Raw genomic sequence first — 114,448 nt, 5'->3', positions numbered from 1 at the left:
GAGTGGGCATCCTCCATCTCCGGCTACTGGCGGCGCGGCCGCACCGAAGAGGGCTTCCGCCAGTGGAAATCCGATCTGGCCGAGCGCGAACAGGTGGAGGCCGCCGTGGCTCGGTAGGTGCTCGCGTCGGTTGCGGTACGTTAGCTGAAGGTAGTGCAGTCGTACCTGACCGGAATGTGTGAACACCGAGTCGAAAGGGTTTGCGATGGCCGACCAACTCGATCCCGCGGTGCGGCTGTTCGTCGACGCGCTCAATGCGGGCGACCGCGATGCCTTCTACGGCGTGCTGACCGCCGACGCGACCATGTCCGACGACGGGTCCGACCGCGATCTACGGCAGTGGACCGCGAGCGAGATCTTCGATACCGCCGGACGGATGGACATCCAGTCGGTGAGCGAAGGCGGGCGGGCACTGGTCGCCGACTACTCCAACAGTCGCTGGGGCGCCATGCGCACCGCCTGGCGGTTCGAGGTGGACGGCGACAAGATCAGCCGATTCGAGACCGGTCAGGCCTGACCGGGGCGGACGGCGTCGATGTACCGACCCGCTATGTAGCGCTGGATGATTCGCACCGCCGGGCCACCCAGCCGGGTGTACCAGGTGCCGGGCCGGGAGAACGCCGCGACCACGCCGTACACCGACTCGTCGGCCGGGTCGTACTCGACGGCGAACAGCTCCTCCCCGCACTCCGGATGCCCGGGCAGGGTGCCGTAGGCGAAGCCGAGCCGGTTCGGTTCCGCCAGCACATAGACGACCCGGCACGGCGCGACGATGGCGACCGGTCCGGCCCCGAGCCGGACCGTGAGCCGCGTCCCCACCTCGGCAACCGGCGTACTCGCCTCCCGGAAGATCCCGGTACCCCGCTGCTTGCGATACGCCCGAATGTCCGCACCCGCCCGCTCGAACAGCTCCCGCCCGGACCCGATCCGGCGGCGAATCCGGAAATGGTGGTAGCCGGACGGGAACTCACCGTTGGTCGCACCGACCTCGGGATAGGTGAACGGGGTGGGAGCGGGACGGATCGACATGGCTCCATCCTGCTGTCGGCAAGCGCATCGGGCCAACGCGGCGGCGCAGCTCCGTCGGCTCCGTGGCCGAATTCCACAGCTGCCGCGCGCTGCTCCGGTGCCGAGACGAATCGCTGGCCAACACCCCCATCGGACCACCGCGAACCCGCGCACCGGCAGCCGTAGGTCGCTCGCTGCGGGGCACCGGATAGACGCCTGCTCACATCGGACTCGCCGAGGTGTGCTCCGACATCGGCTCGACGGCCGGGGGAGACTGGTGCCATGAGTCACCCCACGCCCGTGGACGACGACGAACGAGAGGTGGATTACCGCTTCACCCTCGCCAATGAGCGCACCTTTCTGGCTTGGATACGGACGGCTCTGGGGCTGCTGGCGGGCGGTGTGGCGGTGCACGAGTTGGTGCGGCCGTTCCGGCATCACGGGCTGCGTACGGCGGTGGGGATGAGCTGCATCGTGCTCGCGATCGCCATCGCGGTGGGCGCGTACGGGCGCTGGCGGCAGGTGACGGCCGCCATGCGGCGCGGTGAACCGCTGCCGCGCACGGTCATGGTGCCCATCCTGTCGGCGGGCATCGCCGTCATCTCGGTGCTGTCGGGTATCGGAATGCTGTTGTCGTGAGCGGAGTTCCGACGACCGAACAGGGCCTCCAGGCGGAGCGGACCGCCCTGGCGTGGTGGCGCACCGTGGTGGCCGCCATGGCGAATGCGGTCCTCCTGCTGCACGCGGCCGCGGTCAGCGGTTGGCGGCCCGCGGCCGTCGCCCCGGTGGCCGCGGCCTTCGCGCTCGTTCTGGTGGTGGCGGTCGGGGTGCGCCGCGCGCACATCCTGCACACCCGCCCCCGGGCGAACTGGAGCGACGGCCGGTTCGCGGTGGTCGTGGTATCCCTTGCCATCATCGCGGTCACCTGCGTGGTGGCGGTGTTCACCCTCGGCCTGTCGCGGCTCGAACCGTGAGCCGAGCCCTGCGTTCCGCCGGTGCTTTCAGCCAGTGGCTTCAAGCGCAGCGGCGTGTGCCTGACCAGTGGCAGCGGGTCCAGGTACGTCCGCCCGCGCCGCAGTCCCCAGTGCAGGCACACTCCGGGGCAGCCGTGGTCGCCGCGCTCCAGGACGCCGAGCGCGCTCCCACGCGTCACTCGCCGCCCCGCCGCCGTGGTGGCCCGCACCGGCTCGTAGGTCGTGCGCAGGCCGCCCGCGTGGTCCACCGACACCACGGGCTTGCCCGCCACCGTTCCGGCGAAAGCCACCACCCCGTCGGCCGCGGCGAGCACCGGTTGCCCGGCGGCACCGGCCAGATCCACCCCGCGATGACCGGGTAGCCAGTCGTGCTCCGGATTGTCGAAACCCCGCACGACCGCCGGACGCGGACGCAGCGGCCAGTCGAACGCGTCCTTCGGCGTGGCCGATACGGTAGGCGATACCGCGGCGGTCAGCACGAGCCAGCCGAGGACGACGCGGCTCAGTACGAGCCGGTGGAGAGCGACCCGGCCCAGTACGAGCCGGTCGCGGGCGACCCGGCCCTGGCGGGGCGTTGCGATCCGATGCATGTATCCAGCGTCGTATCGGCAGGTCGGCAATGGAATCCCGGTATCGGCGAGTGTGGATGACACGCGCCGGTGTGAATATCCGTCTCTTCCCTCGCGGGACCCGATTTCTGTCTGACCCGTCACCCCCGTAGACTGGTCCAGCGGTTTGCGTACGCAGACCGACTTCGCGCGCCCGCATCGAGGGTCGCCGGCTGGTCCCATCGCGTTCCGCTGAACATCGATTGTTCAGCAGGTGCGTCGTGGGTTCCGGTGGCCGCGGGCGCCAGGGCAGAGATCGCCGATTTCTGCGTCAACCAGCGATAAGAGGAGATACGGGAGCCATGGCTGTCGTAACAATGAAGCAGCTGCTCGACAGCGGCGCGCACTTCGGTCACCAGACCCGTCGGTGGAACCCGAAGATGAAGCGGTTCATCTTCACCGACCGCAACGGCATCTACATCATCGACCTGCAGCAGACGCTGACCTACATCGACAAGGCCTACGAGTTCGTCAAGGAGACCGTGGCGCACGGCGGCACCGTCCTCTTCGTCGGCACCAAGAAGCAGGCCCAGGAGTCGATCGCCTCCGAGGCGACCCGCGTCGGCATGCCCTACGTGAACCAGCGCTGGCTGGGCGGCATGCTCACCAACTTCCAGACCGTGCACAAGCGGCTGCAGCGCCTCAAGGAGCTCGAGGCGATGGAGCAGACCGGCGGTTTCGAGGGTCGCACCAAGAAGGAAATCCTCATGCTCACGCGTGAGAAGAACAAGCTGGAGCGCACCCTCGGCGGCATCCGCGATATGGCCAAGGTGCCCTCGGCCATCTGGGTCGTCGACACCAACAAGGAGCACATCGCCGTCGGCGAGGCGCGCAAGCTGAACATCCCGGTCATCGCGATCCTGGACACCAACTGCGATCCCGACCTGGTCGACTACCCGATCCCGGGCAACGACGACGCCATCCGCTCGGCCGCGCTGCTGACCAAGGTCGTCGCCTCCGCCGTCGCCGAGGGTGTGCAGGCCCGTGCCGCGCGCGCCACCGGCGATGCCAAGCCCGAGGCCGGCGCCGGCGAGCCGCTCGCCGAGTGGGAGCAGGAGCTGCTGGCGGGCGCGACCGCCGAGGCTCCGGCCGAAGCCCCGGCCGCCGAGACCGCCGCCGAGGCGGAGCTGAAGGAGAACCCGGCCACCAAGACCCCGGCCGACTTCTGATTCTCAGCCGCGAGGCTTTTGTTCACCTTGCCGACCGTTTCCGTTGGGTAGCGGTCGGCAAGGTGTGACCACCACAGACTTACTCACAACAGGAGGCTCGCCCCAGATGGCGAACTACACCGCCGCCGATGTGAAGCGGCTCCGCGAGCTCACCGGCTCCGGCATGATGGACTGCAAGAAGGCTCTCGAGGAGAACGGCGGCGACTTCGACAAGGCCGTCGAGTTCCTGCGCATCAAGGGCGCCAAGGATGTCGGGAAGCGCGCCGAGCGCGCCACCGCCGAGGGTCTGGTCGCCGCGCAGGACGGCGTCATGATCGAGATCAACTCCGAGACCGACTTCGTCGCCAAGAACCAGGAGTTCCAGGATCTGGCGAACGCGGTCGTGACCGCGGCCGCCAAGGCCCGCCCGGCCGACCTGGACGCCCTCAAGGCCGTCGACCTGGGTGGCAAGACCGCCGACCAGGCCGTGCAGGAGCTGGCCGCCAAGATCGGTGAGAAGCTCGAGCTGCGCCGGGTGGCCGCCTTCGACGGCACCACCACGGTGTACCTGCACAAGCGTGCCACCGACCTGCCGCCCGCCGTCGGCGTGCTGGTCGAGTACCAGGGCGAGGGCGACGCCGCCGCCGAGGTCGCGCGCGCCGCCGCCATGCAGGTCGCCGCGCTCAAGGCCAAGTACGTGAGCCGCGACGAGGTTCCGGCCGATGTGGTCGAGAAGGAGCGCTCCATCGCCGAGGCCACCGCTCGTGAAGAGGGCAAGCCCGAGGCCGCGCTGCCGAAGATCACCGAGGGTCGCGTCAACGGCTTCTACAAGGACGTCGTCCTGCTGGAGCAGCCGTCGGTCACCGACAGCAAGAAGACCGTGAAGCAGCTGCTGGACGAGGCCGGTGTCACCATCACCCGCTTCGCCCGCTTCGAGGTCGGCCAGGCGTAATCGCCTGAGATACGAGCCAGCCCCTCGCGCAACGAGATTGCGCGAGGGGCTGTTTTGTGGGGCATGACGCCGGCGAGTTCGTGGGGCGGGACGCCATGCGAGTTCTACAAGGACGTCGTCGGTAGGGCGGACACCGCCCCGCGCGACGGCGAGTACGACACCGCGAAGCCAGTCGACCGGTGGCGGCGAGTCGGCCGTGCGCGAGTCGCGGTGTGACGCCTGCCGATCGCGTGGCCGCCCTCATTGTCCCTCGAGCCTCATCGTCCCTCGAGCAGTTCCTTCAGCCGCTCGAGATCCTTCCGATTGGCCGAACGCATGGCCGCTACCACGACGGGTGCGGCGATCTTCGCGAAACCGGACGGCTCGCCTCGATTGCGCAGCGTCATGCGCGTCCCGCCGTCCGCCGTGTCCTGCCATGTGTAGGTCGTCTCCATCGGAAACGGCCCTGCCGCGGTGCTCATGACGAACCGCTCCCCGGGCACCAGTTCCCGCACCTCGTAGGTGTAGGCGACTTCGCGTCCGAGGAACCGCGCCACGAACGCCATCCGCGAACCCACGGTCGCCGGTTTCGCGGTGAGCCACTGAACCGAGCGGATATTCGCGTACCACCGGGTGACATTGTCCGGATCGGCCGCGAAGGCCGCCACCTCCGCTCGCGGGCGAGCGATCTCGATGGTGGTCGCGACATCGACGGACATGTGCCGATGCTACGCCGGAGCACGTAGGCCGTCAGCGGTCCGAGGCTTGGCGGACACCGCGATCCGTGCCGGATGATGTTCACCGGCACCGGGAATCGGATGCGCATGCCGCGGTGGGAAGCGGCGGCGGTGCCGAGTCGGTCGCACGACGCCGTGGGTCACGCGTGACCGGTGGCGAATCCGGTATCGCCGCTGGTCGTGCAGGTGACCGCCACCGCGGCGGCCGCGGCGTGTCCGGCTGCGCTGTCGGCCCGCGCGGAAACCGGATAAACTGCCTCGAAATTCTCACCGGGAACGAGGGTCGGGTCACCCTCGCGCCCGCGCGTGAGGCAGGATAGATAAAGCTCGTCGCCGTCCCGTGCAATACGCATATCGGGATGGTCTTTTCATGTGCGTGCGCAGGCTCGCTGCCGAGGGAGAAGGAGACCGATGACGGACCCGGATACGGCGCCCGACCGCAAGGGCTATCGCCGAGTACTCCTCAAATTGGGTGGTGAGATGTTCGGCGGGGGCAAGGTGGGGCTCGACCCGGATGTCGTGCAGACGGTCGCCGAGCAGATCGCCGAGGTGGTCTCCACCGGTGTGCAGGTCGCGGTCGTGATCGGCGGCGGCAACTTCTTCCGCGGCGCCGAACTCGAGGAGCGCGGGATGGAGCGGGCCCGCTCCGACTACATGGGCATGCTCGGCACCGTGATGAATTCCCTTGCGCTGCAGGACTTCCTGCAGAAGCAGGGGATCGACACCCGGGTGCAGACCGCCATCACCATGGGGCAGGTCGCCGAGCCGTACCTGCCGCTGCGCGCCAAGCGGCATCTGGAGAAGGGCCGCGTCGTCATTTTCGGCGCGGGTATGGGTATGCCGTACTTCAGCACCGATACCACCGCCGCGCAGCGCGCCCTGGAGATCGGTGCGGAGGTGGTGCTCATGGCCAAGGCCGTCGACGGCGTCTTCACCGCGGATCCGCGCGAGGACGCCGCCGCCACCATGTTCACCGAGATCACGCACAAGGAAGTCCTGGAGCGTGGTCTCAAGGTGGCCGATGCCACCGCGTTCAGCCTCTGTATGGACAACCAGATGCCCATCCTGGTGTTCAATCTGTTGACCAAGGGCAATATCGCCCGCGCCGTGGCCGGTGAGAAGATCGGCACGTTGGTGCGGACGTGAACCGCACGGACCGCGCCGACCGAAACGAACGATGACGCTGTGGAGGAAACGCCGTGATTGAAGAAGCGCTCTTCGACGCCGAGGAAAAGATGGAGAAAGCTGTCTCGGTGGCGAAGGACGACCTGGGGTCCATTCGGACCGGTCGCGCGAATCCGGGCATGTTCTCCCGGATCGTCATCGACTACTACGGGTCGCCCACCCCGATCACCCAGGTGTCGAGCATCAATGTGCCCGAACCGCGCATGGTCGTGATCAAGCCTTACGAGGCCGCGCAGCTGGGCGCCATCGAAACCGCCATCCGCAACTCGGATCTGGGTGTGAACCCGACCAATGACGGCCACATCATCCGGGTGAGCGTTCCGCAGCTCACCGAGGAGCGCCGCCGCGAGATGGTGAAGCAGGCCAAGTCCAAGGGTGAGGACGCCAAGATCTCCATCCGCAATGTGCGCCGCAAGGCCATGGAGGAGCTGGGTCGCATCCAAAAGGACGGCGAGGCGGGCGAGGACGAGGTCGGCCGCGCCGAGAAGGAACTGGACAAGACCACCCACAAGTACGTCGCGCAGATCGACGAACTGGTCAAGCACAAGGAATCGGAACTGCTCGAGGTCTGAGCCGGTCGGCGGCGCCGGCCGGGGGTAGGGACGAACGGACGACAAGTGAGCGACAGGACAATCGTGGCCGAAGATACTGCCGCCGCAGACAATGCGACGCCGTCGGAGGTTACGGGGGCGGCGCGGCAGCCCGCGACCCCGGGCACATCCGGCGATCCAGCGCGCACGGGTTCGTCGGCCGCCATACCGGATCCGGTCCCGGCGTCCGACGGCGACAAGGGCGGCAAGTCCAAGGCGGGCCGCAACCTGCCCGCCGCCCTGGTGGTCGGTTTCGGGTTGGGGCTGTCGCTCATCGCGATCCTGCTGTTCGTGCCGAAGGTTCTCATCGGCGTGATCGCGGTCGCCATGGCGGTGGCCACCTGGGAGGTCGCCAAGCGGCTGCGTGAGGCCGATGTGCTGGTGCCGCGCATTCCGCTGCTTGTCGGCGGTCAGGCCGTCATCTGGCTGGCCTGGCCCTTCGGCACCGAGGGGGTGGCGGGGGCCTTCGCGGCGACCGTGCTCGCCCTCATGGTGTGGCGGCTGTTCGACCATGGGCTGCGCGCCACGCCGCGAAACTACCTGCGCGACACCGCGATCAGCATCTTCGTTCTCGCCTGGGTGCCGCTGCTGGCCTCCTTCGCCGTCCTCATGCTGCTCGACGACGACGGCAATCTGCGGGTGCTGACCTTCATGATCCTGGTGGTCTGCTCCGATGTGGGCGGCTATGTCGCCGGGGTGCTCTTCGGCCGCCATCCCATGGTTCCCGCCATCAGTCCGAAGAAATCCTGGGAGGGCTTCGGCGGTTCGCTGGTGTTCTCGGTGATCGGCGGTCTGCTCACGGTGACCCTGCTGTTGCAGGCGAATTCCATGATCGGCGTGCTGCTGGGCGTGGGTCTGGTGCTGGTGGCCACCACCGGCGATCTGATCGAATCCCAGATCAAACGGGAGCTGGGCATCAAGGATATGGGCACGCTGCTGCCCGGGCACGGCGGCATCATGGACCGGCTGGACTCCATGCTGCCCTCGGCGTTCGTGTCCTGGCTGGTGCTGACCGCGCTGCTGTGAGGTCGGGGGCTCCGGTACCGGTGGAGCCCCCGTCCCGTCAGCCCGCCTTCTTGGCCGCGCGGCGCAACTGGAAGATGCGCCAGCCGCCGACCAGCGCCATCACCAGCGCGCCGATGATCACCGACAGCAGTACCAGTACGCCGATCGGCATCTGGAACCGCCAGGCGAAGAACTCGACGTGGGCCGTCTCCAGATTTTGCAGGATGAAGACCAGCAGCACGATGCCCAGCAGCGCGGCGATGATCAGGGCCAGCCAGGTGTAGCCGGTGCGGGTTTTCAGCGCCCGGTCGATGGACGTATCCGGTTTTCTCGTATCGGTCTGTTTCTCGTCGATCTGCTTTTCGGCGATCGGTTTTTCGGGCTCCGGGTGTTCAGCGTCCCCGGGGTTCACGGCGTCGGCTGTCATACCCTCGATCATTGCGGATAGCTATGGCCAGTGCACGGATATTGCCCGTTGTCTCAGGTATGTCGGACTCGCCGGGGATGGCCGGGTGGTGTGATCAGCACCGCCCGCCCCGGCAGCCGCGGGAAGGCAGTCGGATGGGACACTGGAGAGGTTATGACTGCCCCCCTGCCGCTCGTCTTCGACGCCCCCCGCCGTGGCATGCCGCCGCGGCACCTCGCCGACCTCGATGCCGAGGAGCGGCGCGCCGCCATGGCGGACCTGGGGCTGCCGAAGTTCCGCGCCGACCAGATCGCGCGCCAGTACTACGGGCGGCTGCAGGCCGATCCCGAGCAGATGACCGATCTGCCCGCCGATATGCGCGCCAAGGTGGGTGAGGCGCTGTTCCCGCCGCTGCTCACCCCGGTCCGGCATATCGCCTGCGATGACGGCAGCACCCGCAAGACACTGTGGAAGGCGGGCGACGGCACCCTGCTGGAGTCGGTGCTCATGCGCTACCCCGACCGGGCCACGCTGTGCATCTCCAGCCAGGCCGGCTGCGGTATGGCCTGCCCCTTCTGCGCCACCGGCCAGGGCGGCCTGAACCGCAACCTCTCCACCGCCGAGATCGTCGACCAGGTGCGCGCCGCCGCCGCGGCGCTGCGCGACGGCGAGGTCGCCGGTGGGCCCGGCCGCCTGTCCAATATCGTCTTCATGGGTATGGGCGAGCCCCTGGCCAACTACAAACGCGTGGTCAACGCCGTTCGCCGCATCACGTCTCCGGCTCCGGACGGACTGGGTATCTCCCAGCGCAATGTGGTGGTCTCCACGGTCGGCCTGGCCCCCGCCATCCGCAAACTCGCCGACGAGAATCTGTCGGTGACCCTCGCGGTTTCCCTGCACACCCCCGACGACGAACTGCGCGACACCCTGGTCCCGGTGAACAACCGCTGGCCGGTCGCCGAAGTCTTGGATGCGGCACGCTATTACGCCGACAAGTCCGGTCGCCGCGTGTCGATCGAGTACGCGTTGATCCGTGACATCAACGACCACCCCTGGCGCGCCGATATGCTCGGTAAGAAGCTGCACAAGGCCCTGGGCTCCCGCGTCCATGTGAACGTCATCCCGCTGAACCCGACTCCGGGCAGCAAATGGGACGCCTCCCCGAAACCCGTTGAGCGCGAGTTCGTCCGCCGCGTCGAGGCGCAGGGCGTGCCCTGTACGGTTCGCGATACCCGTGGTCAGGAGATCGCCGCTGCCTGCGGGCAGCTCGCCGCGGAAGGATGAGCGGACTCGACCCCGAGGTGTTCGGTTCCACGAAGGACCGGCCGTCGAAATGGGTCTCGCCCGACGAACTCGCCCGACGGCTGGCATTCGTTTCGACCGACGACCTGGTCGAGTTCATCGTGGACGCCAGGAATTCCTGGCATCAGCGGCGAAAGTGTGTTCGCGCGTTGGCGGGACGCGCGCTATCGATCCCCAGCTGCTTGCGTGGTTGCGGAGTGTGGATTCGGAATCCGTTCGATATGTGGCGTCTCGCGTCGCGATTCTGACCGCGCGGGGGATGCTGGGTGATCTGGAGGTGGCGGACGCGCTGGTCGAATTGGCGTCGAGTCCGTGGGGCCATCTCGGTGGCCCCGCCGACCACGCTATCCAGCGCTTGATCATTGCCCATGGTCTGCCCGCGGCGCTCGGTGTGGATTCTCCATGCGCATGCAGGTCGCCGTTGCCGATCAGGTAGCTGAACGCGGCGATTTCGAGCAGTTGCAGCGTAGCCAGGGGGCGTGAGCCGCGGCCCTCGGCGACCGCATCCGCGAGAGCTTTGATCGCTTCCTGCAACGTGATCCGATACCTCGCGGCAGGGTATCGGCCGAGGATCTGGCAGGCATCCTCTTGGGGCAGGCGGCGGGTCGGGCGCCGGCGGGCAGTACCTGAACATCGCCGATGGTATCGGCGCCGACCGCGAGCAGGATGGCGAAGTGGTCGTCCTCGCTGGTTCGGGTGGCCTCTCGTGATGGCGGTCAGGCGCAGTCCCTCGGGAAGCAGACCGGCGAAGAAGGGCGGTACCGAACCTCCGGTCGCCCGGAATTTCCCCGCGCGCTCGGGCAGGGTGAAAGCGACCGGCGGAGTCGTCGGATCGGCGAGATAGGGGTACACCGGTAGGCCGGGAGAGAAGAACGGTGGCGTTCGTCGAATCAGGACTGGTCATCGCGAGATCGCCAGGCGTCGAGGAGGTCAGCGGGAGGGAAAGCGGTCCTCTCCGGACCCACACTCGACCGGTGACTCGCGGATCCCAGCGTCAGCCGGTAGCCCCCGCTGGGCGGGTGACCGGGACGATCGTGACGTGGTCCTCGATGCCGGCGAAGTCGTTGGGGTTGGTGGTGTACAGGGGCAGTCCGTGACGCGCTGCGGTCGCCGCGATCATGAGGTCGGCCGTCCGTCGGCGCGGTTGTCGGCCGATTGCGTAGACCGAGGCGCAGATCAACCCGAACAGTCGTGCGGCTTCGCTGTCGTAGGGGAGCGTGTCGCCGAACGTGGCTTCGGCGTGTTGCAGTACAGCGATCCGGCGGGCGCGGCGGCCAGGATCGTCGGTGGCGTACGGCCCGCGTGAGAGCTCGCCAAGTGTGACGGCGGTGATGGCGGACTCGACAGGAAGTTCGGCCGGATCGAACAGAGAGAAGGCCGCGACGATGCTTGTGTCGAGAACGCCCCTGGCTCGACGGGTCACAGCCCGGTTCCTTCGAGCGGGTCGCCGGAGAGTTCGCCGTCACCCCGGACGACGAACCTCGCGGATACCCTGGTCCCGGTGAACAACCGCTGGCCGTTCGCCGAAGCTTGGACGCGGCACGCTGGTCGCCGAAAGAGCTTACGGTCCAGGTGGATCCGAGGTTCGCGCCGGGACGAAGGTCTTTTGTCCCAATGCCAAGGTGTACGTGGTGAACGGCTATCCCGGCACGGGCATGGAGGTCGTCACAGTCATCGGACGTGGCCGCGGCCGGAGCCCCCGCCTGGTCCGAGCCGACATGCCGACGAAGCATCTGACGAACTGGCGAGTGCGCCTCGTGTACAGCCCGGCCGTACTACGACGGATCACCGACCCCGATATCCGCTTTCTGGGTTCCCTCGTCGCCGATGAGTCGCCAGATCCTGGATCAGCCGAGTATCGGAAGCGGCTCGAGCGCTTGGCCGCCGTGTGGCCGTCAGCGCACGGCGAAGCCGCTTCCCGTCCGGACTCCGGGAGCTGACTTCATGGCGCGGGGCGCAGCTCCTCGATCCGATCAGTCGGCGTCTGCGGTACCGTTCGATCGGTCCAATTCGTGCAGAACCTGTGCTGATAGAACGCGTCGCGAACCAGGAGCTGATATGGGCACAGCGGTTGATCGGAAGGCGTGGCGAGAGCTGGTCGACGGGCTCGTCGAGCAGAAGCGGCGACTTGTGACGTTCGGAGACCATGAGTCGGACACGATGCCGAAGCCGGGTGCGAGCGAGGAGCAGCTGCGGGCGGCGGAGTCCAGGCTGGGGCGTCGGCTCGATCCGCAGTATCGAGAACTGCTTTCGGTGGCCAATGGATGGGACCACTTCTGGATCAGCTACAGCCTGCTGGGCACCGAGGACATCGGCTCAGGTCCGCGCTGGGAATCGGGGTTGACGCAGGCTGGGATCTGGTTCGACGACAACGACTGGGGAGACGAGATCGGCGCTCCCAACGACCCGGCCAGCTTTCAACTGGTGGTCGAGAACGACAACGGCTACAGCGGCAACGTATTCCTGTTCGTCGGCCCGGCGTCGGATCTGCCGATCGGTGCGGCGGTTCCGCTGCCACCGGAGATGACCTACCCCGATCTGTACAGCTACGTCCGCGCCCAGCTCGACAGCATGACCGCCGACGCCGATCAGGCCACGTTGGGCGAGTATTCGGAACCCTGGCAGGGCCGCAACCTCCGTGCCGCCCCGCCGACAATGGCCGAGATCGTCGCGAAGATCGGCGAGTTGATCCAGAGCAGGAATCCTGACCGCCCCGCACCGTTGCGGGCCGGTGCGACGGTAGCGGAGCTGGACGCGCTCGACCGTGAACTGGGCGGCAGGCTGCACCCCGAACATCGGGAGCTGCTGTCGGAGTCGAATGGACTTGCCACCCCGTATTGGGGCCTCGGGGACGTCCTGTCGGTACAGGACATCCGTGACGGGGTTCGGTGGCGAGAAGAGTTGGCGCGCAAGCAAAGCGACGAGGACTACCGGTATGATCCGCCCGCCTGGACCGCCGAGGCCGCCCAGATCCTGGCCTCCGGGCAACAGCGAGACAAGCCGGCCCCGCTGGTCGAACGGGTCGGATATCTCCCGACCATCCCGTTCGCGATGTCCAGCACGACGTTCTACGGCATCGACATCACCGACGGCTGTGTCCGGGATCTTCTGCAAGACGGCGAGTACTTCACCAAGTACGGCCGACGTCCGGCCATGGGGCGGACCGTCCGTGACCACCTGCTGAAGGGTTGCCGGGACCTGTGGTGGCTCTCCCGGCTGCGCACCGCCGGTCAATAGGGCCACCCGCCACCGCATCGACACCAGCGATGGCCGGGTCCGCGATTGTTCGCGGCCTCGACCAGCGGCTCGCGCTGATCGAAGGCATGGGCGTGGCCCTCCCGGACCGAGCAACCGGGTTGATCATGCCGGGGGTCTCGATGCTGGCGAAGTCTTCGCGGTTGGGGGGCGTGGTGATGACGTTAGGCCGACGGCATCGGACACGCTGCTGGTCGTCGAGGTCGTATCACCGAATACGGTGACCGCGGATCTGGTGGAGAAGCGCGCGGAGTACGCGCGGCTGGGCATCCCCTACTACTGGATCGTGCGCATGGTGCAAGACGACGGTCCCGCGGCGTCGATCGAAACGTTGCGGCTCACCGCCGAAGGGATCTACGTCCTGGAGAGGATGTCGTTGCGGGCGCGTGGAGATGCGACGGCGATCGATGCTGCGGATCCACTCACCGTGACCATCAGCTGGAATCAACTCGATCTCGGCTTGGACTGACCCGACGGTGGTGGGCTGAGCGGCTGCTGGGCGCGGACCGCGGCCGCCATGCCGCGTGAGGTGCCGCGCGAATACCTCGACAGGCATATGCTCGTGGTAACTGGCACGTTTCGTATCGAGGTCGTCGTGGCGCATATCGATCCGCACACCACGCAACGCGACCTGAGCGCAGGGTTCGCGGCGGAGCTCGAGGCGGGCGGGTTCAGTGCGGCTCGGGAGATCGGGCGGGGCGGGTTCGGGGTGGTGTATCGGTGTTTTCAGGCGGCCCTGGACCGGACCGTCGCGATCAAGGTGTTGACGGCGGATCTGGATTCCGAGGCGCTCGAACGGTTCGTGCGGGAACAGCTCGCCATGGGGAAGCTGTCGGGGCATCCGAACATCGTCACCGTATTCGAGGTGGGGTCCACCGCGACGGGGCGGCCCTACATCGTGATGCCGTACCACGGGCACGGGTCGCTGGATGCGCGGATTCACCAGCACGGCCCGCTCGAATGGCCGGATGTGCTGCGTATCGGGGTGAAGATCGCGGGTGCGCTGGAGACCGCGCACCGGCGCGGACTGCTGCACCGGGATGTGAAGCCCGGCAATATCCTGCTCACCGAATACGGCGAGCCGCAACTGGCCGACTTCGGAATCGCCCGGCTGGCAGGCGGTTTCGAGACGACGGCGGGCACCATCACGGGATCGCCCGCCTACACCGCGCCCGAGGTGTTACAGGGGCAGGTGCCGGATGCCACGGCCGACGTGTACAGCCTGGCCTCGACCCTGTTCTGCGCGGGGACCGGGCACGCGGTGTTCGAACGCCGCAACGGTGAACAGTTGGTCGCGCAGTTCGTGCGGATCACCCGGCAGCCGCTGCCGGACCTCGGTGACGCCGGCCTACCGCCCGACCTGATCGGCGTGATCGAAACCGCCATGGCCCGCGATCGCGGTGAACGCTACCCCAGCGCAGCGGATTTCGGGACTGCGCTGCGCGAGGTTCAGCTCCGGCTCGGGCTCGCACCCGACGAGATGCCGCTGCCCGTCCCCGCCGCGGACTCGCTCGCTCCGCGCCCGGCCACCACCCCGACCGGACGGCGCCGCACCACCACCCGCACCACCCCGCCGGTACCCGCCACCCGGCTGCGGCCACCGGAACGCACCCGGCCGCTGGTCGAACGCCCCCGTCTGCTCGCACCGCTCCGGCACGGATGCGACCGCAGGCTCGCGGTCATCCACGGCCCCACCGGCTTCGGCAAGACCACCGTGGCCGCGCAGTGGTGCGCGGCCGTGCGTGCCGAGGGCGGGTCGGTGGCGTGGCTGACCGTCGACAGTGACGACGACAATGTGGTGTGGTTCCTCTCGCATCTCATCGAGGCCGTGCGCGCGGTCCGGCCCGCGCTGGCGCGGGAACTCGGCGAACTGCTCGAGGAACACGGCGACGAGGCCGGACGTTTCGTGCTGACCGAGCTCATCAACGATATCGACCGGCGCGGTGAGCAGCTGACCGTGGTGATCGACGACTGGCACCGCGTCGCCGACCCCGGCACCGTTGCCGCACTGCGCTTCCTGATCGAAGGCTCCAGCCCCGTCCTGCACCTCGTGGTGACCAGCCGCAACCAGACCGGGCTGCCCATGAGCGCCATGCGGGCCCGCCACGAGCTGGTCGAAATCGGCCCCGCCGCACTGCGTTTCGACTCCGATGAAGCATACGACCTGCTGGTGCGGCTGGGTGGGCTGGACCTGGATCGCGGCGATGTGGAGGACCTCACCGAGTCCACCGGCGGCTGGGTCGCTGCCCTGCAACTGGCGGCACTGTCGCTGCGCGGCAGCGACGAACCGGGACGCCTCATCGCCCAGCTGACCGGCCGCCACCACGCCATCGGCGCGTTCCTGGCCGAGAACGTGCTCGACACCCTGGAACCCGAGACGCTGGACTTCATGGTGGCGACCTCGATCACCGAACGCGTCTGTGGCGATCTGGCTTCCGCGCTCACCGGAGTTACCGACGGGCACGTGCTGCTGGAGCGGATCGAACAGCAGGACCTGTTCCTGCGCCGTCTCGACGGTGGTCGCTGGTTCCAATACCACCATCTGTTCCGGGATTTCCTGCGGCAGCGGCTCGAACATGATCTGCCCGAACGTATCGACCTGCTGCATCGGAACGCCTCGCGCTGGTTCGCCGAGCATCGGCACGTCAGCGAGGCGGTGGATCACGCGCTGCTGGCCGGGGACGAGACCGGCGCCGTCGACATCGTGGAACGCGACGGCATGTCACTGCTCGAGTACGGGCAGATGGCCAGCCTCATCGGGCTGGTGAACAAATTGCCCCCGGCGGTCATAGAATCGCATCCCCGACTGCAACTGGATCTGGCGTGGGCGAATATCCTGCTGCACCGCGCCGACGCGGCGGAACGCGCACTGCGCCTTGCGGAATCGACCTTCGACCACGACGGCCTCGACGCCGACGCCACCGCCCTGCTGCGCGCCGAGGCGGGCGTGGTGCACGCGGTGGTGAGCGTGCGCCGGGATGTGCTGATCGGGGTGGAGGAGATGCTGGCGCCGTGCTTCGCGCGCGCCGACGAACTCTCGCCCTATGTGGTGGCGATCGGGGCCAATGTGGCCTGTTTCGCGGCGGCCTACCGCTACGACTTCGACGAGGCGGTGCGCATCCAGGACTGGGCGGCACCGTATATGCGCCGGAACAAGGGGTTCTACAACAAGGTGCACGGCCTGTGCTTCCTCGGTCTGGCGGCGAGTCTGCAACTCGAGATCGAACGGGCCGAACACTACTTCCGGGCCGCGCTGAAGGTGGCGAAGCAGTCCGGCGGGAGCCACTCCTACGGTGCTCGGCTCGCCGGATCGCTGCTCGGTGAACTGCTGTACGAGCGAGGCGAGATCGGTGTGGCGGAACGGCTGCTGGACGAGGGCTACAAACTGGGGCCGGACGCCGGGGTGGTCGACTTCAAGCTGGCCCGCTATGTGGTCGGGGCGCGGATCAAGGCCCTGCGCGGGGACCGTGCCGCCGCCATTCGCCGACTGAACGAGGGCGCGCGCGTGGCGCATTCGATGTCGCTGCCCCGACTGCGGGCCGAAGTGGAGAACGAGCGGCTGCGGCTCGGCCTGCCCGCGCATCCCGACTTCGGTCCGCTGCCGGTGGTCGATTACGAGCGGCGTCGCGAGCCGATGGACGAGATCGACGAATTCACGGTGCTCTACGAGGAGTTCACCGCCATCCGGCTGCTGCTGGCCGAATCCTCGCCCGCCCGTGCCGAACTCGCGTACCGCTGGGCGCGGGAGTGGGTGGATCGGCTCGAATCCGTGCACCGGCCGAGGGAACTGCTCAAGGCCCGGCGCATGCTCGTCGCCTGCCTGGCCGCCACTGGACGCACCGAGGCCGCGAAGGTACTGCTGGCCACCGTGTGCGCGCAGTGCGCGGAGCACGGGTCGGTGCGCTACATCCTCGACGGCGGGCCGCATGTGGTGGCGACGCTGGCCGCCCTGCACGAGGATCGGGTCGCCGGTCGATGGCGGCCGGAATGGCCCGAGGTGCCGGACGGATTCCTGCGGTCGCTGGTGGAAGCCGAAGCCGCACAGACGCTCTAGCCCGAGCGTTCGAGTCTCGGGGTGGCGCGGCGGGACGCGCGGCACCCGGGACGGCCGGGACCCGTGGCCCCGTCCACCGATGAGCGCGTTCAGGCGTCGGCGATGCGCACACCGGGATGATTGGCGCGTTGGTTGCGGGCGGCGAGTTCCACCGTGCGCGCGATGCGCCGAGCGCGGGTCTCGGGGCGTTTCGCGCTGGCGATCCATTCCAGGATCAGGCGTTTCGAGGACGGTGGAAAGCGGCGGAAGTTCGCGTCGGCCACGGTGTTTCGCTCCAGCGGGCGTCGCAGGTCGGTGGGGATGGCGGTGGCGGCCGCATCCGGCAGCGGCTGCCAGGTTCCGTCGGTGCGCGCACGCTCGATCACCGCTCGACCTCGCTCGGTCATCAGTCCCTGCTCGATCAGGCGCGCGGCTCGGTCCCGGTTGACCTTGCTCCAGGTGCTGCGCGGGCCCCTCGGTGTGAATCGCAGTATCGAACTGTCCGCGTCGTAGGTGCGGTGCACGCTGTCGATCCAGCCGAAACACAGCGCCTGCTCCATGGCCTCGTGCATGCGCACACTGGGAATGCCGCAACCGACATGCCGGATCACCAGCCACGCCTCGGTGGTCGTGTGGCTGTGTTCGGCCAGCCAGGCGCGCCATTCGGCCGCATCGCGTGCGACGACGGTGGTCATCTTCTCGTCTCCTTCTCGATGGATGTCGAGAACTATCCTCCGCACATAAGTGCTCATCGAGTGAGCGCTTATGTGCGTGGATGACCTGGCCAGGGGCGCGCGCCGCGCGGTAACGTCGAGAGCGTAGGCGCCAGGCTCGTCGAGGAGGCCGCCGTGTTCGTGGCTACCGTGATCGTTTCCATTCTGCTGGCCGTGCTGCTGTCCGGTTCGGCGTTCGTCAAGCTCACCCGGCGGGAGCCCTTCGTCCAGGGCTACACGGCCATCGGCGTACCGGATACCTGGCTGCCGTGGCTGGCCGGGGCGCTGCTGGCCGGGGCCGCCGGGTTGATCGTCGGGCTCTGGTGGGTGCCCATCGGTATCGCCGCCGCCATCGGGCTCATCGCCTACTTCCTCGGCGCGATCGGATTCCATGTTCGCGCCACGGATTGGAAGAACCTGGTGGCCCCGCTGGCGATGACGGCGTTGTCGGTGGCCGTGCTGCTGCTGAGAGTGCTCAGCATGTGAAGTCCGCACTGCGCCAGATCATCCCGGCACGCGACGGGCCCGCGAGAACTTCAGCTTCGGTGCGGGCGCCGACCGGGCACACGCTCGTGCCCGAGTGGGTCGGCCGCTGGCCCGCACGGGTCCGGTAGCGGCTCGGCGTGCGTAGCGGTGGTCCGCAGCGCCGCGAGCAGCCTGCCCGCCTCGGCGACGACGAGAGGTAGGGCGGTGGCGGGATCCTCGGTGCGCGCCAGCATCATTCCGCCCTCGCAGAGCGCGCCGAAGACGAGATGGCGGCGGATCTGGAGGTCGCCGGGGGATAGCTCGCCCTCGGCGGTCGCCAGGGCCAGTCCGCTGGTGAGTACGCGCAGGGTGTGGTCGGATTCGATCTCGCGCACGGTGTCCCAGCCGAGTACGGCGGGGGCGTCGAGGACGACGATGCGGCGGAAGCGCGGCTCCAGGCTGCGTTCGAGGAAGGTGCGGCAGCCGGTCAGCAGGGCGGTCCAGGAGTCGGGAGCGGCGGCGGCGACCTGCTCCAGTTCGGCTGCCATCCATTCCTGTTCGGCGATGAACGCGGCGCGGAAGAGGGCTCGCTTATCGGTGAAGTGGTGATAGGCCGCGCCCTTGGTGACACCGGCCGCGGTAGCGATGGCGGCAATGGAGGTGGCGGCGTAGCCATTGTGCCCGAACAGGTTTCGGGCGGCTGCGACGAGTTTGCCGGTGGTGGTGTCCGACCGTTCGGCTTGGGTGCGGCGCGTGCTCACGCACTCAATGTATCCGCCGACGGATCATTGACTTGCGTACTCGGGGTATGCAAGTCTCGAAATGCGTACCCAGAGTATGGAAGTTGATCACCATGACGAGCTACGCCATTTACGGGGCCACCGGCCACACCGGCCGACTGGTCATCGCCGAACTCCTCTCCCGCGGCAAGGACGTCATCGCGTCCGGCCGCGGTCCCGACAAACTGGCCGCCCTGGATTCGATCAGCACGGCGGGCTCGATCGCAACGCACACCGCCGCCGTGGACGACGCCGAATCGCTACGCGCACTTGCCGATACCGCCGATGTGATCGTCAACTGCGCGGGCCCGTTCGCCGTCACCGGTATGCCGGTCGCGCGGGCCGCGGCCGAGGCGGGCTGCCACTACATCGACCATTCCGTCGAGGTGCACCCGGTGCGGCAGCTGTACGACACCCTCGCCGAGACCGCGCAGCGCGCCGGGATCACCATGATCCCGAGTCTCAGCTTCTACGGCGGCCTCGGCGACCTGCTCGCCGGTGCGGTGGCGCGCGGGGTCGCCGACATCGACCGCATCACCGTGGCGTACGCGGTGACCAACTGGAAGATGACCACGGGAGCGGTGAATACGGCCCGGCTGCTGTTCGCCGACACCGAGCGCGTCGGCTTCGAGAACGGGGAACTGCGCATCGGATTCGTGGAACCGCGCAATGCGGTCTTCGCCTTCCCGCCACCCGTCGGACCGCGTACCGTCATCGCGCCCGTCCCGTTCCCGGAGGCGTTCACCGTGCCCCGGCACACCACCGTGCGTTCGGTGGAAGCGCAGCTCACCGCCCGCACCTTCGAGGAGGAACAGGCGTTCGCCAGTGAACACCTCGACGCCGCCGACCGCGCCGACAGCGAATTCACCATTGCCGCACAGGTTCTCGGCGCATCGGGATCGGCATCCGGCACGCTGCGCGGACGTGATCTCTGGCGGGCGGGTGCGCTCGCCTCCGTGGAGGCCGCTGTCCGCGTCACCGGAGGCGCGGTGAAGAGCGGCGTCGTCAGCCCGGGCGAAGCGTTCGACGCGCCGGAATTCCTCGGCGCACTGGCCGATCGGGGCGCGTTCACCGTCGACCTGCCGACCGGATCCTGAGGAGGACGGCATGGAACCGATACTCGTCACCGGCGCGGCCGGCGGCACCCAGGGCTCCACCGGTCGCCGGGTCGTCGAGGCACTGCGTCGTGCCGATCGGCCGGTCCGCGCCCTCGTGCGCGCCGACGACGCCCGCGCCGCCGAACTCCGGGAGCTGGGCGCGGAGGTCGCCGTGGGCGATCTCCGCGAGATCACCACCGTGCTGCCCGCCGTGCACGGGGTGCGCCGCGCGTACTTCACCTATCCGGTCACCGCCGGAATGCTCGACGCCACGGCGGCTTTCGCCGCGGCCGCGCATCGCGAACAGCTCGAACGCGTGGTCGCGGTATCGCAGCTCGGTTCGGATCCGCAGGCGGGCACCCCGCACATGCGCAGGCACTGGGTCGCCGAACAGGTCCTCGACCGCGCCGAGATCGGGGCCGTGCACCTGCGGGCGGCGGTGTTCTTCGAGAATCTGCGGGTGGTGGTCGAGCACAGCGGCGCTCTGGCGCTGCCGCTCGGCTCACCCGATACCGTGCTGCCCCTGATCGCGGCCGAGGACGTCGCGCGGGTGGGCGCCGGCCTGCTGCTGCGCGCCGACAAGGCGGACCCGGTGTACTGGCTCACCGGAGAGGTGCTGACCGCGGGCGAGGCGGCAGCGGCCTTCGGCGTGCGCTACGTCGACGTCGACCCGCGGGAGTGGGAGCGCACCGCCGCCGCGCGGTACCGGGACGAGGTCGTCGTCGAACACCTCTCCCACCTCTGGCGCATGTTCGCCGCCATCGGATCCGGCCACCAGCTCTACCGCGTCACCGAGGCCATCGCGGATATCGGCGGCCGACCACCGCTCACACTGCGCGAATACGTGGCCCGCCACCGCCCCGACGCCTGACCGCGACGCCACCCGGCCCGGGATATGCTGCGGCGGACACCGACCGCAGGGGGAGAGCCCGTGACCAGCGAACAATCGCAGCCGAACCAGCACCCGGACCTACGCCCGCCGTATCCGGAGCAGCCGTGGCACTCGGCGGCGGCTCCGGACGATCGGACCGCGCGGCCACACGCTACCGAGCGACCGCAGGCCGCCGCCGCACCGGACGACCGCCGGTCCGCGGCCGCACAGCCGCCTGCCGGTTCTCCGCCGCCTGCCGGTTCTCCGCCGCCTGCCGATACTCCGCCGCCTGCCGATACTCCACCGCGCGCCGAAGCGAACTCACCGGCCGAGACGAAGCCGTACCCTTCCGAGGCGTCGACCCGACCCGGCACCGCGTCGCCGCGGACCGCGGCGAATCCGCAGGCTGTCGATGCGTCGACGGGGCAGGTGTCCACGTCACCGCCGCGGACCGAGGCGAACATGCATGCCGACGCGAACCCGTGGGCGAACCCGAGCCCGCGGGCTGATGGGAACCCACCGCCCGTCGACCCGCCCACGCAGTACATGTCCACGCCCCCGCCGCACCTGCCCCCGCCCGGCGGCGCGCACCCCCCGCGACCTGCCGACGCACCCACACAGCAGGTGGCGACGCCGCCCTCCTACCCCGCCGCACCGACGTCCTATTCCGCCGGATACCCGGAATTCCCCGGCGCGCCGTCGTCGTACGCGGCCGCACCCGGGCATGATCCCGCCGCGCCGCCACCGTATCCGGCCGCGTACCAGCCGTATCCGGACGCCGCGGTCACGCCGCCGGGGCCGCCGCGTCCGGTCCGGAACGCCTACTACCTCATGCTGGCCGGGGCGGTGCTGACCGTCCTCAGTACGCTGATCGGCTTTCTGCAACTGCCGTCGCTGCGCGAGGAGATGGCCGAGACCACGGAGGGCGTGTTCACCCAGAGTGAGCTGGACACGCTGGTGGCGGTCTCGTTCGGGGTCGGCGTGGTGTTCTCGCTGATCTCGGTGGGGCTGTGGGTGTGGATGGCCTTCGCCAACCGGGCCGGGAAGAACTGGGCCCGCGTCACGGCCACGGTCCTCTTCGGCCTCTACACGGCGTCCATGCTGTTCGCCGTGATCGGCATCTTCATGCCGGAGGCGCGCACCACGGTGGTGTCCACGGTGTTCAGCGTGGTGCTGTGGTGCGTCGGCCTCGCCGCGGTGATCCTGCTGTGGAACAAGCAGTCCACGGCGTACTTCCGCCCGGCCCCCGCCGGGTACGCGCCCTACGCCGGACCGGCGGGAATGCCGTATCCCGAACAGCCGGGAGGGCCGTACCCCGGGCAACCTGCGAATCCGTATCCCGGCCAATCGGGAGCGCCGTACCCGGGGCAGCCGGGAGCGCCTTATCCCGGGCAACCGGGGGCTCCGTACGTCGGATCCGGTACCCCGCCCACGGCGGGTGGCCCGTACTCCGGTCCGCCGGGAGCCTGATCGGCCGCATCGGGAACGGGCGTTCTACCATCCTGTTCCGCGGTCGCGCCGGGGCCGGTTGCCGGTGGCCCGGCGCTCCTCGCGCTGGGCCTGCACCCGCTGCGCCTCGGCGCGCACCTGCTCGGCGTTCGCGCGTTCGCGCACCAGCCAGTCCGGCGGATCCGCCAGCAGCTCCGCGATCTCGGCGGCGGTCAGCGCGTCGGCGACCTCGGCGCGGCTCAGGCCGCTGTTGGTGATGCCGAGTTTGCGGGCGGTGATGTCGCGGGGGAACGGGCCGTTGGCGCGCAGGTCGGTCAGCCACTGCGGCGGGTTCTCGCGCAGTTCGTCGAGTTGGGCGCGGGAGATCGGAGTGCCGCGGAACTCCTCCGGCGTGGCGGGGAGGTAGACGCCGAGTTTGTCGGCCGCCGTCAGCGGCTTCATCAGTTGGGAATTCTGGTCCGGGCTCACCGACCAAGCCTATCGGGCGGGTCGGCGGGGCCGATCCGGCGGTTCAGTACGCTGTCGGGAATGACCAACGACGACGCGTCCGCCGACGCTCCTGCGCTGCGGGTCGGGTTCGTTCCCGGTGTCACGCCCACAAAATGGGAGCGCAAGTGGGGCGAGCGGTTTCCTGGACAGCGCCTGGAACTGGTCGTCGTCGCCCAGGGGGAGCAGGACGAGGCGCTGCGGTCCGGACGCGTCGACATGTGCTTCGTGCGGCTGCCCATCGACCGGGAGGGTATGCACGCCATCCCGCTCTACCGTGAGGTGCCGGTCGTGGTGGTGCCCAAGGACCACCCCATCTCGGTCTACGACGAGGTGAGCACCGCCGACCTGGCCGACGAGCGCGTGCAGGACACCGCCGATCTGGATGCCGCCGCCGGTGCCATCGAACTGGTGGCCGCCAATGTCGGGGTCGCCATCGTGCCGCATTCCATCGCCCGTCTGCATCACCGCCGGGATGTGGTGTTCCGGACGGTCACCGACGCACCCGACACCCAGATCGCGCTGGCCTGGCCGGTCGAGGCGACCTCGGATACCACCGAGGAATTCGTCGGCATCGTGCGCGGCCGGACCGAGCGCAGCTCCCGATCGCCGTCCGGACGTGAGGCAACCGGGGAGCAGCCGAAGCGGTCGGTGCAGAAGCGGCAGAAGACGGGGAGTGGCCGACCGGCTGCCGGGCAGCGTGCGGGAGCCGGCCGGGGGCGTGCCGCGGGTGGGCGTAACGGTCGGCGCAGAGGTCGCTAGCTGCGCTTATAGCCTGTGAGCTATACCGCTTCGGTCCGTTTTCGATGGTTTTGTGACGTAGATCATGCACACTTCCTCGAATGCCGAAAGTTGGCCCACTACGGGACTTTTCAGACCTGCGGTCTGGTTCTATTGACGCTTTCCTAACATTCAGCACTTTCTAAGTTACTTTTCAGCAACAATCTGCTGGACACTTGACCACGGGTGCTCACCGAGGACCCGCGCTCCAGAAGTTGGATGCGCGAAACGCTGTTTCGAAAGCGACGCACACATATGAAGTTCACGAAGGTCGCCGCAACCTCGGCCCTGGTCATCGCGGCACTCGGCATTGCCACCGGCACCTCCTACGCGGAGCCAGCCCCGGCTCCGGCCCCCGCGCCGGGCGTCATCCCCTCGCTGATCGACGGTGTCAACCAGGGTGTGAACCAGGTGCTGCCGGGAATTCACTGGCAGACTCGCATCGAGGGCGACGCCGTCGTCGTCGAGACCGACCATGGCTCCCTCGCCAATGACAACGGCCAGTTCCAGGTGCGCGACGACGCCGGAAACGTCGTCGTCGGACTCCCGCTCGCCTTCACGATCGGTGATCTCGAGTACCCGATCGACGCTGCCATCGACGGTCTGCGTGCCACTCTGACCCCGCGCACCGATGCCGCGCACCCGGTCGCGGCGGACGGCAACCCGCTGCGCCACGATGTGGTCCGCCAGGACGCGTTCGATGACGCGGTGTCCGCGGCCGCGACCCAGTTCGGCATCATCACTTCGATCGGCACCCTCATCGGCACCATTGTCGGCGGTGGCGCGGGATGCCTGCTCGGTGCGCTGGCAGGTGGTGCCGCATTGGCGATCGGTGGCGTCACGATCATTCCGGGTGCCCTCATGGGCTGCATCACCGGTGCGGGCATCGGCATTCCGCTGGGTGCCGCCGCGGGTCTGGTGCTGACCGGCGTGCCCGCCGCGATCGTGGTCGGCATCGGCTTCGTGCAGCGCATCAACGCCCCCGAGAACCAGTAAGTCCTACCGGGAACCGGTAGTTCCTATCGGTTGCTACGGCGAAACGGGCCGGGTCGCGCACAGCGACCCGGCCCGACGCGTACGTCCCGGCGCGTCTACCGCGGCTTGCGGGAAATGATCGAGTCGCGAATCAGCACGAACGCGAGCAGCGCGGCGAAGCCGATGGTGAACAGGTAACCGACATTGCCCGAACCGGAGGAAGCGCCCTGCGGGCCCTCGAACAGCATGCCGAGCAGAATCACGACGACCACCCAGCCCGCGATGCGGAAGGTGCGCTTCGACTCACCGCTCCAACCCCAGGCGGCGGAAGGAACCTCGGCCGGATCGACCTTGGTGACGACACCGGCGCTGTGGGTGGGTTCCAGTTCCGTGGCGGCCACTTTCGCTCCTTGATGGCTCGATTGATTGCTGGCCAATATGGTGGCATACGACCATGCGTCGTAGCCAGCAGGGTGGCGGTGACGCGGCCGGGGGATCGGCCGGATTCGATTCGGGAGACAATGAACGCGTGTCCGACGTTGTGAAAGTCCTGCTGCTGGGCAGCACCGGTTCCATTGGCACACAGGCGCTCGAGGTGATCGCCGCCAATCCGGATCGATTCGAAGTGGTGGGCCTGGCTGCGCGCGGCGGCAATACCGAACTGCTGGCGAGCCAGATCGCCGCCACCGGTACCGGAAACGTGGCGGTCGCCGATCCCGAGGCCGCCGCGAAACTCGGTGTGCCGCTGGCCGGTCCGCACGCGGCGGCGCAACTGGTGCGCGATACCGACGCCGATGTGGTGCTCAACGCGCTGGTCGGCTCGCTCGGGCTGGAGCCGACCCTCGCCACCCTCGAATCGGGTCGACGGCTGGCCCTGGCCAATAAGGAATCCCTGGTGGCGGGTGGCTCGCTGGTCACTCGCGCGGCCGCGCCCGGACAGATCGTGCCGGTCGACTCGGAGCATTCCGCCCTGGCCCAGTGCCTGCGCGGCGGCCGGGCCGAGGAGGTGGAGCGGCTGGTGCTCACGGCCTCCGGCGGTCCCTTCCGCGGCTGGACCACCGAGATGCTGGAATCGGTCGATCCCGCCGCGGCCAAGGCGCATCCGACCTGGTCCATGGGGCTGATGAACACCCTGAATTCGGCGAGCCTGGTCAACAAGGGGCTCGAACTCATCGAGACGCATCTGCTGTTCGGCATCGACTACGACCGCATCGACGTGACCGTGCACCCGCAGTCCATCGTGCACTCCATGGTCACCTTCACCGACGGCTCCACCCTGGCCCAGGCCAGTCCGCCGGATATGCGGCTGCCCATCGCGCTGGCACTGGGCTGGCCCGACCGGGTGCCGGGCGCGGCGACGGCCTGCGATTTCTCCCAGGCGGCGACCTGGACCTTCGAGCCGGTGGACAATACGGTGTTCCCGGCGGTCGAACTCGCCCGCCGGGCGGGTAGGGCGGGCGGCTGCGTGACCGCGGTCTACAACGCCGCCAACGAGATCGCGGTACAGGCGTTCCTCGACGGCGTGATCCGATTCCCCGACATCGTGCGCACGGTGGCGCGGGTCGTCGAGTCCGCCGACCGCTGGTCCGCGGAACCCAGTACCTTGGACGAGGTGCTCGCGGCGGATACGTGGGCGCGTGACTGTGCCCGCGCCTTCGTGCGCAACTAGGTAGGAGGATTCGAGACCGCATGGTGTTCGCGATCGGCTTCGCACTGTTCGCGCTCGGTATCACCTTCTCGGTTGCCCTGCACGAATGCGGCCACATGTGGGCGGCGCAGGCCACCGGGATGAAGGTGCGGCGCTACTTCATCGGCTTCGGCCCCAAGGTGTTCTCCTTCCGCCGCGGCGAGACCGAGTACGGCCTGAAGGCGCTGCCCCTGGGCGGTTTCTGCGATATCGCGGGCATGACCGCCCTCGACGAGCTGGAGCCGGAGGATCTGGATCGGGCCATGTACCGGCAGGCCACCTGGAAGCGCCTGTTCGTCATGTCCGGCGGCATCATGATGAACTTCCTGCTCGGCTACCTCCTCATCGTGGTGCTGGCGGTGGGTTGGGGACTACCGCATCTGACGCAGCCGCCGGAGACCCAGTTGGGTGCGATGGGCTGCGTGGCGAGCTACGCGCCCGACGGCACGCGCCAGGAGTGCACCGGCGACGGCCCCGCCCAGCGCGCCGGATTGCAGCCCGGCGACCTGGTCACCGCGGTCGACGGCACCCCCGTCGACACCTGGAACGACTTCCGCGCCCTGACCGAGAAGCAGACCGGTGAGTTCACCTACACGGTCGAGCGGGACGGTCGGACCCTCACCATTCCCATCACCCCGGAGCGGGTGACGGTATACGACAAGGACGGCCGGTCCGAGACCGTCTCGAAGGTCGGCGTCGGCCAGGCCACCGCGGGCCCGCCGGTCGAGTACAGCCTGCCCGGCGCTTTCCCCGCCGCCGCGGCCTTCACCGGCGAACTCGGTGTGAAAACCGTGGAATCGCTGGCCAAACTGCCCGCCAAGGTCGGCGCCCTGGTGGATGCCGTCAGCGGCGGCGAGCGCGATCCGGAGACCCCGGTCAGCGTCTACGGCGCCAGCCGCATCGGCGGTGAGACCGCCGAACGCGGCTACTGGGGCATGTTCATCCTGGTGCTGGCCAGCCTGAACTTCTTCCTCGGCGTCTTCAACCTGCTGCCGCTGCTGCCGCTCGACGGCGGACACATGGCGGTGGTCGTCTACGAGAAGATCCGCAACCTCTTCCGCAATCGCCGCGGCCTGCCCGACGGCGCACCGGTCGACTACCTGAAGCTCATGCCCGCCACCTATGTGGTGGTGGTACTCGGCGGCGCGTACATGCTGCTCACGCTGGCCGCCGACATCGTCAATCCGATCACGCTGTTCCCGTAGCGGAAGCCGACGGGTCGGGCTGGTTACCATCGGGTGTGCGCAGCGGATTCGGAGCGGGCGGTTTCATCCGCGAGGTGGTACCGGCTCCGACGCCGCGGCCGTCGGGGTACCCCTTCGATCTGCCGGTGGTGCGGCATCTCGATCGGGTCGGCGCGCTGGCGCTGTCACCGACGGTGACCTTTCTCGTCGGTGAGAACGGCAGCGGCAAGTCGACGCTGATCGAGGCCATCGCGGTCGCGGCCGGGATGAACGCGGAGGGCGGCAGCCAGAACTACCGGTTCGCCACACGCGCGTCGGAGTCGGAACTCGGTGACCACCTGGTGCTGCGGTGGGGCACCCGCAAACCGCGCAGCAGGTTCTTCCTGCGCGCCGAGTCGTACTACAACGTGGCCACCGAAACCGAACGGCTGGGGCCGGAGCAGCTCGCGGTCATGGGCGGCAGATCACCGCACGAGCGCTCGCACGGCGAATCGTTCGTCGATCTCATCACCCACCGATTCCACCCCGACGGGCTCTATCTGCTGGACGAACCGGAGGCGGCGCTGTCGCCGCGAGGCTGCCTGGCCGTGCTGGCGCTGCTGTCGGACCTGGTCGCGCAGCGGTGTCAGATCGTGGTGGCGACCCATTCGCCGATTCTGCTGGCGCTGCCGGGCGCCACCATCTACGAATTGGATGATGCCGACGGCATCGAGACCGTCGGCTACGACGACGCGCTGCCGGTACGCATGACCAGGGACTTTCTCGCCGCTCCGGAGCGCTATCTCGAGCACCTGCTGAAGCCGCGGTAGGCCGGGCCGGGGCGCTCACGCTGTTTCGGTGGCCGAGAGCTCGCGCAGCAGGCGGCGGCAGAGCCGGTCGGCGCGGCGGGTGGTCTCGGGCTGGCGGAATTCGGGGGTGAGGGCCAGCACCTGGGCGCAGGCGGTGTCCAGGTCGATGCGGTGACCGACCGAGACGAAGACCGGTTTGACGCCGGTGCGGGTGCGCAGGGCGCGGCCGACCGGTTCGCGGTCGATGGTGATCTCGCCGGTGCCGCCGCGTTCGGGGGCGGGTTCGGCGTAGTCGCCCCAGGCGTTCTTGGCCACCCCGATGGTGGGCAGGTCCACCAGCAGGCCCAGGTGGCAGGCCAGGCCGAAGCGGCGGGGGTGGGCTAGGCCCTGGCTATCGCAGACGATCAGATCCGGTGTGGTGGAGAGCTTTTCGAGGGCGGCGAGGGTGGTGGGGAGTTCGCGGAAGGCCAACAGGCCCGGGACATAGGGGAAATCGGTGGTCCCGACGGTGGTGGCGGTGTCGACGGTCTCCAGCGTGGCGGCGTCCAGGACCACCGCGACGGCCACCACATTGCCGTCGTCGTCGTAGGCGGAGTCGAGTCCGGCGATCGTCCGGAAGTGCGGTGGCGCAGGGTTTTCCGTGATCACCAGCGGCCGGAGACGGTCTTGGAGGGCGATGGCCTCATCGGGGGTGACCGGCCACGAATCAGGAATCTGCACTTTCACTTCCGCCGGGTTACCTTTCGCCCTCGAGAATCGAATACTTACTGTATGCGGCTGCAAGTGACCGCAGGGCAACACCGCTTCCAGGGCAGGCGTCGGCGCAGGCTACGCTTGTCGCCGCTGTCACAGGGCGGCCGGTAACCCGACGTCGTTAGACTCGGAACCGGAACGGGTGAGGACAAGATCGCAACACGAAAGTAGGCAGCCGATCGTGAGCAGTGCCATCGCATTGGGGATGCCGTCCGCACCGGCGGCGACCCTCGCGCCCCGGCGCAAGACCCGCCAGCTGATGGTGGGCAAAGTGGGGGTGGGTAGCGAATTCCCCGTCTCGGTGCAGTCCATGACCACCACACGGACCCATGACGTCAATGCCACCCTGCAGCAGATCGCGGAGCTGACCGCGTCCGGCTGCGATATCGTGCGCGTGGCATGCCCGCGGCAGGAGGACGCCGACGCCCTCGCCGCCATCGCGAAGAAGTCCCCCATTCCGGTTATCGCCGATATCCACTTCCAGCCGAAGTACATTTTCGCCGCCATCGACGCGGGCTGTGCCGCGGTGCGGGTGAACCCCGGCAACATCAAGGAGTTCGACGGCCGCGTCAAGGAGGTCGCGGCGGCGGCCGGAGCCGCCGGCATCCCCATCCGCATCGGCGTGAACGCGGGCTCGCTCGACAAGCGCATGATGGCCAAGTACGGCAAGGCCACCCCGGAAGCGCTGGTGGAGTCGGCGCTGTGGGAGGCGAGCCTGTTCGAGGAACACGGCTTCGGCGACATCAAGATCTCGGTCAAGCACAACGACCCGGTGATCATGGTGGAGGCGTACCGCCAGCTGGCCGCGCAGTGCGACTACCCGCTGCATCTCGGCGTGACCGAGGCCGGTCCCGCCTTCCAGGGCACCATCAAGTCCGCCACCGCCTTCGGCGCACTGCTATCCCAGGGCATCGGGGACACCATCCGCGTCTCCCTGTCCGCCCCGCCGGTGGAGGAGGTGAAGGTCGGCAACCAGATCCTGCAATCGCTGAACCTGCGCCCCCGCAAGCTCGAGATCGTGTCCTGTCCGTCCTGCGGTCGCGCGCAGGTGGACGTCTACACCCTGGCCAACGAGGTCACCGCCGGGCTCGAGGGGATGGAGGTGCCGCTGCGCGTGGCCGTCATGGGCTGCGTCGTCAACGGCCCGGGTGAGGCCCGCGAGGCCGATCTGGGTGTGGCCTCCGGCAACGGCAAGGGGCAGATCTTCGTCAAGGGCGAGGTCATCAAGACGGTGCCCGAACACCTCATCGTCGAAACGCTCATCGAGGAGGCCATGCGGTTGGCCGAGCAGATGGGCGATGCCGCCGGTGCGGGCGAGCCGGTGGTCAGCGTCAGCTGAGCGGACCTGGGCAGACGCTGAGGCTTTCGGCATACGTGGGGCGCATTTTCACAACTCGTGGCAGGCTGTGAACGTGCGGAGTGTGCTGGAGCCGACTCGCCGGACCAAGGTCTCCGGTGTCCGTCAACTCGCAAACCGCGATCTGACGCAGGTATTGCGCGTGCTCGACACCGATCCGGTGGCGAGCTGCATGGTAGCTGCCCGGCTCCAGGAATACGGCCTGGATACCCGGGGTGGCTACGGGGAGCTGTGGAGCCGCGGCGGACCGGGGAATTCGCTGTGCTTCTCCGGGGCGAATCTGGTGCCGCTGCGCGGCGCCCCCGATGATCTGCGGGCCTTCGCCGACCGTGCGGTCCGCGGCCCCCGCATCTGTTCATCCATCGTGGGCCGCCGGGAGCTGGCGCTGCCGCTGTGGGAGTTGCTGGCGCAGCGCTGGGGTCCAGCGCGGGAGCTGCGCGCCGAACAGCCGCTGCTGGCCCTGGATCGCACCGCGAGCGCCGCGCCGGATCTACGGGTGCGGCGGGTGCGACCCGAGGAGCTGGACCGCTACCTGGTGGCCGCCATCGCCATGTTCACCGAGGAGATCGGGGTCGATCCGCGCGCGGGGGACGGCGGCCGCAGCTATCGCCGCCGCGTCGCCGGTCTCATCGAATCCGGACGGGCGTGGGCGCGTTTCGAGGACGGTGAGGTGGTCTACAAGGCCGAGGTGGGTTCGCTGTCCCGGCGCACCGGCCAGATCCAGGGTGTCTGGGTGCATCCGGAGCGGCGGGGCGCGGGCGTGGGCACCGCGGGGACGGCGGCGGTGGCCAACGCGGTGGTGGCCTCGGGGCGGACCGCGAGCCTGTACGTGAACTGCTACAACGAGGTCGCTCGGCGCGCCTACGCCACCGTCGGATTCCGGCAAATCGCTACATTCGCGACAGTGCTGCTGGACTGACCGCGCGCCGCGGTGTGACGTGTCCGGCGAAATCCGTTCGCGTGCAGTGTGTCACCGCCGGTTTGCGGGTGGTTGCCTCTACCCTCGGTGCCGATGTCGACGCGACTGCTGACCCTGCTCGTCGCCGCGGCGGTGACGCTCGCCGCGGTCGGATGCTCCACCGCCCGACAGCGTCCGGTGACCACCGCCGAGGCGTTCTTCGACGCCTTCGCCCGCCATGATGTGACCGCCGCCGCCGAACTCACCAACCTGCCCGAAAAGGCCGGTCCGGCATTGGCTTCCGCCTGGGAGAAGCTACAGGCCGAGGGGCTCGAGGTGACCACCGGCGACACCCGCGTTTCCGGTGACACCGCCACCGTCGACTACAGCTACGCGTGGCGGCTGCCCCGCGACCGCATCTGGACCTACGACGGCCAGCTGCAGCTGGGCCGCAGCGAGGGCCGCTGGACGGTGCGCTGGACCTCGTCGAATATCCATCCGCGCCTGGGCGATACCCAGACCCTGGAACTGCGCTCCATCCCCGCCCCGCAGGCCCGCGTGAACGAACGCTCCGGCAGCGACGTGCTGATCCCGGGCACCGTGCACCGCATCGTCTTCACCCCGGCGCAGGCCCGCGATCCCGCCTACGTCGCCGATGCCATTGCCGCCGCGCTGAATCCGATCCTGCCCAAACTCACCGGCGACGGGATTCTGAAGGCGGCGCGCAAGGCCGACGGCGGGGTGTACCCGGTCGAGGTGCTCACCGAATGGGAGTACAACCTGGTGGGCGCGAATCTGCTCGGTCTGCCCGGGGTCACGGTGTCCCAGCAGTGGGATATGGTCGCCACCGATCGCGATTTCGCCCCCGACCTGCTCTCTCAGGTGCGCAAGAGCATTATCGACGATGTGGACGGCCGGGCGGGGTGGAGTGTGGTCACCCGCAACCGCAATGGCGTGGACACCGGCCTGCTCACCGAGGTGCGTCCGCAGCCCGCGCCGTCCTTCTCGCTGAGTCTGGACCGTTTCGTGCAGCTCGCCGCGCAGCATGCCGTGGACGCGCGCCGGGAGCAGGCCATGATGGTGGTGTTGCAGCCGTCCACCGGTGCGATTCTCGCGGTGGCGCAGAACCGGGAGGCCGATCGGGACGGTCCGGTGGCCACCTCCGGTTTCTATCCGCCCGGTTCGACCTTCAAGACGGTGACCGCCGCCGCGGCCATGAACACCGGGCTGGCGACGCCCGATACCGTGCTGCCCTGTCCGAGCCGAATCATCATCGGCGAGCGCACCATTCCGAACTACAACCTCTTCACCGTCGGTGATGTGCCCATGGCCACCGCCTACGAGCGCTCCTGCAACACCTCCTTCGCCAAGCTGGCCAGCCGCCTGCCCGCCGACGCCCTGCGGTCGGCGGCGGCGCAGCTGGGTATCGGACCGGACTACACGGTGGTCGGCCTGCCGACGATCTCCGGTCAGGTGCCGGAGTCGCAGGACCTGGTGCAGCGCGCGGAGGACGGCATCGGCCAGGGCAAGGTGGTGGTGAGCCCGTTCGGCATGGCCCTCGCGGCCGCCACCATCGCGCACGGTTCGGCCCCGGTGCCGTATCTGATCTCCGGGAGCAAGACCACCGTCGACGGGCAGCGGCCTCCCATCGATCCGGAGGTGGTGGCGGGATTGCGGCGGATGATGCGCCAGGTGGTGACGGGCGGTACCGCGGAACGCATCGCCGATCAGGGTGAGGTGTACGGGAAGACAGGTGAGGCCGAGGTGGAGGGCGGCTCACATTCGTGGTTCATCGGTTACCGCGGGGATATGGCCTGGGCGACGCTGCTCGTCGAAGCGGGCAGCTCGGACAATGCCGTGGCGGTAACCAGGGAGATGCTGACAGCGCTGCCACCGGGTTATTGACCCGGGAGCGATCAGCGGGTGGACTGCGTCTGAATGGAATATCGGCCCGAGGCGAGCTTCACGCAGGCGGCGGGTCGCACCACGCCCCCGTCGGCCTCGAGCACGACGGGCTGTTGCTGGGACAGGTTGCGCACCGCGGGCGCGGGACTGGATTCGTCACCGAGTAGCTCGCTGGCTCCGGTTCCGGCGAGGATGATCCCCACCGTGGTGATGAGCAGAAAAGCCGAACGTTGCATGTCCTACTCCCTGGATGTGGGGCGAGTGAGGAGACCCGAACGGTCTGTTTCGGTAAACCGGTACTGCTTTAGGATTGGCTGACTGTTTGCCGCCGAAACAAAACGTTAGATCGCTCTCATTGACGGCACAACCCATGAGTGCGCTCCCGCACACCCGTCCACATGTGGTGATGCAGGTCACATACCTAAAAGTAGGTTCGGAAAATTTCGTCCGAACCGCGAGGATCGCTCGACTCGCGTCTCAGGTGTCGCGTCTCAGTTGTCGCGACGCAGCGTCGCGGCGAGATGGTGTTGCAGCGGCTGTCCGACCGCCGCCATGCGCAGCGTGTAGTCCAGGGTGTCGCCCGACAGCGCCAGCGAGCGGCCGAGCGCCGTCACCGATTTGGCGGTGCTGCTGCGTCCGATGCTGGTCGAGTCCAGTTCCATGCGCAGGCCGTCGCCGTCGGCGACCAGGCTGCCCTCGCAGATCTCGGTGATCCCGGTCGGGTGGGCCAGGATGAGTTCGATGCGATCGGGCCCGTTGGGCCGCAGGTAGCCGGTTTCGGCGTGCAGGGGCCGGCTGCCGTCGGCGGCGCGGGTGCGCTGCCGGTAGGTGAGGAACGGGCGGCCGACATGGCCGAAGTGCACTTCCTCCAGATAATCGAACGAGTCGATGGTCGGGTACTCGCCGTGTCCGCCGCCGCGCCAGGTGCCCAGCAGCGGGGCGAGATGGGCGATATCCGGATGGGGCGCGACAGGGGTCTGGGGATCGAGCACGGCGGTCAGCATAGTGCGCCCGACCGGCGACCGAGTGATCTCGACGCGCGTCGGCGGAAGTTATTCGCGCAAGGGGTCTGGATGGGCGGGGCGGCGTTCGCGGGTCAGCGGCGGCTGGCCCGCCGGTAGCCGATGGCGGCGGGCACCGCGAACAGCGCGATCGCGCTCATCGACCAGATCAGGGTGAGGGTGAGCGGCCGGGCGAGCGGCCCGCCCTCGGCGAGGGCGCGCATGGTGTCGACGGCGACCGACATGGGCTGGTTGCGCACCACCGGTTGAATCCACTCCGGATAGGCGGGCAGTGGGACGAAGCCGGTGCTGAAGAACATGAGCAGCGAGGTGATGATGGTGATGCTCTCCACCAGCGTGGCCTTGGCGGTGAAGACGGCGATGGCGATGACCAGGGTGGCGAAGGCCAGCCCGAACAGCACCGGCAGCGCGAAGAACGCCAGCGTGGCGAGGGGCCCCTGATGGAACCGGAAGCCCAGCGCCATCCCGAAGCCGATGATCACCACGGTGCCGCCGAAGATGCGGCAGCCCTCGGCGATGATGCGGGCGGCCAGGCCGGAGGCGCGGTGCACGGGCAGCACCCAGAAGCGGGCGAGCAGCCCGGCATTGCGTTCCCGCCCGAGCATGACGCCGCTGGCGATGGTGCCCGACAGCGCACCGACCAGCGCGACCATCGGCACCGAGCCGTAGAGGGCGCTGCTGCCGGTGAACTTCTCGATCTGGCTGCCCACCACGATGTCGAGCATGAGCAGCAGCAGGCACGGGATGATGAGTGTTTCCAGCAGCGTCACCGGATCGCGCAGCCAGCGCAACAGCAGCCGCTGCACCTGAATCCAGGTGTGGCGCACCAGCGCGACGGGGGAGCCCTCGGCCTCGGGGGCGATGGTCGTGGGTTCCGGCATGGAGATGGCCATGTCACGACCTCCGCGTGTTGAGCCGAACGGTGCAGACGAGCGAGACCGCGATGATGGCCAGCGCCCAGAGCAGCGGCGGGCCCATGACCGACCAGGTCACCGCACCGGCATTGCCCAGGCTGTCGCCGCCGAGGGCGCGCAGCCCGTACGCCCACTGCGAGACCGGCTGATTGCGCACGAACGGTTCCACCCAGTCCGGGAACTGGTCGGCCGGGGCCAGGCCGGTGGAGAGCATGCCGAGAATCAGCGGCGGCAGCACCAGCAGTTGGGTGGTGGCCTCGGGACTCTTGGCGGCGGTGCCGATGACATCCGCGCCGAAGCAGAAGGCGATGCCGATGAGCAGGCCCAGCGCCAGGAAGCCGACCGTGTGCAGCGGCCCGCCGTGGAAGCGGAAGCCGATGGCATGGGTCGCGATCAGCGCCGCGGTCAGGGCGACGAGCAGGCGGAAGATATTGCCGGACATGCGTGCCGCGGTGGGGACCAGCGGGTGCATGGGCATGGCGTCGAAGCGCCGGTCGAGTCCGGACACCGCGTCGGTGGCGGCGCGGAAGGCGGCCGAGATGGCGGCGAAGGATCCGGCCTGCAGGATCACGATCGGGGCCATGAACTGTGCGTAGCTGCTGAATCCGGTGCCCGCGAAGGACATCAGGCGGTTGAGCGGAATATAGAAACTGATGGTGAACACGATCGGCGCGAACACCATGTTCAGGATGTCGCCGCTCTTGACGGCGGGCACGATGAGCCGCACGCTCAGCACCCACCACTGCTGGAGGGTGGCGGGGGTGGCGCGGACGCTGCTGACGGCGGTCACGATCGGGCCTCCGCGGTGTCGGCCTCGGCGAGATGTCCGGTGAGATTGAGGAATACGTCGTCGAGCGAGGGGCGGCGCAGCGCGATGTCCACCAGTTCGATACCCGCGCCGTCGAGTCGGCGCAGCGCCTCGGCGAGGGTTTTCGCGCCGTCCGGGGCCGGAATGGCCAGTCGGTCCGAATCGCCGGTCAGGGCTTGGCGACTCGACGCGGGCACCAGGCTGTCGAGTGCGTTGACGATGGCCGCGAGATCCTCCAAGCGCAGCGGCACGATCTCGCAGTAGCTGCCGCCGGTGCGGGATTTGAGTTCGTCGGCGGTGCCGTCGGCGATGACCACGCCGTGGTCGATGACGATGATGCGGTCGCAGAGGGCGTCGGCCTCCTCCAGGTACTGCGTGGTGAGCAGGGTGGTGATGCCGTGTTTGCGGAAGCCGCCGACGAGATCCCAGACCCCTTGGCGGCTGCGGGGATCCAGTCCGGTGGTGGGTTCGTCGAGGAAGACCACCTCGGGCCGCACCACCAGCCCGCAGGCGATGTCGATGCGCCGGCGCATACCGCCGGAGTAGGTGCCGACGCGGCGACCGGCGGCCGCGGTGAGGTCGAATTCGCCGATCAGTTCGTCGGCGCGGGCGCGGGCGGCGCGTTTGCGCAAGCCCATGAGCCGCCCGAACATGACCAGGTTCTCGTAGCCGGTGAGGGCGTCGTCCAGGGCGGCGAACTGTCCGGTGAGCATGATGCCCCGGCGCACGGCGGCGGCCTCGGCCACCACATCGTGTCCGGCGACCACGGCCCGTCCGGCATCGGGGGCGATGAGGGTGGACAGGATGTTCACCGTGGTGGTCTTGCCCGCGCCATTGGGTCCGAGGATGCCGAGCACCTCGCCGGGCGCGGCCTCGAAGTCGATGCCGCGCAGGGCCCGGACGCTGCCGAACGATTTCTCGACGCCTTCGACGACGACTCCGCCGCTGCTCATGGCCTGCCTCCCAAATGTCGGTCGAGGACGCGGGCGACGGTCGCCAACGCTTCCGGGGTGGTGAGTTCGTCGTGGCTGACCTCGATGTCCACGCGGGTGATGTCGCCGGTGATGTGCGGTCGCCAGCCGTCGGGTCCGAAGATCTCCGAGGTGTCCACGGTGGCGTGGAAATACAGTGCGTCGCCGTGGAATACGGGTCGCCGGTAGCCGGTGCGGGTGCGGGCGGAGGCATTGTAGGAGGCCGCCATGCGTTCCAGGGTGGCGGCGTCGACCAGGTTCACCCCGCCCATGCGGTCGCGGATCAGCTCCGCCGCCTGTTCGGCGCTGGCCTCGGCCGGGATATCGGTCATGCCGAAGACGTGGCCGAAGGTGGCGATGAACGCTCCGGCGCTGAGTTTTTCGATGCTGTCGCCGTCGATATCGGCGGTGTCGGCGTCGAGCAGGGCCAGTACGCCGAGTTCCGCGCCCTCCTGCTGGAGGAGGGTGGCGACGGCGTGCGCGATGAGCCCGCCGAAGGACCAGCCGAGCAGGTGGTACGGGCCCTCCGGTTGCAGGCGGCGGATCTCGCGCACATAGCGGCGCGCGAAGTCGTCGATGTCGGCGGCGGCGGGCTCCCCGGACAGGTCGGGGGCCTGGAGTCCGTAGATGGGCCGCCCGGGGGCCAGGGCGTCGGCCAGCCCGAGGTAGGTCCAGGCGATACCCGAGGACGGGTGGATGCAGAACAGCGCCGGTTCGGTGCCGCCGGGCCGGATCGGCAGCACCACGTCGAGTCCCAGCCCCGGCGTCGAATCGGGTTGGGCGGCAGTGGCTTCGGCCGCGCGGTCGGCGAGGTAGCGCGCCTCGTCCGCCGCCGCCTCCCGGGCCGCCGGGGTGTCGGCGAAGGCCGCGGCGGCGGTGAGCGCGTCGCTCCACAGCCGGGCCAGCGCCGCCACCGCATCGCTGCCCAGCAGGGTTGCGGGATAGGAGAAGCTGGCCTGCAACCGGTCGCCGACCACCACGGCATTGATCTCGAGCTCGGCCGTGACGGCGACCCCCGGATCCTCGGTGGCGTGCAGGTCCCCGAATTCGTCGGTGGGCAGCCAGCCGAGCCCCTCCAGCCCGGCCGGGATATCCGCGGCGGCGTAGCGGCCCAGGTAGTTGAAACCGATGCGGCCGGGCACCCGATGCGGAAGATGTTGTGCGGTATCGACATTCAGGTAGCGCAGCAGGCCGTAGCCCACGCCCTTGTCCGGGACGGCCAGCAACTGATGCTTGACCGCGCGAATGGCCGCGCCCAGGGCGGGTCCACCGGTGCGGGCATCGTCGATGTCGATGCCCGGCAGCTCCAGCCGCAGCGGATAGACGCTGGTGAACCAGCCGACGGTGCGGGACAGGTCCGCCCCCGGCACGATCTCCTGCTGCCGCCCATGGCCTTCCATACGGATGAGGACGGAGTGCTCCGGCGCGCAGGAGACAGCCGCCGCGGGGTGGTTCGGCGCGGTCGGGTCCGTGCTGGCGGTCGTCGCATGGTCGGTCCCGCGTGGCCACTCGGCCTGGCTCACTGTGCGGCGGTCGGCGCGGCTCACGTCCTGTGCTCCGGCCGTGCGGCTTGCATCCTTCCGCTCGTCGGACGATGGCCGTGCCCGATCTCCCGCGGCAGACTCACCGGAACGCCATCGCAGCACCGCCAGCGTCAAGGCTGCGATCAGCGCGTCCTCCACGCTCCCGTCGAACAGTCCGGGCAGGGTGGTGAGCAGGGCGGTGGTGGTCGGTTCCGGTAGTTCGATCTCGACCGCGCGCACGCTGTCCACACGGTCGACGGCCGGGTCGAGTTCACGTCCACCCGGCGGCGGGTCGGGGGTGGCCGCGACGGTGCGCCAGTGGTCGAGTTCGGCGACCCGGTCGCCGCCGCGGGCCTCCTCGGCGAGTGCGTGCGCCCAGCGGCGCATGGAGGTGCCCGGTTCGGCCAGTACGGGGGTGGCCCCGCCCGATATCTGCGCCCAGGCCGCCATCAGGTCGGGGACCAGAATGCGCCAGGACACCCCGTCGATCACGAGGTGGTGGGCGACCACGATGAGTCGTCCCGCCCGTTCCGGAGCGTCGGGGTCCAGCCAGACCAGTTGCAGCACGCGGCCCGCCGCCGGATCGAGCCGGTCGAGGGCGGCATCCACCTCGGTGACCGCGTATTCGCGCAGCTCGACCGAATCGGCGGCGGCGCCGAACTCGATGCGGTGCACCAGCGCGTCGACATCGACCGCGCCCGGCTCGCGGGTGGACAGCCGCCAGTCGTCCCCGTCGCGTTCCAGTCGCGCCCGCAGCATGTCGTGGCGGTCCACCGCGGCCGATACCGTGGCGACGAGCTGTGTCCGGGTGATGCCGACCGGCAGTTCCAGCACGGCGGTCTGGGCGAAGCGGTGGAAACTGCCGCCGCGTTCGGTCATCCACCGCACGATCGGGGTGAGCGGCATGTCGCCGACCCCGCCGCCGGGCAGCTCGGCCAGCACGACCGCCGTGTCGGCGGCGTCGGCGATCTCGGCCAGCGCGGCCACGGTGCGGTGTTCGAACACCTGTAGCGGGGTGAGTTCCAGTCCGTGCAGCCGGGCCCGCGACACCAGTTGGATGGCGAGGATGCTGTCACCGCCGAGGGCGAAGAACGAATCGTGCACGCCGACCCGTTCCCGGCCCAGCAGTTCGGCCACGACCCCGGCCAGCGCCGCCTCGGTGGGCGTGCCGGGCGCCCGGTACTCCGTCTCCGCCTCGAACACCGGGGGCGGCAGGGCTTTTCGGTCGAGCTTGCCGACGGCGGTGAGCGGCACGTGGTCGAGGAGGACGAAGGCCGAGGGCACCATGTAGCTGGGTAGGGCGTCGGCGGCGTGCGCGCGCAGCGCGGCCACATCGAGGTCCGCGCCCGGGGTGGGCAGGAGGTAGGCGGCCAGGGCGGTGGCCCCGCCGGGACCCGGAACGCCCAGTGTCACCGCGAATTCCACACCCGTGGCACGTCCCAGTACGGTGTCGATCTCGCCGAGTTCGATGCGCTGGCCGCGCACCTTCACCTGGAAGTCGGTGCGGCCCAGATACTCCAGCCGCGGCGCCGCGGCGGAGCCGACCCAGCGCACCAGATCGCCGGTCCGGTACAGGCGGTCACCCGGCGCGCCGTACGGGTCGGCCACGAACCGCTGCGCGGTCAGCCCGGGCCGGGCGTGATAGCCGCGCGCCAGGGCCGGCCCGGCGAGATACAGCTCACCGGCCACCCCGAGCGGCACCGGGCGCAGCCGGTCGTCGAGCACCAGGGTGCCCGCGCCGCGGATCGGTCGGCCGATGGTGACCGGAGCGTCCACCCGCAGCGGTTCGGAAGCCGTTGCCCAGATGGTGAATTCGGTCGGACCGTACAGGTTCACCAGGGTGCGTCCGGGCGTCCAGCGCTCCACCAGTTCGGCGCTGATCGCCTCCCCGGCCACGGCCAGCACCCGCACCGTCGTCACCGCCTCCGGGTCCATGGTGGCCAGCGCGGACGGCGTGATCACCAGGTGCGTCACCCGTTCGGCGGCGATGAGTTCGGCCAGCGCCGTCCCGCCGAAGGTCTCCGGTGCGGCGACCACCGCGGCGCCGCCGAATCCGAAGGCCATCAGCGCCTCGAAGGCGGAGGCGTCGAAACTTGGTGAGGCCACCTGGAGTACGCGGGCGTGTTCGTCCAGGTCGAGCAGTTCGCGCTGGGCGGCCACCAGGTCCGCGATACCGCGGTGTGAGACCGAGACGCCCTTCGGTGTGCCGGTCGAGCCCGAGGTGTAGATGAGCCAGGCGGGATTGTCGGGATGCGTCGCCGCGAGGTATTCGCCCCCGTTCGGGGTGGGGTCGTCGGTCGGGGCGTCCAGCAGCAGCCAGGTGGTGGCGGCGGGCAGCAGCGGCCGGTGCGCGGTGGTGGTGAGGCCGAGCGCGCACCCGGAGTCGGCGAGCATGTGCTCGATGCGGTCCACGGGGTGGCGCGGATCGACGGGCAGGAACGCCGCCCCGGCCTTGGCGGTGGCCCAGAGTGCGGTGAGCAGCGCCGCGCCGCGTGACAGCGCCAGTGCGACAACCTTTTCCGGTCCGGCTCCGCGTTCGGCGAGCCGGGCGGCCAGTGCGTCGGAGGCGGCGTTCAGCTGCGCATAGGTGAGCGTGCGGCCGTCGGCGACGACGGCCGGTCGGTCCGGGTGCGCCGCGGCGGTCGCCACGAGAACCTGTGCGAGGGAGGTGATTCCGACGGTTCGCGGGCCGCGCACCGGCACCAGGGCCGCGCGTTCGGTGTCGTCGAGCAGATCGATGTCCGACAGCCGGATGTCCGGGTCGGCGACGACGGCGGCCAGTACCCGCTGCCAGCGCGACACCAGCAGGGCGGCGGTGGCCGTATCGAACAGGTCGGTGGCGTAGGTCAGCGTGCCGTCGATTCCGGCCGGTTCACCCTCCGCCTTCCGTTCCAGCAACTCGACGGTGAGGTCGAACTGCGAGCCGTCGCGCCGCACCGGTTCGACGGCGACGGTGAGGCCGGGGAATTCCAGTTCCGGCGCGGTGAAGTTCTGGACCGACAGCGATACCTGGAACACCGGTGCGTGCGCCGTGGACCGCGCGGGCTCCAGCACCTGGACGAGGCGTTCGAACGGCACGTCGGCGTGGGCGAAGGCATCGAGATCGGTGTCGCGCACCTCGGTGAGGAAATCCCGGAAGCCGCTGTCCGCGTCCACCCGGGTCCGCAGTGCGACCGTGTTCACGAACATGCCGACGAGTTCGTCGAGGGCCGCCTCCCCGCGACCGGCGACAGCGGTGCCGATCACCACATCGGAGGTTCCGGCCAGCCGGGCCAGCAGCACCGCCAACGCGGCGTGCACCACCATGAACAGACTGGTCTCGGTCGTGCCCGCCAGCGCCGCGAGCGCGGTGTGCGTCTCGGTGTCCAGGGTGAACGGCAGGTCCCGGCTGCGCATGCTCTGCACCGCCGGTCGCGGGCGGTCGGCGGGCAACTCCAGCACATCCGGAATCCCGGCCAGCCGCTCACGCCAGTAGCCGAGCTGGCGGCCGGCCAGCGACTGCGGATCGTCCTCTGCTCCGAGCAGATCCCGTTGCCACAGCGCGTAATCGGCGTACTGCACGCGCGGAGTGGGCAGCGCGGCGTCCGCGCCGGAGATCCGGGACAGGTAGGCGGTCACCAGATCGGCGGCCAGCGGGGCCATGGACGCGCCATCCGCGCTGATGTGGTGCACGACCAGGACGACGACGTGGGCGGTCGGCACCCGGAACAGGCCCACCCGCACGGGGGCCTCGCGGATCAGATCGAATCCGCTCCCGGCGAGTTCGTCGATCCGATCCCGCAGCGGCGCACCGTCTTCGGTCTCGACCACGGTCAGCTCGGGTGCGGCGCTGTCCACGCTCACCACCACCTGACGTGGTCCGTCGGCGTCGGCCGGATAGATGGTGCGCAGCGTCTCGTGCCGTCCGATCACATCGTGCACGGCCGCGCGCAGCGCCGAGACGTCCAGTTCCCCGGTCAGCCGCAGCGGTGCGACGATGTTGTAGGCCGCCGAGTCGGGATCGAGGCGGTTGAGCACCCACATGCGCTGTTGGGCGGGGGAGAGCGGCACCCGATCCGGCCGCAGTCGCGGGGCCAGGGCGGGGCGGTCGGGCGCGGTGCCCGCGGCCGGGACGACGCGCGCCGACAGCTGCGCCACCGTTGGCGCGTCGAACAGATCCCGCAGCGCCACCGTGGATCCCAGCGCCGCGTTGACCCGTGCCACCACCCGGGTGGCGCTGAGCGAATTGCCGCCGAGTTCGAAGAAGGAACGGTCGATGCTCACGCGGTCGGCGCCCAGCACCTCCGCGAAGACGGCCGCCACCGCGGTCTCCACCGGGGTGCGCGGGGCCAGGTACCGCTGCGCGAGTGTCGCGAAATCCGGTGCGGGCAGGGCGTTCCGGTCCAGCTTGCCCACCGGAGTGAGCGGGACGTCGTCGAGTTCGACGAGGTAGCTCGGCACCATGTAGCCGGGCAGGGCCGCCGCGATGCGGGTGCGCAGCCCCTCGGTGTCCAGCGCCCGCTCGAGCTCGGGCGCGGCCACCACATACGACACCAGCACGGTGTCGCCGGTCGGACCCGGAAGTCCCACGGTGGCCGCGTATTCCACCTGCTCGTCGGCGGCCAGCACCGCGTCGATCTCACCGAGTTCGATGCGCAGCCCGCGAATCTTCACCTGGAAGTCGCTGCGCCCCAGGTACTCCAGCTCCAGGGCCGGACCCTGCGGGCCCTTGACCTCGATCCAGCGCACCATATCGCCGGTGCGGTACATGCGCACCCCGGGGGCGCCGTACGGATTGGCCACGAATCGCGAGGCGGTGAGCGCGAAGCGGTTGAAGTAGCCGCGCGCCAGCTGCGGGCCCGACAGATACAGTTCACCGGTGATACCGAGGGGCACCGGACGCAGCCAGCTGTCGAGCACCATGGCCCCCGCCCCGAGCACCGGCGCGCCGATGGTGATCTGCTCCCCGGCCCGCAGTTCGCCCGGACCAGTGGCCCACACGCTGAATTCGGTGGGGCCGTAGAGGTTCACCATGCGCCGGTCGGCCGACCAGGCCGCCACCAGCTCCGGGCCGACCGCCTCGCCCGCCACCGACAGGCAGCGCAGTGCGGGCAGCTCGCGCGGATCCATGGTGGCCAGCACCGACGGGGTGATGACGGCGTGGGTGACGCCCTCGGTGCGCAGCAGCCGCTCCAGCTCGCCGCCGCCGTACACCTCCGGCGGCGACAGCACCAGCCGCCCGCCCATACCGTGCGCCATGAGCAGTTCGTGCACGGAGGCGTCGAAGCTGGGCGAGGCCACCTGGAGGGCGCTCGCCGTTTCGTCGAGATCCAGGGAGTGCCGCTGGGTGGCGACGAGATTCGCCAGACCCCGGTGGCTCAGCAGCACCGCCTTGGGCTTGCCGGTGGATCCGGAGGTGTAGATGAGGTACGCGGTCTGGTCCAGGGTGATGGGTCCGCCGCGTTCGGCGTCGGTGACGGGCGCATCGGAGACCGTCATGGCGCGGCGGATGGTGTTGAGATCGTCGAGCAGCAGCCAGTCGATGGAACCGGGCAGGGTGTCGCCGACCGCGCACACCGTCACGCCGATGGGGGCGCGGGAGTCGGTGAGGATGTGCTCGATGCGTTCCACCGGATAGTTGGGGTCCAGCGGCAGGAACGCCGCGCCGGTCTTGGCCAGCGCCCACACCGCCACCACGGATTCCACCGAGCGGGTCAGCGCCAGCACCACGAAGACCTCGCGGCCCACGCCCCGGCGCAGCAGCACCCGGGCGAACCGGTTGGACCACGCGTCCAGGTCGCGATAGGACATGGTGAGGCTGCCCGCGCTCACCGCGATGCCGTCCGGGTCGACGCGTGCGCCCGCGGCGAGGATGTCCGGCAGGGTGCGCATGGGCACCGGATCGCCGCCGCGCACCGGTAGCAGTGCCCGGCGTTCGGCGGCATCGCAGTGCTGGAGCTGGGCGATGCGGCGGTGCGGGTGGGTGGCGATCTGGTCGAGCAGGGCGACGAAGCGGTCGAGCAGCCGCCGCGCCCCGGCCTCGGGCAGCTGGTCGGCCAGGTATTTCACGCAGACGCGCAGGGATTCGGCGCCGTCGCGGTCGCGCTGCGGAATCACCATGAGGTTCAGCGGATACGGCGTGGCATCGGTGCCGGATACGTCCAGGATGCGCATGCCCGCGATATCCAGTGCCCGCGAGAGGGTTTCGCGGTCGATGGGATAGGACTCGAAGACGGTGAGGGTGTCGAACAGTTCGGGCAGCCCGACCGCCTGGTGCAGGGCGGCCAGCCCGATGTGCTGGTGATCCAGCAGTCGCGCCTGTTCGTCCTGTACGCGCGCCAGCAGATCGGCCACCCGTTCGGCCGGGTCGAGTCGCACCCGCACCGGCAGCGTGTTGATGAACAGTCCGATCATGTCCTCGACGCCGCTCAGCTGCGGGGGACGTCCGGAGACGGTGCCGCCGAACACCACGTCGGTGCGGCCGGTGAGCATGGCGAGCAGCAGCGCCCAGGCGGCCTGGACGGCGGTGTTCACCGTGGCCCCGGCGGCGCGGACGGTGCCCTCCAGCCGGGTCAGCGCCCGCGCGTCGATATCCGCGGCTACCGTGCCGGATTCGGTGGAGGTGATATCCGCGAGGGTGGGCACCGCGCGGGTCGGCCCGTCCACTCCCGCGAGCGCCTCCCGCCAGGCGGCCAGTGAGGCGTCGTCGTCCTGTTCGGCCAGCCAGCCCAGGAAGTCGCGATAGGAGTGCGGCGCGGGCAGCCCGGCCTGCTGCCCGGTGACGGTGGCGAGGTATCCGGCGAGCAGTTCGCGCACCAGCAGCGGGGTCGACCAGCCGTCCAGGATCAGGTGGTGGTTGGTCATGAGCAGCGTGTACGCCTCGGCGCCCGTGCGCACCAGGGTGAAGCGCAGCAGCGGCGGGCGGGTCAGGTCGAAACGGGTGCCCGCGTCCACCTCGACGATGCGTTCGAGTTCGCGTGGGCGATCGGTCGACTCCGGAAGCTGGGTGAGATCCATTTCCTGCCAGGCGATCTCGGCGGAGCCGAGCACCAGCTGCCGGGGCCCGTCCGGGGTCTCGACGAAGGCGACGCGCAGCACGTCGTGCCGGTCCAGCAGCGTCTGGGCGGCGGCGCGCAGGGCGGGCGCGTCCACCCGGCCCGCCAGCGACAGCCGGGTCTGCACCGTGTAGCCGTCGGCGGTGTCGTTGTCGTAGCGGGCGTGGAACAGCAGCCCGTATTGCAGCGGTGACAGCGGCCAGATATCGGTGAGCGCGGGGTAGTCGCGCTCCCACGCGTCGATCCGGTCCTGGGGCACCTCGACCAGCGGGAAGTCCGAGGGGCTGTGCCCGCCCGCCCCGGCGCCGCGGGCGTGCGCGGTGAGCGCCGCCAGCGCCTGCGACCACAGGTCCGCCAGTTCGCGCACCTGGGCGTCGGTGAGGATGCGCGCGGCGTAGGCCCAGGTGACCTCCAGCCCGGCCGCGGTGTGCAGGGCATTGACATCGACCACGGCGGCCAACGGTGCGTGATCGTCCTGGGTGGCGGTGAAACGCCGTGGCAGCCAAGCGCCTTCGCCACCGGCTCCGGTGCGGCCCAGGTAGTTGAAGCTCAGGTGCGGGGTGGGTGCGTCCGCGAGCGCGGCCGCCGTCTCCGGGGTGAGGTAGCGCAGCATGCCGAAGCCGACACCCTTGTCCGGCATGGTGCGCAGCCGCTCCTTCACCGCCTTGAGTGCCGCGCCCGCCGCGGGTCCGCCGTCGAACGCCTCGGCGATATCGATCTCGCCGAGTTCCAGGGCCACCGGGTAGACGCTGGTGAACCAGCCCACCGTGCGGGAGATGTCCGCGCCGGGCAGGATGGCATCCTCCCGCCCGTGCCCCTCCAGGGTGAGCAGCGTATCGGTGCGGTCGCGCCAGCGCGCCCAGGCCAGCGCGAGCGCGGTGAGCAGGGCGTCGTCCACGCCGCAGTGGAAGCGCTCCGGTATGAGTTCCAATGCGGTGGAGGCGGTTTCGGTGTCGACGACGGTGACGACCTGACCCATGGTCGCGGTCGTGTCGAATTCGGGATCGAGCGCCCGCAACCCCAACTCGCCCTGCGGCGTCGCCGCCATCCGCTGCCACAGCGGCAGTTCCCCGACCCGCTCGGCGGCCTGGGCCACCTGCCCGTGCGCCCACCGCCGGAACGAGGTGCCGACCGGCTGCAACGGCACCCCCGCGTACGCCAGCGCCAGATCCGGCAGCAGAATCCGCCAGGACACCCCGTCGACCACCAGATGATGCAGCACCATCCACAGCCGCGGCGCGTCATCCGCCCGCTCCATGACCACGAACCGCGCCACCGTCCCGGCCACCGGATCGAGCAGATCGGCGGCCCGCCGCAACGCGGCTTGCTCGTCGTCGGCCTCGGAGTCGGCGGCGACGATGACGTACTCGACGAGCGCCGCGGCCTCCACCGCCCCGGGCGGCTCCACCAGCCACTCCCACGCGCCTGCCCGGTCCGTGCCGCCTGTGGCGTCCGTGGCGTCGCCCGTGCCCGCGGTGCTCGGCCCGGTCGCCGATGGTGCCGGGGCGGACGCAGGGTGGCCGCTGTGGCGGGAGTCGTGCTGCGCCGGGGTGCCGACGCTGCCGTCGCCCGCCGCGCGCGAAGCGTCGGCCGTATCGCGTGGCGTCGGGTCCGCATCGGTGGCGTGGGTTTCCCCGTGTGCGCCCGTGCCGACGGCGTCGGGTACGTCGCGCGTGTCTGCTCCGCCGCCGCCCGTGGGGTGTACGTGCGCTCCGAGAGCGTCGCCGGATGGTGAGGGGAGCCGGTTCGGTGCGTCGGCGTCGTCGCTCGCGCGGTGAATCAGGGTGCTGCGCAACAGGTCGTGGTGGTCCACCAGGGTGTGGATCGCCGCGGCCAGGCGGGTGCGGTCGAGGTCGGCGGGCAGGTCGATCAGGGCGGCCTGGGCGAAGCGCGGCCAGGTGTCGCCCTGCTCGAGCATGGCGTGCACGATCGGGGTGAGGGGGATCGGGCCGGTGCCGCCGCCGGGGAGTTCGCGCACCTGGAGCGCGGTGACGTCGGTGGCGGCGGCGGCCAGGGCGGCGACGGTCTTGTGCTCGAACACATCCCGGGCTCGCAGCCCCAGACCAGCGGCCTTGGCGCGGGCCACCAGCTGGATGGCGACGATGCTGTCGCCGCCCAGGGCGAAGAAGTTGTCGTCCGCGCCGACCTCGTCCAGTCCGAGCACATCGGCGAAGACGGCGGCGAGGGCGCGCTCACGCGGCGTGTCCGGGGCGCGGCCGGCGCGGGCGCGGGTGCCGAAATCGGGTGCGGGCAGCGCCTTCCGGTCCACCTTGCCCGCCGGGGTGAGCGGCAGGCCGTCCAGCACCATGATGGCCGTCGGCACCATGTAGCCGGGAAGCTGTTGCGCGACGGTGGCTTTCACCGACTCCGGATCGACCGCCGCGGCGGGGTCGGCGCGGACGTAGGACACCAGCGCCGTCGCTCCGGCCGGGGTGTTCGCGCCGACCGTCACCACCATCTCGACGCCCGGATGCCGCGCCACCGCCGCATCCACTTCGCCCAGTTCGATGCGGAATCCGCGCACCTTCACCTGGGTGTCGCCGCGCCCGGCGTACTCCAGGCTCCACGTTCCGGCGACCGCACGCCAGCGCACCAGATCGCCGGTGCGGTACATGCGTTCACCCGCCGCGCAGGGATTCGCCACGAATCGTTCCGCGGTCAGGCCGATGCGCTGGTGATAGCCGCGCGCCAGACCCGGGCCGCCGAGGTACAGCTCACCGGTCGACCCGGGCGGCACCGGCCGCAGCCAGGGATCCAGCACCACCGCGGTGACACCGCGCGCGGGTCCGCCGATGGTGATCGGGTCACCGGCGGCCAGGGGTGCGCTCAGGGTGGCGGTCACCGTCGTCTCGGTCGGCCCGTACCCGTTGAGCACCCGGCGTCCGGCCCAGCGGGCGACCAGTTCCGGCGGGCACGCCTCACCGCCGACCACCACCGTGCGCACCCGGGGCAGCGTCTCCGGTCCGAGTGAACCCGCCACCACCGGGGTCACATTCAGATGGGTGACCTCGTGCGCGCGCAGCACCCGCGCCAACTCCTCACCCGCGTAGGCGGCGGGCGGCACCACGGCCACGGTCGCGCCCGCCGCGAAGGCGACGAGCAGTTCCTCCACGGAGATGTCGAAGCTCGGCGACACCGCGTGCGCCATCACCGCGCCCGCGTCCACACCGAAGGCCGCGCCGGAGCCGGTGGCCAGATTCGCCAGGCCGCGATGGGTCACGCCGACGCCCTTGGGCAGCCCGGTGGAGCCGGAGGTGTAGATGAGGTAGGCCAGCTGGTCGATGCGCAGCGGCGAGCGCCGGTCGGCATCGGTCACCGGCGTGGAATCCGCTGCGGCGAGGGCGGATTCGGTGTCCGCGTGGTCCAGCACCAGCCAGCGCACCCGGTCGGGCAGCCCCCCGCGCGCGGCGGCGACGGTCACCCCGGCCACCACGCCGCTGTCGGCGAGCATGTGCTCGATGCGGTCGACGGGATAGTCCGGGTCGACGGGCACGAACGCGGCCCCGGTCAGCGCCACCGCCCACATGGCCAGCACCGACTCCGCCGAGCGCGGAATCGACACCGCCACGGCGCGTTCGGGTTCCGCCCCGGCGGCGATGAGCACCCGGGCCAGCCGCCGGGTGTACTCGCTCACCTCGCGATAGGTGAGCACGGTGTCGTGGGCACGCAATGCCACGGCCCCGGGATCGAGCGCCGCCCCGGCCTCGAGCAGCTCCGGCAGCGTGCGGGCAGCGGTCCCGGCCGGTCCGCGCGCGGGGACGAGTTCGCGCTCGTCGTCGGCCAGCACGGTGAGCGCCGCCAGCCGCGTATCCGGTCCGGCGGCCAGGAACGAGTGCAGGTAGGCCAGGAACCGCCCGTGCAGCGACACCAGCTCGGCCTCGTCGTAGCGGTTCGGGTTGGCCTGGAAGTCGATGTGGGTGCTCTCGCCGCCCACCCCGGGGTAGACGTTGACGAACAGATCCTCGATGAGTCCGGAGGTGAGCACGTGCAGCCGCCCGGTCACACCGCCGAGCCGGATGCGGCTGTCCACCAGCATGAGATTGACCGTCGGCCCGAACGAGCCCACCTCGTCCATGGACCAGCCGAGGTCGCGGACGATGTCCTCCTGCCGGTACCGCTGCCGCCGCAGCGCGGCCGTCAGCTCGCTCTGGGTGGCGCGGATCAGCTCGTCCACGGTGCGGGTGGGTGACTGCCGCAGCCGCAGCGGCACCACATTGGCCATCATGCCGCCGGAGCGGCGCAGCGCGGCGGTGGTGCGTCCGGAGACCGGCAGGCTGAGCACGATCTCCGGCGCACCGGTCAGCGCTCCCAGGAAGGCCGAGAAGGCGGCGACGATGACGGGTGCGGCGCTGGTGGACAGCCGGGCCACCAGCTCGTCGAGCAGGGCGGCGGTCTCCGCGGGCAGGGCGCGGCTGAGCAGCCGCGGATGGGCGTCCACCGCATCGCTGTGACGACCCAGCCGCACCGGTTCGGCCAGCCCCGTCAGATGCTCCCGCCAGTACTCGCGGTCGGCGGCGATGCGGTCCGAATTCCGGTAGGCCGCATCGGCGTCCACGATCCCGCGCAGATCCTCGGCCCGGCCCGGCGGGATCTCGCGCCCCGCCGCGGCGGCGTTGTAGATCTCGCCGGTGCGCTGCAGCATGGTGAGCGCGCCGACGCCGTCGAGCGCGATGTGGTGGAAGCGCGAGTACCAGAACCAGCGGTCCTCGCCCAACCGCAGCATGGTGACCTGGCAGAGCCGGTCACGCAGCGGGTCCAGCGGCGCGGTGTACTCCGCACGCATCCAGGCGTGCGCGGCCGCCTCCGGGTCGGGCGACGCGCGCAGGTCGATCGTGTCGATGGCGTCGTCGAGCGTGGTGTCGACGACCTGGTAGGGCAGGTCGTCGAGTTCGAGCAACCGCAGATAGCCGGTGCCGAATTCCTGACCCGCCCGGCGGGCCGCCGCCGCCAGCAGCGCCACGTCCACCGCGCCGACGAACTCGACGTACTGGGCGATGGAGACGGGCGTGTCACCGGCGAGGTGCTGGGCGAACCAGATGCCGCGCTGGGCGGCGGACAGCGGGAAGGGCGCGGCCGGACCGGTGGCGGCGCCGGCCGGGGCGGGGGACAGGGCGGAACTCGAAACCATGAACAGTCCTGCGTGCTGGTGAGATGCCGTGCTGGTGAGGTGAAGCGGCTCAGGACGCCTTCCTCGCCGTCTGTCGTTCCGCGTCGGTGATCGGCGCGTCGGAACCGGTCAGGTACTGCACCAGCGTGGAGCGCTCGTCCAGCACCAGCCAGCGGGTGGTGTCGGCCGTGCGCGGCTTGCCCTCCTTGGTGGTCACGCCGAAATCGGCGCGGGCGGAGGAGGTTTCGGTGCCGAGCGGGACCGGGGTGGCGCCCGTCTTGGTAATGGCCAGACGTGCGACCACCGATTCGAGTCGCGGGGTTCCCGCGATGGCGACCCGGGTGCCGGGGCGGGCTCCGAGCCGCAGCAGCATCCGCGCCAGGCGGTTGGACCAGCGCTCCAGCTCGCCGTAGGAGAGCGCGCAGTCGGCCGCCGTCACCGCGATGGCAGCCGGGTCGAGCGCGGCGGCGACCGGCTCGGTCGCGCCCGGGCGGAGAGCGACCAGTGTTGCGGACGAATCGACCGGCTTGCACATGAATATCATCCCCTCGGATGTGGTGATCTGTGGCGCTGTTGGGATGTATTCAGACTCGCGGTCGGCGAGTTCATCCGACAGCAACCTCAGTGCGGGGGATCACCTCTCCGAGGGTGCGGAATCCTCACCCAAGGTGTATTGATCACCCGGGGGAATCGGTGCGTCTACGTGGACTGGCGCAGCTCCTCGATGACCTTCTCGATCAGTTCCTCGGAGTTGCGGGGGCTCAGCGCCATGGCGCGCAGCTGGTCGAACATCACCCCGTAGCGGCGTACCTCGACGTGCCCTTCGATGATCTCGTCGCTGGCGATGCCCTCCACGTAGACCAGTTCCGGGTCGGCCGGGTTCTGGAAGTCCAGCACTACGAAGGATCCGGCCATCCCCGGATGCGCACCCGCGTCGAAGGGCAGCAGTTGCAGGATGACATTGCGCTGTGCCGCATCATTGAGCAATCGCTCCAACTGCTCGATCATGACCGCCGGTCCGCCGACCATGCGGCGAATCACGGCCTCGTCCAGCACCACCCAGAGTTCGAGCGGCTCCTCCTTGGTGAGCACTTTGGCGCGTTCGACCCGGGCGCGGACCCGCTGGCCGCGTACCTCATCGGAAATCTTGGGCCACGACGTCTGCATGATCGCGTCGGCGTACGCCTCGGTCTGCAAGAGTCCGGGGATGTAGCTCGCCTGGAAGAAGCGGGCCGACAGGGCCTCCGCCTCGAAGTTGATGTACGCGCCGTAGACCTCGCCGACCGCAGCCTCGAACGGGCGTGCCAGACCAGGCTTCTGTGCGTCGGTCAGCAACTGCAAGGCATCTGAACGGTGCGGCTCGCCGATATCGTACAGGTCGAGCATGGCCGTGAGGGTGCGGCGTTGCGGGCGCGCCTGGGCGGTCTCGATCCGATACAGGGTGGTGACATTGATGCCGGTACGACCGCTGACCTCCTCCTTGCTGAGTCCGGACTGCTCGCGCAGTTCTTTGAGCATCTTCGCGAGTCTGCGCAAACCCACGGTCAACACGGTGCGCTTGCCTGCCATGTCCAACCCTTTCGCCTAGCGCACGAGTTAGAACGCAGTATTGCGTTCTTGCATTTGTAAGAGCATGATCCAGCTAGCCTAGTTCTTGTACGACCGATCCGATGAGCGGTACAGCTGAATCCGGAGACCAATCATGTTGGTGCGAATAGTGATGTTGTCGGGAACGTTCTGGGAGTCGCGATGACCATATCCATAGCCGGCGGGCTGCCGACCGCCCCGCAATTGCTCTGCGCCTTCCAGGGCCGGCGTTTCCAGGACCGGGTTCTGCTCCGGTCGGCGCACGCGCTCGCGGAACTGCACGAACGCCGCGCGCAGGTGGCCGACCCGCTCCTTGCCGCCGAGATCGATTGTCGGCGCGGCGAACTCGTTGACGATATCAACGAATGGGTGGAACGGGAACTGCCGCAGCATCGCAACGGCGCCGCCCTGCACACCGAGAGCCTGGGCGCGGTGGTGGACCGGATGGCCCGGAGCTGGGTGGAGGCCAACCAGGTCATCGACCACGAGGGCGCGGCCAGCGACAATACCCATAAACACTGGTATCACCTCGCCGAACTCGTTGACGGCTACACTGATCTCGTAATCGACGTGGCCGGAGGCCGTCGCCGTTTACCTGAGCAGTGACTCCCGAAATGCGTTGACACGATTGATTGCATTGCTACAGAGCCATTGTCGTCAGCGGAGACGTCAATAGAGCGGTCTATCCGACCAATAGCTCGCTCGAAACGTTGGACGTCGCCCGCCACAAGACGGCGGGCGCAACGGGGCGCCCCGCCCGGCGTGCCGCGTGGTCGACTGGCGCGGCACGCCCGTACCCGGTATCGCGTTGCAATACCCCATATCGCTGTGATTTCCGGCAAGGCGGCTACCGCAATTGCCCACCGCATAACTACACACCATTCGGTTTCTTACGAATGGATTCATCGGTGCTCGCGAATGGAGTTCGATGGTGAACGAAGCTGATTCGACTGCTGCGGCATTCCGCGGGCAGGCCGCGGCGGGGGCGTTTCGCATGGATACGGACGCGGCGCGGGGATGCGCCGCGAACTTCCTGCGATTCGCGGCGGCGATGGAACCGCAGCGGTCCCGGGCGGTGCGCACGCACCGCCTCACCGGCTTCGGCGGCTTCGATTCGGCCCGGCAGTTGCGGTGCGGATTCGAGCACAAGGGCGTCGAACTGAGTCGCTCGCTGTCGGAGCTGCGCGATGCCGCGGTACGGATGGCGGAGGTGTATCTCCTCGCCGGCGGCCTCATCGAGGAAGCCGATCATTTGCCCGTCGATGCCCTCCGCGCGCTCGCGGAGGGCATCGACGGGTGAACGCGGGGCCCGTTCACCGCAGCGCGGCGCGGCCGCGCAGGCGGCCCAGCACCACCAGCGCGATCAAGGTGACCAGTACCAGTAGCGTGGTGCTGGCGGCGGCGTCGAAGACCTCACCGCGATCGGTGGCCGCGAAGATGGTGACCGGCAGCGTTTTCCAGGTGGCCGGGTAGACCATGATCGTCGCGCCGAGTTCGCCCATGGACAGTGCGATCGACAGTCCCGCCGCCGCGCCGAGCGCGGGCAGCAGCAGCGGCAGGGTGATCCGGAACAGCACCCGGACCGGCCCCGCCCCCAACGATTCGGCGGCCTGCCGGTATCCGGGGTCGAGCCGATCCAGGGCGGCGCTGACGCCGCTGAAGGCGTAGGCCAGCACCAGCACCGTATGGGCCAGGACGACAATCCATGTGGTGCCGCCCAGCAGCAGCGGACGTTCGTTGAAGGCGATCAGGACGCCGAGGCCGATGGCCACCGACGGCACCGCCACCGGCACGTGGAAGACGGCATCGGTGATGCGGCGCAACCATTCCGGCGCTTCCCGGGCGGCCAGTGCCGCCCAGGTGCCCAGGACCAGCGCGGCCGCACCGGCCAACAGCGCGGTCTGCAGGCTCACCGACAGACTTGCCGCCTGCTCCCCGGACAGTGCCCGACCCACATTGCCGAAGCCGAGATCCGAGGGCAGCGGTCCGGTCCAGCGTCCCGCCAGCCCCGCCGCCACCACCGTGGCGATGGGCGCGATGAACACCACCGTCACCACCACCGCGAAGACGGCGAGTACGGCGGCGCGCCCGCGCCGGGTCCACACCAGCATGTCAGCGCTCCTTCCGAGTCCCGGTGAGCCGGGCGAAGATCAGGCGATAGCCGAGGTAGAGGCTCAGCGACAGCAGTACCTGCACGCTGGCCAGCACCGCCGCGCCGGGCAGGTCGAAGGTGACGATGCCCCGGGTGTAGATGAGCGCGGGCAGTGTGATGACGCCCTTGGCCCCGGTGAAGAGCACGATGCCGAATTCGTTGAGCGTCAACAGCAGAACGAGGCTGCCGCCCGCGGCCAAGGCGGGCCAGGCCTCCGGCAGCACCACCCGCCACAGCACCCGCCACGGCGACGCCCCCAGGCTCGAGGCCACATCCAGCTGTTCGCGCGGCAGTTGGGCGAAGGCGGCCAGCAGCGGGCGCACGACGAACGGGGTGAAGAAGGTGACCTCGGCGGCGATCACACCCAGCGGGGTGGTGAGGAAGTTCAGCGCCGGTTCGCTGCGGCCGGTGAGTTCACCGATGAGCGCGTTCACCGCGCCCGCCGTGCCGTAGAGGAAGGTGAAGGCCAGCGTCACCAGGAAGGAGGGCAGTGTGAGCACGGTGTCGATGAGGCGGCCCACCAGACCCGATCCCGGAAACGGCACGAAGGCCAGCACGATGGCGAGGAAGGTGCCCAGCACCAGGCAGCCCAGCGTGGAGCAGGCCGCGATGGATACGGTGCGCCACAACGCGTTCCGGAACGACTCCGAGCCCAGCACCGTGGTCCAGGTCTCGGTGCCGCGGCCCGCGTCGGTCCGGGTCGACTCCAGCAGCACCCGGCCGATCGGATAGACGGCGATGCACAACACCACCAGCACCGGCGGCAGCGTCCAGAGCAGCGGCGCGAGCGAGCGGCGCGGGCCGGGTGGGGTGGTGGCGGGTGCGGCGGGTGCGGTGCGGGTCGCGGTCACGCCCGCACCTCGGATTCGTCCGCCGCGGCGGCGGTTCCGATCCCGGGCGGAATCAGCACCCCGGCCGGATCGGGGAACTTCACGCCCACGACATCGCCGATCTCCAACTCCGCGTGGCCGGGCACATCGGCGGTGAGCTCACCGGGCAGACCGGTGACGTCCAGGTGCAGCCGGGTCGACGCACCCCGCCACACCGTGCCGGTCACGCTGGCGCGCAGGACGTCCTTCTCGGTGAGCGGCCGAATCGAGACGGTGTGCGGCCGGACGCACAGGTGCGCATCGGCATTCGGCACCCAGTCGGGCCGCCCCACCCCCGGCGCGGGAGCCTCCGCACGCAGCGTGTGCTCGCCGACGGTGACCAGCGCGGCGGTGCCGGTGACGTGATTGACGGTGCAGGGCAGCAGATTCGCGCCGCCCAGGAAGGCGGCGGTGAAATCGGTGGGCGGGCGCTGCCACAGCTTCCGGGCGCTGTCGATATCGACCAGGCGGGCATCGCGCATGACGGCGATCCGGTCCGCCAGCGCCAGCGCCTCGGATTGGTCGTGGGTGACATACAGCATGGCGGTGTCCGGCAGGGCTTTACGCAACTGCTGGAGCTCGCCGAGCATGGACTGCCGCAACTGCGCGTCCAGGGCGGCGAGCGGTTCGTCGAGCAGCAGCACCTTGGGGCGGATGGCGAGGGCGCGGGCGATGGCCACCCGCTGCTGCTGTCCGCCGGACAGTTCCCGGGGCAGCCGCTCCGCGTACCCGCCCATGCCCACCATGGTCAGCGCCTCGGCGACGCGTGCGCCGATCTCCCTGCGCGGCACCCGATGCGAGCGCAGTCCGAAGGCCACGTTCTCGCGCACCCGCATATGCGGGAACAGCGCGTAGGACTGCACCACCACGCCGATGCCGCGTCGGGCGGGGGAGAGCTGGGTGACGTCGCGGCCCGACAAGCGCACCGCACCCGAGGTGGGCCGGACGAAGCCGGCCAGCGCCTTGAGCGCGGTGGACTTGCCGGAACCGCTGGGCCCGAGCAGCGCGACCGTTTCCCCCGCGGCGACGCGGAGCGTGAAATCGGCCAGTGCGACAGTGCTTTTCCGGCCGCGGCCGTAGGTGACGCCGACCCGGTCGAATACGATGGCCGGCTCGGCGGTCGCGGCGTCGGTCGCCCTGGATGTCGTCAACGCGGTGGTCATGAGTGCGCTCCTCGGGGGTGGTGCGGATTCCTACTGGCCGGTGGCCTGCTGGTAGGCGGCGAGGTCGGCGTCGAGATCGGTCAGCACCTGCGCCCAGTCCGGGTAGATGATCTGGACGTTCTGCAGCAGCACCGCCGGATTGGTCGCGCCGCCGGAGGACATGACGCCACGCAGTTCCTGGCGGGCCGGAATGGCGAAGGAGTTGGGCAGCGCCTGCTGCGCCTCGGTGGAGAGCAGGAACTCCATGAGCTGCTTGGCCTCGGCCTGGTGCGGCGCGCCCTTGGCCAGGCCCATCAGGTACGGCACCGGTACGGTGCTGGCCTTGCCGTCGGCGTCCGCGGGGAAGAACACCGTGAACTTGGAGCCCTTCTCCTTGATATTGGCCATATTCATCTGGATGTCGCCGTTGGCGATGAGGATCTCGCCCTTGTCGACCTTGGCCTGGAGCTTGCCGGTGGAGGAGGAGGGGCCGACATTGTTCTCCTGGAGCTTGGCCAGGTAGTCGAGCGCGCCCTGCTTGCCGTAGAGCTGCTGGAGCAGGATCAGCACCGCGGTGCCGTCACCGGCCTGGCCCGGAGTGGAGTACTGGATCTTGCCCTGGTACTCCGGCTTCAGCAGGTCGTCCCAGGTCATCCCGGCCACATTGACCGAGGGATTGGCGATGAAGCAGAGGTAGTTGCCCGCCATCATGACGTACTTGCCATTCGGGTCCTTGTCCGAGTCGGCGACGGCGCTGGTGTCGATGCCGCTGGGCTCGAGCAGACCGGACTTGTCGGCCTTCTGCATGAACGGCGGCAGCGTGACCAGCACATCGGCCTGCGGGTTGGACTGCTCCTTCTCCACCCGGTTGACGACCTCACCGGAACCGGCTTCCACCAGGTTCACCGCGATGCCGGTCTGCTCCTTGAACTTGTCGAACTGGGTCTTGTACCACTCGCCGACGCCGTCGGCGGAGTAGACGGTCACCGTCTTGCCGTCGGCGGATTCGGTGCCGGTGCCGCCGCAGGCGGTCATGCCGAAGACGACGGCGGTGGCGGAGGTGAGGATCAACGCCGTCCTGGCGAGGGAGCGTGCGAGGCGGTTGTTCGGATTGCGCACGGGGGAAGCAACTTTCGGTTCGTCGGAACTGCTGAATCGAAGGGATGGGGGAGGACCGCCGCTCGACTCCCTCGGGAACCGGCGGCGGGGCTTTCAGGAGCGTTCGGCCAGCAGCAGCCGGGCGAACTCGGTGACGGAATCCACCACGTGGGTGGCGCCCGCGGCGCGCAACTGCTCCGCGTTGTGTGCGCCGGTCAGCGTGCCCGCCACGATGCACGCGCCCGCGGCCCGGCCGGTGGCGATATCGCTGGCCGTATCACCCAGTACCGCAACGCGATCCACGGCGTCGATACCCAGGCGCAGCAGTGCGGTGAGCACCAGGTCCGGGTAGGGGCGTCCGCGTCCGGCGTCGGCGGGGGACAGCGTGAGGTCGGCGATGTCCTGCCAGCCCAGCGCCGCCAGCAGCTTGTCCTGGGTGGCGCGGCTGAATCCGGTGGTGAGCGCCACCTTGATACCGGCCGCGCGCAGTGCCGTGATCGCTTCGGCCGCACCGGGAACGGGTGCGGCCGCGGTGGCGGCGAATTCGTCGTAGGCGGCCTCGAACGCCTGATTGGCGCGCTGCGCGCGGTCCTCGTCGCCGAGCAGCGCGCGGAAGACCGTGATCTTGGACTGCCCCATGGTGTCGAGGACGTAGCGGCGGGCGGCCTCGCGCTCGATCCCCTCGGCGGGGATTCCGGCGGCGGTGGCGGCCTCCTCGAAGGCGCGCAGCACCAGCCCGCCGTCGGCGACGGTGGTTCCGGCCATATCGAGGACGGCGAGATCGATCTGTGTGTCGGACATGGGATTTCCTACAGGTTCAGAAGGTCGGCGGTCTCTTCGCCGAGGGCCGGGCCGAGGGTCATGCCGCGTCCGCCCGGACCGGTGACGACCCAGACGGCGTCATCGGCCCGCACCCGGGTGACGATGGCCGCCGGATCGATGGACTGGCTGTACACGCCCGCCCAGCGGCGCACCACCGGCGGGAGTTTGCGGCCGAGCAGCTCCTCCACGACGCCGGTGAGGTATTCGTAGGGGGCCTCGTCCACGTCGAAGGCGAAGGGCTCCTCGTATTCGTGGGTGTCGCCGATGGTGAGGCCGCCGTGCAGGCGCTGCACGCACAGCATCTGCATCCGGTGCCGGGCGGCGACGAAGGACTGCGACTCCTCGGCCTCGAGCCGATCGAGCGCATCGCTCGCGTAGCCGGGGTAGTAGCGGAAGCTGTCACCGTCGGCGATGGCGGTGGTGAGATCCTCGCCCAGCGGGGCGGTCTGCATCATCTGCAACCGCACCCGGCGAACGGGCATGTCGCCCACCAGTTCCCGGGCGAGTCCGCGGTGCGACGCACCCGGGCACACCATTACGAGATCGCCCGTGTGGCGACGGCCGCGGTCGTCGGTCACGGTGCCGCCGGTGACGGCGCGCGCCTCGGTTCCGGCGAAGAACCGATAGCGGCCGGTCGCGTCCAGGTACCGGCGCAGCGCGGGCAGCGCCTGTCGGGACTCCACCGCCGCATCGGTCGAACAGTGCAGTCCGGCAAGGAATTTGCCGCGCAATGCGGGCTCGAGCGCGCGCACCCGATCGGGGTCGAGCAGTTCGAATCCGCGCTCGGCGGCGGACGCGGCGTTCGCGGCGGCCTCGGCGACCGCGAGTTCGGCCTCGGTGCGCACCAGGGTCAGCGAACCCGCGGGGCGGAAGCCGACGCCCGGCACCCGGCCGCCGATCTCCTCCCACAACTGCCGGGAGCGCAGCGCGATCTCCAGTTCACCGGCGCTGCGTCCGGACACCCACACCAGGCCGAAGTTGCGCACGGTGGCCCCGCGGGCCTCGACCTCGCGCTCGAGCTGGATCACTTCGTGGCCGCGCCGGACGGCGGCCAGGGCGTGGGCGGTGCCGAGGATGCCGCCGCCGATGATGACCAATCGCATGCGCCCTATCGTGGTCACTGGTCTAGACCTAAGAGTGTTTCGTACGCAAACGGCAGGTTAAAAATTGGTATAGACCATTTCGCTGTACGCTGTGGGGCATGGAGAGATCCGACGCGGCGGGGGCGGGCGCTCGTATCCCGAAGGCGTATCGAATCCGCACCGAACTCGACGCCATGCTGGCCGAACTGGCCGTCGGCGACGCCGTCCCCCCGGAACGCGAACTCGCCCTGCGCTTCGGCGTCGCCCGCGAAACCGTCCGGCAGGCGCTGCGAGATCTGTTGGTGGAAGGCCGGATTCGGCGCAAGGGGCGCGGCACCGTGGTTTCCCGCCCGAAGATGGTGCAGCCGCTGTCGCTGCGCTCCTACACCGAGGGGGCGATCAGCTTCGGCCGCGCCCCCGGCCGCCTGCTCGTCGACTGGGCCGACATCCCCGCCGACGACGACATCGCCCGTGATCTGGCCCTGCCCGCCGGAACGCCCGTCATGCATCTGGAACGCATCCTGCTCGCCGACGGCGAACGCATCGGCCTGGAGAGCACCTACCTGCCCCTGCCCCGCTTCGCCGCCCTGCGCGACAGCTACGACCCGGAGACCTCCCTCTACGCCGCCACCCGCGCCCTCGGCGTCACCTACGCCGCCGCCACCGAACGCATCGAAACCGTGCTCGCCTCCCCCCGCGAGGCCGCCCTCCTGGAATGCACCACGGCACTGCCCATGATCCTGCTCCACCGCCGCAGCCTCGACCCCGACGGCACCCCCATCGAACGCGTCCGCTCCCTCTACCGCGGCGACCGCATCGCCTTCGAGGCGCAGCTGCGCGAATAGCGGAACCGCTCAGGCGCGCAACGCCTTCGGGCCGACGCGGCCAGCGCGGTGGCCCGGGCGGCATGGGTGGCCCGCTCGCCGGTGGCCGGTGGCCGTGGGACGTAAGTCCCCGCAACCGGGGGCTTCGTGCGCTACCCGTGCGGGTGGCCACCGGGGGACCGTGGAGCCATGTCTCTCACACTGGCACTGTTCCTTATCGCCTGGGCGTTCATCGGCGTGGTGACCGGTCTGTGGATGATCCGCCGCGGCCACGACCCGATGTGGCTCGTCATCGCTGTCGCGCTGGGGCCGCTGTTCGTCCCGATCGCGTGGGAGCGGGTCGAGCGCCGCCCGCGTCTGGCCGCGTCGGGGCCCGAGGGCATTCTGGGACGCGCCGAAACTCGCGGACCTCGGGTGCTGGTGGCCATGGACGGCTCTCCGGAATCCGATCGTGCGCTCGATACGGCGCTCACCCTGTTCGGATCCGGGTGCGGCATGCTCGTACTCGCCGAGGTGGTCTGCTACGACGCCACCGACGACGCCACCCACGCCGCGATCGACGCCGCCGACGCCCGCTTGGCCGCCGCCGCGGAGCGGGCCCGCGCCGCCGGAATGCCGGTGCGCTTCGAGGTGCTGGCGGGTCCCCCGGGTGAGGCCCTCCGCCGCTTCGCCACCGACCAGGACATGGACGTACTGGTCGTCGGCCGCCGCGGTCGCGGCCTGTCCACCCGCCTGCTCGGCAGCGTATCCACCGAACTGGTCCACCACGCCGCCCTCCCGGTCCTGGTCGTCGAGCCCGCGCGACTGCGGGCTCCGGAGTCGAACGCGACGGTTTCGGCGCGATCCGGTCGCAGCTGATCGCTGTGGTCGCCAGCCGCTGACCCCGTGGTCGTGCTGGTCGCTGTGGTCGCCAGCTGCTGACCCCGTGGTCGAGCTGGTCGCTGTGGTCCAGGGCTGAGCGCCGTGGTCGGCAGAGGCTGATCGCCGTGGTTGGCGGGGTGATTGCTGTGGCCGGCAGGGGTGGCGGGGGTGGGCTCGCGCGCGCTAATATAAGTTCCAACTTATAGAGGAGGTTTCGTCATGCCCTTGCTGACCGATCCGGCCGCCGTAGCCGGACTCGTGGCCCGTGAACTGCGCAGCGGTGAGCGCGGCGGTGCGCCGACCAAGATCGCTGTCGCGCGCCGGACCTACGCGACCGAACAGGCCGATCTGTGGAGCGCGCTGACCGATATCGAGCGCATTCCACGGTGGTTCGCGCCCGTCTCGGGTGACCTGACGCTCGGCGGGAAATACCAGATCGAGGGCAATGCCGGTGGCGTCGTCGAGGAATGCGACGAACCGCGGCGGTTCGCCATCACCTGGGTGTTCAACGATCAGACCTCGTGGGTGCAGGTGACCCTCACCCCGGACGGCGACGGCACGCGGCTGGAACTGGTGCACGAGGCACCCGTCGACCCGGATTTCTGGGAGCGGTTCGGGCCGGGAGCGGTCGGGGTCGGCTGGGATCTCGCCCTGATGGGACTGGGGGAGCACCTGGCGACCGGGCAGCCGATGGATCCGGCACTGGCACAGACCTTCCACGAGACGCCGGAGGGGCGTGCCTTCATCGAAGTCGCGGCACGCGGCTGGGCCGAGGCCGCCATCGGCGACGGCGAGGACCCGGCCGCCGCCCGGGCGGCCGCGGACCGCACCATCGCGTTCTACACCGGTGTGCCCGAGGACGGCGCGCACTCCTGATGGACCGCTCCCCGGCGAAGATCTTCGAGGCGCTGGGCGATCCGATCCGCCGCCACATCCTCGAACTGTTGGCCGCCACCGGCGAACAGCCCGCGGGCGCGATCGTGACCGCGGTGCGACGCCACGCGACCATCTCCCAGCCCGGCGTCTCCCAGCACCTCAAGGCGCTGCGCGACGCCGGGCTGGTGCGCACCCGCGCCGACGGCACCCGCCGTCACTACGCCCTCGACCCGGACGGTATCGAGGCGGCGCAGCATTGGCTTGCGGCCCTGCACGATTCGCTCACGGCGTTCGCCCAGCCGCTCGACGCCCTCGCCACCGAGATCGCCCGCGGCAAACGCGCCCGCCGCGACGAGATCAGCCCGGCTGCCCCTGCCGGTCGCGCTCCTGGTCCGGATGCGCCCGCAGTGAGCCCGCGTGCGCCTTCGCGGTCGGATCCTGCCGCGTCTTGATCAGGCTGGCCACGGTGACGACCACGAGCACGGCGACGATCACGCCCAGGCTGACCGAGGTCGGAATCTCCGGCACGCGGTCGTCGATGTCGACGTGCGCCCAGTGCAGGATGAGCTTGGCGCCGATGAACGCCAGGATCAGCGACAGGCCGGTCGACAGGTACACCAGCCGGTCCAGCAGACCCTTGACGAGGAAGAACAGCGCCCGTAACCCCAGCAGCGCGAAAGCGTTGGCGGCGAAGACGATATAGGGCTCGCGGGTGACGCCGAACACCGCCGGAATCGAGTCCAGCGCGAACAGCAGATCGATACTGCCGATGGCCAGCAGCACGATGAACAGCGGCGTCACCATCCAGCGCCCGTCCACGCGGGTCGACAGCTTGCCGCCCACATAGTCGTCGGTAATGGGCAGCAGCCGCCGCGCGGCCCGCACCATCACATTGTCGTCGACCTCGGGATCCTGATCGCGGTGCCGGAACAGCTGCACCGCGGTGTAGATGAGCAGCAGCCCGAACAGCAGGAACATGAAGGAGAACAGCGACAGCAGCGTCGCGCCCAAGGCGATGAAGATGGCCCGCATGATCAACGCCAGCACGATGCCGAAGGTGAGCACCTTGTGCTGATGCTCCTCCGGCACCGCGAAGGTGGTCATGATGATCACGAAGACGAAGAGGTTGTCCACCGACAGGCTCTTCTCCACCACGTATCCGGCGAAGAACTCCGCCCCGAACCCGCCGCCGTACTGCCAGGCGAACCACACCCCGAAAGCGACGGCCACGAGAATGTAGAACACCGACCAGATGGTGGCCTCCCGGAAGCCCACCCGATGCGGCTTCACCGCTGCCACGATCAGATCCACCGCGAGCAGCGCGAGTATGAGTCCGATGGTGACAATCCAGGTCAGGGTGCTGATCTCGGCCACGCGCGCATCCTCTGTTGTTCGCTGCCCCGTGCGGCATCGACGCCACCGGAGAGTATCCCCGAGATCGTAGCGGGAGACTGGGCCGGTGCGGTGTCAGCCGCACCGGAACCGGCCCTTCCGGAGTGATCGTCCCTGTGTCCGTCGGCTCGGTTCCGACCATGCGCCGACCCGGCGCGGCCGTGAGCGCACTCGGTCGGCGACCGATCGGGAGATTCGGACTGCCGCGGAGATCGAGTGGTCCACCTCCGGTGGCCCGCTCACCGCGTCTTGCTCGGCGGGACTGTCGGATCGGCGATCGACGCGGCCCCGGCCGCAGTGGCGATCACCGCACCTGCGGGGCCACCTTGTCGCCGAGCAGTTCGATAGTGCGCAGCACCTTTTCGTGCGGCAGGGTGCCCACGCTGGTGTGCAGCATGAAGCGGTCCAGGCCGAGATCGTCGCGCACGGTGGCGATCTTCTCCGCCACATGGTCGGGGGCGCCGACGAACAGCGAACCGCTCTGGGAGCGCAGCGCGTCGAAGTGGTCGCGGGTCATGGGGGCCCAGCCGCGTTCGCGTCCGATGGCGCTCATGGCGGCGGCGTAGGGCGCGTAGAAGTCGTTCACGGCCTGCGCATCCGTTTCCGCCACATAGCCGTGCGCGTGCACCGCCACCGGCCGCGGCTCGTGGCCGCCCTCCGCCAGCGCCCGGTGGTACAGGTCGACCAGCGGTTTGAAGCGCGCGGGCTGTCCGCCGATGATGGCGATGGCCAGTGGCAGACCCAGCAGCCCGGCGCGGGCGACGGATTCCGGGGTGCCGCCCACCGCGATCCACACCGGCAGCGGGCGTTCGGTGCGCGGATACACCACGGCGTCGCTGAGTGGGGCGCGGAACTTCCCGGACCAGGTGACCGGCTCGTCCGCGCGAATCTTCAGCAGCAGCGCCAGTTTCTCGTCGAAGAGTTCGTCGTAGTCGCCCAGGTCGTAGCCGAACAGCGGGAAGGATTCGATGAACGAGCCACGGCCCGCCATCAGTTCGGCGCGCCCGCCGGAGAGCAGGTCCAGGGTGGCGAACTCCTGGTACACGCGCACCGGGTCGGCCGAGCTGAGCACGGTGACCGCGCTGGTGAGCTGGATGCGTTCGGTGCGGGCGGCGATGGCCGACAGCACCACGGTGGGGGCGGAGGCCGCGAAGTCGGCGCGGTGGTGTTCACCGACGCCGTATACCTCCAGTTCCGCGCGTTCGGTGGCGACGGCCTCATCGACCACCTCGCGCAACCGCTGTCCGGCGCTGGGCGCGGGCCGGTCGCCGACGGCGGTCATCTCGGCGAATGTGGTCAGTCCCAATTCCACGGCGGGTGCCTCCTGCAAGTAGTTACCACGTCAACCAAAGGGGTAAACGGACCATAGTCCGGAAGTATTCCGGGTACGGAGCACCCCGCGCGGGCGGATAGTCTTGTTCCATGTCAGTGCGCACCCGCAAACCTCTCGTTCCCGGCACCCAGTCGCCCATTCGAGAGGTGCCGAAGTCCATCGAGCGGCCGGAGTACGTCTGGAAGAAGACGGTCAACGAGGGACACGAGCCCTGGGTGCAGACCCCGGAGACCATCGAGAAGATGCGGATCGCGAGCAAGATCGCGGCGCAGGCGCTCGCCGAGGCGGGCAAGGCCGTCGCGCCCGGCGTCACCACCGATCAACTCGACGCCATCGCGCACGAGTACCTGTGCGATCACGGCGCGTACCCGTCGACGCTGGGCTACAAGGGATTCCCCAAATCCTGCTGCACCTCGCTCAACGAGGTCATCTGCCACGGCATCCCCGACTCCACCGTGATCGAGGACGGCGACATCGTGAATATCGACGTCACCGCCTACATCCACGGCGTGCACGGCGACACCAACGCCACCTTCCTCGCCGGTGACGTGGACGAGGAGGTGCGCCTGCTGGTCGAGCGCACCGAGGAGGCCACCATGCGCGCCATCAAGGCGGTGCGCCCCGGCCGCGCCCTCAATGTCATCGGCCGCGTCATCGAGTCCTACGCCAACCGCTTCGGCTACGGCGTGGTGCGCGACTTCACCGGCCACGGCGTCGGCCCCACCTTCCACAGCGGCCTGGTGATCCTGCACTACGACCAGCCCGCCGTGGAGGCCGAGATCGAGCCGGGCATGACCTTCACCATCGAGCCCATGATCAATCTGGGCGGCATCGACTACGAGATCTGGGACGACGGCTGGACGGTGGTCACCAAGGACCGCGCATGGACGGCACAGTTCGAGCACACCCTGGTCGTCACCGACACCGGCGCGGAAATCCTCACCCTGCCGTGAGCGCGCGCCCGCCCGCCGCGGAGGCCAGCCGGTGAAGGGCGCGCTGCTGGTCGCGGGCACCACCTCCGACGCCGGGAAAAGCGTTGTGGTGGCGGGACTCTGCCGCATGCTGGCGCGGCGCGGGGTGCGCGTCGCGCCGTTCAAGGCGCAGAACATGTCCAACAACTCCGTCGTCACCTCCGACGGCGGGGAGATCGGCCGCGCGCAGGCACTCCAGGCGCGGGCGTGCGGACTCGAGCCCAGCGTGCGCTTCAATCCGATCCTGCTCAAACCCGGCAGTGACCGGCGCTCCCAGCTGGTGGTGCGCGGGCGGGCCGTCGACACCGTGGGGGCGCGCGACTACTTCCGGCACCGGCAGCACCTGCGGCAGGTGGTGGCGGACGAATTGGCGGCGCTGCGAGCCGAATTCGATGTGGTGATCTGCGAGGGCGCGGGGTCACCGGCTGAAATCAACCTGCGCGCAACAGATCTGGCGAATATGGGTCTGGCGCGCGCGGCCGGGCTGCCGGTGCTGCTGGTCGGCGATATCGACCGCGGCGGGGTGCTGGCGCATCTCTTCGGCACCGTCGCCATTCTGGAACCCGAAGACCAGCAACTGATCTCGGGGTTCGTCATCAACAAGTTCCGCGGTGACGTGGAGCTGCTGCGACCCGGTATCGACCAGCTCACCGCGCTCACCGGCCGCCCCACGCTCGGTGTCCTCCCCTTCGCGGAGGAGCTGTGGATCGACGCCGAGGACTCGCTTGGCACCGTCGCCGACGCCCCGGTGGGCCGCTCCCTGCCGCCGCGCGGGTCGGAATGGCTGACCGTCGCTGCCATCCGGCTGCCGCGCATCTCCAACTCCACCGATGTGGAGGCGCTGGCCTGCGAACCGGGGGTGGCCGTGCGCTGGGTCACCGATCCCTCCCGGCTGACCGGCGCGGATCTGGTCGTCCTGCCGGGCAGCAAGGCCACCGTGAGCGATCTGGAATGGTTGCGCCGCACCGGAATCGCCGATGTCCTGCGCGTCCGCGCCGCCGCGGGCGGGCCGATCCTGGGCATCTGCGGCGGCTACCAGATGCTGGCCCGTGCCATCGAGGACCGCGTGGAATCGGACGCGGGCACGGTCGCGGGCCTCGGCCTGCTGGACCTCGAGATCGAATTCGCCGACCCGAAGGTGCTGCGCCGCGCCACCGGCCACGCCCGCGGCCTGCCCGTGCACGGATACGAGATTCATCACGGTCGGGTCCGTCACAGCGGCGACCGGCCCTGGCTGGAGTTGGACGGCGCTCCCGAAGGGAGTGTGCGCGGCTGCGTCTGGGGCACCCACCTGCACGGCGTCCTGGAGAACGACGCGTTCCGCCGAGCCTGGCTGCGCGAACTCGCCGAGCGCGCCGGGCGTACGGGCTTCGTTGTGGCCGACGATGTTTCGGTGGCGCGGGAGCGCACCGCACAGCTGGACCTGCTCGCCGACCTGATGGAGAAGCACCTCGACGAGGCGGCCCTGGAAGGGCTGATCACCGGCGGCGCACCGACCGATCTCGCCATTCTGCGCACCACCCGCTGAGCCCCGATCGAAATCACACCGACACGCGATGCGGACTCCCCGGCGGCGTGTACCGTGAATTCACATGGAATCTCGGCAGCTCACGGTCGGTGACAAGACGTGGACCGTGCGAGTCGGCGGCCCCGAATCCCGGCACAGTGTTCTGCTGCTGCCCGATGCGGGCGCTCCCGCGGACGTCTACGACCAGGTCTGTGCCCGCTTGCACAACTCCGATCTGCGCACGTTCGTCGTCGAGCACGCCGACGGCCTCGATACCGCCACCGTGCTCGCCCTGCTCGACCAACTGCGGGTGCCGTGGGCCAACCTGGTCGGCTGCGGCGCCGGGGCCGAGCTGGCCTGGCAGCTGTCCGCCCGGGGTTTCGGCCGGTTCATGAGCCTGGTCGTGGCCGGTCGCGCCCACCCCGCGGTGCCCGTCACCGGCGGCACGGCCCCGGATCCGAGTTGCCCCGCCGTGGAGATACCCACCACCCTGCTGGCCACCAAGGCGCTGCCCCGGGAGGCGGCCGAGGCGTCCGGCCGCCATGTCTACGGGGAATACCGCCTGGTCACCATGGATGTCACCGACGTGGCCACCGAGGCAGACCACGAACTGGCCACCGAGATCGTGCTACGCACCAGCTTCTGGTGAGGTGGCGACGGGCTCGGCCGAGGCGGTGTCGAGCCAGTCCAGCCACGAATCCAGCTCCGCGAACGCCTGTTTACGCGGCGTCTCCGCGGACAGGAACACATCGTGGCGGGCCCCCTCGATGGGCACGATATTGGTGCGCGTGCCCAGGCAGCCCGACCAGCGCTGGATCTGACGGACATCCAGCACCACGTCCGACACATCCGCGGCCGGACCGTACTCGCGCATGAACTTGGTCACCTTCGACCGCATGATGAGCGCGGGCACCCCGATATCCAGGCCCTGATGCAGGCGGGCGTGCCCGCGGCGGATGGCGCGCAGCCAGCCCGCGTGCACCGGGAAACCGGTCAGCGGCTTCCAGTCCAGGTCGTAATCCCATTCCCCGGCGACGGTGTGGTGCAGGCTGTCGCCGTAGGCGCTGCCCTCGGGCAGCGGCAGGCGGGTCATGGCGCTGAACCGGGCCAGACCGTGCAGCACCGCCGTACCGACCGACCGGTAGTAGGACGGCCCCTGCAAATCGAACCACGGGCTGTTGAGCGCCAACCCGGTGATGCCCTGCGCCCGCACGCCGCCACCGGACCGGTTGAGCCGGTTCAGCCACAGCGAGGTGATGAGCCCACCCGTCGAATGCGCCAGGATCAGCGTGGGCAGTCCGGTCTCGGCGCGGATGGTCCGCAGCGAGCGGTTCAACTCGGCGTCGTAGAGGGTCAGGTCGCTGACATAGTGCGCGGTCTGCCCGGACCTCCGGGCCCGGCCGCACTTGCGCAGGTCGAGCGCGTAGAAGCGGTATCCGCGCCCGGCGAAATGCTCGGCCAGATGTTTCTGGAAGAAGTAGTCGGTGAATCCGTGCACATAGAGCACGGCCTTGGTGGCGACCGGCGCTTCGGTGGGCGTGTGGCGGACCAGGACGGCCTCCACCTCACCCTCGCCGTCGGGGTCAGGACCCAGCGGGATGGTCAGTCGCTCATAGCCCGCACCCAGCACATCCGGTTGCCAGGCGGGGGCCGTCGGATCGGTGACGGTGGAGGTCGCGGCGGGCGTATCGGAACTCACAGTCTCAATCTATCCCCAGCCGTGGCGACATCGCACCCGGGAGGGATCTCTCACAATCGGCCCTGTCGCTGCGTGAATTCCGCGTGTTGAGGGGCACAATCGAAACTAGGTGAACGACGGGTAACCTAAGCGCCGCTAGGTTGCCGCATCTAGGACAAGGAAGTCGATCTACCCGTGCCGAACGCTGCCAAGATTGAGAAGACCGATGTAGTACTCATCGGTGCCGGCATCATGAGTGCCACCCTGGGTGCACTGCTTCGCCAGGTGCAGCCGGACTGGTCGATCACCGTGTTCGAGCGGCTCGACGCCGCCGCCGCGGAGAGCAGCGACCCGTGGAACAACGCGGGCACCGGCCACTCGGCTCTGTGCGAGCTCAACTACACGCCGCAGAACGCCGACGGCTCCGTCGAGATCACCAAGGCCATCGACATCAACGAGCGCTTCCAGGTGTCGCGCCAGTTCTGGTCGTATGCCGTGGAGACCGGCATCTTGGCCGAGCCCTCCAATTTCATCAACCCCATCCCGCATGTGAGCTTCACCCACGGCGAGGCGGATGTACGGTACCTGCGCAAGCGCTACGAGGCGCTGTCGCGGCATCCGCTGTTCGAGGGCATGGAATTCATCGACAGCCCCGACGAATTCGCGCGTCGGCTGCCGCTCATGGCCCGCGGCCGCGACTTCTCCGACCCGGTCGCGCTGAACTGGACCGACGCCGGCACCGATATCGACTTCGGCGAGCTGACCACCGAATTGCTGGCCTACCTGGGCGCGTCCGGTGCCGATCTCGCCTTCGGGCACGAGGTGCGCAACCTCACCAAGCAGTCCGACGGCTCCTGGCTGGTGAAGGTGCGCAACACCCGCACCGGCAAGGCGCGCGTCGTCAACGCCAGGTTCGTCTTCGTCGGCGCGGGCGGCGGCGCGCTGCCGCTGCTGCAGAAGTCCGGCATCAAGGAGATCTCCGGCTTCGGCGGGTTCCCGGTGTCGGGTCTGTTCCTGCGCTGCACCAATCCGGAACTCATCGCCAAGCACGAGGCCAAGGTGTACGGCAAGGCCGCCGTGGGCGCGCCGCCGATGTCGGTGCCGCACTTGGACACCCGCGTCATCGACGGGGACCGTGGGCTGCTGTTCGGCCCCTACGCGGGCTGGACGCCGAAGTTCCTCAAGGACGGCGGCTACACCGACCTGCTCAAGTCGGTCAAACCCAACAATCTGTTCTCCATGCTCGGCGTCGGCGTCACCGAACTCGGCCTGGTCAAGTATCTGGTCTCGGAGCTGCTGAAGTCGCAGGCCGGTCGGGTCGACGCGATGGAGGAGTTCATTCCGCGCGCCGACGGCCACGACTGGGAGCTGATCATCGCTGGCCAGCGCGTGCAGATGATCCGGCGCAAGGGCGCGGGCGGCGTGCTGGAACTGGGCACCGCCGTGGTGGCGGCCGAGGACGGCACCATCGCCGGTCTGCTCGGCGCCTCCCCGGGCGCGTCCACCTGCGTGAGCGCCATGCTCGACGTCATGCAGAAGTGCTTCCCGCACGAATACGCCTCGTGGCAGCCGAAACTCAAGGAAATGGTGCCCTCGCTGGGCGTGAAGCTCTCGGAGAACCAGGCGCTGTTCCGCGAGGTGTGGGACTGGTCCAACAAGGCGCTGCGTCTCGAATCGAACACGCCCGATATCGAAGGGGTCGCGCCGCACGCCGCGGTGTGATAGCAAGACGCGATGATGTCAACGGTTGCTCTCAAACGGTCGTGGGCCCAGGACCTGGATACCGAGACCCTGTACAAGCTGTTGAAACTTCGCGTCGAAGTGTTCGTCGTCGAGCAGAAATGCGCCTACCCGGAACTCGACGGGCTCGACCTGCTGCCGGAGACCCGGCACTTCTGGCTCGACGACGAGGGTGAGGTCATCTGCACCCTGCGGCTGCTCGAGGAGCACCGCGACGGCGTGAAGTCCTTCCGCATCGGCCGCCTCTGCACCAGCGTTCCCGCCCGCGGACACGGCTACACCACTCGGGTGCTGCAGGCCGCCCTCGCCGAGGCGGGTTCGGCCACGGTCCGCCTCAACGCCCAGACCTACCTTGTCGACATGTACACCAAGCACGGCTTCAAGCCCGACGGCGACGAGTACATCGAGGACGGCATACCGCACATCCCGATGCGCCGCGGCTGAGCCGCCGCACCTTTCTCGGCCCCCACCGAAACCAGGTGCGGGGCCGAACCTTTGTCCCGGTGCGGCGGTCGCGGGCACCCAGCCGCAGCCGTTGGTGAATGCCGATGCGATGGAACCGGCCTGCGACGGGGTTCGGGTTTCACCGTGGCCGTCCGTGGGCGGCGGCGTCGAGCGGATGCGGTGGCGACCGGTCACGCTGTCGCCATCGACGCTCAGATCTCAGCTGTGGCGGGGGCGTGGTGAGGGCCGGTGTGTGGCGCGCATACAGTGGGGGCGTGTCGGCTTCCCGTGTTGTGCATCCCGAATCCGTACGAGTGGGCGGTTCGTCCGTCGGGGACGATGCCGGGTTCCCGTTCTCGGCCGTGGTCGGTCAGGAGCGTTTGCAGCTCGCCCTGATCCTGTGCGCGGTGCATCCCGGTATCGGCGGTGTGTTGGTGCGCGGAGAGAAGGGCACCGCCAAATCGACCGTGGTGCGTGCGCTGGCTCAGTTACTGCCGCCCATCGTCGACGAGAGCGGGGCGCGGCCCGCCCGGCTGGTGGAGTTGCCGGTAGGCGCGACCGAGGACCGCGTGGTCGGTTCGTTGGACCTGGAGCGGGTGCTGCGCGACGGCGAGCAGGCGTTCAAACCCGGTCTGCTGGCGGCCGCCCACCACGGCGTGCTCTACGTCGACGAGGTGAATCTGCTGCACGACCATCTGGTGGACGTGTTGCTCGACGCCGCCGCCATGGGGCGGGTGCATATCGAACGCGATGGCGTCTCGGCCTCGCATCCTGCCCGTTTCGTGCTGGTGGGCACCATGAACCCGGAGGAGGGCGAGCTGCGGCCGCAGCTGCTGGACCGCTTCGGCCTCACCGTCGACGTGGTCGCCTCGCGCGAGGTGGACGTGCGCATGGCGGTGGTGCGCCGCCGCCTCGACTACGAGGCGGACCCGGCCGGATTCGCGGCCCGCTACACCGCCGCCGACCGTGCGGTGGCCGAGCGCATCCTGTCCGCACGCGACCGCCTCGACGAGATCACCCTCGACACCGTGGAACTGCGCCGCATCGCCGCCCTCTGCGCGAGCTTCGACGTGGACGGGATGCGCGCCGATCTGGTGGTGGCACGCACCGCCACCGCACACGCCGCCTGGCGCGGCGGCGGCGCGGTCACCGAGGAGGATGTGCGGGTGGCGGCGGAACTCGCACTGCCGCACCGACGGCGGCGCGATCCGTTCGACGAGCCCGGTATCAGCGAGGAGCAGCTGGACGAGGCCATGCGGCAGGCGGCGGAGGAAGCCGCGCGGGCGCAGGAGGACGATCCGGGAAAAGCGATGGGGTCTCGCCCGACGACGGTGCGGGGCCACTGACCGACGACGCGGAACCCGAAGGCGGAGGGGCTGATTCGTCCGAGGATTCGCGAAGCCGTCCGGACGCTGCCGAGGGCAGTTCGAACCGCCGAGAAGGCCATTCGGAGAGCCGCGAAGGCCGTTCGGAACTTGATGATGGCCGTTCGGACGATAACGACAGCCGTTCGGACCTGCCCGAGCAGGAGCCGGATTCGGCCGGAGATGAACCGGATCGCCCTGGTGCCGAATCGGATTCACCGGCCCGACCGCCGGGCGACGCGAATTCTGCGGGTGGCGAGTCGAATTCCGGCCGTCCCGCCCGGGAGGGCGATGCGGGACTGCCCGCACTCTCCCCGGCCAAGCCCCCGCGCTGGGAGGTCCCGGGTATCGGCGAGGGTGCCCCCGGCCGCCGCTCCCGCGCCCGCACCCGGCAGGGCCGGGTGGTGCGCGCCATCGCGGACACCACCGGCGGCCTGCACCTGCTCGGCACCATCTTCGCCGCCGCGCCGCACCAGCGCGCCCGGGGCCGCGACTGCGGCCCCCTCGCGCTGGCCGTCGACGACCTGCGCGGCGCGTATCGCGAAGGCCGGGAAGGGAATCTGGTGGTCTTCGTGGTCGACGCCTCCGGTTCCATGGCGGCCCGCGACCGCCTGTCCGCCGTCACCGGTGCGGTGGTGACGCTGCTGCGCGACGCCTACCAGCGCCGCGACAAGGTCGCCGTCATCACCGTGCGCGGGCAGGCCGCCGACCTGGTGCTGCCGCCGACCTCCTCGGTGGACATCGCCGTCCGTCGCCTGGCGGGCATCCGAACCGGCGGCAAAACCCCACTGGCGCAAGGACTTCTGAAGGCCCGCGAGGTACTGGCCCGCGAGCGCGTGCGCGACCCCCGGCGCCGCCCGCTGGTCGTGCTGCTCACCGACGGCCGCGCCACCGGCGGCACCGATCCGGTCCCGCGCGCTCGCACCGCCGCCCGCCTGCTGGCCGGTGACGGGGTCACCGCCATGGTGGTGGACTGCGAACGCGGCATGATCCGCCTCGGCCTGGCCCGCGATATCGCCCGCGACCTGCGCGCCGGATATCTGCGGCTGGGTGAGCTCACCGGCGAGTCGGTCGCGGGCGTGGTCCGCGCCGGAGTCGGCGTCGCCTGATCCGGGTCGCCTGATCCGGGTCGCCGGCGCGTCCGCTGCGCTGCGATGCCGGGCGTTCGGGGCCGCCGACCGGCCGCCGCGCGACCGCAGGGCGCCGATCTCCCACGGGAACCAATCGTGGCGCTCACACGTCGAAGAGGCATGGGGATTTTTCGTCGTCGTGACCGGCGGGCCGACCGGCGCGGCCAGGTGGCCGACAATGGTGCCGATTTCATGGGGGAGGCCGCACCGGCCCTGATCGAGGCCGCCGCAACCGGCCTGTTCCGGGTGATCACCAGCGGTATCGGCCGCCTCTTCTCGGCGGTCCTGCACGCCCTGAACTGACCGACTGCTGCCAATCCGGTGGCTGCTGGCTGGATAGTGCCCGGACTCGTGCTTGAAATAGTAAAGTCAGTAGGAAATATGCAAGCTACCCGGGAGTCCGGGGCGAGAGGGGGCCGCCATGGCCGACATCACCAGGAGTGTGCGGCCCGACTGGGTCGATGACGACCTGTTTCCGTTCGAGAGCCGATTCATCGATATCGACGGGCACACCGTGCACTACGTCGACGAGGGGTCGGGGCCCACACTGCTTCTGCTGCACGGCAATCCGACCTGGTCATTCCTCTGGCACGACGTGATCCGAGGGCTGCGCGACGATTTCCGGTGCGTCGCCCTCGACTATCCGGGCTTCGGGCTGTCGACGCCGAAGCCCGGATACCGCTACCTGCCCGAGGAACACGCCTCCGTGGTCACCGCATTCGCCGACGCGCTCGGCCTCGAGGGCGTCACCCTGATCGGGCAGGACTGGGGCGGCACGATCGGCCTGGCCGCTGCGCAGCGGCGGCCGGGCGTCTTCGAGCGCCTGGTACTGGCCAATACCTGGGCGTGGCCGGTCAACGGCGACCTGCACTTCGAGGCGTTCTCGCGCATCATCGGCGGGCTGCCGGGGCGATTCCTGGTGCGACAGTTCAACCTGCTCGTCAACATCTTCATCCCCACCGGCCACCACAGGCGCAAGCCCACCGCGGCCGAGATGGACCACTACCGCCGCGCGCTGGACACCCCCGAACGCCGCCAGGCTTCGGCGGTGCTGCCCGGCCGAGTCCTCGCCAGCCGGACCTTCTTCGCGGAGGTCGAGGCCGGTCTCGCCGCTATCGCGCAGCTGCCGACGCTGATCGTGTGGGGTGACGCCGATATCGCCTTCCGGCCGCGGGAACGCGAGCGTCTGGAAGCGACCTTCCCCGATCACCGGACCGTGATCGTCGAGGGTGCTGGCACCTATGTGGAGTCCGACGCGCCCGAGGAGTTCATCGCCGCGTTCCGCGACTGGGCGGCGAGCCGGAGCGGGTCCGCCGGTCGCGCGGGTGAGGAGCGCCCATAGTTCGCCGGACATCCGGGTGAGCGGACAGCGCCGGATGCCCGCGACTTCGACACCGACGCCGCCGCGGACGGGGCAGCTCACCCTCTCCGAATGGTGCGACAACCTGGTCGAGAACTGGGACAAGGCGGTGGCCGAGGTCGGCGAGGGCACCGCCAAGGTCTGGGGCCTCTACATGGCGGGATGTCAGCTCGGCTTCGAACGCAATATGGTGCAGCTGCACCAGGTCCCGGGCGTCAAGCTCGGAGCCGACCAGGAGGCAGTGGCGAGCGGCGAGTGGCGAGCGGCGAGTGGCGAGCGGCGAGTGGCGAGCGGCGAGTGGCGCGGGCGGCCAGCGAGCCGGTTGGCGGCTTCGGTCGCCCGGCCGGGCTCGCGGCGGTGGGTGCGGCGCGTTGCCCGGCGGTGGGTGTGGCGCGTTGCCCGGCGGTCGGCGTGCCGCGCTGCCCGGCGGTCGGCGCGGGGGAGTCGTGTGGCACCGTTGGGGGCGGCGACCGGGGGTCGCCGTCGCGAAAGGAGCCACATTCCATGCCCAAAGGTGTCCCGCTGCCGGAGAGCATTCCCGACGACGGACTGACGACGCGGCAGCGGCGCAATCAGCCGGTGCTCGCGGTGCACACCGGGCCCGGCAAGGGGAAGTCGACCGCGGCGTTCGGGATGGCGTTGCGGGCGTGGAATCAGGGCTTCGACATCGCGGTGTTCCAGTTCGTGAAGAGCGCCAAATGGAAGGTGGGGGAGGAGGCGGCCTTCCGCGCCCTCGGCGGTCTGCACGAGCAGACCGGTGCGGGCGGGGCCGTGGAATGGCACAAGATGGGCGAGGGCTGGTCCTGGACCCGCAAGCACGGCAGCGAGCAGGATCATGCCGCCGCCGCCCTGGCGGGCTGGCAGGAGATCGCGCGCCGCCTCGCCGCCGAGCAGCACCGCTTCTACGTCCTCGACGAATTCACCTACCCGCTGAAATGGGGCTGGGTCGATGTGGACGAGGTGGTCGACACCCTCCGCTCCCGTCCCGGCAACCAGCACGTGGTCATCACCGGCCGCGACGCCCCGCAGGCCCTCGTCGAGGCCGCCGACCTGGTCACCGAGATGACCAAGGTGAAACACCCGATGGACGCTGGCCGCAAGGGCCAGCGGGGGATCGAATGGTGAGTACACCGGCGGTGGTGATCGCCGCGCCCGCCTCCGGCAGTGGAAAGACCACGGTCGCAACGGGTTTGATCGGTGCGCTGCGGCGAGCCGGGCACCGGGTGGCCCCCTTCAAGGTCGGCCCCGACTACATCGACCCCGGCTATCACGGACTGGCCGCCGGTCGCCCCGGCCGCAACCTCGATCCCGTCCTGGTGGGCGCGGAACGGATCGCGCCGCTGTACCGCCACGGCAGCCGCGACTGCGATATCGCCGTGGTCGAGGGCGTCATGGGTCTGTTCGACGGCCGCATCGACGAACACCACACCGCACCCGTGGCTGAGGGCTCCACCGCCCAGATCGCCGCCATGCTCGGCGCACCGGTCGTGCTCGTGGTCGACGCTCGCGGCCACAGCCAGAGCCTCGCCGCCCTGTTGCACGGTTTCGCCACCTTCGACAGCGGCATCCGCCTCGGCGGCGTCATCCTCAACCGTGTCGGCAGCGAACGCCACGAACACGTGTTGCGCGCCGCCTGCGCCCGAGTCGGCCTCCCGGTCCTCGGCGCACTACCCCGCATGGCCGAATTGGCCGTCCCCTCCCGTCATCTCGGCCTCATCCCCGCCGTCGAACACGGTGTCGCGGCCGAATCCGCGGTGGCCGCCATGACCGACCTCATCGCCGCACACATCGACCTGCCCGCCGTGGTGTCCCTGGCAGCCTCCCGGGTCACCGGCCCCGCCTGGGACCCCGCCGCGGAACTGCGGACCGCGATGGCGGCGCACGGCGTCCGTTCGGCAGCTGCCGCTGCCGCCGATCAGACCCACGAGCCGGGCGTTCCCACCTCGACCGGTCCCGCCGAGTCGATGGTCGGCGTGGGTGCCGCTGTCGGCGCGGGGCGCGAGCCCGTCGGCGAATCCGTCATGCGGGATGTCGGCGTCGGTGCTCGGCGGCGTGACGGTGCGACCGGTCCCGCTGTCGCTGCCCCCGGCGCGGCTGCGGTGCCTCATGCCGATCGTGGTGCCGCCGTCATGACGGATATGGGGGATGGCGCCCGACGTGGCGACGCGGTCGGAGGAATCGAAGCGCCCGCCTCGTCGGCCGGGGTGACCGGTGGCGGAGTGGGCGGTGCCGGATTCGGTGGCGCGCGAGCCGGTGTGGTCGTCGCGGTCGCCGGGGGTGCCGCGTTCACCTTCGGGTACGCCGAGCATCGGGAGCTGCTGGAGGCGGCCGGGGCGCGGGTGGTGGTGTTCGATCCGCTGCGCGACGAATTGCCGCCCGACACAGCGGCTCTCGTGTTGCCCGGCGGGTTTCCCGAGGAACACGCGGCGGAGCTGTCGGCGAATATCGCGCTGCGCGAAGCCGTGGCCGAGAACGCGCGGCAGGGTATGCCGATCCATGCCGAATGCGCCGGTCTGCTCTACCTGACCCGCTCGCTCGACGGCCATCCCATGGCCGGAGTCATCGACGCCGTAGCCGAATTCGGACCTCGCCTCACCCTCGGCTATCGGGATGCGGTGGCGCTGTCGGATTCCCCCCTGTGGTCGGCGGGCGAGCGGGTGCGCGGCCACGAGTTCCACCGCACCCGGCTTACCGCCACGGGTGCGGACCTCCCTGCCTGGGGCTGGCGCTCACACACCGGCGAAACGGTCAGGGAAGGCGCTCTCCCGCACCGCGTCCACGCCTCCTACCTGCACACCCACCCCGCCGGAAATCCGGCCGCCATCGCCCGCTTCGTCACCGCCGCAGCGGATTTCGCCCGGAGCCGGACACGTGCCTGACGCGCCCGGCGGCGCGAGCGGCATCGACCGGCACCGCACTCCTGATCGGCTTCAGCCGACCGATCACCGGGTGGGTGGCCATCGCCGCAGCGGCCTGGTGCGTGTGGACATACCACCGGCCGCTGGTGCCGTAGCGCCCGGGGGACGTGGGTTCTCGTGACGGGTGCTCTCGTGGTCGGCGTGGGTATGCGGACCGGGGCCGATGCCGCTGACATTCTCGATGCGGTGCGCGCGGTGGCCGCCGAGGTCGAGGTCGCCTGTTTGGCTACCGTGGACCGCAGGGCCGAGGAGCCCGGATTGGTCGCGGCGGCAGCCGAACTCGGCGTTCCGGTCGTTGCGTTCACACCGGACGAATTGGCGGCGGTGGCGGTGCCCAACCCCTCGGTGCGCACCGCCGCCGCGCTCGGCGCGCCGAGTGTGGCGGAGGCCGCCGCACTGCTCGCGGCGACGGGTGGGCGGCTGGTGGTTCGGAAACGCGTGGTCGGCGGAATCACGGTGGCGACGGCCATGTTCGGCGGACGCTAGCGGGTCCGCCGCGTCGATCGCATCGCGAGGCGGCCGTTTGGTTAGGGACGTCGCGCGTGGTTAGGGACGTCGCGCGTGGTTAGGGACGTCGCGCGTGATTTGGGACGCCCCGCGTGTTTGGGACGTCGCGCGTGGTTAGGGAGGCCCCGCGCCGGGTGTCGGCGCGGGGTCCCGTCGAACCGTGGCATGAAGTACTTCGTCACCACCGGCCCGTCGGATTGCTCAGGGCGCCACCGACGTCCAGTCCGCGAATCCGGTCGGGTCGTGGCGGCCCAGGCTGCCGTGCTCGAACAGCCCCCAACCCTCGGCATCCCCGCAGCGGGCCTTGCCCACATGGTCGATGACGCCGAACGGGATGCGGCCCGCGATGGCGGGGTCGGTGAGGTCGTAGCGACGGCTGTCGACCCAGCGGCGGCCCTTCCACTGGCCGTGCAGCCAGTCGGGGTCGCCACCGTAGCCGCAGCCCACGTTCAGGGCGATGAAGGTCCCAGCTTCGACCTCCACTTCCAGTGGTTTGCCGTCGGGGGTGGTCAGTTCGAGGCGCAGCGACACCGGAATCCGGGTGCCGGACTTGTAGGTGAGGTGCACCCGCGGCCAGCCGAGCTGTTCGATGCGCCCGTCGTGCCAGATGCGGGTGGCGTCGTTGAGCGTGCGGAATCCGTTGGGTTCCTCCTGCACGATGACGATGATGGAGAAGTCGTCGAAGCGCAGCGGCACGTACAGCCACCAGAAGCCCTGTGACGGTTCGTCGGCCGCGCGTCCCGGCGGATCGGATTCGCCGACGGGCCGGATGCCCCAGGACCGGTCCCGGGTCCCGGTCCACACCGCCGGATCGACCGTGAAGTCGGTGCCGTCCACGGTGAGCGTGCCCGACCACGATCCCACCTGCGCGAACCGCTGCGCGTCGATGATGGGCCGGTTCAGCCCGGTGATGATGGTGTGCGGCTCCTCCCGCACCACGGGAAACGCGCCCTCCCAGGTCATGTCGAAGGACAGCTCCTCGTGTTCGCACACCGCGCGGATCTTGTGCAGCGGCTCGATCACCTCCAGCCGGTACCCGCCGACGGCGAGATCCAGGCTGCGCTCGGTCAATGCGTCCGAGAAGCGCACCGCCCGTTGCTCGTTCCCGCGTCGCACGGTCGCGAAGGCGTCCACCACACCGAGATTCGGGTACACACCGAACCCGGTGACGAGGAAGGTGCCGCCGTCCCGGTCGGAGGCGTTGAAATAGCTGCGATCGTAGAAGTTCCGATCGCTGGTACCCACCCGCGCCATGGGCAGCGGCGTCTGATGGATGGGGTATTCGTCCAATGGACCGATCATGTCGTTTCCTCGGTTCGCGGGGTCAATCCCAGGCGTAGGTGCCGTCGAGCAGGGCCTGCAACAGTGGCCGGTGCATGACGTAGTCGTCGCGGTCGGCGGTGTCGGTGTCCTCGCCGAAATGGATCATGCGGCGTTTGATGCGCGCCATGACGATGCCGTGTCGCAGCGCCGCGTACATGAGGTACCAGTCCAGATCGCGCACGGTGTGCCCGGTGAACTCCTGGTACAGCCGCTCGACGTCGCTGCGCCGCATGAAGTCCGGCAGGCCCGGCTGGTCGAATCGGGTGGCGATGTCCTGGAAGAACCGGTGGATGAGCAGGGTCCACGCCACATCGAGTTCGCGCGGGCCGATGGCCGCCATCTCCCAGTCCAGCACCGCGACCGGATCGAAGTCGCCGAACATGATATTCCCGGGCCGGGCGTCGCCCCAGCTGAGCACATCCGGTCCGGGATCGGCGGGCCAGTGTTCCTCCAGCCAGTCGAAGGCCCGCTCCAGAATCGGGATGCGGTAGCCGTCGCGTGCGAGCGCCCAGTCGTACCAAGCCTTCTGGGCGTCTACGTGCCGTCGCAACGACGATCCGGTCCCGGCCAGCGTCGGAAATCGCTCGGCGGGGTTCTCGATGGCGTGGATCTTCGCGATCACCTCGATGGTGTTGCGGGTCACGGCGTATCGCTGCTCGGGCGTGGCGTCGAACAGCCAGCCGAGGAAGACGTAGGGCGGATTGTCCTCGGGCACCCGCCCGTGCACCCGCCGCATGACGAAGAACGGCGCGCCCAACACGCTCGGATCCGGCTCCAGCCATGCCAGCGGTGGCACCGGGACGGCGGTGGCCTCGGCCACCCCGGCCATCACCGCGAATTGGGTTGCCAGATCGTAGGTTTCGAAAACGGGGAAGGAACTGTCCTCCGGTGGCAGCCGCGCCACGAACGCACCACCGGCCGCCGCGCCGCGCTCGGTCCAGGCGGCGTCGAAGAGCAGGGTGGTGCTCGACATGCCGCCCGCCGTCGGACGGGTGATGGACGTGACCTCGGGCGGGCGGTCCGCCTCGACCTTGGTGGCGAGCCACTGCGCCAGCGCGGCGGCGACCGCGTCGAGGTCGCGTTCGGTGGTGGTCAGTTGCCGCCGCTGGTTGGGATCGGCGTCGGCCGATGTCATGGATCCTCCTGACACAGTGGGACGGTGAGTGGAATGTAACGCGTTCTAGTTGCCGTGCGCCATGAAATCGGCGGATGGGATTCGGTAGTTCCGGTCACCGGGATGATCCCTTGTCTTCCCCGGCTGTACTGGGGAAATACGCCGCGGTGTGGATGGCACGTAAGCCGGGAGGAGTACGTCGGCTCCGGCGGAACCGGGGTGGAAATCAGGGTCAGCCTGGAGGTCGCGCGCGCCCGGAATTCGTAGCGTCGAACTCTCGAGAAAGAGAGGGGACACCATGAGCGTGGGGACGGTCGCCGTCGACACCGACCTCGATCAGCCTCCGGCGGCCGCGACGCGGTGGAATCCGTTCACCCGCATCGCCTTCCGCTTCAGCTTCGTCTACTTCGGGCTGTTCTGCGTGCTCTTCCCGCAGATAATGCTGTCGTTTCTGGGGCCGCTCGCGCTGCGGCTGCCCGACGATCTGGTCATCCGATACGCGCAACTGCCCGCACCGGTCATCGAATGGGTGGGTCGCGCGGTCTTCGACGCCGAGGCGGTCGTGCGCACCGATTCGGGCAGCGGCGACCAGGTCTACTTCTTCGTCCTGGTGTTCTGCATCCTGGTCCTGGCGGTCGCGGCCACGGTCGTCTGGACCCTGCTGGATCGCCGGCGCACCGAATACCGTCGCCTGGCGGGCTGGTTCCTGCTCTTCCTCCGCCTGTGCCTGGCCACCCAGATGCTCCTCTACGGCTTCGCCAAGGCCATTCCCACCCAAATGGCGGAACCTTCGCTGGTGACCCTGCTGCAGCCGTACGGCGACTTCACCCTCATGTCGGTGCTGTGGAGCCAGGTCGGCGCGTCCCCGGCCTACGAGATCCTGCTCGGGGCGGCCGAGATACTGGGCGGTCTGCTGCTGCTCCTGCCGCGCACCGCGCTGGCGGGCGCGCTGCTGAGCCTGGTGAGCATGGCGCAGGTGTGGGTGCTGAACATGACCTACGACGTGCCGGTGAAACTGCTGTCGTTCCACCTGCTGCTGCTGAGCCTGGTGCTGCTGGCCCCGGAGGCACGCCGCGTGACCGCGGTGCTGCTCGGCGGCGCGGCCGGACCGTCCACGGCTCCGCGGCCCTTCCACGGCCGCGCCGCCCGAGTCGCCGCCGTGGCCCAGATCGCGCTGGCCGCGTGGCTGTGCGTCGGCTTCGCGCAGATCAATCTGGAGGGCTATCGCGAATGGGGCGGCGGTCGGCCGACCTCCGAGCTGTACGGCATCTGGAACGTGGACGAGTTCACCCGCGACGGCATTCCCCAGCCCCTGGTGCTCACCGATGAAAACCGTTGGCGGCGGGTCGTGTTCGAGGATCTCGAGGTGATCCACTACCAGCGGATGGACGATACGCTGGTGCCCGTGCTCGGCACGGTCGACGCCGCGGCGGGCACGATCGTCATGAAGCCGGATCCGGAGGGGCCCACCTGGGCGGACTTCACCTACGAGCGACCCGCTCCCGACCGGCTGGTGTTGACCGGCACGATCGACGGCCAGCCGGTCACCATGACATTGATGCGGCAGGACGAGAACGAATTCCCCTTGCGCGGCTCGGGATTCCATCTGGTGCAGGACTATCCCAACCTCGGCGGCGGCGTGCGGTGAGCCGGGCCGCACGGCGGAATGAGCAGCCCCGGCGGCCCCCGGTCGGCTCCCCGGCGAAACCTGGGGAGCGCGACGATGCCGACCGCGTGGTCGTACGGATCACCCCCACCAAGGTGCTGGGCCGCTTCTGAACAATCCGGTGCGACAGCCCGTGCGCCCGCGCCGGATCGGCACGGGCCTGGGTTTCGGGGGCGCACCCGGTGAGGTATCTATCGTTTGCCACACGGAAGCCGGTCGCATGTCGGGTCCGCTCGGCCACGCCGTAGGCTTGAACCTTGTGCAGAACACGTCAGCCGCATCTCATGACCGCGCCGGCGGCGACCCGAACTTCGCTCCCCGCGCGGGCGGGGATGAGCCGTACCTGGTCGGACTGGATCTGAACGGTCGTCGCGTCGTCGTCGTGGGTGGCGGGACCGTCGCCCAGCGGCGGCTCGGACTGCTCATCGCCTCCGGCGCGGACGTGCACGTGATCACCCGGGCCACCACCCCGGCAGTGGAGGGCATGGCCACCTCCGGGCAGCTCACCCTCACCCTGCGCGACTATGTCGACGGCGACCTGGACGGGGCCTGGTACGCCCTGGCATGTACTGATGAGCCCGACACCAACGCGGCCGTGGTCGCCGAGGCCGAGCGCCGACGCGTCTTCTGCGTGCGTGCCGACGCCGCTCGCTTCGGCACCGCCGTGACCCCGGCCACCGCCCGCTACGACGGTCTGACCCTTGGCGTGCTGGCCGGCGGCGAGCATCGCCGCTCGGCCGCCGTGCGCACCGCACTGCTCGAGGCGCTGCAATCCGGGGTGGTCACCGACGAGTCCGAACCGACCGCCCCGGGTGTCGCGCTCATCGGCGGCGGCCCCGGCGATCCCGATCTCATCACGGTGCGTGGCCGCCGCCTGCTGGCGCGCGCCGATCTGGTGGTGGCCGACCGGCTCGCCCCGCCGGAACTGCTCGCCGAACTCGGACCGCACGTCGAGGTGGTCGACGCCGCCAAGATCCCCTACGGCCGCGCCATGGCGCAGGAGGCCATCAACGACGCGCTCATCGCCGGGGCGAAGGCGGGCAAGTTCGTGGTGCGGCTCAAGGGCGGCGACCCGTACGTGTTCGGGCGCGGCTTCGAGGAGTTGGAGGCGTGCGCGGCGGCGGGTGTCCCGGTGACGGTGGTGCCGGGTGTCACCAGTGCCATCTCGGTGCCCGCCCTGGCTGGGATACCGGTCACGCACCGCGGCGTCACCCACGAATTCGTGGTGGTCAGCGGCCATGTCGCCCCCGACCATCCGGATTCGCTGGTGGACTGGCCCGCTCTGGCCCGGCTGCGCGGCACCATCGTGCTGCTCATGGCGGTGGAGCGGATCGAACAGTTCGCCGCCGCCCTGCTCGCGGGCGGCCGCGCCGCCGACACCCCGGTCACCGTCGTCCAGGAGGGCAGCCTGCGCACCCAGCGCACCCTGCGCGCACAACTGTCCACCGTGGCCGAGCGCGTGCGCGCCGAGGGCATCCGCCCGCCCGCGATCATCGTCATCGGCCCCACCGCCGGATTCACCGCGGGCACGCCGGACGCTGAGGCTGTGCCTATAGACCAGGGCGCGAGCTGAGCTGGCGGGTGGCGTGGGCTGAGTTGGCGGGTGGCGTGGGCTGAGTTGGCGGGTGGCGTGGGCTGAGTTGGCGGGTGGCGTGGGCTGAGTTGGCGGGTGGCGTGGGCTGAGTTGGCGGGTGGCGCGGGCTGAGTTGGCGGGTGGCGCGGGCTGAGCTGGCGGGTGGCGCGGGCTGAGCTGGCGGGTGGCGCGGGCTGAGCTGGCAGGCGGCGCGAGCTGAGCTGGCAGGCGGCGCGAGCTGAGCTGGCGGGTGGCGTGGGCTGAGTTGGCAGGCGGCGTGAGGTTGACGGTCGGCGTGGGCTGGTCGTGCGAGTTCTTCGGCGTCCTGTCGGGTTCGATCGGAGACACGCATCCCGCGGGCGAGAACCGACTGGCCGGTCATTCGCGCGTACGGACTGGTTGTGCTTGGTCGGTGTGCGAGCCTCCGGGGGTGGGCGATGGTTGAGGTCCCCGACGCGACGCCCAGTCGGACCGATCGTCGGTGTGCGTCGGTCGCGCCGGTTGCGCGCCTCAGGTCGGGGGCGTGTGGAGGCTACCGGGCGGGCGCTGCGTGGCTCCGCCCGCGCGGTGAGATCGGTTGGCCGTGTCCGGCATCCATTACAGTGGCTTGCTGTGCTCGATAAACCCGCTGCGACGATGCAGTATCCGGTGACCACGCGGGCGTTCGGGCTCGCAATCCTCGTCCTGAGCGGGCTGCAGCTGATGGTGGTGCTCGACGGCACCGTCATGATTCTCGCGCTGCCGCGACTCCAGGAGGAGATGGGCCTGTCCAGTTCGGGCAGCGCCTGGACCGTCACCGCCTACGGCCTGCCGTTCGCGGGACTCATGCTGCTGGGCGGGCGGCTCGGCGACTCGTTCGGCCGCAAACGCATGCTCATCCTCGGCGTCGCGCTGTTCACGGTGGCGTCCGCGCTGTGCGGTACCGCCACCAACGAAGCCTGGCTCATCGCCGCCCGCGCCTTGCAGGGCACCGGTGCCGCCATTGCCGCGCCCACCGCATTCGCGCTTGTGGCAAGCACTTTCGCGCCGGGACCCGCGCGCAATCAGGCCATCGCCATCTTCGGCTCCATGGTGGGGATCGGCTCGGTCGGCGGTCTGGTGATCGGCGGCGCGCTCACGCAGGTCGACTGGCGCTGGATCTTCTGGATCAATGTCCCCATCGGCATCCTCATCGTGCTCGGCGCGATCTATCAGCTGCGCGATACCGAGCACCATCGCAGCAGCATGGATGTGCGCGGCGCGATCCTGGGCACGGTCGCGGTGGCGGCCATCGTGTTCGCCGCCACCGAGGGGCCGGTGTACGGATGGGACAGTGCGATCATCCTCGGTTCGCTCATCGGCGGTTTCCTGCTGCTGCTCGTCTTCATCTTCGCCGAGCGCACGGTCGCCAATCCGCTGCTGCCGTGGTCGCTGTTCGACAGCCGCGACCGGGTGATCTCCTTCGCCGCCATCTTCCTGGCCTCGGGTGTGCTGGGCGCGACCACCTTCTTCGTGGCGCAGTTCCTGCAGAATGTGCTCGGCTACAGCCCGCTGATGGCCGGTCTGGCGAGTATCCCGTTCACGCTGGGCGCGGGCGTCGGCACGGCCGTCGCGTCCAAACTGGCCATGCTGGTCCCGCCGCGCTGGCTGCTGTTCGCCGCCGCCCTGCTGCTGGCCGCCGGGCTCTTCTTCGGCTCGACACTGGATCAGACCGCCGAATACTTCCCGACCCTGCTGATCCTGCTGTCCGTGGTCGGCTTCGCGGTGGGCACGACCATCGTGATCCTGCCGCTGTGCGTGCTGGTGGGCGTGGATATGGCGAATATCGGCCCGCTGTCGGCGGTCGGCCAGATGTTCATGAATATGGGCACCCCGGTCGCGGTCGGCCTGCTCAGCCCGGTCGCGGCCTCCCGCACGCTCTCGCTGGGCGGGCACACCGGCAAGGCCGCCGATATGAGCACCGCCGAAATCGCCGCACTCGGCAGCGGTTACACCCTCGTCCTGCTGGTCTGCGCCATCGGCACCGCCATCATGGGCCTGCTCGCCCTGACCCTGCGCTACACCCCCGCCCAGCTGGCGCAGGCCCAGCACAATCAGGAGGAAGCCGAACGCTCCTGAGCGCGGGTGGCGAAAACCACCGTGCGCCAGGGGTGTTGCGCGGGCCGACGATTCGGCACACTGCGTACATGAGTACCGACGCCACGCTGATGGAACGGTGGACGGCGCTGGCCGGTCCGCGGGCGCGGGCGGTGGGGGAGGATCTCGTCCGGCGGTACCGTGAGCCGCACCGGCGGTACCACACGGTCGAGCATCTGGCGGCCATGCTTGCCGTCATCGACGATCTGGCCGCGGCCGCCGACGATCCGGACGCCGTCCGCTACGCGGCGTTCTTCCACGACGCCGTCTACGCGGTCGACCGCGCCGACAACGAGGAGCGCAGCGCGCGTTCGGCGGAAGCGGCGCTGCCCGATCTCGGCGTGGATGCGGGCACGGTGGCCGAGGTGGCGCGGCTGGTACGCCTGACCGCCGGGCACGCCCCGCAACCCGACGACCGCAATGGCGCGGTACTCTGCGACGCCGACCTGGCCGTGCTCGCCGCGGACGAAACAGGCTATGCCGCCTACGTATCCGCCGTCCGCGCCGAATACGCCCAGATCCCCGACGACGCGTTCCGCGCCGGCCGTCGCGCGGTACTGGAGGGCCTGGCACGGCTACCGCGACTGTTCCACACCGACATCGGCCGCACCCGATACGAGTCCGCCGCACGAGCCAATCTCACCCGCGAACTCGCGGCGCTGTCGACTCAGCGGGTGCCCCACCTGTAGGTCCTTTCGCGCAGCGTCCTCGTTCACACGGCCAACGGAGCCGGTGCCAAGGCGGCCTGCCGGGGTGGATCATACGAACGCCAGACCCGCGCCAGCCGCCGCACCGCCTCCCGCAGTTCGCCCGGACCGGCGACGAAGCCGGTCCGGATCATGTAGAGACTGCCGCCGGTGGGGCCCAGTCCGGAATCCGGCAGCACCGCGACGCCGTACCGCAGGGCACGCTGGGCGAAGGAGATCCTGTCACCGTGGGTGGAGCCGCACCCGCAGCCTCCGCCCACCGGCAGTCTCGGGCACCCGCCATTCGGGCAGATGGTGGCCAAGGCGTGGCGCAGGAGACCGTGGCCTTCCTTGCGCTCGTGGGGCGGGGCGAGGCGCGGGCTGCCCGAGCTGGCGCTTTCCTGGAATGTATGGGCTTTGAGGTAGCAAGAGATATGAAATGTGGTGGCGTTGGGTGCCTTTCCTGACTTTCGCTGACGCCGGGTTGGGTGCCGTTGGCTGCTATTCCGGCCTGCGGACTGGCTGTGGTGGCGTTGACGCTTGAGGTCTGGCGGGGGTTTCAGAGCTTTGGGGATCACGGGGGTGCGGTTGGGTGCTGGCTGGAAGGTCGGGTGCGTGCTGGGCCTGGTGAATCAGGCCGTTCGTGATGTTGCTTGCGTGCGGCCCACTGGGGGTGGTCGGAACGCGTGGATGTGGCTGGACGGCGTGAGTGTGGCCGCAATGTGCGTCGGCGCGGCCCGACGGCGGAGGCGTGGCCGAATGATGCTGGGCGTGGCCAGATGATGCTGAGCGTCGCCGGATGACGCTGAGCGTGGCCGGACTGCGTGAGCGTGGCCGCAACGCGTGGGCGCGGCCCGACGCCATAGGCGGAGCCCGATGACGTGAGTCTCCCGGATGACGTGGGCGTGGCCGGATGGCGTGGGCGTTGGTGTGGCCGGATGGCGTGGGGTGTGGCCCGCGCGGGCAGGTGGCCGTGCGGGTGGTCCTGTATACCAGGTGCCCTGGTGGACGGTTGGTGTCCCGTCCGCAAAGGGTGTGGTGGTGGGCTTATTGCCGTAACGGTGGTGGTGGTAGTCCGGCGTCTTGTTTGACGCGCAGTCGGTGGATGGCGGGGCCGAGGAGTTCGTCGCCGTGGTGGCGGTGGTTGACCCGCCGCCCCCGTGCCGGGTCGTGGTGGGTGGGGGGCCGCCACCCGGTACGACCCGGATACCGGGTGTGCGTGTCGAGGCGTTCGGTGGCCCATCCGGTCGGGTCGTCGGGGTCCTCGGCGACCTGGGCGTGGTGCCGGTCGCAGACCAGGGTGAGGTTGTCGATATCGGTGCCGCCGTGGTGTGCCCACGGGATGAGGTGGTGCACCGCGCACATCGTCGCGGGCGCGTCACAACCAGGGAAGGTACAGCCGCGGTCGCGGGCCACACACGCCAGCCGCTGCCAGCGGGAGGCGAGGCGTTGTCCGCGTCCGAGGTAGAGGGGGACGCCGTCGCGGCCGAAGAGCAACAGCCACGGGTAGCGGCCTGCGGCCAGCCGCAGCGCGGCCGGGATCGACATGGTCGTGCCCGCGGCGGTGACCGCGTGTCCGGTGCCGCGTTCGAGGTCCTCGAGGCGCATGGTGAGCACGACCGAGACGGGCATGCCGCGGTGGCTGCCGAGGGTTTTCGCGCCCCCGGTCGCGGTCAGGAACGCGGTGAGGGCGTCATGGTTGCGTTGGGCGATGGTGCGGGTGTCGCGTTCGGCGGCGGCCTCGAGGGTCTTGGGGTCGATGGCGCGGGCACCGAGGGTGGGGCTGTCGGGGTCGGTGGGGTTGCACATGCCCGGTCGCGCGCCCTTGGCCAGCACCGCGTCCAGCAGCGCCCGCAACTGGGGGGTGAGCAGCCCGGTGATCTCGGTCATGCCGTCGATGCGTTGACGTCCCACCGTGATCCCCCGGACGCGGGCACGGTCACGGTCGTCGGTCAGGGTGCCGTCGGGGTCGAGGTGGGCCAGGATCGATTCCCCGACCGTCACGATCGCGTCCGGGGTCAGCTCGCACGCGTGCCGGGCCAACAGCTGTTCTGCCTCTACCCGTAATTCGGTCGGTACGGCGGCGGGGATGCGGTCCATGACCGTCATGATGCGGCGGGCGTGTTCGACCGACAGCAGCCCGGCCGCTTGCTGGGCGGCGGTGTGCGGGTATTCCGGTTCCCGGTCTTCGCCGTGCACGAAATGGAATACGCCGAGTTTCTGTGCTGCGCGTCGTCGTGCTCCGGCCTCGGCCATCGAGATCCGCAGGGTTTCGCTCAAATACTTCGCGAGGCTCTTGCATCCGGCGCGTTCGGGCAGGTGCCGGTCGCTGGTCTCGATGACCAGGCGATGCGACACCGCACCCAGTCGGGCGCGGACGGCTTCGACGCGTCGCATCAGTTCCACGAAGTCGGTGTCGGTGTAGCGGGTGAGGTCCTCGTCGAGCAGGGCGGTGGTCGCGGTCGTCAATTCCTCCACGACCGCGAATACCTCACCCGCCCCACCCGGATTCATACGTCGATTCTATCGTGAAATGCCTTGTGGGATAACGATGAAAACAGTTCACGCACCCCTTCTGGAACTGCGCTGTCGTTGCGTCCTACTCGTACAGCGTCTCGCCGCGGTGGGTGTCGAAGTACTCGCGAACCTCGGATATCTTGCCGTCCGCCACGACGAAGTTCGCGATGTAAGCATTGTCGTACTCGTGGCCCGACAGGGTGTTCGCCCTCGCTCGCCACTCGACAACGGCGTTCGAGTCGCCGATGGTCAGGCTCAGCAGTTCGGTGGTGAACGATCCCGGCTGCATCCGAGACGTCGCGATCGGGGAGAACTCGTCGACGATGGCGTCCGGCCCGTGCCAGACTCCGGAGTTGGGCAGACGGCCCGGTGCGAACCACCGCGCGTCATCGGTGAAGCACTCCTTCAGGAGCGTCGGGGACCCTGCCTGTATCGCATCGAAGTAGCGCTGGATGGCACCCTCGGTGGGGTTCTCGTCGGTCACCCGACACAGCGTAGCCGAATGGGAACATATGTTCGAATTCGAGGGTTGTTCCGGGTGTCATCCGGTGGCACTGCCATCGGTGGGGCCTGTCCGGGGCGACGGGTGCGAGTCCGCCCGGACAGGCTGACCGGGGGATCGGCAAGGTTAGCCGAGATGGCCGTCCGCGACCGTCAGTGCCTGATCCAGCAGCCCCAGACCCTCCTTGGCCTCGGCCTCGGTGATGGTGCACGGTGGCACCACGTGTAGGCGGTTGAAGTTCACGAACAGCAGCAGCCCGGCGGACTTGGCGGCGGCCACCGTGTCGATCATGGCCTGGCTGGTGCCGCCGTAGGGGGCGAGCGGTTCGCGGGTGCCGCGGTCGCGCACCAGCTCCACCGCCCAGAACACGCCGAGTCCGCGCACCTCGCCGATGCTCGGATGGCGCTCGGCCAGCTCCCGCAGACCCGGCCCGATGACGCGTTCGCCGATATCGGCGGCGTTCTCGACGATCCGCTCCTCGGTCATGGCCTCGATGGTCGCCACCGCGGCCGCCGTCGCCAGCGGGTGCCCCGAATACGTGAGTCCGCCCGGATACGCCCGGTCGTCGAAGGTGGCCGCGATCTCGGGGCTGATGGCGACCCCGCCCAGCGGCACGTATCCGGAGTTCACGCCCTTGGCGAAGGTGATGAGATCGGGCACCACGCCCTCGAAATGCTGGATGGCGAACCACTTTCCGGTGCGCCCGAAGCCCGCCATCACCTCGTCGGCGATGAGGACGATGCCGTGCCGGTCGCACAGTTCGCGCACCCCGGCCACGTATCCCGGTGGGGGAACCATGATTCCGGCCGTACCGGGGACCGGCTCCAGGATGATGGCCGCGATGGTGGCCGGTCCCTCGAACAGGATCGTCTGCTCGAGATGTTCCAGTGCCCGCTGCGACTCCTCCGCCTCGGTGCTCGCGTGGAACTGGCTGCGGTACAGGAACGGTCCGAAGAAGTGGACCACGCCGCTACTGCCGGTGTCGTTGGGCCACCGGCGCGGGTCGCCGGTGAGATTGACCGCGGTATCGGTGCCGCCGTGGTAGGAGCGGTAGCGGGCGAGCACCTTGGGGCGGTCGGTGTGCAGCCGCGCCATCCGCACCGCGTGCTCCACCGCGTCCGCGCCACCATTGGTGAAGAAGATGCGGTTCAGCTCACCGGGGGTGCGCTCGGCGATCAGCCGCGCCGCCTCGGAGCGGGCGTCGTTGGCGTGCGGCGGGGCGACGGTGCACAACTTGGCCGCCTGCTCCCGGATGGCGGCGACCACCTTCGGATGCTGGTGTCCGATATTGGTGTTGACCATTTGCGAGGAGAAGTCCAGGAGTCGGTTGCCGTCGCCGTCCCACACGTACGAGCCCTGGGCGGCGGTGATGACCATCGGTTTCAGCGCCGCCTGCGCCGACCAGGAGTGGAAGACGTGCTTGCGGTCCAATTCGTAAGCGCGGGCGGCCTGTTCGCGTGCCGCCTCGGGGGTGAGTCCGTTCGGAAGGGTCATGATGGTCCTTACGCGGCGTCAGTGGTTCTGCGGGAAACCGAGATTCAGGCCGCCGTGGCTGGGATCGAGCCAGCGGGTGGTGACGGCCTTGGTGCGGGTGAAGAAGTGCACGCCGTCGATGCCGTGCGCGTGGGAGTCGCCGAACAGCGAGTTCTTCCAGCCGCCGAAGCTGTAGTAGGCCATGGGCACCGGAATGGGGACGTTGATGCCGACCATGCCGACCTCGACCTCGTTGTGGAAGCGCCGGGCCGCGCCGCCGTCATTGGTGAACAGGGTGGTGCCGTTGCCGTACGGGTTGGCGTTGAGCAGCGCCATGGCCTCCTCGTAGGACTCGACCCGCAGCACCGACAGCACCGGTCCGAAGATCTCGTCGGTGTAGACGCTCATCTCCGGGGTGACGTGGTCGAGAATGGTGGGGCCCAGCCAGAATCCGTCCGCCGCGCCGTCCGCCTCCACCGTGCGGCCGTCGAGAACCACTGTCGCACCGGCGGATTCCCCGGCCTCCACATAGGACGCCACCCGGTCCCTATGCGCGCGGGTCACCAGCGGCCCCATATCGGCGCCCCGGGTGCCGTCGCCGGTACGAATGGTCTCGGCGCGCTCGGCGATCCGCGCCACCAGGTCGTCGGCCACCGGACCGACCGCCACCAGCGCGCTGATGGCCATGCATCGCTCCCCGGCGGAGCCGAAGCCCGCGTTCACGGCGGCGTCGGCGGCCAGATCCAGATCCGCGTCCGGCAGCACCACCATGTGGTTCTTGGCCCCGCCCAGCGCCTGCACCCGTTTGCCGTTGGCGGTGCCGCGTTCGTACACGTATCGGGCGATGGGCGTGGACCCCACGAAGGACACCGCCTTGACGGCCGGATTGTCGAGCAGTTCGTCCACCGCGACCTTGTCGCCCTGCACCACGTTGAACACGCCGTCGGGCAGCCCGGCCTCCTGCCACAGCGCGGCCAGCCACAGCGAGGCCGACGGATCCTTCTCGCTCGGCTTGAGCACCACGGTGTTCCCGGCCGCGATGGCGAGGGGGAAGAACCACATCGGCACCATGGCGGGGAAGTTGAACGGCGAGATGACCGCGACCGGTCCCAGCGGTTGGCGCACCGAGAAGATGTCGACCTTGGTGGAGGCGTTCTCGGTGTACCCGCCCTTGAGTAGATGCGGTATGCCGCACGCGAATTCGACTACTTCCAGGCCGCGTGCCACCTCGCCGAGCGCATCGGCGAGCACCTTGCCGTGTTCGGCGGTGATGATGGCGGCGAGTTCCTCCTTGCGCTCGTTGAGCAGTTCGCGGAATCGGAACAGCACCTGGGTGCGTTTGGCGAGGGAGGCGTCGCGCCAGGCGGGGAAGGCCGCGACCGCCGCGTCCACCACCGCCCGCACATCGGCCTGGTCGGCCAGCGCGACCTGTCCGGTCACCGCGCCCGTGGCGGGATTGGTCACCGGCGCGGTCGCCTCGCTGGATCCGGCGAACGGTTTGCCGTCGAGCCAGTGCGCGATGGTCTGCATAGTTCCTCGATTCGGTGAGCCGCGATCCTGACATGGGGGTCCGCTCCCGGTCACCGGCATGACGGGACGGACCCTCCGCGTCCTACTCTGCGCTGTCCATCATCATTCGCGCCCCGACGATCTGTATGTGCTTTCGGATTTCGTATTACGATTCGTCGGTGCTGCTCTCCGTCGCTGATGTCCTGGCGATGCCGGTGGTGCGCGCCGGGGAACCCGAGGTGGTCGGCGGCGGATCGCTCGACCGGCCGGTGCGCTGGGTACACGTGAGCGAACTGCCCGAGGTGGCGGAACTGCTGGTGGGCCGCGAACTCATCCTCACCACCGGCCAGGCGCTCACCCACGGTGCCGCCGCCACCGTCGACTATCTGAAAGCCTTGGCCGCGGCCGGTGTTTCGGGACTGGTGGTGGAACTGGGCACCTCCGTGCGGGAACTCTCCCCGCTCATCGCCGCCACCGCCGACGAACTGGGCATGCCGGTGATCGCGCTGCACCGGGTGGTGCGATTCGTGGAGATCACCGAGGCCGTGCACCGGGTGATCGTGGCCGACCAGTACGCCGAGCTGGAGTTCGCGCGCACCGTGCACGAGACCTTCACCGCCCTGAGCGTGCGCCGCGCATCGCTGGCCGAGATCGTGCAGACCGCCGCCACCATGCTGGACGCCTCGGTGGTGCTGGAAGATCTCACCCACCGCGTGCTGGCGCTCACCGCGCGCCATGCCGCCACCTCGGCCATTCTCGAGCACTGGGAGACCACCTCGCGGCTGCTGCCCGACTCCGACCCCACCGTGGTGCCGGTCGGCCCGCACACCCAGCGCTGGGGACGGCTCATCCTGCGCTCGCATCGGGTGCCGACCGTTCGCGCGCGCATGGTGCTGGAACGCGCGGCGCAGACGCTCACCCTGCACCGCATGATCGAACGGGATCGGTTCGGCCTGCACCGGCAGGCGCAGACCGGTCTCATCGACGACATGGTGACCGGGCGGATCAGCGACGAACGCGACGCCCTCGCCCTGGCCGCCTCCCTCGGACTGGCCCGCCGGGCCCGCTATGTGCCGATGGCCATCGATGTCGACGCCGTCACCGAGGCCGACCCGGTGGCGCGCCAGCGCCGCACGGCCGCCATCCTGGACGCCGCCATGCACGGGGTGGCGCTGGGCCGCGCCACCGCGCTGGCCACCCCGGGGCACGGCAATCGCGTACATCTCGTCCTCGCCGTGGGCCGCACCGCCGATCCGGACGCGAGCCTCACCACCGTGTGCATGGCCGTGGCCGCCGAGGTGCGCCGGGTGGCGGGCGTGGACCGGGTGGTCATCGGCGTGGGCGCGGATTCGGAATCCCTGCTCGACACCGCCCGGGAGCTGGCGCAGGCCGCGCATATCGCGGAGGTGGCGCTGTCGCTGGAGACCTCGCGCCCGCGGGCGTTCTATCGCAGCGGCGATGTGCGGTTGCGCGGGCTGCTGTCGCTCATCCGTGCGGAACCCGGCGTGCAGCGCTTCGCCGAAACCGAGCTGAGTGCCCTGCTGCGCCACGACATTCGGCACGACACCGAGCTGGTCCGCACCTTGCGCCTGTTCCTGGATCTGGCGGGCAACAAGACCGAACTGGCCCGGCGGTTGACCATCAGCAGGCCCACGCTCTACGACCGGTTGGCGCGGATCGAGCGGATTCTCGACGTCGATCTCGACAACGGAGAGACCCGCACCTCACTGCACACCGCGCTGCTCATTCGCGAGCTGGCCCCCGGCGACGGTGCGTGATTCGCGCAGCGCGGTGACCTCGGTGCGCAGTGCCCGCAGTTCCTCGACCAGCTTGCCGATCTCGCGGTCGGTGCGGTCGGCGGACTCCTCCACGGTCTTCAGCTTGTCGATGACCCAGCTGGTGGTGGTGCCGATGGCGAAACTGATCAGGCCGATGCCGAAGGTCATGAGCACCAGCGCCACCAGTCGGCCCTCGGTGGTGACCGGGTAGAAGTCGCCGTAGCCGACCGTGGTCACCGAGACCATCGACCACCACAGCGCGTCGCCGAAGTTGTGGATATTCGAATCCTCCACCCCGTACTCGGCGTCGTAGATGGCCAGACTGCACAGATACAGCATGAGAATCGAACTGGCGCCGATGAATACCGACAGCCGCGCGCGGGTCAGCGTGTGCCGGTGCAGGGTGTCCAGCAGGATCATGGCCGCGCGCAGCAGCCGCAGCGGACGGAACGGCGGCAGCAGCACGAACAGCAGATCCAGCGGATTCTGCTTCACGAACTGCCAGCGGTGCGTGGACAGCCGCAGCCGCACCCCGAAGTCCACCGCGAACACCACCCACACCAGGACGTCGACGGCGGTGAGCCAGAAGTCCAGCCGCGGTGACGGCCCGGTGTCGAGCACCTGCCAGGAGTAGACGCCCAGGAATACCGCCGCCAGCACCGTCAGGGGGACGTCGGCGGCGCGCTCCCAGCGCTGGAGGCGGTCGGCGGGCGGGGTGGACGTGGCCATCGGTACAACCTGCGGATTCGAGTACACGGACCAGCCGAGGTTACGAGATGACCGCCGTCGCGCACGAGCAGACCCCGAAACCTATCGGTAGTAGGGCACGGGGGAGACCCAGTGGAAGCCGCGCGAGACCACCGGGAATCGGTCCAGGTCGAGCAGTTCCAGCTGCATCCGCACCGGACGGCCGCCGAGCTGACCGGTGAGGATCAGCCGGTCCGGCTCCGGCCGCTGATAGCCGAACATGCCGAGCGGCCAGGTATGCGAGATGTCCTTGGACAGCGTGATGGTCTGCCGTTCGGTGTCGATGCGGGCCGGGAACGACAGCAGCGAGTCGTCCATGCGCTGTGCGGTCACGCCCTGCGGGATATCGAAGATGACGCGGCGCAAGCGCGCGGCGGGGTCGAGTGCCGCGCCGGTGTCGGGCGCGCCGTCGAAGTCGGTCAGCGCGGGCACGGTCTCGCCCGCCACGGTGTACTCGGTGACATCCCAGATGCCGTAGAGGGGTGAGCGGTCGCGGCCGTTTCCGGCGGTACGCCAGGCGTCGTGGGCTTCGACGGTCGCGGTGAACAGCAGCCAGAGGCCGAGCACCGCCTGCGCGCCCACCAGGATGCGCCGTGCCCGCGGGGTCGAGACCAGCGGTTCGGCCGCGCGGACACCGACGGCGTGGCCGAGCAGCGCTCGCATCAGGCGCACCAGCTCGGGCGCGGCGAGGATCAGCGCCCAGACCAACAGTTGCCCCGCGAAGAGCTTCACCGGCACGTCGAAGGTGAGATTGAGCAACAGCACCTGCATGGCCACCACGAGCGCCAGCACCGATCCCAGCCCGGCCGTGACCGGCAGCGCCAGTAGCAGCGCGGCCGCGACTTCCGCCGCGCCCAAGGCCATTTCGTACGGCTCCGATGCCGAGGTCTGCGCCCACAGCACCGCCATCGGACTCATCTGCCCGAACGGCTCCACCAGCCGCTCCAGATAGAACGTCATCTGCGAGGGCAGCAGTTTGACCATGCCGTACAGCAGCAGCGCGCTCATCAGCGCCAGGCGCAGCAGCAGCCGGAACCACGCGTACAGCCGCACGTAGTTCGGCCGGTTCCGGTCCACCAGCGACCACACCGCCGCGGCCGCCAGACTGACCAGCAGCAGCGTGAACTGTGAAATCCAGTGCGCCGCGGTATCGCCGCTGCCGGTCGGCGTGTAATCGACTGTCACGCCGAAGATTCGCGTACCCACCCAATCGGTCAGCGGAGACAGCGCCAGCCATGTCGACAGCTCCAGCACCGCATCCTGCGGCGTGCCCACCGATCGCACCAGGGTGTGCACGAGCCAGGTGCCCGCCATGCCGATGCCGACGAAGACGAACCCGAACCGAAAGACCACCCGCGTCAACGGATGCCACCGCACGACGGCCTCCGGCTCATCCGTGCGAGTCCCCTCGACCGCCACTTGCGCAACCACGTCGATTCCTCCACCGCTAGCGCGCCCAAATCCTTTGCGGCCGAAACGCTATGGCACCTCGTGAACTCGTCGTATCCACCAAAAGCTGTGCCCCGACCGTCGGTGCCCCCAGAACGAGGGTGGGATTCCGCATCCACCCGAGCCGAGGGTGCGATCGGGACTCACCCGCGTCGGGGGTGACGACGCGACCTGCCCGCGTCGAGGGGGCGACGACGGCACCTGCCCGCGCCGGGAGGGAGACGACGGCGCCAAACCCGTGCCGGGGCGCGGCGACGGAACCCATTCGCGCCGGGCGAGCGCCGTCGGATCGTGGCGACCGATCGCGCGTGAACGTCCGGCCCGACCGCCGTGACGGCCGGACCGAACGCCATGCGCGGCGGTGCCGTGCTACCCGTCGACCGTGAGCACCGAGCCCGCGGCGACGGTCCGGCCGCCTTCCCGGACGGCGAAGCCGAGGCCGGGCTCCAGCGGCACCGGCTGGCCCAGCACCACCGTGACCTCGACGGTGTCACCGGGCATCGCCATCGTCGCGGTGGCGAGGGTGACGTCGCCGACCACATCGCCGGTGCGCAGGTAGAACTGCGGCCGGTAGCCGGTGGTGATCGGCGTCCGCCGCCCGCCCTCCGCCGCCGACAGCAGGTGCAGGCGCGCGGTGAAGCGGGTGCGCACCTCGACGCTGCCGGTGGCGGCGACGATCTGGCCGCGCCGCACCTGATCGCGCTGGACGCCGCGCAGCAGCAGCGCGACATTGTCACCCGCCTCCGCGAATTCCATGGTGCGACCGAAGGTTTCCACACCGGTGACCACCGTCTCCAGCGCGCGGCCGTAGCCGAGCACCGCGACGCTGTCGCCCATGCGGACCCGCCCGCGCTCTACCGCACCGGTGACGACGGTGCCGCGGCCGGTGATGGTGAGCACGTTCTCGATCGGCAGCAGGAACGGCGCGTCGGTGTAGCGCACGGGCGTGGGGATGTGGTTGTCCACCGCGTCCAGCAACCGCAGCACCGCCGCCGACCAGTGCGGGTCACCCCGCAGCGCGAGCAGCCCCGAGACCGGCACCACCGGGGTGGCCGCACCGTCGTAGCCGTGCGCGCTCAGCAGCTCGCGCACCTCGAGGTCGACCAGCTCCAGCAGCTCGGGATCCGCGCCGTCGGCCTTGTTCAGCGCGACGACCAGGTGTTCGACCCCGACCTGCCGGGCCAGCAGCACATGCTCGACGGTCTGCGGCATCACGCCGTCCTGCGCGGACAGCACCAGGATCGCGCCGTCGACCTGCGCCGCCCCGGTGATCATGTTCTTCACGAAGTCGGCGTGCCCCGGCATGTCCACGTGCGCGTAGTGCCGGGCGTCGGTCTCGTACTCGACGTGCGCGATATTGATGGTGATACCGCGGTCGACCTCCTCCGGGGCGCGGTCGATGCGCTCGAACGGCACGTAGGAGCCGCCGCCGCGCTCGGCGAGCACCTTGGTGATGGCGGCGGTGAGCGTCGTCTTGCCGTGGTCGACGTGACCCATGGTGCCGATATTGAGGTGCGGCTTGGTGCGGACGAAGGCCTGCTTGGCCATGATGAGATCTTTTCTGGGAGTCGTGGATCGGGACCTCGGCGACGAACCACCTTCCCCATCCGAGGTCCCGGGGACGTCCCGGGGAAGGTCAGCGTCGGGTGCCGTCGAACGCGGATGCGACCACCAGGGCAGCCGTCATCGCGCCCGCTGCCGCGGGCGAGACGATGATCAGCTGCCGGAACATGCCGAACATGGTGCCGCACGTCCGGCGATGTCCGCCACCGAATTTCCGATGCGCCACCGAATTTCCGACGCGCTGCGCTCTCACGTCCCAGCTCCCGCGCACCCGGTATGCCCGGGCAGCGGCATCAGCTGTCGTGCGGCGCCACCAAGCCGGATTCGTAGGCGAGCACCACCAATTGGGCGCGGTCCCGCGCCCGCAGTTTGGTCATCGCCCGATTGACATGGGTTTTCGCGGTGAGCGGGCTGATGACCATGTGATCGGCGATCTCGTGATTGGACAGCCCCCGGGCAACCAGGGCCACCGCCTCGCGTTCACGTTTGGTGAGTTCGTCCAGGCCGCTGCCCGCCGCGAGCGGCAGGCTGACGTAGCGGTCGATCAGGCGGCGAGTGATGGACGGGGCGAGCAGGGCGTCACCGCGGGCCGCGACCCGGATGGCGTGCAGGAAATCCTCCGGCTGGATGTCCTTCACCAGGAATCCGGCCGCGCCCGCCCGCAGTGCGTTGAACACGTACTCGTCCAGGCCGTAGTTGGTGAGGATGATGACGTGCACCCCGGCCAGCGCCGGGTCCGCGGCGATGCGCCGCGTCGCCTCGATACCGTCCAGCACCGGCATCTGGATGTCGAGCAGCGCGATATCGGGCAGATGTTCCCGGGCCAGCGCCACGCCCGCCTGCCCGTCGGCGGCCTCGGCCACCACCTCGATATCGTCCTCCATATCGAGCAGCGCCCGGAATCCACTGCGGATGAGCGGCTGGTCGTCCACCAGCAGCACGCGGATCACGGCTGTCCCACCGGCAATTCGGCGTGCACGCGGAAGCCGCCCTCGGCGCGCGGCGCCGCCCGCAGCCGCCCGCCGAGCGCGGCGACCCGCTCGCGCATGCCGTGCAATCCGACCCCCGGCACCGGCTCGCTGTCCGGCATCGCCCGGCCGTCGTCGTCGACCTGGACCACGAGTGCGTCCGGGTGGTAGTCCAGGCGCACCGACGCCGTCGCGGCGGCGGCGTGCCGGGTGATGTTGGTCAGCGCCTCCTGCACGATCCGGTAGGCGGTCCGGCCGACCGTGGCGGGTAGGTCCCGGGGCTGTCCGGCCACCGTCAGGCTGGCGTCCAGGCCGCTGCTGCGCGCCCGTTCCACCAGGTCCGCGATGTGGTCCACGCCGGGCGGCGGAGTCCGGTCGTCGTCGCGCAGCGCCTCCAGGGTCGCGCGCAACTCGCGGGTCGCCTCCCGGCCGGCCTCCCGGATGGCCAGCAGCGCCTCCGGCACCTCCTCGCCACGCTTGCGGGCCAGATGCACGGCGACCTCGGCCTGCACCTTGATGACCGAGATCTGGTGGGTGAGCGAATCGTGCAGTTCCCGGGCGATGTGCAGGCGTTCTTCGTCGGCGCGGCGGCGCGCGGTCTCCTCGCGGGTGCGTTCGGCCTCGTCCGCCCGCCGCTCGGCCTGCCGCAGCGCCTCACCCGCGGCCGCGGCCGCGATCAGCCACGCCAGTTCGAGCGCACCCCGGGCCTGCGCGAACGCCTCGCGCGAATCGTCGAGGGCGACGAAGGCAGCCAGCGGCAGGGCGGCGACGAGCGTCACCGCCGCGATGGCGGTGACCACATGGTGTCCGGCCCGCACCGCCGCGTACACCGCGAACAGGAAGCCCACCGCGGGCACATCGAGGCCAACGGCCTGGTACCCCAGCGCGCAGGCCCCGGTCCCGGCCAGCACGGCGATCGGCGCGCGGCGGCGCGCCGCCAGCATCAGGCCGCTGGCAGCCAGCAGCGTGTAGCCGAGCGGGTCCAGGGCGGTGGGGGAGTGTCCGGCCGAGCGCCCGGCGAGGAGCAGGCTCGCGGCCACGCCGAGGGCGATCGCCCAGTCCACGATTCGTGCCCTGCTCATGCGCGCACACTAACCGGCCGATCGCGAAGCGGAAACCTTCGGGCGGATGGTCTCCCGATACCGCGTCCGCGGTATGCCCACGGCGTCGGCGGTAGCGCGAAGTGTCCGCGCTCGCACGACGACTCGCGGCCGGTCCGGCGGACATGCTTCGAGGGCCCCGTTCTCGATCCGAAGGAAGCAGATCATGTCCAGTCGTCACCGGATCGCCGCCGCGACAGCCGTTCTCGTCACTCCTCTACTCGCCCCCGCGGTCGCGCACGCCGCGACGGGACCGGTCGCCGCCGGTGCCTACGAGCTCAGCGCCGGACGACTGGGCGGTCTCGTCGCCGCGCTCGCCGGAAGCGCCGGGGTCGTGGTCGGCGTGCCGGCTCTCACCCGGCGCGGTGGCCGGTTCGGCACCGGCTCCGCAGCGATCGTCGCCCTGGCGGCCGGACTGTTCGCGATCGTTCTCGGCGCGGTGGTCGTGGTGACCGCCGACGGCGGACTGGGCACCGGCAACGGGCTCGGTGGCGGCATCGTGGCCATGGTCATCGGGCTGTGCGCCGTGCTCGTCGGCGGGTTCGGCCGTACCCGCGCCCGCCGCGTCGGCTGATCCGAAAAGTGCGTCCGCCTCAGGCGGATTCGGCGGGAGCCCAGCGATTGGCGGTGAGGGTGAACCCCGGCAGGGCGTCGAGCGACATGGTGGCCTCGAAGATGCGCTCGTAGCCGGTGTGCGCGATGCGCCAGCGCCCATCGTCGCGGCGGTACCGGTCGCGGTAATAGGCGGCGCCCCGGATCAGCACCCGGTACTCGGGCACGATCACGGTGTCCTCCAGACACCAACTGCCCGTGGCGGTGTCGCCGTCCACCTCGATCTCCGGGTGGGTGGCGACGTGCACCGTGATGATGTTGGCGCTCAGTGCCGAGCGCATGTAGTCGACGATCGCGTCACGGCCGGTGAATCGCAAAGGCATACCGCCGGAGGGGGATCCGTAGTCACCGGTCGCGTCGGGGGTGAAGGTGTCGGCGAAGTCGTCCCACTGCTTGAGGTCCAGGGACCGCAGGTAGCGATATTTGAGGGAGCGGATGCTCTCCACGGCTTCCAGGTCCATACCGGACACCTTCCTGAGAACATGTTCTAGTTCGCAGCAGGGTAGAGCACTTGTTAAGCGATCGACAAGGGTTGCCGGTAAGACTGTGGCCCATGTTCAAGAAGTTGCTGGCAGCCGTCGGAGTCGGTGGGGCCGAGGTCGAGACCGAATTGCACACGCCCGGAGTGCAACCCGGCGGGACGGTGCACGGTGTCGTTCGCCTGCGCGGGGGGAGTGTCGAACAGGAGATCAACCGCGTCGCGGTGGAACTGGTGACTCGGGTCGAGATCGAGCACGCCGACGAGGAATACGACGCCTACCGCTCCTTCTGGTCCGCCGACGTGCACGGGCCGTTCGCCCTGGCGGCGAACGCGCCCTACGAATTCCCGTTCGCGCTGCACACTCCGATGGAAACCCCGATCACCTTCTACAACGGCCGGCATCTGCCCGGTATGGAGGTCTTCGTTCGCACTGTGGTCGAAGTCAGCGGTGCGGTGGACCCGGGCGACCGCGATCCGCTCGGCATCGGCGCGCTGCCCGCCCAGCACGTCGTTCTCGCCACCCTGGAGCAGTTCGGCTTTCCGCTGCATCGCGCCGACGTCGAAGCCGGTCGCCTGCGCGGCATCCAGCAGCAGCTGCCGTTCTATCAGGAGATCGAATTCGGCCGCTCGCACAACTATCCGCGGCTGAACCAGCTCGAGGTCACCTTCGTGGCCCGGCACGACGGGATGGATGTGGTGCTCGAGGCGGACAAGAAGGGCGGCTGGATCAGCGAGGGTCGCGATGTGTTCGACGTGATCCACGTCGACTACGGCGCTCTCGACCACACCGACTGGGCGTCGGTGCTGCACGACCGACTGGCAAAACTGTAACGTGTTCTCGAAATAGCCTCGGGCGGCACCGAGCGGTTGCTACCCTCCCGGCATGATCGCCACCCTGGTCTGGGGAACCGGCAATGTCGGCCGGGCAGCCATCCGCGCCGTCGCCGCGCATCCAGCGCTCGAACTCACCGGCGTCCTCGTGCACGACCCGAAGAAGGTCGGCCGGGACGCCGGTGACCTGGCCGGACTCGACACCGAACTGGGCGTCGCGGCCACCGACGACATCGACGCCGCGCTGGCGGACGGCCCCCGCGCCATCGTCTACGCCGCGTCCGGGGATATCCGCCCCGTCGAGGCTTTCACCGATATCGTGCGCGCCCTGCGCGCCGGAGCCGTGGTCGTCACGCCCGCGCTCTACGCCTTCTACGACCATCGCAGCGCCCCGGCCGATCTGCGTGAGCAGGTGCTGGAAGCGATTGCGGCGGGCGGTGGTTCGCTGTTCGTCTCCGGCATCGATCCGGGCTGGGGCAACGACGTGCTGCCCCTGCTCATGACCGGGCTCGCCAGCACCGTGGCGGTGGTGCGCTGCCAGGAGATCTTCGACTACAGCACCTACGACCAGCCCGATTCGGTGCGCTACCTGGTCGGCATGGGGCAGCCCATGGACTACGAACCGCCCATGCTCGCGGCGGGCGTCCCGACCATGGTGTGGGGCGGGCAGATTCGACTCATGGCGCGCGGACTCGGCGCGCAACTCGACGAGATCCGCGAGACCGTGGAGCGGCGCGCCCTGGACGAGGCCGTCGGCACCGAACTCATGGGAGAATTCGCCGCGGGCACACAGGGCGCGGTGCGTTTCGAGGTGCAGGGCATCGTCGGCGGCGAACCCCGCATCGTCATCGAACACGTCACCCGCATCCACGGCGGTTGCGCCCCCGACTGGCCCACCCCGCCCACCGGCGACGGCGCGCACCGCGTCATCCTCGAGGGCCGTCCACGGATCGAGGTGAGCGTCGAGGCCACCGATGAGGGCGGCAATCGCTCCGCGGGCGGAAACGCCACGGCCGTGGGCAGATTGGTCGGGGCCATCGACTGGCTGGCCGCCGCGGAACCCGGACTCTACGACGCTCTCGACGTCCCGCTGCGCGCTGGCGTCGGCATTCTCGGAAAGGCACGCTCATGATCATCGACATTCCCGCGGGCAAGGATCCGATCGGCTACGTGTGGGGTGAGATGGTGCCCGGCATCGGCCTGGCCGCCTCCCGGTTCTCCCTGGCCGTCTATGAGCACACCACCCTGGGGCTGCGCGAATTCGAGGCCGCCCGACTGCGCATCGCCCAGCTCAACGGCTGTCTGTTCTGCCAGGACTGGCGCACCGAACGCGACGGGCAGAAGGTCGAGGACGGTTTCGACGCCGCGGTCACCGCATGGCGCACCACCTCGTCCTTCGACGAGCGCACCCGCATGGCGGCCGAGTACGCCGAACGCTACGCCCTCGACCATCACAATCTCGACGACGAGTTCTGGACCCGGATGACCCGGCACTACACGCAGGCCGAGATCGTGGAGCTCAGCATGTGCATCGGCTCATGGCTGGCCTTCGGGCGGCTCAATCACGTACTGGGACTGGATGCCGTCTGTGTCCTGCCCGGCCACCCGAACTCGCGGTAGGGCCACGGTTCATCACCGTATTCCACCACGCGTCGAGTGGACTGGGATGCGGCCAGACCGCCACCACGTCCTCGCCCTCGATGTCGTCGTCGCCACCGCTGGTATCGATATCGCTCACCGTCCGCGCCCTTCCCGGGACAGGAGGAACCTGTCTCATATCCGTTGTATCCCAAGAAAAGTCGGACCTCGCGGTTTTGGGAAGCGGCTGGCACGGGCGGCCGGGCATTCCGGGCGGCCGCGCACGCCGATTGCTCGATCTGTGCGGCGGCATTGCTCCCGCGCACGGTCCGGACCGAAATCGGCGCGGTAATGCGCGGCAGCTCCGCCGGCGATGTCGCGGTGATGTCGCCGAGCAGTCGCTGTATCGACGTCAGGCTGCCCTGTGGCACGTGAAAATGCCCGTGCCGCAAGGAGTTCGAGAAAGTGGTCTAGCGGGGTATACAGCGCTGGCCGCCGCCCGGCTCGCGGGTTCCCGCCGCGTCAGGTGATGACGAGCAGTTCGGTGGGCGAGGCGATCTCGACGCGCAGTCCGGCCTTCTCCGCCACCCGCGCCAGTCCCCGCACGTCCGTGGGCTCGGCGCGGGTCAGCACCAGGGCGCGGGCCAGTAGTCCCTTGTGGTGTTTGTTGAAGTGGCTCACCACGGTTCGCGACCCGTCCGGCCGCTCGGTGAGCACGGTGGCCGTCACCGCACCCGGCACCCGGCCCAACTGCTGATAGGTGCCCGAGCGCAGATCCACCACGAGCTCACCCTCGGTCTCGTCGCGCAGCGCCTGCGGCAGCACCTCCTTCCACACCGATTGCAGGGTCGGCAGGCCGGGCAGCTTGGAACCACCCGAGAGCCGGTACGCCGGAATCGGATCGCCCGCGCGCACCACCCCGAACAGTGCCGAGCCGATGCCGACCCGCGCCTGCGCCTTGGCCCGCTGCGCCTTGGTGAAGGAGGCGGCGTCGAGTGCGTCGTAGAGCACCCCGGTGTAGCGGTCCAACGCGGGCCGGGTGGGGGAGGAGCGCAGCGCCGCATTGCGCGCGATCTCGGCGTCAGCCCCCTTCCCCAGGCCCAGCGCGGCGCGGGCGGTGTCGGGGTCGGCCGCCAGCGCCGTCAACTCGGTGCAGAGCCGGTCGCGCACCTTCGTGAGCTGCGGCAACGACAGGGCGTCCAGGTCCAGCGGACCGCCCGATCCGCCATCGGACTTGGTTTCGGAGGGAGGCAGCAGCACCAGCACGAGCGAACACGGTAATCCCTTACGGAGTTCCCCTGCGCAGCGGCTACGCTGTGGAGCCGTGATCACCCGCCTCTCCCACCTGTTCCTGCGCACGCTGCGCGACGACCCCGCCGACGCCGAGGTGCCCAGCCACAAACTGCTGGTGCGCGCCGGATACGTGCGGCGCATCGCGCCCGGTGTCTACTCGTGGCTGCCGCTCGGCCTGCGCGTGCTGCGCAAGGTCGAGAACGTGGTCCGGGAGGAAATGGACGCCATCGGCGCCCAGGAGATCTCACTGCCGGCGCTGTTGCCGCGCGAACCGTACGAGGCCACCAACCGCTGGACCGAATACGGCGACGCCCTCTTCCGGCTCAAGGACCGCAAGGGGCAGGACTACCTGCTCGGCCCCACCCACGAGGAATTGTTCGCGCTCACCGTGAAGGGCGAGTACAACTCCTACAAGGATCTGCCCGTCACCCTGTACCAGATCCAGACCAAGTACCGCGACGAGGGCCGCCCGCGCGCGGGCATCCTGCGCGGGCGCGAGTTCATCATGAAGGACTCGTACTCCTTCGACCTCGACGAGGACGGGCTGAAGAACAGCTACAACGCCCACCGCGAGGCGTACCAGCGCATCTTCGACCGGCTCGGCGTCAAGTACGTGATCGTGGCCGCCACCTCCGGCGCCATGGGCGGATCGGCGTCCGAGGAATTCCTGGCCGACAGTCCGGTCGGCGAGGACACCTACGTCATCTGCCGCGCCTCCGGTTACGCCGCGAACGTGGAGGCGGTGGTCACCCCCGCGCCGCCGGAGGTCCCCATCGAAGGCCAGGCCGAGGCCGTCGTGCACGACACCCCGGACACCCCCACCATCGCCACGCTGGTCGACTGGGCCAACGGTGCCGGAATCGCCGAGCGGCTGGGCCGCCCGGTGACCGCCGCCGACACCCTCAAGAACGTCATGGTCAAGCTGCGCTACCCGGACGGCAAGACCGAGATCCTCGGTGTCGGCATCCCCGGCGACCGCGAGGTCGACGACAAGCGCCTCGAGGCCGCCGTCGAACCGGCCGAGGTGGAGATGCTCGACGACGCCGACTTCAAGGCCAACCCGTTCCTGGTGAAGGGTTACATCGGCCCGAAGGCGCTGCTCGCCAACGGCATTCGCTACCTGGTCGATCCGCGCGTGGTGAGCGGCACCGCCTGGATCACCGGCGCGGACGAGCCGGGCAAGCACTACGTCGGCCTGGTCGCCGGGCGCGACTTCACCCCGGACGGCACCATCGAGGCCGCCGAGGTGCGCGACGGCGACCCCTCACCCGACGGCCGCGGCGTTCTCGAGGCCGCACGCGGTATCGAGATCGGCCACATCTTCCAGCTCGGCCAGAAGTACACCGACGCCTTCGACGTCGACGTGCTCGGCGAGAACGGTAAGCCGGTGCGCCTCACCATGGGCTCCTACGGCGTCGGCGTCTCCCGCATGGTGGCCGTGGTCGCCGAGCAGATGCACGACGACAAGGGCCTGCGCTGGCCGCGCGAGATCGCACCCTTCGACGTGCACGTCGTCATCGCCAACAAGGACGCCGGCGCTCGGGCCGGAGCCGAACAGGTCGCGGCGGAACTGAACTCGGCCGGACTCGAGGTGCTGCTCGACGACCGCACCGCCTCCCCGGGCGTGAAGTTCAAGGACGCCGAACTGCTCGGCATGCCGCTGGTGCTGGTGGTCGGCCGTGGTTGGGCCGACGGCAAGGTGGAACTGCGCGACCGCTTCGCCGGGACCGGCGACGAGATACCCGCCGAGGACGCCGTGCGGGCGGTGCTCGCCAAGGCGCGCGGCTGAGTCGGGCGGTCGCCCGGGCTCGTGCGGCCCGCACCCGCTCCGTGGAATCGCTCGGCATGTCGCGATGAGACCGCGGCCGCCGAGATCCAGGCACGGGGCCGTCGGGAGGATGGGGTATTGCCCCGGGTGCACCGGGATCGACCACCGCGATGGTGAGCGGAGCGGCGGCCACGGCGGCGCGGAGCCCGTGCTGGGTCGTGGGCGCGGTGCGGTCGGTCGGGAGCGTTCGCATTCGATCGACTGTCGTCGATTCGCTCGTGCGACGCCTCTCGGTCCCGCGGCCGCCGAGTCTCAGGTGCGCGGTACGAACCGCACGAAGGGGATCCGCTCGCCGACGGCGCGGAAATCGTCCTGTGAGCCGTCGACCTTGTAGCCCATCAGCCGGGGGAGCAGCTTCTCCGCCGCGCGTCGGTGTTCGACGGCATAGCGGGCGAACACCTCCGCACCGTCCTGCTGCGGCACGAATTCGGCCGTGACCGGAATGGTGCGACGCCCGACCTCGATGGTGACGTCCGGTGTCTTCTGCAGATTGCGGTACCACGCGGCGGTGGGGCCCCAGCCGGACGCCACGATGTAGCTGCCGTCCGCCGGGTCGTGGTGCACGACCTCCAGCACCACCTCGCGGGGTTTGCCGCTTTTGCGGCCGATGTGATGCAGCAGCATCATGCGGCCGCCGAGGAGCCAGCCGAGACGCCAGTGGTAGAGGTGGATCGGCAATCGGAAGAACCAGCGCTTCAGGCCGGTCGGCGGGCCGATGTTCTTCACGATATCCACTCCGATACTCCTTCCGTCGGGACGGCGCGACCGCCGTCGGCATCGCGATGGTCGATGGGCGGTGTGCCGCCGCGATGCCCCGGCGGAACCCCGGAGTTGCTATTCCGCCCGCGGATTCGGTGTGTCGTCACGCCGGGGCGACGGCGCGGGGGAGCGGGGTGGTTGCACGAGCCCGTACAGCACGGCGGCGATCGAATCTTCGGTGTGGCGCAGCCGCAGTGCGCGATGGATGACCAGCCCGTCGACGGCCGCCATGACCGCCGCCGCGCCGCGGTGTGGGTCGGCGACGCCGTGCACGGCGAACCAGTCGCCGAGCCGGGCCACGAATTCGTCCAGCACCGCCGCGACGGCCGCCCGCAGCGTCGCGTCCCGGGTGGCGGCCAGGGCGGTCTCGGTGAAGAGCAGGGTGGCCGGATTGTCGCCGGTGTAGGTGGCCGTGATCGCCAGCAGGGCGTCCACGGCTTCGGTGGGAGTGGTGACGCTGTCGAGTAGATCCCCCATCCGGGTGGTGGCCGCCCGCAGCTCCTGGGTAACAGCGTCGGTCAGCAGTGCCTGGAGCGATGAGTAGTGATAGTGCACGACGCTCGGGTTCACTCCGGCGCGTTCGGCGAGCACCCGGGTGCTGACCGCGGACCAACCCCGTTCGGGGATGAGCGTGACCGCCGTCCGTCGCAGCCGCTCACGCACCTCATGTCCGCGCATCGCCGCTGGTGAAACCATGTACTACACCTCCCGGGAACCGCGCTGGCGACTATGTCGAACATTCGTCCTGTACGACTGCCCTGTACGAATGACCCGAATCTACCCCGGAAAGATCGATCGGTCCAGATGCGCTCCCGAGCGGTGCCCCGCTCGCGCGTATCACGCCGGGTACCGACGCCGCCCGCCGCGATACCTCGGATGCTCAATGATCAGGCGAATGCCGCTCTGCGGCCGAGCCCGGCGAGCCATGGCCGGGCGCGGCGACGTGACTCAGTTGTACGACTGGGCGACCCCGTCGAGCAGACGCTCCAGCGTCTCGTAACTCGGCAGGTCGGCCACATCGATGAGATTCGCGGTGACGGGCACCCGATTGCGCTGGGCCACGTCGGTGAACAATTCGGCGTCGCCGGTGCGGAAGCCGTATTCGGCGGCCAGCCGCTGCAATTCCGGGTCGGTGGAAAGCAATTCACCGAGCCGGTCGCCGCTGTCGCTGAGCGGCACCACCGTGTGATGCGACATCACCGTCGGCGACGGGTACAGCATGACCATGTCCGGCTTCAACTCCCCGTGCACCGCCGCCTCGACGTACTGCGCCTCGTACGCCCACACCAGCGGCGTGGTGCCCATCCCGGTCGACAGGTACTCCCGGAACGGCCCCTCACTGCTGTTCTCGGTGTAGCCCTGCCGGGTGAACAGCCGGGCCACCCGCGAGAGCGCGTGCTCCTCGGCCGCGGCCCCGCGCACCACCGAATGTTCGTTCGCCACATGGGATGCCACCGCCAGGTACATGGCGGCCGAGTTGGAGGTGCGCGGATCGGTGGTGGAGATCAGCATGTGCTTGCGCACCGGATAGGCGGTATTGCCCGGCAACTGGTCCCACTGCGTCCCCCGCTCGACCAATTCCAGGTACTTCGCCATGTCCAGCACCGGCGTCGGGCCGGGCCGCACCGCACCCGCCGCCGTGAGCAGGTCCACGATCGGCCGAAAGGTCGCGACGATCATGGGGGAGGAGAACGGCGTGTACTTCGCGCTCACCCCCACCTGTCGTTGAATGCGCTCCGCCGCCACCGAACTCGACGGGAACGCGAAGTCGTAGTCCGCCAGGTCCACCGAGGTGGCGATCTGCCGCGACCCCGCCGGGTCCACCTCCACCGTCAGGCCGTGTCCCGCCAGCGTCTCGATCACCCGGGGATCACCGAAGAACGCCGCCTTCTCGGATCCGATCACACCCCGCACGGTGGTGCGGTCCGCCGGAGCGGCCGTCACCGGCCCGGACTCCGACCCGCCCCCGACCGCCACCGCGACGGCGGCCACCGCCACCACCGCGGCGGCCGCGGCCGCCAGCACCCGCTTGTCGCGCACGTTCACGCTCCGCACCCGCCGCACGACCTGCCGCAACGCACCCGCGGCACCGACGGTGTCGGTCGCGCCCGCGTCGGTCCGCGCGGGTCGCGGCGGACCCGCCGCCGTGCCTGATTCGTCACCCGCCGTGCCGGTTTCGTTGGTCGCCGCACCGGTTTCGCTCACCGCCGCGCCCGCCGCGCCGATATCCGTGACCACCTGCTCCGTGGTATCTCCCCGATGCCCCGGATCCAGCTCGCGCCGCACGATCCGCTCGACCAGGATCGGTACGAACTCGCGAATCTTGCGCCCCTCGAACCGCTTTCTCGCCTCCCCCACCGCGGACTCGACGCGCTCCACCGAATGCGCCCGCCCGTACGCATCCACCAGCCGCTCCCGCACCTGCGCCAGCGCCTTCTCCTCGCGGGCAGTATCTCGGGGGGTTTCGACCGTCACCGGCTATCTCCTCAGCCTCGCACCAGATCATCCGCGCGCCAGCCGGATCACCCACCGACACGTCCCGAAGCTGTCTACCCGTTCCGGTGAAACATCCAGCAACACACAGGTGTTCACCGCCTGAACACGGCGCGAGCTTCGTTCGGAATTCCACCGAGTGATCCTGATGCCCGGCCAGGAGCCGAACGCCTACTGACCCGGGAAGGCGACGGTGGCCGGATCGGTGCCCAGAATCGACTGCCAGGTCGCCAGTCGCATCGCCGTCTCGGTGAGCGCTTCGATACCGGTGCGGCGAAGGTCGGGGGTGGCGGCGCGTTCCACCACCGACCGCCAGGCCGCGGCGGCATCGGATTCGACGGCCACGGCGAGATTCGCTGCCGGAATCGGATCGTCGACCGGGAAGGGGGCGGTGTAGGCGGCATCCGGGGCGGGGACCGGCGCGCCGAGCGACTTCAACAGGTCGGCGGTGGCGTCGCGGCGGGCGCGGTGTGCGGCGGTGAACTCCGAAACCACTTGGAGCCGTTCCGGATTGGCGTAGGCGGCGATGACGCCGTAGGCGTAGACGGCCGCGTATTCGGCGCTCAACGCGGCGGTGAGCGCCTGCTGGTCGGCGGTGGTCATGCGAGCAGGACCCCCGCGTGGGTGGCGCAGGCGGCACTGATGGAAGCGAGCAGGGCGGCGCGGTACCCGGACAGGGCGGCCGCCAACTCGGCCGCGGAGCGCTGCGAATCGGTGAGGGCGGTGCGCAGTTCGGTCAGCGCGGGCGGCGTCGCCGGGGCGGTGGGGGTGACCGGCGGCGTGCGGTGCGCGGGCGTGGTGCCGTCCCCGTAAACGCCGATGACACGGTCGATCTCGGTGCGCAGCGCATCGGCGTGCGCGGTGCGCTGATCCGCGACGATGCGCAGTGCCGCGGCCCGCTCGGGCAGCGCCGCGATGGCGGCGGTGGCGGCCACCGCGTCGGCGCGGGCCGAGGTTTCCTGGGCCACAAGCGGATCGGGTGCGACCGGGGTCTCCTGCGCGCAGCCCGCGACCGCGCCCACGGCGGTGACCGCGAGCGCGCCGCCACCGGCCAACCGCAGCAGGCCGCGACGGTCCAGGGCGAACGACGGTGAGCTGGGACACGGGGTCGAGCGGTCGGCGTGGACCGTGAGATCGGCCGCATGACGGCGGAGGCTGCTGGGCACGGATCCATGGTGCCAGTCCGCCGAGCGGACCCGCGCCGCCAGTCCCCTCGGATAGGCTGTGATCTCGATCGATATCGGCCACCACCGGGCGCGTCGCCATGGACACGCCGACGGTGCGGCCGGTGCGACAAGGCGAAAGCCGGGGCCGTTGGCTGGTCCTTTACACTCTTTCAGCGCGTTACGCTAGACCTTTGGCAGGGTATTTCGCCGTGGCTGCCCGCCGACACCGCTCGACCCTATCGATACCGGCCCCACCTGTATCGATACCGACAACTCAACCCGCCACAACTGAACCAGGAGCCGCCCCACATGCCGATGCCGACCGAGGAAAGGGTGAGCCAGCTAGTTGCTGAGCTCGTCGAACGCCGAGGATTCGACCTCGAAGGCGTCGTGATCGCGGCTGCGGGGAAAGAGCAGGCGAAGGTCACGGTGATCGTCGACAGCGACGGCCCCACCGACCTGGACGTCGTGGCGGAGCTGAGTTCGGATCTCTCGACGCTGCTCGACGAGGCCGGTGACTTCGGAGAAACCCCCTATCTCCTGGAGGTCACCACCCCCGGCATCGACCGCCCCCTCACCGCGCTCCGGCACTGGCGGCGGGCCCGGGGACGAAAAGCCGCCGTCACAATGCGCCCCGGCACCGAATCACCGGAGGGCAAGCCGAAGTTCGAGGCCCGCGTCGGGGCCGTCACCGACACCGACGTGGCCCTGGTGCTGGGCGGTAAGCGGAACCCGCACCGGGTGACGGTGCCGCTGGCCGATATCGAGCGGGCCGTCGTGCAGGTGGAGTTCAACCCACCGGGTGCGGCCGAGCTGGAGTTGGCGGGGGGAGTCGCACCGGGCCGACCCCGGCCAGGTGCCCAGGAGGTATCCGAAGTATCCGAAGACACAGCAGAGACAGCAGTGGCAGCGTCCGCTTCACCGACCGAAGGGATCGTGGAATGAACATCGAAATCGAAGCCCTGCGCGCGATTGTCGCCGACAAGGGAATCTCGATGGAGACGGTGATCTCCGCGATCGAGTCCGCGTTGCTCACCGCCTACCGGCACACCGAGGGCCACCAGCCCAACGCCCGCATCGACATCAACCCCAAGACCGGGGTGGTGCGGGTGATGGCGCGCGAGCTGGACGCCGACGGCAATGTCGTCTCCGAATGGGACGACACCCCCGAGGGCTTCGGCCGCATCGCCGCCACCACCGCCCGCCAGGTGGTGTTGCAGCGGTTGCGCGACGCCGAGAACGAGAAGTCCTTCGGCGAGTTCTCCACGCACGAGGGCGATATCGTCGGCGGCGTCGTGCAGCGCGACGCCCGGATGAACGCCCGCGGCACCGTGGTGGTGCGGATCGGCAGCGAGGCGCACGGCGCGGAGGGGCTCATCCCACCCGCCGAGCAGGTCCCCGGTGAGACCTACGAGCACGGCGACCGCATCAAGTGCTACGTGGTCGGCGTCTCCCGCGGCCCCCGCGGCCCGCAGATCACCCTCTCGCGCACTCACCCGAACCTCGTTCGCCGCCTGTTCGCCCTCGAGGTGCCCGAGATCGCCGACGGCTCGGTCGAGATCGTGGCGGTGGCCCGCGAGGCCGGACACCGCTCCAAGATCGCGGTGCGCTCCACCGTGTCCGGCGTCAACGCCAAGGGCGCGTGCATCGGCCCGATGGGCCAGCGCGTGCGCAATGTGATGAGCGAGCTGGCGGGGGAGAAGATCGACATCATCGACTACGCCGACGATCCGGCCGCGTTCGTCGGGAATGCGCTGTCGCCGTCGAAGGTTGTCTCCGTCACGATCGTCGATCCCGACGCCCGCGCCGCCCGCGTGGTGGTGCCGGACTTCCAGCTGTCGCTGGCGATCGGCAAGGAGGGGCAGAACGCCCGCCTGGCCGCCCGCCTGACCGGCTGGCGTATCGACATCCGCAGTGACGCCGCCCCGGATGTGGCGGGCGCCCCCCGTACGGAGGCGCATCACCGAGGGTGATCACAACGACCCGCGAATTGGCTCTCACCAGCACGGAGACTCGCGGAACAGACCTTCCGGATGACATGTTGGTAACTTCCGAGAAGGACGGATGCGGAGATCGGGACACAGTGGAGGTAGAGTTGACGCAGGCTCAGCGCGAGTCTTCGGCTACTTCACACTCCGCGCGGGTCCGGGATCAACGACCGGCACCCGTGCGGACATGTGTGGGGTGTCGGAAACGCGAGCTGGCCGCCGATCTGTTGCGGGTCGTGGCGCAGGATGTGGATGGAGAGCATTCGGCTGCGGTCGTTCCCGATCCGCGGCGCAGACTTCCCGGACGGGGTGCCTGGTTGCACCCCCTTTCGGCCTGTCTGAGCACGGCAGTTCGGCGCCGAGCATTCGGCAGAGCACTACGAGTGTCCGGAAATCTGGATATCTCAGCCCTGGAGCAGTACGTAGAGAACAGGCACGAGCACTCATGAGCACACCGTGAAGTCCCAGCGATGATCGGCCATCGGAAATAACCGGAGGTCGTGCGGGTTCCCATCACCTAACGACGGATGGGTGCCACGCTCGACCTCTCAGTGAGGAGAGCAGTGGCAGGCAAGGCCCGCGTGCACGAGTTGGCGAAAGAACTCGGTGTCACGAGCAAGGAACTACTCGCAACGCTCAAGGAGCAGGGCGAGTTCGTGAAGTCGGCGTCATCGACGGTGGAGGCCCCCGTCGCACGTCGCCTGCGCGAGTCGTTCGCGTCGAAGAACGCCCCCGCGAACGGCAACGCCGGCAAGGGTGGCGGCAAGCCCGGTCAGTCCCAGGCCCCGCGTCCGGCCGCCAAGCCGTCCGCCCCGGCCGCCGGAGGACCGCGCCCCGGCCCCCGTCCCAGTGCGCCGAGCCCGGCGCAGACCCCCGCGCCCAAGCCCGCGCCGGAGCAGACCGCCCCGGCCGCGCGCACCGAGGCGCCAAG

General features: G+C 69.7%; 104 protein-coding genes and 3 pseudogenes (1 of these 107 cut by a window edge). 57 read left to right on the top strand and 50 right to left on the bottom strand.

The window, feature by feature from the left end; all coding sequences use genetic code 11:
* Positions 1–117, top strand: the final stretch of a protein-coding gene (locus QJS31_RS16670; RefSeq protein ID WP_306357099.1) for a siderophore-interacting protein. It extends 660 nt beyond the left edge of the window; 117 of the gene's 777 nt are visible here — the last part of the coding sequence; its start codon lies beyond the left edge, outside the window; the stop codon is at positions 115–117.
* An 88-nt stretch (positions 118–205) separates the two neighbouring features.
* Positions 206–517 carry a nuclear transport factor 2 family protein gene (locus tag QJS31_RS16665; protein WP_306357098.1) on the top strand — a complete coding sequence of 104 codons (312 nt, stop codon included), beginning with the start codon at positions 206–208 and terminating at the stop codon, positions 515–517.
* On the opposite strand, the gene QJS31_RS16660 is transcribed toward QJS31_RS16665, so the two are convergent.
* A complete protein-coding gene (locus QJS31_RS16660; RefSeq protein WP_306357097.1) occupies positions 508–1,029 on the bottom strand; it encodes a DUF1990 family protein in 522 nt (173 codons plus the stop codon). The genes QJS31_RS16665 and QJS31_RS16660 overlap by 10 nt on opposite strands.
* A 261-nt stretch (positions 1,030–1,290) precedes the next feature.
* Between QJS31_RS16660 and QJS31_RS16655 the strand changes: the two genes are divergently transcribed.
* Both QJS31_RS16655 and QJS31_RS16650 read left to right on the top strand, forming a co-directional pair.
* Complete coding sequence (locus QJS31_RS16655) at positions 1,291–1,647, top strand: YidH family protein (protein WP_306357096.1); 357 nt, start codon at positions 1,291–1,293, stop codon at positions 1,645–1,647.
* Positions 1,644–1,982 carry a DUF202 domain-containing protein gene (locus QJS31_RS16650; protein WP_306357207.1) on the top strand — a complete coding sequence of 113 codons (339 nt, stop codon included), beginning with the start codon at positions 1,644–1,646 and terminating at the stop codon, positions 1,980–1,982. The genes QJS31_RS16655 and QJS31_RS16650 overlap by 4 nt, the downstream gene beginning before the upstream one ends.
* A 32-nt stretch (positions 1,983–2,014) precedes the next feature.
* On the opposite strand, the pseudogene QJS31_RS16645 reads toward QJS31_RS16650, so the two are convergent.
* A pseudogene (locus tag QJS31_RS16645) lies at positions 2,015–2,572 on the bottom strand (M23 family metallopeptidase); the annotation flags it as partial.
* Between the two features lie 320 nt (positions 2,573–2,892).
* Here QJS31_RS16645 and rpsB point away from each other — a divergent pair.
* Positions 2,893–3,759 (top strand): 30S ribosomal protein S2, encoded by an 867-nt coding sequence (rpsB, locus tag QJS31_RS16640; protein WP_029929999.1) that lies wholly within the window; start codon positions 2,893–2,895, stop codon positions 3,757–3,759.
* 106 nt (positions 3,760–3,865) lie between these two features.
* Positions 3,866–4,690 carry a translation elongation factor Ts gene (gene tsf / locus QJS31_RS16635; protein WP_282779834.1) on the top strand — a complete coding sequence of 275 codons (825 nt, stop codon included), beginning with the start codon at positions 3,866–3,868 and terminating at the stop codon, positions 4,688–4,690.
* 257 nt (positions 4,691–4,947) lie between these two features.
* Here tsf and QJS31_RS16630 read toward each other — a convergent pair whose 3' ends face one another.
* Both QJS31_RS16630 and QJS31_RS16625 read right to left on the bottom strand, forming a co-directional pair.
* Positions 4,948–5,388, bottom strand: coding sequence for an SRPBCC family protein (locus QJS31_RS16630; protein ID WP_306357095.1), 441 nt, complete (start codon positions 5,386–5,388; stop codon positions 4,948–4,950).
* 158 nt (positions 5,389–5,546) lie between these two features.
* Entirely contained in the window at positions 5,547–5,759 is a 213-nt protein-coding gene (locus QJS31_RS16625) for a hypothetical protein (protein WP_306357094.1), read from the bottom strand.
* A 58-nt stretch (positions 5,760–5,817) separates the two neighbouring features.
* On the opposite strand from QJS31_RS16625, the gene pyrH reads away from it, so the two are divergent.
* From pyrH to QJS31_RS16610, 3 genes are all read left to right on the top strand, one after another.
* Entirely contained in the window at positions 5,818–6,552 is a 735-nt protein-coding gene (gene pyrH, locus QJS31_RS16620; RefSeq protein ID WP_029929994.1) for a UMP kinase, read from the top strand.
* Positions 6,553–6,605: 53 nt separating this feature from the next.
* Positions 6,606–7,163 (top strand): ribosome recycling factor, encoded by a 558-nt coding sequence (gene frr, locus QJS31_RS16615; protein ID WP_029929992.1) that lies wholly within the window; start codon positions 6,606–6,608, stop codon positions 7,161–7,163.
* A 183-nt stretch (positions 7,164–7,346) separates the two neighbouring features.
* On the top strand, positions 7,347–8,207 hold the full coding sequence (locus QJS31_RS16610; RefSeq protein ID WP_282779839.1) for a phosphatidate cytidylyltransferase: 861 nt from the start codon (positions 7,347–7,349) through the stop codon (positions 8,205–8,207).
* 37 nt (positions 8,208–8,244) lie between these two features.
* Here QJS31_RS16610 and QJS31_RS16605 read toward each other — a convergent pair whose 3' ends face one another.
* Positions 8,245–8,613, bottom strand: a complete 369-nt coding sequence (locus tag QJS31_RS16605) for a lipopolysaccharide assembly LapA domain-containing protein (RefSeq protein ID WP_282779830.1) — start codon at positions 8,611–8,613, stop codon at positions 8,245–8,247.
* Positions 8,614–8,766: 153 nt separating this feature from the next.
* On the opposite strand from QJS31_RS16605, the gene rlmN reads away from it, so the two are divergent.
* The gene (gene rlmN, locus QJS31_RS16600) at positions 8,767–9,876 is read left to right on the top strand and encodes a 23S rRNA (adenine(2503)-C(2))-methyltransferase RlmN (protein ID WP_306357093.1); all 1,110 of its coding nucleotides are present in this window, start codon (positions 8,767–8,769) and stop codon (positions 9,874–9,876) included.
* A gap of 114 nt (positions 9,877–9,990) precedes the next feature.
* Here the strand turns inward: rlmN and QJS31_RS37380 are convergent, their stop codons facing one another.
* Both QJS31_RS37380 and QJS31_RS16590 read right to left on the bottom strand, forming a co-directional pair.
* The gene (locus QJS31_RS37380) at positions 9,991–10,746 is read right to left on the bottom strand and encodes a HipA domain-containing protein (RefSeq protein ID WP_372341613.1); all 756 of its coding nucleotides are present in this window, start codon (positions 10,744–10,746) and stop codon (positions 9,991–9,993) included.
* Positions 10,747–10,888: 142 nt separating this feature from the next.
* Positions 10,889–11,317, bottom strand: a complete 429-nt coding sequence (locus QJS31_RS16590) for a type II toxin-antitoxin system VapC family toxin (protein WP_282779827.1) — start codon at positions 11,315–11,317, stop codon at positions 10,889–10,891.
* A gap of 635 nt (positions 11,318–11,952) precedes the next feature.
* Between QJS31_RS16590 and QJS31_RS16585 the strand changes: the two genes are divergently transcribed.
* The 3 genes from QJS31_RS16585 to QJS31_RS16575 all read left to right on the top strand — a co-directional run bounded on the left by QJS31_RS16585 (position 11,953) and on the right by QJS31_RS16575 (position 17,203).
* Positions 11,953–13,131, top strand: coding sequence for an SMI1/KNR4 family protein (locus tag QJS31_RS16585; protein ID WP_306357092.1), 1,179 nt, complete (start codon positions 11,953–11,955; stop codon positions 13,129–13,131).
* Positions 13,132–13,147: 16 nt separating this feature from the next.
* Positions 13,148–13,618, top strand: a complete 471-nt coding sequence (locus QJS31_RS16580) for a Uma2 family endonuclease (RefSeq protein ID WP_306357201.1) — start codon at positions 13,148–13,150, stop codon at positions 13,616–13,618.
* A gap of 126 nt (positions 13,619–13,744) precedes the next feature.
* Positions 13,745–17,203 (top strand): serine/threonine-protein kinase, encoded by a 3,459-nt coding sequence (locus QJS31_RS16575; protein WP_306357091.1) that lies wholly within the window; start codon positions 13,745–13,747, stop codon positions 17,201–17,203.
* Positions 17,204–17,292: 89 nt separating this feature from the next.
* On the opposite strand, the gene QJS31_RS16570 is transcribed toward QJS31_RS16575, so the two are convergent.
* Positions 17,293–17,877, bottom strand: coding sequence for a YdeI family protein (locus tag QJS31_RS16570; protein ID WP_306357090.1), 585 nt, complete (start codon positions 17,875–17,877; stop codon positions 17,293–17,295).
* Between the two features lie 159 nt (positions 17,878–18,036).
* Here QJS31_RS16570 and QJS31_RS16565 point away from each other — a divergent pair, with 159 nt between their 5' ends.
* The gene (locus QJS31_RS16565) at positions 18,037–18,381 is read left to right on the top strand and encodes a DoxX family protein (RefSeq protein WP_306357089.1); all 345 of its coding nucleotides are present in this window, start codon (positions 18,037–18,039) and stop codon (positions 18,379–18,381) included.
* A gap of 50 nt (positions 18,382–18,431) precedes the next feature.
* Here the strand turns inward: QJS31_RS16565 and QJS31_RS16560 are convergent, their stop codons facing one another.
* A complete protein-coding gene (locus tag QJS31_RS16560) occupies positions 18,432–19,121 on the bottom strand; it encodes a TetR/AcrR family transcriptional regulator (protein WP_306357088.1) in 690 nt (229 codons plus the stop codon).
* A 92-nt stretch (positions 19,122–19,213) separates the two neighbouring features.
* Between QJS31_RS16560 and QJS31_RS16555 the strand changes: the two genes are divergently transcribed.
* From QJS31_RS16555 to QJS31_RS16545, 3 genes are all read left to right on the top strand, one after another.
* The gene (locus QJS31_RS16555) at positions 19,214–20,236 is read left to right on the top strand and encodes a saccharopine dehydrogenase NADP-binding domain-containing protein (RefSeq protein ID WP_306357200.1); all 1,023 of its coding nucleotides are present in this window, start codon (positions 19,214–19,216) and stop codon (positions 20,234–20,236) included.
* Positions 20,237–20,246: 10 nt separating this feature from the next.
* Complete coding sequence (locus QJS31_RS16550; protein WP_282779814.1) at positions 20,247–21,107, top strand: NAD(P)H-binding protein; 861 nt, start codon at positions 20,247–20,249, stop codon at positions 21,105–21,107.
* A gap of 546 nt (positions 21,108–21,653) precedes the next feature.
* Positions 21,654–22,577 (top strand): hypothetical protein, encoded by a 924-nt coding sequence (locus tag QJS31_RS16545; protein WP_282779812.1) that lies wholly within the window; start codon positions 21,654–21,656, stop codon positions 22,575–22,577.
* A 24-nt stretch (positions 22,578–22,601) separates the two neighbouring features.
* Here QJS31_RS16545 and QJS31_RS16540 read toward each other — a convergent pair whose 3' ends face one another.
* A complete protein-coding gene (locus QJS31_RS16540) occupies positions 22,602–23,024 on the bottom strand; it encodes a DUF5997 family protein (RefSeq protein ID WP_282779810.1) in 423 nt (140 codons plus the stop codon).
* Positions 23,025–23,084: 60 nt separating this feature from the next.
* On the opposite strand from QJS31_RS16540, the gene QJS31_RS16535 reads away from it, so the two are divergent.
* Both QJS31_RS16535 and QJS31_RS16530 read left to right on the top strand, forming a co-directional pair.
* Positions 23,085–23,804, top strand: coding sequence for a LysR family substrate-binding domain-containing protein (locus QJS31_RS16535; protein ID WP_282779809.1), 720 nt, complete (start codon positions 23,085–23,087; stop codon positions 23,802–23,804).
* Positions 23,805–24,077: 273 nt separating this feature from the next.
* Positions 24,078–24,818, top strand: a complete 741-nt coding sequence (locus QJS31_RS16530) for a hypothetical protein (RefSeq protein ID WP_306357087.1) — start codon at positions 24,078–24,080, stop codon at positions 24,816–24,818.
* A gap of 95 nt (positions 24,819–24,913) precedes the next feature.
* On the opposite strand, the gene QJS31_RS16525 is transcribed toward QJS31_RS16530, so the two are convergent.
* Entirely contained in the window at positions 24,914–25,198 is a 285-nt protein-coding gene (locus tag QJS31_RS16525) for a DUF2631 domain-containing protein (RefSeq protein WP_039816066.1), read from the bottom strand.
* A gap of 128 nt (positions 25,199–25,326) precedes the next feature.
* Between QJS31_RS16525 and dxr the strand changes: the two genes are divergently transcribed.
* From dxr to QJS31_RS16510, 3 genes are read left to right on the top strand one after another with little or no spacing between them, the layout of a single operon-like run.
* Positions 25,327–26,466, top strand: a complete 1,140-nt coding sequence (gene dxr, locus QJS31_RS16520) for a 1-deoxy-D-xylulose-5-phosphate reductoisomerase (protein ID WP_282779497.1) — start codon at positions 25,327–25,329, stop codon at positions 26,464–26,466.
* A gap of 20 nt (positions 26,467–26,486) precedes the next feature.
* Positions 26,487–27,689 carry an RIP metalloprotease gene (locus QJS31_RS16515; RefSeq protein WP_306357086.1) on the top strand — a complete coding sequence of 401 codons (1,203 nt, stop codon included), beginning with the start codon at positions 26,487–26,489 and terminating at the stop codon, positions 27,687–27,689.
* A gap of 35 nt (positions 27,690–27,724) precedes the next feature.
* Positions 27,725–28,477 (top strand): AAA family ATPase, encoded by a 753-nt coding sequence (locus QJS31_RS16510; RefSeq protein ID WP_306357085.1) that lies wholly within the window; start codon positions 27,725–27,727, stop codon positions 28,475–28,477.
* 15 nt (positions 28,478–28,492) lie between these two features.
* Here the strand turns inward: QJS31_RS16510 and QJS31_RS16505 are convergent, their stop codons facing one another.
* Complete coding sequence (locus QJS31_RS16505; protein ID WP_306357084.1) at positions 28,493–29,176, bottom strand: endonuclease V; 684 nt, start codon at positions 29,174–29,176, stop codon at positions 28,493–28,495.
* 238 nt (positions 29,177–29,414) lie between these two features.
* Between QJS31_RS16505 and ispG the strand changes: the two genes are divergently transcribed.
* The 3 genes from ispG (at position 29,415) to QJS31_RS16490 (ending at position 33,369) form a co-directional block, all read left to right on the top strand.
* Entirely contained in the window at positions 29,415–30,548 is a 1,134-nt protein-coding gene (gene ispG, locus QJS31_RS16500; RefSeq protein ID WP_228808073.1) for a flavodoxin-dependent (E)-4-hydroxy-3-methylbut-2-enyl-diphosphate synthase, read from the top strand.
* Between the two features lie 73 nt (positions 30,549–30,621).
* A complete protein-coding gene (locus tag QJS31_RS16495) occupies positions 30,622–31,485 on the top strand; it encodes a GNAT family N-acetyltransferase (protein ID WP_244961307.1) in 864 nt (287 codons plus the stop codon).
* 93 nt (positions 31,486–31,578) lie between these two features.
* Complete coding sequence (locus QJS31_RS16490) at positions 31,579–33,369, top strand: penicillin-binding transpeptidase domain-containing protein (protein WP_306357083.1); 1,791 nt, start codon at positions 31,579–31,581, stop codon at positions 33,367–33,369.
* Positions 33,370–33,380: 11 nt separating this feature from the next.
* Here QJS31_RS16490 and QJS31_RS16485 read toward each other — a convergent pair whose 3' ends face one another.
* From QJS31_RS16485 to QJS31_RS16445, 9 genes are all read right to left on the bottom strand, one after another.
* Positions 33,381–33,605, bottom strand: coding sequence for a hypothetical protein (locus QJS31_RS16485; protein WP_143982027.1), 225 nt, complete (start codon positions 33,603–33,605; stop codon positions 33,381–33,383).
* 255 nt (positions 33,606–33,860) lie between these two features.
* Entirely contained in the window at positions 33,861–34,373 is a 513-nt protein-coding gene (locus tag QJS31_RS16480) for a peroxynitrite isomerase (protein WP_051037548.1), read from the bottom strand.
* Positions 34,374–34,465: 92 nt separating this feature from the next.
* Positions 34,466–35,284, bottom strand: a complete 819-nt coding sequence (locus QJS31_RS16475) for an ABC transporter permease (RefSeq protein WP_282779490.1) — start codon at positions 35,282–35,284, stop codon at positions 34,466–34,468.
* Position 35,285: 1 nt separating this feature from the next.
* A complete protein-coding gene (locus QJS31_RS16470; RefSeq protein ID WP_282779489.1) occupies positions 35,286–36,095 on the bottom strand; it encodes an antibiotic transporter in 810 nt (269 codons plus the stop codon).
* A complete protein-coding gene (locus QJS31_RS16465; RefSeq protein WP_306357082.1) occupies positions 36,092–37,066 on the bottom strand; it encodes an ATP-binding cassette domain-containing protein in 975 nt (324 codons plus the stop codon). Before QJS31_RS16465 ends, QJS31_RS16470 begins: the two co-directional genes overlap by 4 nt.
* Complete coding sequence (locus tag QJS31_RS16460) at positions 37,063–50,769, bottom strand: non-ribosomal peptide synthetase (protein ID WP_306357081.1); 13,707 nt, start codon at positions 50,767–50,769, stop codon at positions 37,063–37,065. The genes QJS31_RS16465 and QJS31_RS16460 overlap by 4 nt, the downstream gene beginning before the upstream one ends.
* Before the next feature lie 49 nt (positions 50,770–50,818).
* On the bottom strand, positions 50,819–51,283 hold the full coding sequence (locus QJS31_RS16455; protein ID WP_039816308.1) for an AMP-binding protein: 465 nt from the start codon (positions 51,281–51,283) through the stop codon (positions 50,819–50,821).
* A gap of 164 nt (positions 51,284–51,447) precedes the next feature.
* Positions 51,448–52,317 carry a helix-turn-helix transcriptional regulator gene (locus QJS31_RS16450; RefSeq protein ID WP_282785555.1) on the bottom strand — a complete coding sequence of 290 codons (870 nt, stop codon included), beginning with the start codon at positions 52,315–52,317 and terminating at the stop codon, positions 51,448–51,450.
* Between the two features lie 78 nt (positions 52,318–52,395).
* Positions 52,396–52,728 (bottom strand): hypothetical protein, encoded by a 333-nt coding sequence (locus QJS31_RS16445; RefSeq protein WP_282785554.1) that lies wholly within the window; start codon positions 52,726–52,728, stop codon positions 52,396–52,398.
* Here QJS31_RS16445 and QJS31_RS16440 point away from each other — a divergent pair.
* Positions 52,705–52,941, top strand: a complete 237-nt coding sequence (locus QJS31_RS16440; protein WP_282785553.1) for a DUF4254 domain-containing protein — start codon at positions 52,705–52,707, stop codon at positions 52,939–52,941. The genes QJS31_RS16445 and QJS31_RS16440 overlap by 24 nt on opposite strands.
* Before the next feature lie 322 nt (positions 52,942–53,263).
* Positions 53,264–53,635, top strand: a complete 372-nt coding sequence (locus tag QJS31_RS16435; RefSeq protein ID WP_306357080.1) for a hypothetical protein — start codon at positions 53,264–53,266, stop codon at positions 53,633–53,635.
* A 13-nt stretch (positions 53,636–53,648) separates the two neighbouring features.
* On the opposite strand, the gene QJS31_RS16430 is transcribed toward QJS31_RS16435, so the two are convergent.
* The 6 genes from QJS31_RS16430 to QJS31_RS16405 form a co-directional block, all read right to left on the bottom strand.
* Positions 53,649–54,446 (bottom strand): ABC transporter permease, encoded by a 798-nt coding sequence (locus QJS31_RS16430; RefSeq protein WP_306357079.1) that lies wholly within the window; start codon positions 54,444–54,446, stop codon positions 53,649–53,651.
* 1 nt (position 54,447) lies between these two features.
* A complete protein-coding gene (locus tag QJS31_RS16425) occupies positions 54,448–55,338 on the bottom strand; it encodes a 2-aminoethylphosphonate ABC transporter permease subunit (RefSeq protein ID WP_039816050.1) in 891 nt (296 codons plus the stop codon).
* On the bottom strand, positions 55,335–56,519 hold the full coding sequence (locus QJS31_RS16420) for an ABC transporter ATP-binding protein (RefSeq protein WP_282780196.1): 1,185 nt from the start codon (positions 56,517–56,519) through the stop codon (positions 55,335–55,337). Before QJS31_RS16420 ends, QJS31_RS16425 begins: the two co-directional genes overlap by 4 nt.
* A gap of 30 nt (positions 56,520–56,549) precedes the next feature.
* Positions 56,550–57,533, bottom strand: coding sequence for a 2-aminoethylphosphonate ABC transporter substrate-binding protein (locus QJS31_RS16415; protein WP_372341616.1), 984 nt, complete (start codon positions 57,531–57,533; stop codon positions 56,550–56,552).
* Between the two features lie 177 nt (positions 57,534–57,710).
* Positions 57,711–58,397 carry a phosphonatase-like hydrolase gene (locus QJS31_RS16410; protein WP_306357078.1) on the bottom strand — a complete coding sequence of 229 codons (687 nt, stop codon included), beginning with the start codon at positions 58,395–58,397 and terminating at the stop codon, positions 57,711–57,713.
* Between the two features lie 8 nt (positions 58,398–58,405).
* Positions 58,406–59,521 carry a TIGR03364 family FAD-dependent oxidoreductase gene (locus tag QJS31_RS16405; protein WP_306357077.1) on the bottom strand — a complete coding sequence of 372 codons (1,116 nt, stop codon included), beginning with the start codon at positions 59,519–59,521 and terminating at the stop codon, positions 58,406–58,408.
* Between the two features lie 98 nt (positions 59,522–59,619).
* Between QJS31_RS16405 and QJS31_RS16400 the strand changes: the two genes are divergently transcribed.
* From QJS31_RS16400 to QJS31_RS16385, 4 genes are all read left to right on the top strand, one after another.
* Positions 59,620–60,345, top strand: coding sequence for a GntR family transcriptional regulator (locus tag QJS31_RS16400; RefSeq protein WP_029929927.1), 726 nt, complete (start codon positions 59,620–59,622; stop codon positions 60,343–60,345).
* Between the two features lie 168 nt (positions 60,346–60,513).
* Complete coding sequence (locus tag QJS31_RS16395) at positions 60,514–61,182, top strand: universal stress protein (RefSeq protein ID WP_306357076.1); 669 nt, start codon at positions 60,514–60,516, stop codon at positions 61,180–61,182.
* 222 nt (positions 61,183–61,404) lie between these two features.
* Positions 61,405–62,061, top strand: a complete 657-nt coding sequence (locus QJS31_RS16390; protein WP_282780204.1) for an SRPBCC family protein — start codon at positions 61,405–61,407, stop codon at positions 62,059–62,061.
* Positions 62,061–62,513: a helix-turn-helix transcriptional regulator gene (locus tag QJS31_RS16385; RefSeq protein ID WP_306357075.1), complete on the top strand. Its 453-nt coding sequence runs from the start codon at positions 62,061–62,063 to the stop codon at positions 62,511–62,513. The genes QJS31_RS16390 and QJS31_RS16385 overlap by 1 nt, the downstream gene beginning before the upstream one ends.
* Here the strand turns inward: QJS31_RS16385 and QJS31_RS16380 are convergent.
* Positions 62,419–63,435, bottom strand: a complete 1,017-nt coding sequence (locus QJS31_RS16380; protein ID WP_282780208.1) for a TerC family protein — start codon at positions 63,433–63,435, stop codon at positions 62,419–62,421. The two genes, QJS31_RS16385 and QJS31_RS16380, sit on opposite strands and share 95 nt — an antisense overlap.
* Before the next feature lie 322 nt (positions 63,436–63,757).
* Positions 63,758–64,765 (bottom strand): LLM class flavin-dependent oxidoreductase, encoded by a 1,008-nt coding sequence (locus QJS31_RS16375; RefSeq protein ID WP_306357074.1) that lies wholly within the window; start codon positions 64,763–64,765, stop codon positions 63,758–63,760.
* Between the two features lie 110 nt (positions 64,766–64,875).
* Between QJS31_RS16375 and map the strand changes: the two genes are divergently transcribed.
* From map to QJS31_RS16360, 3 genes are all read left to right on the top strand, one after another.
* Positions 64,876–65,739, top strand: a complete 864-nt coding sequence (gene map, locus QJS31_RS16370; protein WP_282780212.1) for a type I methionyl aminopeptidase — start codon at positions 64,876–64,878, stop codon at positions 65,737–65,739.
* A gap of 31 nt (positions 65,740–65,770) precedes the next feature.
* Positions 65,771–67,285 carry a cobyric acid synthase gene (locus QJS31_RS16365; RefSeq protein WP_306357073.1) on the top strand — a complete coding sequence of 505 codons (1,515 nt, stop codon included), beginning with the start codon at positions 65,771–65,773 and terminating at the stop codon, positions 67,283–67,285.
* Positions 67,286–67,349: 64 nt separating this feature from the next.
* Positions 67,350–67,913, top strand: coding sequence for a hypothetical protein (locus QJS31_RS16360; protein ID WP_039816034.1), 564 nt, complete (start codon positions 67,350–67,352; stop codon positions 67,911–67,913).
* On the opposite strand, the gene QJS31_RS16355 is transcribed toward QJS31_RS16360, so the two are convergent.
* Complete coding sequence (locus QJS31_RS16355) at positions 67,893–68,963, bottom strand: alpha/beta hydrolase (RefSeq protein ID WP_282780216.1); 1,071 nt, start codon at positions 68,961–68,963, stop codon at positions 67,893–67,895. The genes QJS31_RS16360 and QJS31_RS16355 overlap by 21 nt on opposite strands.
* 174 nt (positions 68,964–69,137) lie before the next feature.
* On the opposite strand from QJS31_RS16355, the gene mqo reads away from it, so the two are divergent.
* From mqo to QJS31_RS16310, 9 genes and pseudogenes are all read left to right on the top strand, one after another.
* A complete protein-coding gene (gene mqo, locus QJS31_RS16350) occupies positions 69,138–70,664 on the top strand; it encodes a malate dehydrogenase (quinone) (protein WP_282780217.1) in 1,527 nt (508 codons plus the stop codon).
* A gap of 12 nt (positions 70,665–70,676) precedes the next feature.
* The gene (locus tag QJS31_RS16345; RefSeq protein ID WP_306357072.1) at positions 70,677–71,126 is read left to right on the top strand and encodes a GNAT family N-acetyltransferase; all 450 of its coding nucleotides are present in this window, start codon (positions 70,677–70,679) and stop codon (positions 71,124–71,126) included.
* Positions 71,127–71,440: 314 nt separating this feature from the next.
* Positions 71,441–73,599: pseudogene (locus tag QJS31_RS16340) on the top strand (magnesium chelatase subunit D family protein).
* 141 nt (positions 73,600–73,740) lie between these two features.
* Positions 73,741–73,923 (top strand): hypothetical protein, encoded by a 183-nt coding sequence (locus QJS31_RS16335; protein ID WP_306357071.1) that lies wholly within the window; start codon positions 73,741–73,743, stop codon positions 73,921–73,923.
* Between the two features lie 118 nt (positions 73,924–74,041).
* Positions 74,042–74,962, top strand: coding sequence for an alpha/beta fold hydrolase (locus QJS31_RS16330; protein WP_306357070.1), 921 nt, complete (start codon positions 74,042–74,044; stop codon positions 74,960–74,962).
* A gap of 76 nt (positions 74,963–75,038) precedes the next feature.
* A pseudogene (locus tag QJS31_RS16325) lies at positions 75,039–75,218 on the top strand (class I SAM-dependent methyltransferase); the annotation flags it as partial.
* Between the two features lie 266 nt (positions 75,219–75,484).
* On the top strand, positions 75,485–76,105 hold the full coding sequence (gene cobO / locus QJS31_RS16320) for a cob(I)yrinic acid a,c-diamide adenosyltransferase (protein ID WP_282782863.1): 621 nt from the start codon (positions 75,485–75,487) through the stop codon (positions 76,103–76,105).
* The gene (locus tag QJS31_RS16315; protein ID WP_306357069.1) at positions 76,099–77,859 is read left to right on the top strand and encodes a cobyrinate a,c-diamide synthase; all 1,761 of its coding nucleotides are present in this window, start codon (positions 76,099–76,101) and stop codon (positions 77,857–77,859) included. Before cobO ends, QJS31_RS16315 begins: the two co-directional genes overlap by 7 nt.
* A 156-nt stretch (positions 77,860–78,015) precedes the next feature.
* Complete coding sequence (locus tag QJS31_RS16310; protein ID WP_282782861.1) at positions 78,016–78,384, top strand: cobalamin biosynthesis protein; 369 nt, start codon at positions 78,016–78,018, stop codon at positions 78,382–78,384.
* 222 nt (positions 78,385–78,606) lie between these two features.
* Here the strand turns inward: QJS31_RS16310 and QJS31_RS16305 are convergent, their stop codons facing one another.
* Both QJS31_RS16305 and QJS31_RS16300 read right to left on the bottom strand, forming a co-directional pair.
* On the bottom strand, positions 78,607–79,707 hold the full coding sequence (locus QJS31_RS16305) for a hypothetical protein (RefSeq protein ID WP_282782859.1): 1,101 nt from the start codon (positions 79,705–79,707) through the stop codon (positions 78,607–78,609).
* Positions 79,708–79,729: 22 nt separating this feature from the next.
* Positions 79,730–80,863 carry a phosphotransferase family protein gene (locus QJS31_RS16300; RefSeq protein WP_282782857.1) on the bottom strand — a complete coding sequence of 378 codons (1,134 nt, stop codon included), beginning with the start codon at positions 80,861–80,863 and terminating at the stop codon, positions 79,730–79,732.
* A gap of 277 nt (positions 80,864–81,140) precedes the next feature.
* Between QJS31_RS16300 and QJS31_RS16295 the strand changes: the two genes are divergently transcribed.
* The 4 genes from QJS31_RS16295 (at position 81,141) to QJS31_RS16280 (ending at position 86,885) form a co-directional block, all read left to right on the top strand.
* Positions 81,141–82,490 (top strand): DoxX family protein, encoded by a 1,350-nt coding sequence (locus tag QJS31_RS16295; RefSeq protein ID WP_306357068.1) that lies wholly within the window; start codon positions 81,141–81,143, stop codon positions 82,488–82,490.
* Positions 82,491–82,851: 361 nt separating this feature from the next.
* Positions 82,852–84,081, top strand: coding sequence for a uroporphyrinogen-III C-methyltransferase (gene cobA / locus QJS31_RS16290; RefSeq protein WP_282782867.1), 1,230 nt, complete (start codon positions 82,852–82,854; stop codon positions 84,079–84,081).
* A 612-nt stretch (positions 84,082–84,693) separates the two neighbouring features.
* Positions 84,694–86,178 carry an MFS transporter gene (locus QJS31_RS16285; RefSeq protein ID WP_372341614.1) on the top strand — a complete coding sequence of 495 codons (1,485 nt, stop codon included), beginning with the start codon at positions 84,694–84,696 and terminating at the stop codon, positions 86,176–86,178.
* 68 nt (positions 86,179–86,246) lie between these two features.
* Positions 86,247–86,885, top strand: a complete 639-nt coding sequence (locus QJS31_RS16280; protein WP_282782852.1) for a metal-dependent phosphohydrolase — start codon at positions 86,247–86,249, stop codon at positions 86,883–86,885.
* A gap of 23 nt (positions 86,886–86,908) precedes the next feature.
* Here QJS31_RS16280 and QJS31_RS16275 read toward each other — a convergent pair whose 3' ends face one another.
* The 5 genes from QJS31_RS16275 to QJS31_RS16255 all read right to left on the bottom strand — a co-directional run bounded on the left by QJS31_RS16275 (position 86,909) and on the right by QJS31_RS16255 (position 92,904).
* Entirely contained in the window at positions 86,909–87,163 is a 255-nt protein-coding gene (locus QJS31_RS16275) for a hypothetical protein (RefSeq protein WP_282782851.1), read from the bottom strand.
* A gap of 766 nt (positions 87,164–87,929) precedes the next feature.
* Complete coding sequence (locus QJS31_RS16270) at positions 87,930–89,396, bottom strand: HNH endonuclease signature motif containing protein (protein ID WP_306357067.1); 1,467 nt, start codon at positions 89,394–89,396, stop codon at positions 87,930–87,932.
* 85 nt (positions 89,397–89,481) lie between these two features.
* Positions 89,482–89,883, bottom strand: coding sequence for a nuclear transport factor 2 family protein (locus tag QJS31_RS16265; protein WP_306357066.1), 402 nt, complete (start codon positions 89,881–89,883; stop codon positions 89,482–89,484).
* A gap of 144 nt (positions 89,884–90,027) precedes the next feature.
* Positions 90,028–91,395, bottom strand: coding sequence for an aspartate aminotransferase family protein (locus QJS31_RS16260; RefSeq protein WP_282783934.1), 1,368 nt, complete (start codon positions 91,393–91,395; stop codon positions 90,028–90,030).
* Positions 91,396–91,413: 18 nt separating this feature from the next.
* The gene (locus QJS31_RS16255; protein ID WP_306357065.1) at positions 91,414–92,904 is read right to left on the bottom strand and encodes a CoA-acylating methylmalonate-semialdehyde dehydrogenase; all 1,491 of its coding nucleotides are present in this window, start codon (positions 92,902–92,904) and stop codon (positions 91,414–91,416) included.
* Between the two features lie 158 nt (positions 92,905–93,062).
* Here QJS31_RS16255 and QJS31_RS16250 point away from each other — a divergent pair, with 158 nt between their 5' ends.
* Positions 93,063–94,661: a PucR family transcriptional regulator gene (locus tag QJS31_RS16250; protein ID WP_282783938.1), complete on the top strand. Its 1,599-nt coding sequence runs from the start codon at positions 93,063–93,065 to the stop codon at positions 94,659–94,661.
* On the opposite strand, the gene QJS31_RS16245 is transcribed toward QJS31_RS16250, so the two are convergent.
* The 6 genes from QJS31_RS16245 to QJS31_RS16220 all read right to left on the bottom strand — a co-directional run bounded on the left by QJS31_RS16245 (position 94,608) and on the right by QJS31_RS16220 (position 100,470).
* Entirely contained in the window at positions 94,608–95,390 is a 783-nt protein-coding gene (locus QJS31_RS16245) for a potassium channel family protein (RefSeq protein WP_282783940.1), read from the bottom strand. The genes QJS31_RS16250 and QJS31_RS16245 overlap by 54 nt on opposite strands.
* 81 nt (positions 95,391–95,471) lie before the next feature.
* Positions 95,472–96,839: a DoxX family protein gene (locus QJS31_RS16240; protein ID WP_282783943.1), complete on the bottom strand. Its 1,368-nt coding sequence runs from the start codon at positions 96,837–96,839 to the stop codon at positions 95,472–95,474.
* 387 nt (positions 96,840–97,226) lie between these two features.
* Positions 97,227–98,405 (bottom strand): elongation factor Tu, encoded by a 1,179-nt coding sequence (gene tuf, locus QJS31_RS16235; protein ID WP_282783945.1) that lies wholly within the window; start codon positions 98,403–98,405, stop codon positions 97,227–97,229.
* Positions 98,406–98,493: 88 nt separating this feature from the next.
* Positions 98,494–98,673 carry a hypothetical protein gene (locus QJS31_RS16230; RefSeq protein WP_306357064.1) on the bottom strand — a complete coding sequence of 60 codons (180 nt, stop codon included), beginning with the start codon at positions 98,671–98,673 and terminating at the stop codon, positions 98,494–98,496.
* A 40-nt stretch (positions 98,674–98,713) separates the two neighbouring features.
* Positions 98,714–99,370, bottom strand: a complete 657-nt coding sequence (locus QJS31_RS16225; RefSeq protein ID WP_306357063.1) for a response regulator transcription factor — start codon at positions 99,368–99,370, stop codon at positions 98,714–98,716.
* Complete coding sequence (locus tag QJS31_RS16220; RefSeq protein WP_306357062.1) at positions 99,367–100,470, bottom strand: histidine kinase; 1,104 nt, start codon at positions 100,468–100,470, stop codon at positions 99,367–99,369. The genes QJS31_RS16225 and QJS31_RS16220 overlap by 4 nt, the downstream gene beginning before the upstream one ends.
* 184 nt (positions 100,471–100,654) lie before the next feature.
* On the opposite strand from QJS31_RS16220, the gene QJS31_RS16215 reads away from it, so the two are divergent.
* Positions 100,655–101,062 (top strand): DUF6223 family protein, encoded by a 408-nt coding sequence (locus QJS31_RS16215; RefSeq protein WP_306357061.1) that lies wholly within the window; start codon positions 100,655–100,657, stop codon positions 101,060–101,062.
* A 19-nt stretch (positions 101,063–101,081) separates the two neighbouring features.
* On the opposite strand, the gene QJS31_RS16210 is transcribed toward QJS31_RS16215, so the two are convergent.
* Positions 101,082–101,561, bottom strand: a complete 480-nt coding sequence (locus tag QJS31_RS16210) for a nuclear transport factor 2 family protein (protein ID WP_282784385.1) — start codon at positions 101,559–101,561, stop codon at positions 101,082–101,084.
* A gap of 92 nt (positions 101,562–101,653) precedes the next feature.
* Here QJS31_RS16210 and QJS31_RS16205 point away from each other — a divergent pair, with 92 nt between their 5' ends.
* The 3 genes from QJS31_RS16205 to QJS31_RS16195 are packed head-to-tail and all read left to right on the top strand — an operon-like array spanning position 101,654 to position 104,032.
* Positions 101,654–102,412, top strand: a complete 759-nt coding sequence (locus QJS31_RS16205; RefSeq protein ID WP_282784383.1) for a sporulation protein — start codon at positions 101,654–101,656, stop codon at positions 102,410–102,412.
* A gap of 52 nt (positions 102,413–102,464) precedes the next feature.
* Positions 102,465–103,544: a dihydrodipicolinate reductase gene (locus QJS31_RS16200; protein WP_282784381.1), complete on the top strand. Its 1,080-nt coding sequence runs from the start codon at positions 102,465–102,467 to the stop codon at positions 103,542–103,544.
* Positions 103,541–104,032 (top strand): carboxymuconolactone decarboxylase family protein, encoded by a 492-nt coding sequence (locus QJS31_RS16195; RefSeq protein ID WP_029929852.1) that lies wholly within the window; start codon positions 103,541–103,543, stop codon positions 104,030–104,032. The genes QJS31_RS16200 and QJS31_RS16195 overlap by 4 nt, the downstream gene beginning before the upstream one ends.
* Before the next feature lie 480 nt (positions 104,033–104,512).
* On the opposite strand, the gene yaaA is transcribed toward QJS31_RS16195, so the two are convergent.
* Entirely contained in the window at positions 104,513–105,256 is a 744-nt protein-coding gene (gene yaaA, locus QJS31_RS16190; protein WP_306357060.1) for a peroxide stress protein YaaA, read from the bottom strand.
* Positions 105,257–105,314: 58 nt separating this feature from the next.
* On the opposite strand from yaaA, the gene QJS31_RS16185 reads away from it, so the two are divergent.
* A complete protein-coding gene (locus QJS31_RS16185) occupies positions 105,315–107,072 on the top strand; it encodes a proline--tRNA ligase (RefSeq protein WP_282784376.1) in 1,758 nt (585 codons plus the stop codon).
* 291 nt (positions 107,073–107,363) lie between these two features.
* Here QJS31_RS16185 and QJS31_RS16180 read toward each other — a convergent pair whose 3' ends face one another.
* The 5 genes from QJS31_RS16180 to QJS31_RS16160 all read right to left on the bottom strand — a co-directional run bounded on the left by QJS31_RS16180 (position 107,364) and on the right by QJS31_RS16160 (position 111,529).
* Positions 107,364–107,846, bottom strand: coding sequence for a nitroreductase family deazaflavin-dependent oxidoreductase (locus QJS31_RS16180; protein ID WP_282784374.1), 483 nt, complete (start codon positions 107,844–107,846; stop codon positions 107,364–107,366).
* 99 nt (positions 107,847–107,945) lie between these two features.
* Entirely contained in the window at positions 107,946–108,566 is a 621-nt protein-coding gene (locus tag QJS31_RS16175; RefSeq protein ID WP_282784372.1) for a TetR/AcrR family transcriptional regulator, read from the bottom strand.
* 252 nt (positions 108,567–108,818) lie between these two features.
* Positions 108,819–110,345 (bottom strand): three-helix bundle dimerization domain-containing protein, encoded by a 1,527-nt coding sequence (locus QJS31_RS16170; protein WP_306357059.1) that lies wholly within the window; start codon positions 110,343–110,345, stop codon positions 108,819–108,821.
* 189 nt (positions 110,346–110,534) lie between these two features.
* Positions 110,535–110,966 carry a ferritin-like domain-containing protein gene (locus QJS31_RS16165; protein WP_282786662.1) on the bottom strand — a complete coding sequence of 144 codons (432 nt, stop codon included), beginning with the start codon at positions 110,964–110,966 and terminating at the stop codon, positions 110,535–110,537.
* A complete protein-coding gene (locus QJS31_RS16160; protein WP_306357058.1) occupies positions 110,963–111,529 on the bottom strand; it encodes a hypothetical protein in 567 nt (188 codons plus the stop codon). Before QJS31_RS16160 ends, QJS31_RS16165 begins: the two co-directional genes overlap by 4 nt.
* Positions 111,530–111,838: 309 nt before the next feature.
* On the opposite strand from QJS31_RS16160, the gene rimP reads away from it, so the two are divergent.
* From rimP to QJS31_RS16140, 4 genes are all read left to right on the top strand, one after another.
* Positions 111,839–112,474, top strand: a complete 636-nt coding sequence (gene rimP / locus QJS31_RS16155; RefSeq protein WP_282786278.1) for a ribosome maturation factor RimP — start codon at positions 111,839–111,841, stop codon at positions 112,472–112,474.
* The gene (gene nusA / locus QJS31_RS16150; RefSeq protein ID WP_282786277.1) at positions 112,471–113,502 is read left to right on the top strand and encodes a transcription termination factor NusA; all 1,032 of its coding nucleotides are present in this window, start codon (positions 112,471–112,473) and stop codon (positions 113,500–113,502) included. The genes rimP and nusA overlap by 4 nt, the downstream gene beginning before the upstream one ends.
* 122 nt (positions 113,503–113,624) lie before the next feature.
* On the top strand, positions 113,625–113,966 hold the full coding sequence (locus QJS31_RS16145) for a YlxR family protein (RefSeq protein WP_370450420.1): 342 nt from the start codon (positions 113,625–113,627) through the stop codon (positions 113,964–113,966).
* 114 nt (positions 113,967–114,080) lie between these two features.
* The coding region (locus tag QJS31_RS16140) for a translation initiation factor IF-2 N-terminal domain-containing protein (RefSeq protein WP_306357057.1) at positions 114,081–114,448 on the top strand (368 nt) is incomplete at its 3' end.

The organism is Nocardia sp. CC213A (assembly GCF_030766805.1).
Taxonomy (GTDB): Bacteria; Actinomycetota; Actinomycetes; order Mycobacteriales; family Mycobacteriaceae; genus Nocardia; species Nocardia otitidiscaviarum.
Note: the sequence above shows the minus strand (reverse complement) of the source record. Positions and strands in the feature narration are given on the sequence as shown.

Excerpts from the sequence above, each read along its gene's own strand:
- QJS31_RS16435 (WP_306357080.1), top strand. The coding sequence starts at position 53,264 with ATGGTGAACGAAGCTGATTCGACTGCTGCGGCATTCCGCGGGCAGGCC.
- QJS31_RS16585 (WP_306357092.1), top strand. The coding sequence starts at position 11,953 with ATGGGCACAGCGGTTGATCGGAAGGCGTGGCGAGAGCTGGTCGACGGG.
- QJS31_RS16530 (WP_306357087.1), top strand. The coding sequence starts at position 24,078 with ATGAAGTTCACGAAGGTCGCCGCAACCTCGGCCCTGGTCATCGCGGCA.
- QJS31_RS16215 (WP_306357061.1), top strand. The coding sequence starts at position 100,655 with ATGTCCAGTCGTCACCGGATCGCCGCCGCGACAGCCGTTCTCGTCACT.
- QJS31_RS16455 (WP_039816308.1), bottom strand. The coding sequence starts at position 51,283 with ATGTGCAAGCCGGTCGATTCGTCCGCAACACTGGTCGCTCTCCGCCCG.
- QJS31_RS16335 (WP_306357071.1), top strand. The coding sequence starts at position 73,741 with ATGGGGATTTTTCGTCGTCGTGACCGGCGGGCCGACCGGCGCGGCCAG.
- QJS31_RS16420 (WP_282780196.1), bottom strand. The coding sequence starts at position 56,519 with ATGACCACCGCGTTGACGACATCCAGGGCGACCGACGCCGCGACCGCC.
- ispG (WP_228808073.1), top strand. The coding sequence starts at position 29,415 with ATGCCGTCCGCACCGGCGGCGACCCTCGCGCCCCGGCGCAAGACCCGC.
- cobO (WP_282782863.1), top strand. The coding sequence starts at position 75,485 with ATGCCCAAAGGTGTCCCGCTGCCGGAGAGCATTCCCGACGACGGACTG.
- QJS31_RS16300 (WP_282782857.1), bottom strand. The coding sequence starts at position 80,863 with ATGACATCGGCCGACGCCGATCCCAACCAGCGGCGGCAACTGACCACC.
- QJS31_RS16165 (WP_282786662.1), bottom strand. The coding sequence starts at position 110,966 with ATGACCACCGCCGACCAGCAGGCGCTCACCGCCGCGTTGAGCGCCGAA.
- rimP (WP_282786278.1), top strand. The coding sequence starts at position 111,839 with ATGCCGATGCCGACCGAGGAAAGGGTGAGCCAGCTAGTTGCTGAGCTC.
- QJS31_RS16410 (WP_306357078.1), bottom strand. The coding sequence starts at position 58,397 with ATGTCCGACACACAGATCGATCTCGCCGTCCTCGATATGGCCGGAACC.
- QJS31_RS16625 (WP_306357094.1), bottom strand. The coding sequence starts at position 5,759 with ATGCGTATTGCACGGGACGGCGACGAGCTTTATCTATCCTGCCTCACG.
- rpsB (WP_029929999.1), top strand. The coding sequence starts at position 2,893 with ATGGCTGTCGTAACAATGAAGCAGCTGCTCGACAGCGGCGCGCACTTC.
- QJS31_RS16345 (WP_306357072.1), top strand. The coding sequence starts at position 70,677 with ATGATGTCAACGGTTGCTCTCAAACGGTCGTGGGCCCAGGACCTGGAT.
- QJS31_RS16605 (WP_282779830.1), bottom strand. The coding sequence starts at position 8,613 with ATGACAGCCGACGCCGTGAACCCCGGGGACGCTGAACACCCGGAGCCC.
- QJS31_RS16665 (WP_306357098.1), top strand. The coding sequence starts at position 206 with ATGGCCGACCAACTCGATCCCGCGGTGCGGCTGTTCGTCGACGCGCTC.
- QJS31_RS16535 (WP_282779809.1), top strand. The coding sequence starts at position 23,085 with ATGACCAACGACGACGCGTCCGCCGACGCTCCTGCGCTGCGGGTCGGG.
- QJS31_RS16485 (WP_143982027.1), bottom strand. The coding sequence starts at position 33,605 with ATGCAACGTTCGGCTTTTCTGCTCATCACCACGGTGGGGATCATCCTC.
- QJS31_RS16460 (WP_306357081.1), bottom strand. The coding sequence starts at position 50,769 with ATGGTTTCGAGTTCCGCCCTGTCCCCCGCCCCGGCCGGCGCCGCCACC.
- QJS31_RS16450 (WP_282785555.1), bottom strand. The coding sequence starts at position 52,317 with ATGGCAGGCAAGCGCACCGTGTTGACCGTGGGTTTGCGCAGACTCGCG.
- QJS31_RS16385 (WP_306357075.1), top strand. The coding sequence starts at position 62,061 with ATGGACCGCTCCCCGGCGAAGATCTTCGAGGCGCTGGGCGATCCGATC.
- QJS31_RS16445 (WP_282785554.1), bottom strand. The coding sequence starts at position 52,728 with ATGCTGCGGCAGTTCCCGTTCCACCCATTCGTTGATATCGTCAACGAG.
- QJS31_RS16315 (WP_306357069.1), top strand. The coding sequence starts at position 76,099 with ATGGTGAGTACACCGGCGGTGGTGATCGCCGCGCCCGCCTCCGGCAGT.
- QJS31_RS16195 (WP_029929852.1), top strand. The coding sequence starts at position 103,541 with ATGATCATCGACATTCCCGCGGGCAAGGATCCGATCGGCTACGTGTGG.
- nusA (WP_282786277.1), top strand. The coding sequence starts at position 112,471 with ATGAACATCGAAATCGAAGCCCTGCGCGCGATTGTCGCCGACAAGGGA.
- QJS31_RS16390 (WP_282780204.1), top strand. The coding sequence starts at position 61,405 with ATGCCCTTGCTGACCGATCCGGCCGCCGTAGCCGGACTCGTGGCCCGT.
- pyrH (WP_029929994.1), top strand. The coding sequence starts at position 5,818 with ATGACGGACCCGGATACGGCGCCCGACCGCAAGGGCTATCGCCGAGTA.
- QJS31_RS16655 (WP_306357096.1), top strand. The coding sequence starts at position 1,291 with ATGAGTCACCCCACGCCCGTGGACGACGACGAACGAGAGGTGGATTAC.
- QJS31_RS16475 (WP_282779490.1), bottom strand. The coding sequence starts at position 35,284 with ATGGCCATCTCCATGCCGGAACCCACGACCATCGCCCCCGAGGCCGAG.
- QJS31_RS16260 (WP_282783934.1), bottom strand. The coding sequence starts at position 91,395 with ATGACCCTTCCGAACGGACTCACCCCCGAGGCGGCACGCGAACAGGCC.
- QJS31_RS16555 (WP_306357200.1), top strand. The coding sequence starts at position 19,214 with ATGACGAGCTACGCCATTTACGGGGCCACCGGCCACACCGGCCGACTG.
- QJS31_RS16295 (WP_306357068.1), top strand. The coding sequence starts at position 81,141 with ATGAGCGTGGGGACGGTCGCCGTCGACACCGACCTCGATCAGCCTCCG.
- QJS31_RS16660 (WP_306357097.1), bottom strand. The coding sequence starts at position 1,029 with ATGTCGATCCGTCCCGCTCCCACCCCGTTCACCTATCCCGAGGTCGGT.
- QJS31_RS16280 (WP_282782852.1), top strand. The coding sequence starts at position 86,247 with ATGAGTACCGACGCCACGCTGATGGAACGGTGGACGGCGCTGGCCGGT.
- QJS31_RS16550 (WP_282779814.1), top strand. The coding sequence starts at position 20,247 with ATGGAACCGATACTCGTCACCGGCGCGGCCGGCGGCACCCAGGGCTCC.
- tuf (WP_282783945.1), bottom strand. The coding sequence starts at position 98,405 with ATGGCCAAGCAGGCCTTCGTCCGCACCAAGCCGCACCTCAATATCGGC.
- QJS31_RS16630 (WP_306357095.1), bottom strand. The coding sequence starts at position 5,388 with ATGTCCGTCGATGTCGCGACCACCATCGAGATCGCTCGCCCGCGAGCG.
- QJS31_RS16400 (WP_029929927.1), top strand. The coding sequence starts at position 59,620 with ATGGAGAGATCCGACGCGGCGGGGGCGGGCGCTCGTATCCCGAAGGCG.
- QJS31_RS16395 (WP_306357076.1), top strand. The coding sequence starts at position 60,514 with ATGTCTCTCACACTGGCACTGTTCCTTATCGCCTGGGCGTTCATCGGC.
- QJS31_RS16330 (WP_306357070.1), top strand. The coding sequence starts at position 74,042 with ATGGCCGACATCACCAGGAGTGTGCGGCCCGACTGGGTCGATGACGAC.
- QJS31_RS16305 (WP_282782859.1), bottom strand. The coding sequence starts at position 79,707 with ATGATCGGTCCATTGGACGAATACCCCATCCATCAGACGCCGCTGCCC.
- map (WP_282780212.1), top strand. The coding sequence starts at position 64,876 with ATGTCAGTGCGCACCCGCAAACCTCTCGTTCCCGGCACCCAGTCGCCC.
- rlmN (WP_306357093.1), top strand. The coding sequence starts at position 8,767 with ATGACTGCCCCCCTGCCGCTCGTCTTCGACGCCCCCCGCCGTGGCATG.
- QJS31_RS16255 (WP_306357065.1), bottom strand. The coding sequence starts at position 92,904 with ATGCAGACCATCGCGCACTGGCTCGACGGCAAACCGTTCGCCGGATCC.
- QJS31_RS16570 (WP_306357090.1), bottom strand. The coding sequence starts at position 17,877 with ATGACCACCGTCGTCGCACGCGATGCGGCCGAATGGCGCGCCTGGCTG.
- QJS31_RS16515 (WP_306357086.1), top strand. The coding sequence starts at position 26,487 with ATGGTGTTCGCGATCGGCTTCGCACTGTTCGCGCTCGGTATCACCTTC.
- QJS31_RS16405 (WP_306357077.1), bottom strand. The coding sequence starts at position 59,521 with ATGCGATTGGTCATCATCGGCGGCGGCATCCTCGGCACCGCCCACGCC.
- tsf (WP_282779834.1), top strand. The coding sequence starts at position 3,866 with ATGGCGAACTACACCGCCGCCGATGTGAAGCGGCTCCGCGAGCTCACC.
- QJS31_RS16175 (WP_282784372.1), bottom strand. The coding sequence starts at position 108,566 with ATGGTTTCACCAGCGGCGATGCGCGGACATGAGGTGCGTGAGCGGCTG.
- QJS31_RS16490 (WP_306357083.1), top strand. The coding sequence starts at position 31,579 with ATGTCGACGCGACTGCTGACCCTGCTCGTCGCCGCGGCGGTGACGCTC.
- QJS31_RS16360 (WP_039816034.1), top strand. The coding sequence starts at position 67,350 with ATGGAATCTCGGCAGCTCACGGTCGGTGACAAGACGTGGACCGTGCGA.
- QJS31_RS16205 (WP_282784383.1), top strand. The coding sequence starts at position 101,654 with ATGTTCAAGAAGTTGCTGGCAGCCGTCGGAGTCGGTGGGGCCGAGGTC.
- QJS31_RS16220 (WP_306357062.1), bottom strand. The coding sequence starts at position 100,470 with ATGAGCAGGGCACGAATCGTGGACTGGGCGATCGCCCTCGGCGTGGCC.
- QJS31_RS16465 (WP_306357082.1), bottom strand. The coding sequence starts at position 37,066 with ATGAGCAGCGGCGGAGTCGTCGTCGAAGGCGTCGAGAAATCGTTCGGC.
- QJS31_RS16430 (WP_306357079.1), bottom strand. The coding sequence starts at position 54,446 with ATGCTGGTGTGGACCCGGCGCGGGCGCGCCGCCGTACTCGCCGTCTTC.
- QJS31_RS16415 (WP_372341616.1), bottom strand. The coding sequence starts at position 57,533 with ATGACCGCCTGCGGCGGCACCGGCACCGAATCCGCCGACGGCAAGACG.
- QJS31_RS16480 (WP_051037548.1), bottom strand. The coding sequence starts at position 34,373 with ATGCTGACCGCCGTGCTCGATCCCCAGACCCCTGTCGCGCCCCATCCG.
- QJS31_RS16270 (WP_306357067.1), bottom strand. The coding sequence starts at position 89,396 with ATGAATCCGGGTGGGGCGGGTGAGGTATTCGCGGTCGTGGAGGAATTG.
- QJS31_RS16210 (WP_282784385.1), bottom strand. The coding sequence starts at position 101,561 with ATGGACCTGGAAGCCGTGGAGAGCATCCGCTCCCTCAAATATCGCTAC.
- QJS31_RS16545 (WP_282779812.1), top strand. The coding sequence starts at position 21,654 with ATGTCCACGCCCCCGCCGCACCTGCCCCCGCCCGGCGGCGCGCACCCC.
- QJS31_RS16245 (WP_282783940.1), bottom strand. The coding sequence starts at position 95,390 with ATGGCCACGTCCACCCCGCCCGCCGACCGCCTCCAGCGCTGGGAGCGC.
- QJS31_RS16200 (WP_282784381.1), top strand. The coding sequence starts at position 102,465 with ATGATCGCCACCCTGGTCTGGGGAACCGGCAATGTCGGCCGGGCAGCC.